The 94902-nt window shown below is 66.8% G+C and carries 84 protein-coding genes and 1 pseudogene; 36 read left to right on the top strand and 49 right to left on the bottom strand.

Going from position 1 to position 94902, the window contains the following annotated elements:
* Positions 1-120: 120 nt before the first annotated feature.
* The 7 genes from OEJ37_RS30520 to phnS are packed head-to-tail and all read right to left on the bottom strand — an operon-like array spanning position 121 to position 7409.
* Complete coding sequence (locus OEJ37_RS30520) at positions 121-672, bottom strand: phosphonate degradation HD-domain oxygenase (RefSeq protein ID WP_263348445.1); 552 nt, start codon at positions 670-672, stop codon at positions 121-123.
* Between the two features lie 4 nt (positions 673-676).
* Positions 677-2131 carry a phosphonoacetaldehyde dehydrogenase gene (gene phnY / locus OEJ37_RS30515; RefSeq protein ID WP_263348444.1) on the bottom strand — a complete coding sequence of 485 codons (1455 nt, stop codon included), beginning with the start codon at positions 2129-2131 and terminating at the stop codon, positions 677-679.
* Entirely contained in the window at positions 2128-3435 is a 1308-nt protein-coding gene (phnA, locus tag OEJ37_RS30510) for a phosphonoacetate hydrolase (RefSeq protein ID WP_263348441.1), read from the bottom strand. Before phnA ends, phnY begins: the two co-directional genes overlap by 4 nt.
* The gene (phnV, locus tag OEJ37_RS30505; RefSeq protein ID WP_263348440.1) at positions 3432-4292 is read right to left on the bottom strand and encodes a 2-aminoethylphosphonate ABC transport system, membrane component PhnV; all 861 of its coding nucleotides are present in this window, start codon (positions 4290-4292) and stop codon (positions 3432-3434) included. The genes phnA and phnV overlap by 4 nt, the downstream gene beginning before the upstream one ends.
* Positions 4282-5202: a 2-aminoethylphosphonate ABC transporter permease subunit gene (gene phnU, locus OEJ37_RS30500; RefSeq protein WP_175917047.1), complete on the bottom strand. Its 921-nt coding sequence runs from the start codon at positions 5200-5202 to the stop codon at positions 4282-4284. Before phnU ends, phnV begins: the two co-directional genes overlap by 11 nt.
* On the bottom strand, positions 5180-6283 hold the full coding sequence (gene phnT, locus OEJ37_RS30495) for a 2-aminoethylphosphonate ABC transport system ATP-binding subunit PhnT (RefSeq protein WP_263348438.1): 1104 nt from the start codon (positions 6281-6283) through the stop codon (positions 5180-5182). The genes phnU and phnT overlap by 23 nt, the downstream gene beginning before the upstream one ends.
* Positions 6284-6317: 34 nt before the next feature.
* Entirely contained in the window at positions 6318-7409 is a 1092-nt protein-coding gene (gene phnS / locus OEJ37_RS30490) for a 2-aminoethylphosphonate ABC transporter substrate-binding protein (protein ID WP_034181787.1), read from the bottom strand.
* Between the two features lie 402 nt (positions 7410-7811).
* On the opposite strand from phnS, the gene OEJ37_RS30485 reads away from it, so the two are divergent.
* The gene (locus tag OEJ37_RS30485) at positions 7812-8921 is read left to right on the top strand and encodes a 2-aminoethylphosphonate--pyruvate transaminase (protein WP_263348437.1); all 1110 of its coding nucleotides are present in this window, start codon (positions 7812-7814) and stop codon (positions 8919-8921) included.
* Positions 8922-9033: 112 nt separating this feature from the next.
* Here OEJ37_RS30485 and OEJ37_RS30480 read toward each other — a convergent pair whose 3' ends face one another.
* From OEJ37_RS30480 to aroQ, 3 genes are read right to left on the bottom strand one after another with little or no spacing between them, the layout of a single operon-like run.
* Positions 9034-10377 carry an MFS transporter gene (locus tag OEJ37_RS30480; protein WP_174421621.1) on the bottom strand — a complete coding sequence of 448 codons (1344 nt, stop codon included), beginning with the start codon at positions 10375-10377 and terminating at the stop codon, positions 9034-9036.
* A 33-nt stretch (positions 10378-10410) separates the two neighbouring features.
* On the bottom strand, positions 10411-11280 hold the full coding sequence (locus OEJ37_RS30475; RefSeq protein ID WP_175947960.1) for a shikimate dehydrogenase: 870 nt from the start codon (positions 11278-11280) through the stop codon (positions 10411-10413).
* On the bottom strand, positions 11277-11732 hold the full coding sequence (aroQ, locus tag OEJ37_RS30470) for a type II 3-dehydroquinate dehydratase (protein WP_034181783.1): 456 nt from the start codon (positions 11730-11732) through the stop codon (positions 11277-11279). The genes OEJ37_RS30475 and aroQ overlap by 4 nt, the downstream gene beginning before the upstream one ends.
* Positions 11733-11989: 257 nt before the next feature.
* On the opposite strand from aroQ, the gene OEJ37_RS30465 reads away from it, so the two are divergent.
* On the top strand, positions 11990-13882 hold the full coding sequence (locus tag OEJ37_RS30465; RefSeq protein ID WP_175917050.1) for a bifunctional sugar phosphate isomerase/epimerase/4-hydroxyphenylpyruvate dioxygenase family protein: 1893 nt from the start codon (positions 11990-11992) through the stop codon (positions 13880-13882).
* Between the two features lie 286 nt (positions 13883-14168).
* Positions 14169-14432 carry a hypothetical protein gene (locus tag OEJ37_RS30460; protein WP_174933418.1) on the top strand — a complete coding sequence of 88 codons (264 nt, stop codon included), beginning with the start codon at positions 14169-14171 and terminating at the stop codon, positions 14430-14432.
* A 70-nt stretch (positions 14433-14502) separates the two neighbouring features.
* On the opposite strand, the gene OEJ37_RS30455 is transcribed toward OEJ37_RS30460, so the two are convergent.
* Entirely contained in the window at positions 14503-15297 is a 795-nt protein-coding gene (locus OEJ37_RS30455; protein WP_034181780.1) for an AraC family transcriptional regulator, read from the bottom strand.
* 648 nt (positions 15298-15945) lie between these two features.
* Between OEJ37_RS30455 and OEJ37_RS30450 the strand changes: the two genes are divergently transcribed.
* A complete protein-coding gene (locus OEJ37_RS30450; protein WP_174421617.1) occupies positions 15946-17082 on the top strand; it encodes a branched-chain amino acid ABC transporter substrate-binding protein in 1137 nt (378 codons plus the stop codon).
* Between the two features lie 317 nt (positions 17083-17399).
* Complete coding sequence (locus OEJ37_RS30445) at positions 17400-18710, top strand: MFS transporter (RefSeq protein WP_111018963.1); 1311 nt, start codon at positions 17400-17402, stop codon at positions 18708-18710.
* Between the two features lie 99 nt (positions 18711-18809).
* On the opposite strand, the gene OEJ37_RS30440 is transcribed toward OEJ37_RS30445, so the two are convergent.
* The 4 genes from OEJ37_RS30440 to garD all read right to left on the bottom strand — a co-directional run bounded on the left by OEJ37_RS30440 (position 18810) and on the right by garD (position 22145).
* Positions 18810-19247, bottom strand: coding sequence for a DoxX family protein (locus tag OEJ37_RS30440; protein WP_174421616.1), 438 nt, complete (start codon positions 19245-19247; stop codon positions 18810-18812).
* A gap of 194 nt (positions 19248-19441) precedes the next feature.
* Complete coding sequence (locus tag OEJ37_RS30435; RefSeq protein ID WP_174421615.1) at positions 19442-19897, bottom strand: RbsD/FucU family protein; 456 nt, start codon at positions 19895-19897, stop codon at positions 19442-19444.
* Between the two features lie 78 nt (positions 19898-19975).
* Positions 19976-20368 (bottom strand): nuclear transport factor 2 family protein, encoded by a 393-nt coding sequence (locus OEJ37_RS30430; protein ID WP_263348423.1) that lies wholly within the window; start codon positions 20366-20368, stop codon positions 19976-19978.
* Positions 20369-20591: 223 nt separating this feature from the next.
* On the bottom strand, positions 20592-22145 hold the full coding sequence (gene garD / locus OEJ37_RS30425; RefSeq protein WP_263348421.1) for a galactarate dehydratase: 1554 nt from the start codon (positions 22143-22145) through the stop codon (positions 20592-20594).
* Between the two features lie 231 nt (positions 22146-22376).
* Here garD and kdgD point away from each other — a divergent pair, with 231 nt between their 5' ends.
* Complete coding sequence (gene kdgD / locus OEJ37_RS30420) at positions 22377-23291, top strand: 5-dehydro-4-deoxyglucarate dehydratase (RefSeq protein ID WP_174421613.1); 915 nt, start codon at positions 22377-22379, stop codon at positions 23289-23291.
* Positions 23292-23490: 199 nt separating this feature from the next.
* Here the strand turns inward: kdgD and OEJ37_RS30415 are convergent, their stop codons facing one another.
* Positions 23491-24042 (bottom strand): hypothetical protein, encoded by a 552-nt coding sequence (locus OEJ37_RS30415; RefSeq protein ID WP_263348417.1) that lies wholly within the window; start codon positions 24040-24042, stop codon positions 23491-23493.
* Between the two features lie 267 nt (positions 24043-24309).
* Between OEJ37_RS30415 and OEJ37_RS30410 the strand changes: the two genes are divergently transcribed.
* The gene (locus OEJ37_RS30410; protein WP_072444647.1) at positions 24310-24507 is read left to right on the top strand and encodes a type II toxin-antitoxin system VapB family antitoxin; all 198 of its coding nucleotides are present in this window, start codon (positions 24310-24312) and stop codon (positions 24505-24507) included.
* Entirely contained in the window at positions 24504-24875 is a 372-nt protein-coding gene (locus OEJ37_RS30405; protein ID WP_263348413.1) for a type II toxin-antitoxin system VapC family toxin, read from the top strand. Before OEJ37_RS30410 ends, OEJ37_RS30405 begins: the two co-directional genes overlap by 4 nt.
* A 132-nt stretch (positions 24876-25007) precedes the next feature.
* Here OEJ37_RS30405 and OEJ37_RS30400 read toward each other — a convergent pair whose 3' ends face one another.
* Positions 25008-26585 (bottom strand): aldehyde dehydrogenase (NADP(+)), encoded by a 1578-nt coding sequence (locus tag OEJ37_RS30400; RefSeq protein ID WP_263348410.1) that lies wholly within the window; start codon positions 26583-26585, stop codon positions 25008-25010.
* A gap of 249 nt (positions 26586-26834) precedes the next feature.
* Between OEJ37_RS30400 and OEJ37_RS30395 the strand changes: the two genes are divergently transcribed.
* Positions 26835-28211, top strand: coding sequence for an MFS transporter (locus tag OEJ37_RS30395; RefSeq protein ID WP_317891542.1), 1377 nt, complete (start codon positions 26835-26837; stop codon positions 28209-28211).
* Positions 28212-28272: 61 nt separating this feature from the next.
* Here OEJ37_RS30395 and OEJ37_RS30390 read toward each other — a convergent pair whose 3' ends face one another.
* Both OEJ37_RS30390 and OEJ37_RS30385 read right to left on the bottom strand, forming a co-directional pair.
* A complete protein-coding gene (locus OEJ37_RS30390) occupies positions 28273-28998 on the bottom strand; it encodes a site-2 protease family protein (protein WP_263348409.1) in 726 nt (241 codons plus the stop codon).
* A complete protein-coding gene (locus tag OEJ37_RS30385) occupies positions 28995-29948 on the bottom strand; it encodes a DUF2167 domain-containing protein (protein ID WP_263348453.1) in 954 nt (317 codons plus the stop codon). Before OEJ37_RS30385 ends, OEJ37_RS30390 begins: the two co-directional genes overlap by 4 nt.
* Positions 29949-30148: 200 nt before the next feature.
* On the opposite strand from OEJ37_RS30385, the gene OEJ37_RS30380 reads away from it, so the two are divergent.
* Together OEJ37_RS30380 and OEJ37_RS30375 are read left to right on the top strand one after the other, a co-directional pair.
* Complete coding sequence (locus tag OEJ37_RS30380; protein ID WP_263348407.1) at positions 30149-30994, top strand: helix-turn-helix domain-containing protein; 846 nt, start codon at positions 30149-30151, stop codon at positions 30992-30994.
* Positions 30995-31413: 419 nt separating this feature from the next.
* Positions 31414-33141 carry a YadA family autotransporter adhesin gene (locus OEJ37_RS30375; protein ID WP_263348451.1) on the top strand — a complete coding sequence of 576 codons (1728 nt, stop codon included), beginning with the start codon at positions 31414-31416 and terminating at the stop codon, positions 33139-33141.
* A gap of 358 nt (positions 33142-33499) precedes the next feature.
* Here the strand turns inward: OEJ37_RS30375 and OEJ37_RS30370 are convergent, their stop codons facing one another.
* The 6 genes from OEJ37_RS30370 to OEJ37_RS30345 are packed head-to-tail and all read right to left on the bottom strand — an operon-like array spanning position 33500 to position 39741.
* A complete protein-coding gene (locus OEJ37_RS30370; protein ID WP_263348405.1) occupies positions 33500-34714 on the bottom strand; it encodes an acyl-CoA dehydrogenase family protein in 1215 nt (404 codons plus the stop codon).
* Positions 34711-35568 carry a hypothetical protein gene (locus OEJ37_RS30365; protein ID WP_263348402.1) on the bottom strand — a complete coding sequence of 286 codons (858 nt, stop codon included), beginning with the start codon at positions 35566-35568 and terminating at the stop codon, positions 34711-34713. The genes OEJ37_RS30370 and OEJ37_RS30365 overlap by 4 nt, the downstream gene beginning before the upstream one ends.
* A gap of 54 nt (positions 35569-35622) precedes the next feature.
* The gene (locus tag OEJ37_RS30360; protein ID WP_027781522.1) at positions 35623-36279 is read right to left on the bottom strand and encodes a methionine ABC transporter permease; all 657 of its coding nucleotides are present in this window, start codon (positions 36277-36279) and stop codon (positions 35623-35625) included.
* Positions 36272-37450, bottom strand: a complete 1179-nt coding sequence (locus tag OEJ37_RS30355; RefSeq protein ID WP_263348381.1) for a methionine ABC transporter ATP-binding protein — start codon at positions 37448-37450, stop codon at positions 36272-36274. Before OEJ37_RS30355 ends, OEJ37_RS30360 begins: the two co-directional genes overlap by 8 nt.
* Positions 37451-37468: 18 nt before the next feature.
* A complete protein-coding gene (locus OEJ37_RS30350) occupies positions 37469-38878 on the bottom strand; it encodes an LLM class flavin-dependent oxidoreductase (RefSeq protein WP_263348378.1) in 1410 nt (469 codons plus the stop codon).
* Positions 38879-38889: 11 nt separating this feature from the next.
* On the bottom strand, positions 38890-39741 hold the full coding sequence (locus tag OEJ37_RS30345; RefSeq protein WP_263348375.1) for a MetQ/NlpA family ABC transporter substrate-binding protein: 852 nt from the start codon (positions 39739-39741) through the stop codon (positions 38890-38892).
* A gap of 421 nt (positions 39742-40162) precedes the next feature.
* Here OEJ37_RS30345 and OEJ37_RS30340 point away from each other — a divergent pair, with 421 nt between their 5' ends.
* The 4 genes from OEJ37_RS30340 to OEJ37_RS30325 all read left to right on the top strand — a co-directional run bounded on the left by OEJ37_RS30340 (position 40163) and on the right by OEJ37_RS30325 (position 45246).
* On the top strand, positions 40163-41527 hold the full coding sequence (locus tag OEJ37_RS30340; protein WP_174421599.1) for a 2-hydroxycarboxylate transporter family protein: 1365 nt from the start codon (positions 40163-40165) through the stop codon (positions 41525-41527).
* A gap of 117 nt (positions 41528-41644) precedes the next feature.
* On the top strand, positions 41645-43528 hold the full coding sequence (locus tag OEJ37_RS30335; RefSeq protein ID WP_175917063.1) for an ATP-binding protein: 1884 nt from the start codon (positions 41645-41647) through the stop codon (positions 43526-43528).
* Positions 43518-44879 carry a sigma-54-dependent transcriptional regulator gene (locus OEJ37_RS30330; RefSeq protein ID WP_263348370.1) on the top strand — a complete coding sequence of 454 codons (1362 nt, stop codon included), beginning with the start codon at positions 43518-43520 and terminating at the stop codon, positions 44877-44879. The genes OEJ37_RS30335 and OEJ37_RS30330 overlap by 11 nt, the downstream gene beginning before the upstream one ends.
* 25 nt (positions 44880-44904) lie before the next feature.
* Positions 44905-45246, top strand: a complete 342-nt coding sequence (locus OEJ37_RS30325) for a DUF3579 domain-containing protein (protein WP_175917065.1) — start codon at positions 44905-44907, stop codon at positions 45244-45246.
* A gap of 23 nt (positions 45247-45269) precedes the next feature.
* Here OEJ37_RS30325 and OEJ37_RS30320 read toward each other — a convergent pair whose 3' ends face one another.
* Together OEJ37_RS30320 and OEJ37_RS30315 are read right to left on the bottom strand one after the other, a co-directional pair.
* Complete coding sequence (locus OEJ37_RS30320) at positions 45270-46115, bottom strand: nucleotidyltransferase domain-containing protein (protein ID WP_263348366.1); 846 nt, start codon at positions 46113-46115, stop codon at positions 45270-45272.
* The gene (locus OEJ37_RS30315; RefSeq protein ID WP_263348364.1) at positions 46112-47248 is read right to left on the bottom strand and encodes a MarR family transcriptional regulator; all 1137 of its coding nucleotides are present in this window, start codon (positions 47246-47248) and stop codon (positions 46112-46114) included. The genes OEJ37_RS30320 and OEJ37_RS30315 overlap by 4 nt, the downstream gene beginning before the upstream one ends.
* A 344-nt stretch (positions 47249-47592) precedes the next feature.
* Here OEJ37_RS30315 and OEJ37_RS30310 point away from each other — a divergent pair, with 344 nt between their 5' ends.
* Positions 47593-48444, top strand: coding sequence for an alpha/beta fold hydrolase (locus tag OEJ37_RS30310; protein ID WP_174421747.1), 852 nt, complete (start codon positions 47593-47595; stop codon positions 48442-48444).
* A 94-nt stretch (positions 48445-48538) separates the two neighbouring features.
* Here the strand turns inward: OEJ37_RS30310 and OEJ37_RS30305 are convergent, their stop codons facing one another.
* A complete protein-coding gene (locus OEJ37_RS30305) occupies positions 48539-48979 on the bottom strand; it encodes a PACE efflux transporter (protein WP_174421748.1) in 441 nt (146 codons plus the stop codon).
* A 98-nt stretch (positions 48980-49077) separates the two neighbouring features.
* Between OEJ37_RS30305 and OEJ37_RS30300 the strand changes: the two genes are divergently transcribed.
* On the top strand, positions 49078-49968 hold the full coding sequence (locus OEJ37_RS30300) for a LysR family transcriptional regulator (protein ID WP_263348360.1): 891 nt from the start codon (positions 49078-49080) through the stop codon (positions 49966-49968).
* Positions 49969-49987: 19 nt separating this feature from the next.
* Here OEJ37_RS30300 and OEJ37_RS30295 read toward each other — a convergent pair whose 3' ends face one another.
* Complete coding sequence (locus OEJ37_RS30295; protein WP_263348448.1) at positions 49988-50956, bottom strand: LysR family transcriptional regulator; 969 nt, start codon at positions 50954-50956, stop codon at positions 49988-49990.
* Positions 50957-51096: 140 nt separating this feature from the next.
* Between OEJ37_RS30295 and OEJ37_RS30290 the strand changes: the two genes are divergently transcribed.
* Entirely contained in the window at positions 51097-52401 is a 1305-nt protein-coding gene (locus tag OEJ37_RS30290; protein WP_263348357.1) for an MFS transporter, read from the top strand.
* Between the two features lie 88 nt (positions 52402-52489).
* On the top strand, positions 52490-53983 hold the full coding sequence (locus OEJ37_RS30285) for a M81 family metallopeptidase (RefSeq protein WP_263348354.1): 1494 nt from the start codon (positions 52490-52492) through the stop codon (positions 53981-53983).
* 157 nt (positions 53984-54140) lie between these two features.
* Here the strand turns inward: OEJ37_RS30285 and OEJ37_RS30280 are convergent, their stop codons facing one another.
* Complete coding sequence (locus OEJ37_RS30280) at positions 54141-54572, bottom strand: Tautomerase enzyme (RefSeq protein ID WP_174421753.1); 432 nt, start codon at positions 54570-54572, stop codon at positions 54141-54143.
* 125 nt (positions 54573-54697) lie between these two features.
* Between OEJ37_RS30280 and OEJ37_RS30275 the strand changes: the two genes are divergently transcribed.
* The gene (locus OEJ37_RS30275; protein WP_174421754.1) at positions 54698-55294 is read left to right on the top strand and encodes a TetR/AcrR family transcriptional regulator; all 597 of its coding nucleotides are present in this window, start codon (positions 54698-54700) and stop codon (positions 55292-55294) included.
* A 93-nt stretch (positions 55295-55387) separates the two neighbouring features.
* On the opposite strand, the gene opcM is transcribed toward OEJ37_RS30275, so the two are convergent.
* From opcM to OEJ37_RS30255, 4 genes are read right to left on the bottom strand one after another with little or no spacing between them, the layout of a single operon-like run.
* Positions 55388-56923 carry a multidrug efflux transporter outer membrane subunit OpcM gene (opcM, locus tag OEJ37_RS30270; protein ID WP_263348349.1) on the bottom strand — a complete coding sequence of 512 codons (1536 nt, stop codon included), beginning with the start codon at positions 56921-56923 and terminating at the stop codon, positions 55388-55390.
* A gap of 10 nt (positions 56924-56933) precedes the next feature.
* Entirely contained in the window at positions 56934-60134 is a 3201-nt protein-coding gene (ceoB, locus tag OEJ37_RS30265; RefSeq protein WP_263348347.1) for a multidrug efflux RND transporter permease subunit CeoB, read from the bottom strand.
* A gap of 46 nt (positions 60135-60180) precedes the next feature.
* The gene (gene ceoA / locus OEJ37_RS30260) at positions 60181-61398 is read right to left on the bottom strand and encodes a multidrug efflux RND transporter periplasmic adaptor subunit CeoA (RefSeq protein ID WP_174421757.1); all 1218 of its coding nucleotides are present in this window, start codon (positions 61396-61398) and stop codon (positions 60181-60183) included.
* A gap of 32 nt (positions 61399-61430) precedes the next feature.
* Positions 61431-62291, bottom strand: coding sequence for an alpha/beta hydrolase (locus tag OEJ37_RS30255; RefSeq protein ID WP_047902337.1), 861 nt, complete (start codon positions 62289-62291; stop codon positions 61431-61433).
* A gap of 174 nt (positions 62292-62465) precedes the next feature.
* Here OEJ37_RS30255 and ceoR point away from each other — a divergent pair, with 174 nt between their 5' ends.
* Complete coding sequence (ceoR, locus tag OEJ37_RS30250) at positions 62466-63470, top strand: putative multidrug efflux transcriptional regulator CeoR (protein ID WP_174421758.1); 1005 nt, start codon at positions 62466-62468, stop codon at positions 63468-63470.
* Between the two features lie 24 nt (positions 63471-63494).
* Here ceoR and OEJ37_RS30245 read toward each other — a convergent pair whose 3' ends face one another.
* Together OEJ37_RS30245 and OEJ37_RS30240 are read right to left on the bottom strand one after the other, a co-directional pair.
* Positions 63495-64166, bottom strand: a complete 672-nt coding sequence (locus OEJ37_RS30245; RefSeq protein ID WP_263348341.1) for a hypothetical protein — start codon at positions 64164-64166, stop codon at positions 63495-63497.
* Positions 64167-64443: 277 nt separating this feature from the next.
* A complete protein-coding gene (locus OEJ37_RS30240; protein ID WP_174421760.1) occupies positions 64444-64752 on the bottom strand; it encodes an H-NS family nucleoid-associated regulatory protein in 309 nt (102 codons plus the stop codon).
* Positions 64753-64861: 109 nt separating this feature from the next.
* On the opposite strand from OEJ37_RS30240, the gene OEJ37_RS30235 reads away from it, so the two are divergent.
* On the top strand, positions 64862-65764 hold the full coding sequence (locus OEJ37_RS30235) for a response regulator transcription factor (protein ID WP_263348339.1): 903 nt from the start codon (positions 64862-64864) through the stop codon (positions 65762-65764).
* Positions 65765-66179: 415 nt separating this feature from the next.
* Positions 66180-66473: a DUF4148 domain-containing protein gene (locus OEJ37_RS30230; protein WP_152859588.1), complete on the top strand. Its 294-nt coding sequence runs from the start codon at positions 66180-66182 to the stop codon at positions 66471-66473.
* 218 nt (positions 66474-66691) lie between these two features.
* Here the strand turns inward: OEJ37_RS30230 and OEJ37_RS30225 are convergent, their stop codons facing one another.
* The 3 genes from OEJ37_RS30225 to selD form a co-directional block, all read right to left on the bottom strand.
* Entirely contained in the window at positions 66692-67771 is a 1080-nt protein-coding gene (locus tag OEJ37_RS30225; RefSeq protein WP_174421762.1) for a purine-nucleoside phosphorylase, read from the bottom strand.
* Between the two features lie 197 nt (positions 67772-67968).
* Positions 67969-68103 carry a hypothetical protein gene (locus OEJ37_RS30220; RefSeq protein WP_263348334.1) on the bottom strand — a complete coding sequence of 45 codons (135 nt, stop codon included), beginning with the start codon at positions 68101-68103 and terminating at the stop codon, positions 67969-67971.
* 72 nt (positions 68104-68175) lie between these two features.
* Positions 68176-69240, bottom strand: coding sequence for a selenide, water dikinase SelD (selD, locus tag OEJ37_RS30215; RefSeq protein WP_175917076.1), 1065 nt, complete (start codon positions 69238-69240; stop codon positions 68176-68178).
* Between the two features lie 105 nt (positions 69241-69345).
* On the opposite strand from selD, the gene OEJ37_RS30210 reads away from it, so the two are divergent.
* Positions 69346-70182, top strand: coding sequence for a DMT family transporter (locus OEJ37_RS30210; protein WP_263348332.1), 837 nt, complete (start codon positions 69346-69348; stop codon positions 70180-70182).
* 32 nt (positions 70183-70214) lie between these two features.
* Here OEJ37_RS30210 and OEJ37_RS30205 read toward each other — a convergent pair whose 3' ends face one another.
* The gene (locus tag OEJ37_RS30205; protein WP_263348331.1) at positions 70215-71318 is read right to left on the bottom strand and encodes a porin; all 1104 of its coding nucleotides are present in this window, start codon (positions 71316-71318) and stop codon (positions 70215-70217) included.
* Between the two features lie 349 nt (positions 71319-71667).
* Here OEJ37_RS30205 and OEJ37_RS30200 point away from each other — a divergent pair, with 349 nt between their 5' ends.
* The 3 genes from OEJ37_RS30200 to OEJ37_RS30190 are packed head-to-tail and all read left to right on the top strand — an operon-like array spanning position 71668 to position 74881.
* Positions 71668-72567 (top strand): N-formylglutamate amidohydrolase, encoded by a 900-nt coding sequence (locus tag OEJ37_RS30200; protein ID WP_263348329.1) that lies wholly within the window; start codon positions 71668-71670, stop codon positions 72565-72567.
* Positions 72564-73337 (top strand): IclR family transcriptional regulator, encoded by a 774-nt coding sequence (locus OEJ37_RS30195; RefSeq protein ID WP_263348327.1) that lies wholly within the window; start codon positions 72564-72566, stop codon positions 73335-73337. Before OEJ37_RS30200 ends, OEJ37_RS30195 begins: the two co-directional genes overlap by 4 nt.
* 38 nt (positions 73338-73375) lie before the next feature.
* Positions 73376-74881, top strand: coding sequence for a YfcC family protein (locus OEJ37_RS30190; protein WP_263348325.1), 1506 nt, complete (start codon positions 73376-73378; stop codon positions 74879-74881).
* A gap of 109 nt (positions 74882-74990) precedes the next feature.
* Here the strand turns inward: OEJ37_RS30190 and OEJ37_RS30185 are convergent, their stop codons facing one another.
* Positions 74991-76499 carry a PLP-dependent aminotransferase family protein gene (locus OEJ37_RS30185; protein ID WP_263348323.1) on the bottom strand — a complete coding sequence of 503 codons (1509 nt, stop codon included), beginning with the start codon at positions 76497-76499 and terminating at the stop codon, positions 74991-74993.
* A gap of 126 nt (positions 76500-76625) precedes the next feature.
* Here OEJ37_RS30185 and OEJ37_RS30180 point away from each other — a divergent pair, with 126 nt between their 5' ends.
* Both OEJ37_RS30180 and gabD read left to right on the top strand, forming a co-directional pair.
* Positions 76626-77909: a 4-aminobutyrate--2-oxoglutarate transaminase gene (locus tag OEJ37_RS30180; RefSeq protein ID WP_105391109.1), complete on the top strand. Its 1284-nt coding sequence runs from the start codon at positions 76626-76628 to the stop codon at positions 77907-77909.
* 82 nt (positions 77910-77991) lie between these two features.
* Positions 77992-79461, top strand: a complete 1470-nt coding sequence (gene gabD, locus OEJ37_RS30175) for an NADP-dependent succinate-semialdehyde dehydrogenase (protein WP_263348310.1) — start codon at positions 77992-77994, stop codon at positions 79459-79461.
* 115 nt (positions 79462-79576) lie between these two features.
* Here the strand turns inward: gabD and OEJ37_RS30170 are convergent, their stop codons facing one another.
* Together OEJ37_RS30170 and OEJ37_RS30165 are read right to left on the bottom strand one after the other, a co-directional pair.
* The gene (locus tag OEJ37_RS30170; RefSeq protein ID WP_263348307.1) at positions 79577-81121 is read right to left on the bottom strand and encodes a PAS domain-containing methyl-accepting chemotaxis protein; all 1545 of its coding nucleotides are present in this window, start codon (positions 81119-81121) and stop codon (positions 79577-79579) included.
* Positions 81122-81532: 411 nt separating this feature from the next.
* A complete protein-coding gene (locus OEJ37_RS30165) occupies positions 81533-83077 on the bottom strand; it encodes a PAS domain-containing methyl-accepting chemotaxis protein (protein WP_263348304.1) in 1545 nt (514 codons plus the stop codon).
* Between the two features lie 307 nt (positions 83078-83384).
* Here OEJ37_RS30165 and OEJ37_RS30160 point away from each other — a divergent pair.
* Together OEJ37_RS30160 and OEJ37_RS30155 are read left to right on the top strand one after the other, a co-directional pair.
* A pseudogene (locus OEJ37_RS30160) lies at positions 83385-83663 on the top strand (SAM-dependent methyltransferase); the annotation flags it as partial.
* Positions 83664-83779: 116 nt separating this feature from the next.
* The gene (locus OEJ37_RS30155; RefSeq protein ID WP_263348302.1) at positions 83780-84307 is read left to right on the top strand and encodes a DUF523 domain-containing protein; all 528 of its coding nucleotides are present in this window, start codon (positions 83780-83782) and stop codon (positions 84305-84307) included.
* Positions 84308-84399: 92 nt separating this feature from the next.
* Here OEJ37_RS30155 and pcaF read toward each other — a convergent pair whose 3' ends face one another.
* The gene (pcaF, locus tag OEJ37_RS30150) at positions 84400-85602 is read right to left on the bottom strand and encodes a 3-oxoadipyl-CoA thiolase (protein ID WP_175917083.1); all 1203 of its coding nucleotides are present in this window, start codon (positions 85600-85602) and stop codon (positions 84400-84402) included.
* Between the two features lie 498 nt (positions 85603-86100).
* Between pcaF and OEJ37_RS30145 the strand changes: the two genes are divergently transcribed.
* Positions 86101-86928, top strand: a complete 828-nt coding sequence (locus tag OEJ37_RS30145) for an IclR family transcriptional regulator (RefSeq protein ID WP_411859297.1) — start codon at positions 86101-86103, stop codon at positions 86926-86928.
* Positions 86929-87165: 237 nt separating this feature from the next.
* Here OEJ37_RS30145 and OEJ37_RS30140 read toward each other — a convergent pair whose 3' ends face one another.
* From OEJ37_RS30140 to OEJ37_RS30120, 5 genes are all read right to left on the bottom strand, one after another.
* Positions 87166-88488, bottom strand: coding sequence for an MFS transporter (locus OEJ37_RS30140; RefSeq protein ID WP_174419216.1), 1323 nt, complete (start codon positions 88486-88488; stop codon positions 87166-87168).
* Positions 88489-88542: 54 nt separating this feature from the next.
* Positions 88543-89733, bottom strand: coding sequence for a M20 aminoacylase family protein (locus OEJ37_RS30135; RefSeq protein ID WP_174419130.1), 1191 nt, complete (start codon positions 89731-89733; stop codon positions 88543-88545).
* Positions 89734-90045: 312 nt separating this feature from the next.
* The gene (locus OEJ37_RS30130) at positions 90046-90735 is read right to left on the bottom strand and encodes an RNA polymerase sigma factor (protein ID WP_263348295.1); all 690 of its coding nucleotides are present in this window, start codon (positions 90733-90735) and stop codon (positions 90046-90048) included.
* Entirely contained in the window at positions 90732-91055 is a 324-nt protein-coding gene (locus OEJ37_RS30125) for a cupredoxin family copper-binding protein (RefSeq protein ID WP_411859300.1), read from the bottom strand. Before OEJ37_RS30125 ends, OEJ37_RS30130 begins: the two co-directional genes overlap by 4 nt.
* Before the next feature lie 16 nt (positions 91056-91071).
* Positions 91072-91620, bottom strand: a complete 549-nt coding sequence (locus OEJ37_RS30120; RefSeq protein ID WP_263348293.1) for a DUF4142 domain-containing protein — start codon at positions 91618-91620, stop codon at positions 91072-91074.
* 189 nt (positions 91621-91809) lie between these two features.
* On the opposite strand from OEJ37_RS30120, the gene OEJ37_RS30115 reads away from it, so the two are divergent.
* The 4 genes from OEJ37_RS30115 to OEJ37_RS30100 all read left to right on the top strand — a co-directional run.
* Complete coding sequence (locus OEJ37_RS30115; protein WP_263348289.1) at positions 91810-92883, top strand: TIGR03118 family protein; 1074 nt, start codon at positions 91810-91812, stop codon at positions 92881-92883.
* A gap of 76 nt (positions 92884-92959) precedes the next feature.
* Complete coding sequence (locus OEJ37_RS30110) at positions 92960-93376, top strand: plastocyanin/azurin family copper-binding protein (protein ID WP_263348287.1); 417 nt, start codon at positions 92960-92962, stop codon at positions 93374-93376.
* Between the two features lie 398 nt (positions 93377-93774).
* Positions 93775-94752 carry a chromate resistance protein gene (locus OEJ37_RS30105; RefSeq protein WP_263348285.1) on the top strand — a complete coding sequence of 326 codons (978 nt, stop codon included), beginning with the start codon at positions 93775-93777 and terminating at the stop codon, positions 94750-94752.
* Positions 94749-94902: chromate transporter (locus OEJ37_RS30100; protein ID WP_411859299.1), on the top strand; the 154-nt coding region annotated here is incomplete at its 3' end. The genes OEJ37_RS30105 and OEJ37_RS30100, both read left to right, overlap by 4 nt.

Here is a 94902-nt window from a genome sequence, read left to right as displayed (position 1 = left end):
GTTAGCGCGAAAGAGGCGTGATTCTATGCACCCCGCGTCGATCGCGCAAGGGGTTTCGCAAAAAATATAAGGCCCCGCACGCTGCCGCGTGCGGGGCCTTATATAGAAGCAACCGAACCATCAGGCCTCGCGCACCTGGCGCGCGACGATCTCCATATAGTGATCGAGATCCGGCGTCATCTTTCCTGCTTCCTTCGCCGTATCGTCCCAGCGGCGCAAACGCAGCGCGTCCTCCGCAAACGGGCGCTGCAGGAACGCCGCCGTCTCCACTTCGCTGAAGATGCCGCCCTGCAGCGCGAGGCTGCGCACCGAGTCCGGCGACAGGCTCTCGAAGTAGCCGGCGTCCGTGCGGCACAGGCAGCGCTTCGCATCGACGTGCAGCCGGATCGGTTCCAGCACCGCGTCGGAAAACAGCGCCCGCAGGAACGGCAGCACGTAATACTGATGCAGATCGTCGATCCCCCGCGCGCTCGGCGTCTCGCCCTGGCGATTCAGCAGATGCCCGAGGTCGTGCAGGAACGCCGCCGCAACCAGCGCTTCGCCAGCCCCAGCCTCTTCCGCCAGCAATCCGCTCTGCAATGCATGCTCGAGCTGCGTGACGGGCTCCCCGCTATAGGCCACATGGCCGTGCTCGCGATACAGCCCGTGGATCTCTTCCACCGTCAATGCCATTCGCTCACTCCCAAGGCAGCGAAAACGTCTTCAGGTTCGTGAAGCTCTTCATCGCCTCCTGAACGCCTTCCTTGTAACCGAGCCCCGAATCCTTGATCCCGCCGAACGGCGACAGCTCGATCCGGTATCCGGGCACCTCCCATACATTCACGGTGCCGACGTTCAGCTCGTTCACGAACCGCACGACGGCCGCCGTGCTGTCCGTACAGACACCCGACGACAACCCGAACGCGGTTCCGTTGCTGATCCGGATCGCGTCGTCGATCGTGTCGAACGTGATGACGGGTGATACGGGACCGAAGGTCTCCTCGCGCACGATCGTCATCGACGGATCGACGTTGTCGAGCACGGTCGGCGCATACAGCGCGCCGCGCCGCACGTTGCCGATCAGCAGGCGCGCGCCCCGCGCGACCGCCTCCTCGACCCGCGCCTCGAACAGCCGCGCCGCCGCCTCGTCGATCACCGTGCCCATTTCGTTCGCGGGATCGAACGGATCGCCGTACTTCCACGCGCGCGTCTTCTCGACGAGCAGCTCGGTGAATGCGGGCGCGATCGAGCGCTGCACCAGCATCCGCTTGACGGCCGTGCAACGCTGGCCCGAATTCCGGTACGAGCCGAGTACCGCCAGCGATGCCGCGCGTTCGAGATCGGCGTCTTCGAGAACGATCAGCGGGTCGTTGCCGCCCAGCTCCAGCACGATGCGCCGGTAGCCGGCCCGCGCGACAATCGCCTTGCCGATCGCAACGCCGCCGGTAAACGTGATCAGCGATGCATGCGGATGCGTAACGAGTTCGTCCGCGATCTCGCGCGGATCGCCGGTCAGCACCTGCAACATGGGCTCCGGCAGTCCGGCCTCATACAGCAGATCGGCCAGATAGAACGCCGACAGCGGTACCTTCTCCGACGGCTTCACGATCACGCGGTTGTTGGTCGCGATCGCCGGCGCGATCTTGTGCGCAACCTGGTTCATCGGATGATTGAACGGCGTGATCGCAACGATCACGCCGTCGAGCGGCTGCCGCTGCGAGAACACGCGCCGTGCCTTGCCGTGGGGCGTCAGGTCGCACGAGAAACTTTGCGCGTCGTCGCGTAGCGCCTCGAGTGCCGCGAACTTCAGCACGTCGGCAACGCGGCCGATCTCGTAGCGGGAATCCTGTTTCGACAGCCCCGATTCGAGCGTGATCAGGTCGGACGCTTCCTCGGTGCGCTCGCGCAGCAGCGCGGCCGCGCGCTCGAGGATCTGCGAACGCTCGTAGCGCGTGAGCGTCGGCCGGTACGCCATCGCGTAATCGAACGCTGCGCGCACGTCGTCGACGCTTGCGAGCGGCACGGTACCGACCCGCGCGCCCGTATAAGGATCGTCGATATCGAAGGTGCGCTCGCGCGTCGCGCGCGTGCCGCACCAGCGCAGCGCCTCGGCGCGAAACTCGGGGTGGTCTCGCCGGGGGTGAACCATCATGTCGCGATCCGGTTCAGCACGAAATCGAACACGTCGAAGTTGCGCGGGCGACGCGCGGGATCGTCCCGCTCGATACGGCGATTGAACAGCAGCGGCACTTCCTGCTCCGACACGCCGCCATGCGAACGCAGCGGCACCGTGAGGCCCGACAGGTCGTGGTCGCGCTCGCGCGTGCCGAGCGTCATGTCGCGGCGGCCGATCACGACTAGATCGCCGATCCGGTCGGCCGGCAGCTCGAAACGTGCGGCGGCTTCCGCGTTGTCGAGCACGAGCTCGACACCGTCGAGGCCGCCGACGCGCCACATCGCCTCGGCCCGGTCGACGCCTGGCGCCAGGTAGATGGTTGCAAACGAACCCAGCGCGCCGTGGTGCACGACGTACGGATCCGTGATCGGCAGGATCACGCGCGCGGCCTGAGCGCCATACCAGCCGTCGAACGCATCCTGCAGGTAAATCACGTTCGGGCGGCCGGTCGTGGGATCGTGCTTCGCGTTCATCCCGTGGTCGGCCGTGAGCCCGATCGCCCAGCCGAGCGCGTCGAGATGCGCGAGGTAACGGTCCATCATCGCGTAGAACGCGTTCGCGCCGGCGCTGCCCGGCTCGCACTTGTGCTGCACGTAGTCGGTGGTCGACAGGTACATCAGATCAATTTGCCGCGTCTGCGCGAGCCGCACGCCGGCCGCGAATACGAATTCGGACAACGCCGCGCTGTAGACATCAGGCGACGGCAGGCCGACCCAGTCGAGCACGTCGGCGATGCCGTTTTCCGCGAGATTCGCCTGCGCGGCCTTCTCGGCGGAAAAGCAGATGCCGTTCAGCTGCCAGCCAAGCAGCCGGCGCAGCTTGTCCTTCGCCGTCACGACGGCCACCCGCGCACCGGCGTCGGACGCCGCCGCGAGCAGCGTGCCGGCCCGCAGATAGGCCGGGTCGTTCATCATCACTTCGGCGCCGCGCCCGCCGTCGGCGGTCGCGTCCCAGAAATAGTTGCCGCAGATCCCGTGGACCGACGGCGGCACGCCGCAGACAATCGACAGGTTGTTCGGGTTGGTGAAGGTCGGCACGACGCAATCGGCGCGCCACGCCGTGCCTTCCGCGATCATCCGGTCGATGAACGGCGCGACGCCCGCTTCCACCGCACGTTCGAGATAGTCGTACTCGCAGCCGTCGACGCAGACGACGACGGTCGGCTCGACCGGCAGCCGGTAGCGCCGGCCGTTGACGTCGACCGAGCGTCCCGCGAGATCCGGCGATGCGCCGGTCGCCGACGCTTCATCGGGACGGCGCAATGCGAATGCGGCGTTCACGATGCAGCCCGCGTGCCGCGCGGCACGCGCGCGGCGATCAGCAGCAGCGCCGCGAGCGACGCGCCGAGCATCAGAAGCGACAGCGCCGATGCCGGAAGGTAATAACCACGCTCCACCTGGCCGATCACGACGATCGGCACGGTCGCGAAGCCGGGCGGATAAACCGTCAGCGTGGCGCCGAGTTCGCCGAGCGACAGCGCGAAGCCGAGCGCGAGGCTCGCGCGCAGCGCCGGCACGAGCTGCGGCAGCAGCACGCGGCGCAGCACCATCGCGGGTGGCGCACCGAGGCTCGCCGCGGCTTCGCGCAGCACGGTCAGCTCCGGGCGTAGCGCGGCGGCCGCGCAGCGATAGCAGAACGGCAGAATCAGCGCGAGCTGCACGAGCACGACGATCGCCGCCGAGCTCGACAGGTCGACCGGCTTCTGGTGATACGCGATCAGCACCGCGAGCCCGAGCACAACGCTCGGCACGCCGTTCGGCACCATCACGAGCGCGTCGACGACCGCGCCGAGGCCGCGCCGGTCGCGCCCTTCGAGCGCAAGCGCGAGCCACAGCCCGAGGATCGTGCCGATCGCCGACACGCCGAAGCCGATTTCGAGGCTTGTCAGCAGCGCGTCGTATTCCGGCGAGCCGAGCCGCTCGAACCAGCGCAGGCTGTAGCCGGCCGGCAACATCGTGCCCGACCATTGCGTCGATACGCTCGACAGCGCGACGACGATGACGGGCAGCACGAACAGCCAGAAGCATGCGAACGCGGCCAGCGCGAGCGCGACGCGCGACGCATGCTTGAGCAACGCGTCGCTCCAGCCGATCCGGTGGCGCGGCACGGCCTGCCCGATACGGAATTCAGCGGACATCGTTCCCTCCCGTCGCACGCCGGTTCACCCGGCGATAAACCGTATACAGCGCCAGCGACAGCGCGAGCATCACGACCGCGCCGGCCGACGCGGTCGGCAGGTCGAGATCGACGGTCGCGCTGCTGTAGATCGCGACCGGCAGCGTCACGAGCCGCGCGCTGCCGAGCACGAGCAGAATCCCGAATTCGTTCAGCGTCAGCAGGAAACACAGCACGGTGCCGGCGGCGATGCCCGGCCACGCGATCGGCACCACGACGCGGCGCGCGAGCATCCAGCCGGGCGCGCCGAGGCTGCGCGCGGCTTCGATCAGCCGCAGGTCGAGCGTCGCAAACGACGCGAGCGTCGGCCGCACGACAAACGGCGTATAGAACACGGTCTGCGCGAGAATCACGCCGCCGATGCCGAACAGGAAATCGAGCGGCGGATTCTCGAGATGGAACAGGTGCTGCAGCGCGATGCTGATCGACCCTTGCGAGCCGTACAGGAAGATCAGCGTGAACGCGACGAGGAACGACGGAAACGCGACGTACAGTTCCAGGAAGCGCGTAACGAGCGATGCGCCCGGAAACGGCTTGAAGAACAGCAGCGCGGCCAGCAGCACGCCGAGCACCGATGCGGTGCCGGCGCTCGCGAACAGCACGCCGAGCGTCGTCAGCAGCACGGTGCGCGTGTCGGGGTTGCCGAAGAAGGTCCGGTATGCGGCAAAGCTCAGCCCGTGATCGCCCGATACGCTCAGCAGCACGAGCCGCACCAGCGGATAGACGACGAGCGGGCCCAGCACGACGACCGCGAGCGCGGCCAGGTGCAGGTCGCCCATGCGCTTGCGGCGCCGCGCGACGGCGGCGTGCGCGGTGGCGGACGCGAGCACGTGCGGCGGCAGGCCGGCTTCAGGGCTCGATAAGGATGACATCGTCTGCCTCGCAATGCAGGGAAACGCGTGCACCGCGCTCGGGGGCCGCGCCACGGCCGCGTTGCATCGTGACGCGCACGGGTTCGTCGGGCGCCGCGTCGATCACGACCGCGATCGACAGGTCCGCACCCTGCCATTCGACGGACGCCACCGTGCCGTGCAGGCCGCCCGCCGCGAGCGGCATCACGGTCAGGCGCTCGGGGCGCACGCACGCGACCTTGTCGCGCACTTCGTGGCGCGGATCGCCGAGCGGGAAAATCACGCGCGGCGGCAGCAGGTTCGCCGGGCCGAGATAGCGCGCGACGTAGCCGTCCCGCGGCACGTCGTACAGCTGCTGCGGCGTGCCGAGCTGCGCGATGCAGCCGTCGCGCAGCAGCAGCGCGCGGTCGGACAGCACGAGCGCGTCGTCGCGGTCGTGCGTCACGCAGACGACGGTCAGGTTCGGCAGGCGCTCGTGCAGCGCCTTCAGTTCGCTGCGCACCGACGCGCGCAAGTTGGCGTCGAGCGCCGACAGCGGCTCGTCGAGCAGCAGCACGTCCGGCTCGATCACGAGCGCGCGGGCCAGCGCGACGCGCTGCTGCATTCCGCCCGACAACTGCGCGGGCAGGTGGTGGCCCGCATCGCCGAGCTGTACGAGCTTCAGCGCGTCGGCGACGCGTCGCGTCACTTCCGACGACGCCATCCCGCGCGCGCGCAGCCCGAATGCAACGTTCTCGAACACCGACAGGTGCGGGAACAGCGCGTAATTCTGGAACAGCAGACCGAGATTGCGCTTGTGCGGCGGCGCATTGGTCAGGTCGCGTCCGGCAACGGTCAGCGTGCCGGTCAGGCCGTCGGCCTTCACGAACCCGGCGATGAAGCGCAGCAGCGTGGTCTTGCCGCAGCCGCTCTTGCCGAGCACGGTCAGAAATTCGCCGGCGCCGATCGACAGCGACAGATCTTCCAGCACCGTGCGTGCGCCGTAGCGCACGTTCAGGTGCTCGATCTGCACGCCGCCCGGCGTGCCGGACCGCAGCGTCGCGTGCGGTTCGGCGGCGCCGAATGCGCCGGGATGGATCAAGGTGGTTTCCACCGGGTTCATCCTCTTGCTTGTTGATGCAGGCGGCGTGCGCCGATCACTTCGGCTTGACGACGTCGAGCTGCTTGCCCGAGCTGCCGATCACGTCCTTCTTCCAGCGCTCGATCCACACCGGCTTCTTCGCCATCACCTGGGCCCAGTCGACCGGGATCAGCTTCACGCCCGCGATCGCCTTCTTGACCGCTTCGCCGTTCTTGCCGGCCAGCGGCACGTCCGTGCGACCCGGGATGCCATACATGTCCGGCACCTTCGACTGCACCTCCGTCGACATCAGGTAGTCGATCAGCTTCTTGCCGGCGTCCTGGTTCGGGCCGCTCTTGATCAGGCCGATGCCGTACGGGAGCTGGAACGTGGTCGGCTGGTCGCCGTCCTTCGCTGCCAGGAAGATCGGCTTGACGGACAGCGCGCCGTGTTCGGCATCGTCGAGATCCATCTGCAGATCGCCGTTCGCGACGCTGATCTCGTTACGCGACAGCAGCACGTTCAGGTAGCCCGTGCCCTTCGTGTGGAACTTCACGCTCTGCGACAGCTTCGCGAGGTAGTCGAACGCCTTGTCCTCGCCCATCAGCGAGGTCGTCAGGATCAGCACGGCCATCCCGTCGCCGGCGGTCGCCGGGTTCGAGTACGCGACCTTGCCGGCATAGCTCGGCGACAGCAGGTCGGCGAACGTCTTCGGCTGGTTCTTCACGACGTCGGGGTTGATCGCGAACGAGAAGTAGTTGTTCACGAACGTCGCCCACGTGCCGTCCTCGGCCTTCGCGATCGCCGGCACGTTCTTGTAGTTCACGCTCTGGTACGCCTGCAGCAGGCCCATCTGGCCGGCCTGCTGAATGAACGGCGGCAGCGTGACGATCACGTCGGCCTTCGGGGAATTCTTCTCGATGTTCGCGCGGTTGACGACCTCGCCGCTGCCCGCCGTCACGATGTTGACCTTGACGCCTTCCTTCTTCTCGAAGGCCGGCAGCACATCGCGATAGAGGTTCTCGAGACCGTCCGCCGTGTACAGCACGACCGCGTTTGCCGCGTGGGCCGGCAGCGCGGCACCTTGCAGCAGACCGGCGGCGCAGGCGGCCAGCGCGAGCTTGCGGAACGCGCCGGCAGCGGCGCGCGAGGAATTCTGCAGTGTCATCTCACTTCTCCGTAGGCGGAACACCAAACGGCCGGGGCATGTCCGGCGCTGTCGGCCAGAGTTGGCGCTTCAGCGCTTACTCTGGCCCCATGCAAAGCTGTCGGCCAGAGTTGGCGCTTCAGCGCTTACTTTGGCCGCATGCTTCGCGGTCGGCCGGCGTTGGCGCTTTCGCGCTTCGTCCGGCCCCATGCAAGGCCTGTTATCTCCGGGCAGGCCGCTAAGCGGCCCGCCTCGCCGCCGCGCTGCGGTTGGTTTCGCGCGGCAACCGAAGGATCACAGCGTTCAATGACAAACCCGTGACGAGCGCCACAATTTCCAACAAATGACACATTTTGCCAATATCATGCAAGTCATTCAGAAATGCCGCCCGGCGTTTCGCTCGACCTTTTCCAGAGAAAAACCATGCCCGTCCCGATCCTGCTTACGCCCGGCCCGCTCACCACGTCCGCCACAACCCGCCACGCAATGCAACATGACTGGGGGTCGTGGGACGCCGCTTTCAACCAACTGACTGCCAGCGTCTGCGCGGACCTGGTCGCGATCGCACGCGGCGGTGACGACTACGTGTGCGTGCCGATGCAGGGCAGCGGCACGTTCTCGGTCGAGGCTGCGCTCGGCACGCTGGTGCCGCGCGACGGCGTCGTGCTCGTGCCCGACAACGGCGCGTATTGCGCGCGCATCCTGAAGATCCTCGGCAGGCTCGGCGTCGACGCGATCGCGTTGCCGTTCGGCGAGGACGCGGCCGTCGACGCAGCCGCGGTCGAGGCCGCGTTCGCACGCGAGCCGCGCATCACGCACGTCGCGCTCGTGCACCTGGAAACGAGCGCCGGCATCCTGAATCCGCTGGACGCGATCACGGCCGCGTGCCGGCGCCACGGCAAGCGGCTGATCGTCGACGCGATGAGTTCGTTCGGCGCGCTGCCGATCGAGCTGGCGGGCAGCGGCATCGATGCGCTGATCTCGGCGAGCGGCAAATGCCTCGAAGGCGTGCCGGGGATGGGATTCGCGATCGTGCAGCGCGACGCGCTCGACGCGAGCGAAGGCAACTCGCGGTCGCTCGCGCTCGATCTCCACGATCAATACGCGTACCTGCGCAAGACCGGCCAGTGGCGCTTCACGCCGCCGACACACGTGATCGCCGCGCTGCGCGCCGCGCTCGACCAGTACCTCGCCGAAGGCGGCCAGCCCGCGCGCGGCGCGCGCTATGCGGAGAACTGCCGGACGCTGGTCGAATCGATGCGCGCGCTCGGCTTCGTGCCGTTCCTCGACGCGAGCGTGCAGGCACCCGTGATCGTCACGTTCCACGCGCCCGACCATCCGGCCTACGATTTCCGCCGCTTCTACGACGCGGTGCGCGACGCGGGTTTCATCCTGTATCCGGGCAAGCTCACGCAGCTCGAGACGTTCCGCGTCGGCTGCATCGGCGCGATCGATGCCGACGACATCCGGCGCGCGGTCGCGGCGATCGCGCAGGCGGTCGAATCGCTCGGGATCGCCGTGCGGTGCGCGTAACTCGGCACGCGCGCCGGGACACCAGCTGGCACATCAGTCGGCGCACCAACAAAAAAGCCCGGCGGCCAACCGGCCGCCGGGCGAACGCACGAGATATGCGTGGAGTTGGTGCTTACAGCTCGATCCGCTTGATGTCGCCGACGACGAAGATGTACGACAGCGCACCAACCAGCGCGATCACGCCGATGAACACGAGCGCGCCGACGAACGAGCCGGTCGACGCGACGATGAAGCCGACGACCAGCGGCGTGACGATCCCCGCGAGGTTCGCCGCGAAGTTGAAGATGCCGCCCGTGACGCCGAGCAGGCCGTCCGGCGCGATGTCCGACACGAGCGTCCAGCCGAGCGCGGCCATCCCCTGCGCAAAGAATGCGACCGACATGATCGCGATCACGGCCTCGTTGCTCTGCACGTAGTTCGCGAGAATGATCGTCGATGCGAGCAGCAGGCCCGCGATGATCGGCAGCTTGCGTGCGAGGTTCGCGGATTTGCCGCGGCGCAGCAGCCAGTCGGAGAAGATCCCGCCGAACATCACGCCGACCGACGCGGCGATGAACGGCATCACCGCGAAGAAGCCGATCTTCAGCCAGCCCATGTGGCGCTCGGTCGCGAGATAGGTCGGGAACCAGGTCAGGAAGAACACGAGCGTCGAGTTGCCGGCGAACTGGCCGAGGCAGATGCCCGCGAGCTGGCGCTTCTTCAGCAGCTGGCCGGCCATCGCCCAGCTGAACTTCTTCTGCTCGCCCTTGCCGCCGTTGTTGCCGTCCTTGCGTGCACCGTGCACGAGACCGCCGCCCGCCTCGATATACGCAAGTTCCTCCGGGTTCGCGCCCGGATGATCACGCGGCTCGTGATAGAACTTCCACCAGACCAGGCCGAACGCGATGCCGATCGCGCCGACGACCCAGAACAGCGAGCGCCAGCCGAACGCCCCCATCAGCGCGAACAGCACGGGGCTGAAGAACGCGAGGCCGATGTACTCGCCGACGGTGTAGGTGCCGGTCGCCATCGCGCGCTCGTTCTGCGGGAACCACGTCGCGACGACGCGACTGTTGGTCGGGAAGCACGGCGCCTCCGTCACGCCGAGGCCGAGCCGGCATGCGAGCAGCGTCGCGATGCCCGGCACGAAGCCCTGCAGGAACGTGCACAGCGACCACAGCGTCATCGACCAGTAATAGGTGATCTTGCTGCCGAAGCGGTCGAGGAACAGGCCGCCGGGCACCTGCATCGCGACGTACGTCCACGAGAACGCGGAGAACATGATGCCCATCACGGCCGCGTTGATGCCGAGCTCCTTGGTGAGCTGCGGCGCAGCCACCCCCAGCACGGTGCGGTCGAGATAGTTGATCATCGTGCCGATCGCGAGCAGCGCGAGAATCTTGTAGCGCGCCGAGGTGCGCCGGACCGTGCCGGCCGCCTGCGCCGGCGCGGCACTCGTGTGGGTGGTGTGCTGCATGGTCGTCTCCTGGTCTCTCTTTCTGTAAGGGGGTCAGCGCGCGACGAGCGACTGAAAGTGATCGAACATCCGCTCGGGGTCGGGCGTGCGTCCGGTGAAGATCTCGAACGCATCGACGGCCTGGTAGACGGCCATCCCGCCACCTGGCAGCGTGGCGCAGCCGGCCGCGCGCGCGGCGCGGATCAGTTCGGTTTCGAGCGGGAAATACACGATGTCGGCCACCCACATGCCCGCGTGGAGCATTTCGGCCGGCAGCGGCAGACCCGGGTGCTTGGTCATGCCGGTCGGCGTCGCGTGAATCAGGCCCGTCGCGGCGCGCATCGCGGCCGCGAGATCGTCGCCGGACGGAGCGCCGCCCGGCACAACCCGCGCGGCCGGAAAGCGCTGCTGCAGCTCGCCCGCGAGCGTGGCGGCGCGCGTGCCGTCGACATCGAAAATCGTCAGTTCGGCCGCGCCCATCTGCAGCGCAGCATGGGCCACGGCCGCGCCCGCGCCGCCCGCGCCGAGCTGGACGACGCGTTCGAGCGACGCGCCGGGCAACCCGCGGCGGAACGATTTCGCGAAGCCCGACCAGTCGGTGTTGTGGCCGATCCGCTTGCCGTCCTTGAACAGCACGGTGTTCACCGCGCCGAGCGCGCGGGCGTCGTCCGACAGCTCATCGAGGTGTTCGATCACGCGCTGCTTGCACGGGTGCGTGATGTTGAGCCCGTTGTAGCCCATCCGCTGCGCGGCATCGAGCAGTTGCGGCAGCGCGTCGACGGTGACGCCGAGCACGTCGAGATCGATGCGCCGGTAGACGTAGCCGAAGCCCTGCTGGAATCCTTCTTCCTCGTGCATCGCGGGCGACAACGAACCGCCGATGCCTTGGCCGATCAGGCCGATCAGAAACGACGGGCGGCTCATCGCGCGGCTCCCTGCGCAAACAGCGTCGACAGACGCTGCAGCGCGAACACGTAGCCTTCGGTGCCGCAGCCGCAGATCACTGCTTCGGCGACCGCCGACACATAAGAATGGTGGCGGAACGCCTCGCGGCGATGCACGTTCGAGATATGCACTTCGATCACCGGCTTCGCGATCGCGGAAAGCGCATCGGCCAGCGCCACCGACGTATGCGTATAGGCGGCCGGGTTGATCACGATGCCGTGCGTGTCGTGACGCGCGGCATGCAGCCAGTCGATCAGCTGGTGCTCGGCGTTCGACTGGCGGAAGTCGATCTCCAGCCCGAGCCCGTCGGCCGCCGCGCGGCAGCGCTGCTCGACGTCGGCGAGCGTTTCCGCGCCGTAAATGTGGGGCTCGCGTGTCCCCAGCAGATTCAGGTTCGGGCCGTTCAGCACCAGCACCTTGTGCTTGCTCATGGTGATTCTGCTCCTAAAACGGGGGCGAATCGCTAACCGACTTCGCCCCCTGACGTCAAGATTTGGCGCTAGTGTGCGCTTGCGCAAGCGCAATGTCTTTTCGGGTTTTCGCTAATTTGTACCACCTAGTTAGTTTGTATAATCCATGTCACTTACCCAGTAAATTCGGGATATGGCGTGCGCCCGGAACTCAACGACTGGTTCATTCAGGGCCGGTTCGACCCACGCCATGCCCCGCTCACCCGCAGGATTCGCCCATGCAGCGCTCGATCGCCACCGTGTCACTGTCCGGCACGCTCGCCGAGAAGCTCGCCGCCATCCAGGCCGCAGGCTTCGACGGTGTCGAAATCTTCGAAAACGACCTCGTCTACTTCGACGGATCGCCGGCCGACGTCCGGCGCATGGCCGCCGATCTCGGCCTCGACATCGTGCTGTTCCAGCCGTTTCGCGACTTCGAGGGTGTGAGCGCGGCACAGCTCGCACGCAACCTCGATCGCATCAAGCGCAAGTTCGACGTGATGCACGCGCTCGGCACGGACCGCATCCTCGTCTGCAGCAACGTGTCGGCCGACACGATCGCGGACGACGGGCTGCTCGTCGACCAGCTCGGCGCGCTCGCCGAAGCCGCGCGGCAGGCCGGCGTGGTCGCCGCGTACGAAGCGCTTGCGTGGGGCCGCGTCGTGAACCGGTACGGCCATGCGTGGAAACTCGTGAATGCGGTGAACAGCCCGCATCTCGGCCTCGCGCTCGACAGCTTCCACACGCTGTCACTCGACGATTCGCCGGATGCGATCGCCGCGATTCCCGGCGACCGGATCGCGTTCGTGCAGATCGCCGATGCGCCGAAACTCGCGATGGACGTGCTCGAATGGAGCCGCCACTACCGCTCGTTCCCGGGCCAGGGCGACTTCGACCTCGCGCGCTTCACCGCGCGCGTGATCGAGTCGGGCTACACGGGGCCGCTGTCGCTCGAAATCTTCAACGACGGCTTCCGCGCGGCGCCGACCGCGATCACGGCCGCCGACGGCCATCGCTCGCTGCTCTATCTGGAAGAACTGACACGCGCGCGGCTTGCACAGGACGGCCGTGCGCCGGCCGCCAGCCAGCCGCTCTTCGCGCCGCCGGCGCCGCCCGCGCACGTCGGGTTCCAGTTCATCGAATTCGCGGTCGACGCGCAGGCAGCGGCGACCGTCGGCGAATGGCTCGGCAGGATGCGCTTCCGGCTCGCCGGCCGGCATCGCTCGAAGGACGTGACGCTGTTCCAGCACGGCGCCGCGTCGATCGTGCTGAACGCGGAGCGCGACTCGTTCGCCGATGTGTTCTTCCAGCAGCACGGGCTGTCGCTGTGCGCGTCGGCGTTCCGCGTCGACGACGCGAAAGTGGCGTTCGAACGCGCGGCCGGCTTCGGCTACGTGCCGTTCTCCGGCCGCGTCGGGCCGAACGAGCGCGTGCTGCCGAGCGTGCAGGCGCCGGACGGCAGCCTCGAGTACTTCGTCGACGAAGCGCCGAACGCACCGACGCTGTATGAATCGGACTTCGTGCTGACCGACATCGACGGCCCGAGCGAAGTCGGCCCGCTGACCGGCATCGACCATGTGTGCCTCGCGCTGCCGGCCGATGCGCTCGACACGTGGATCCTGTTCTTCAAGACGGCGTTCGGCTTCGAGGCCGAGCGCAGCTGGCTCGTGCCCGATCCGTACGGGCTGATGCGCAGCCGTGCGGTGCGCAGCGCCGACGGCTCGGTGCGGATCGCGCTGAACGCGTCGGTCGACCGTCATACGGCCGTCGCCGAATCGCTCGATCGTTACCACGGCACGGGGCTGAACCACGTCGCGTTCCGCACCGACGACATCGTGAAGACGATCGCCGCGTTCGCGGCCGACGGCGTACCGTTCCTGCGCATTCCGCCGAACTACTACGACGATCTCGCCGCGCGCTACGCGCTGTCGGACGAACTGATCGACACGCTGAGCGCGCACCACCTGCTGTACGACCGCGACGAGCACGGCGGCGAATTCCTGCACGCGTATACGGAACTGGTCGACAACCGCTTCTCGCTCGAGATCGTCGAGCGGCGCGGTGGATACGACGGCTACGGCGCGACGAACGCGGCCGTGCGGCTCGCCGCGCAGGCACAGCGCAGGAAATAAGGAAGGGCGCGAATCGGGAGTCTGGGGCCGGATCACTTCGCGGCCCGCGCCCGATTCAAAGGGTCGCATCGCGCGCGCACCATCGCGGCGAATCGAGCGGCCGCGCACCAGCCCGCGCGGCTAACCGCGACAGGGCCAGGAGCCGCGCTCCGTATGACGTTACATACGGTAACCCGTACCGCAGCGCAGCATCCCGTCGCCCGCCACGGTTTTAAGAATCGCTTAAGTCTTCGACGGCACCATCCGCAACCAGTACCCGATGGTTATCTCGAAAAGGAGGAAAGCGATGAGCGCCGTAGAAGCACCCGCGGGCCGCCAGGCCGCGCCCCCTGCAAAGAAGACGATGCTGCGCCGCCTGCTCAGTCATCACGAAATCGCAACGCTGCTCGTGCTGCTGCATGCACCGATCGGCGCGAACGCCAAACCCGAATTGCCCGCGCTGCAGGAAGCCGGCCTCGTCGAGATGGTCAAGCTCGACGCCGATACGGCCCCGAGCTTCCGCCTGACCGAAGACGGCACGGCCGTCCTGAAAGGGCTCGGCTACCGCTGAGCCGCCGTTTTCCCCGCTTCCCCGTATTGCCGCGATCCCTGCGGCGCGCCGGCACTTCCGGCGTATCGCGTCACCCCGCCCGCTCCTGCAGCATCAACCGGTATTCCGTCGGCGTCACGCCGACTGTCGCCTTGAACTGGCGCGTGAACGCGCTGTGATCCGTATAGCCGCATAGCGCCGCGACGTCGGTCACCTTGTCGTGCGTGACGAGCAGCGCGGTGGCCGCATCGAGCCGCGTCTTCAGCAGCACCTGGCGCGGCGTCAGGTGAAACACCTTGTGGAAATAGCGTTCGAGCTGCGCGACCGACATCCCGGCCATCTGCGCGAGATGCTTCAGGTTCAGCGGCTGCACGTAGTGATCCTGGATGTGCTGGACCACGTCGGCGAGCTTGCTGTAGGCCGGATGCGACCCCTCGTGCGCCTTCAGGTCGCGCGAGATGCCCGCGAGGCCGACCACCTTGCCCGCGGCGTCGCGCAGCGGCTCCTTGCAGGTCAGGCACCAGCCCGGCTGGCGGCCCGGATACAGGTGCAGCTCGAGCTGGTCCATCAGTTGCTGGCCGGCATTGATCGTCGCCATGTCCTGCTCGAAATAGCTGCGGCCGAAGCGGCGCGGAAATACTTCGTCGGTCGTCTTGCCGAGCAGGTCGCGCTTGTCCTTGTAGCCGCAGCGCATCGCCAGCGTGCGGTTCACGAGCGCGTAGCGGCCGCTCGCATCCTTCACGAAGAACGCGACGTCCGGCAGCGCATCGAACACCGGTTCGAGCAGGCGGAAGTGCGCGAGCATCGCGCCGAAATCGGCGTTGTCGGGCTGGTAGCGCAACGTGTCGGACAGGCTCATGGGCGGTACGGCAAGCAAGGTCGTCATCCCGGCATCCGCGAAGCGAGTGGCAGATGGCGTCGATTATAGGAGCGCCCCTTCAATCGCGTCGCGCCGATCGCGGGGGCGGGCAAGTTGGCAGCAGCCGTCGCATCGCGACGCCGATCGGCCGGCATCGGCAAGCGACAGACGTTGCACGCGCAACCACCGCGCTGCACGTACGGCGGCCGGCCGCGAATCCGCTTGCGCCGCCGCATGCAGTCACGCATGTGCCGACGCCGACCTGCCGCGTTGGCGCCCCGGCAACGCGCGCCCGGATCCACCATCCTAGAAATGCGGACGTACCGCGTCTTGGCGCGTTTGCGCACTCGGCATGACGATTTCGGCATATATCAGGGTTATCGACGATATGCCGATATCGTCGCCGGCCGCGCACCGAACGCGCAAGACGCGCGCATTTTCGCTATCTAGACTTCGCTTCACGGTTACGAGACGCCATCCCGCCGCTGCGGCAATCGGCGCGCACGGCCCGCCGCATCGCCAGCCGCGCACGCCGATTCCGGCACAGCCCGGGGCTGCACGCGGCGAGCACGCACGGCCTTCGCATCGGCCTGCCGATCGATACGTCTCGCCCGGTTTACCGCACCGGCCCGCTAGCCGGCGGCGGCCCAACCACGCCATCAAGGGGAAGTGAAAGTGAAGCTGAAGGTATCGCACGTCGCGCTGGCTGCCGCCTGCGCACTGTCGGGCACGCACGCCATCGCCGCCGACGTCGTCAAGATCGGTTTCGCCGCACCGCTGACCGGCCCGCAGTCGAACTACGGCACGGACATGCAGAAGGGTGTGCAGCTCGCGATCGCCGACTTCAACGCGACGCGTCCGACGATCGGCGGCAAGCCGGTCACGTTCCAGCTCGATTCGCAGGACGACCAGGCCGACCCGCGCACGGGCACGACCGTCGCGCAGCGGCTGATCGACGACAACGTCCGCGGGATCATCGGCCACTTCAACTCGGGCACCAGCATTCCGGCGTCAGACCTGTACGATCGCGCCGGACTGCCGCAGATCTCGATGGCGACGTCGCCGCAATACACGGCGCGCGGCTACAAGACGACCTACCGGCTGCTGACGAGCGACGCGCAGGCGGGCCGCATCGTCGGCACGTACGCGGTGAAGACGCTGCACTTCAAGCGCATCGCGATCATCGACGACCGCACGGCCTACGGCCAGGGTATCGCCGACGAATTCGCGAAGGCCGTTGAGGCGGCCGGCGGCACGATCGTCAAGCGCGACTTCACGAACGACAAGGCGCTCGATTTCTCGGCGATCCTGACCAACCTGAAGGGCGTCAATCCGGACGCGGTCTTCTACGGCGGCGGCGACGCGCAATCGTCGCCGATGATCCGCAAGATGCGCCAGCTCGGGATGAAATCGGCGTTCGTGACGGGCGAGATGTCGCGCTCGCCGACGTTCCTGAAGGTCGGCGGCGAAGCGGCCGAAGGCGCGATCGTCTACATGGGCGGGCTGCCGAAGGAAAAGATGCCGGGCTTCGCCGGCTACGCGGCACGCTACAAGGCGCGCTTCAACGAAGACGTGATCACGTACTCGCCGTACTCGTATGACGGCACGATCGCGCTGCTTACCGCGATGAAGGACGCGAACTCGACCGACCCGAAGGTGTACACGCCGTATCTCGGCAAGGTGTCGATCAAGGGCGTGTCGGCCCCCGGCATCGCGTACGACACGAAGGGTGACCTGAAGGATGCACCGGTCACGATCTACAAGGTCGAGCACGGCGCGTTCAAGCCGGTCGATACGATCGCCGGCAACTGATACGCGAGACCCTGCCCCGTGCGGCGCGGGAAGCGGCTCACCGGCCGCCCGCGCCGCGCGCGCTTCGGCTTCATGGTCCGAAGCCCTCCTCGGCGCGCGCCCGCGCTCGCGTATTTCGCGCTCCTGTAGAATCCCCCCACCCGCTTTGACGCTTCGTCTGCGCCGCGCCCCATCCCGGTGCGGCGATGCGTGTTTCGTGCCCTATCCGGCACCCGGCACGCTTCGACGACGCAAGCCGCGCCTTGTCAGTCCATGCCGATAGCGGGCCCTGGAGACGCAGCACCGACAACTACATTCGAAAACCGATCGTCCTGACCATGCAAGCTTCCGAATTGAGCGGCGTGCCTCGCGCCGCCGAACGCGCGCTCACGCGCAGCGACTACAAGACCCTTGGCCTTGCCGCACTTGGCGGCGCCCTCGAGTTCTACGACTTCATCATCTTCGTGTTCTTCGCACCTGCGATAGGGCAGCTGTTCTTCCCGCACGACATTCCCGACTGGCTGCGCCAGTTGCAGACGTTCGGCATCTTCGCGGCCGGCTATCTCGCGCGCCCGCTCGGCGGCGTGATCATGGCGCACTTCGGCGACCTGTTCGGCCGCAAGCGGATGTTCACGCTGAGCGTGCTGATGATGTCCGTGCCGACGCTGCTGATGGGCCTGCTGCCGACCTACGACTCGATCGGCATCCTCGCGCCGGTGTTGCTGCTGCTGTTCCGCGTGCTGCAGGGTGCGGCGGTCGGCGGCGAAGTGCCGGGCGCGTGGGTGTTCGTGTCCGAGCATGTGCCGTCGCGTCATATCGGCTATGCGTGCGGCACGCTGACCGCGGGCCTCACGGCCGGCATCCTGCTCGGCTCGCTGGTCGCCGCCGGCATCAACAGCCGTTACTCGAGCGCCGAAGTCGGTGCGTTCGCATGGCGCATCCCGTTCCTGCTCGGCGGCGTGTTCGGGCTGTTCTCCGTGTACCTGCGCCGCTGGCTGCATGAAACGCCGGTGTTCGCCGAAATGAAGGCGAAGAAGGCACTCGCGGCCGAGATTCCGCTGAAAGCCGTGCTGCGCGACCATGGCCGCGCGGTGATCGTGTCGATGCTGCTCACGTGGATGCTGTCGGCCGCGATCGTCGTCGTGATCCTGATGACGCCCGCGCTGCTGCAGAAGCAGTTCCACCTGACGCCCGCGACGACGCTGTTCGCGAACAGCGTCGCGACGCTGTGCCTGACGGCCGGCTGCATCACCGCAGGTTCGCTCGCGGGCTGGATCGGCGCGAAGCGCGTGCTCGGCATCGGCGGCCTCGGGCTGGCCGCGTGCTACTACCTGCTGTTCGTGCAGGTCGCGGCCGACGCGTCGACGCTGCCGCTCTATTACGGGATCGCGGGCTTCATGGTCGGCACGATCGGCGCGGTGCCGTTCGTGATGGTCAAGAGCTTCCCGGCCGTCGTGCGCTTCTCGGGCATCTCGTTCTCGTACAACGTCGCGTATGCAATCTTCGGCGGCCTCACGCCGGTGATCGTGTCGCTGATGATGAAGTCGAATCCGCTCGCACCGGTCGTGTACGTCGCGGCGATCTGCGTGCTCGGCGCGATCGCCGTGCAGTTCTCGAAGGATGCGAAGGACGTGAAGGACGCGCACTGAACGCGACGCACGCGCCCGTTCCATGAACAAAGGGCCGAATCCCGCGGCGTGCGGGATTCGGCCCTTTCGTTTTGTTTCAGCGCAACGGCGCGCATGCGATCAGCGCAGGCCGCCGTACGACGAACTCGGCCGGCGCAGGCCGTCGATGCTCGCGCCGCCGGCGCCGGTGACGAACAGCAGCAGGAAACCGCCGGCGATCGAAATGTTCTTCCAGAAGTGGATCACCATCTCGTGCTGGACCGCGGCGTCCGTCGCGTCCCAGAAGTTGTGCCCGACCATCGCGGTCGCGACCGTATAGAACGCCATCAGCAGCGCGAGCGGCTTCACCTTGTAGCCAACGATCAGCAGCAGGCCACCGAGCCCTTCGATCGCGACGACGATCGGCGCGACGACCTGCGGATACGGCATGTTCAGCCCATGCAGGTAACCAACGAAATCGCCGTAGCCGAGCAGCTTCATCACGCCGCCCCACAGGAACAACGCCGCCAGCGCCAGGCGTGCGAAAAAAATGACGCCGGAATCGACGGAACGCGTCATGCCTCTCTCCTCGTATGCAATTCGGCCGGCCGCACGGGGCGCGCCCGTGAAGCTCGAGGGCCGCGCGGCCCTGCTGGGCCTGCGGCAAATGGGCCAGCATAGAGGGTCTTTCGGCCGTGTCCAAGAAAAAGGTTGTAGCAAATCTTTACACGGCGCCGGCCGCGTGGCCGGCGGAAGCGGCACGAAAAAAGCGTTTAGCCCGCGTCGCTCAACAGCACGCCTTTCTTGAAGATGAAGCAGCCGTAGCCGCGCAACTCGCCGGTGACGATCACCGCGTACGCCTGCTGCGCGCGCTCGTAGAACGCGAAACGCTCGATGCCCGTGAGCGGCACCGCACGCCCTTCCGCGCGGTCGATCTCGGCCTGCACCTCGCGCTGCACGGGCGGCACTGCTGCCGCGTCGCCGACGACTTCCATCCGCCATGCGGGCGTGTCGACGAACGTATCGAGCGGCAGCACGGACAGCACCGCACGCGCGACGCGCGCCGAATCGGCGCCGTCGATCCGCAGTGCGCGGCCGACCACCGTGTGCTCCGCGACGGATTCCGCCGGAAAATTCGCGTCGCAGATCGCGACTTCGTCACCGTGGCCCATCGCGCGCAACGTGTGCAGGATATCGGCGTGCAGCAGCGGGTCGAGATTCTTCAGCATGTCGGCTTGTCTCCGGGATCAGGAACGAATGCGTAACGTTACCCGATCCCGGCCGTCATTGCGCATGCGCCGCTCGCTTCACGACGCCGCGGACGGCATTTCGTCGATGAAACCGGTGACCGACTTCAGGCGGCCCGACGCATCGACGGTGCCGAAGTCCGAGCCCTTCACGATCGCCGCGCCGTCCGGCGACACTAGCGCCCACGAGAACCGCAGGTGCTGGCCGAATGCGTCGACGTCGGTCGTGCGGCGGAAGCGGTATGCGGGGAAGCGCTCCTGCAAGGCCGCGATCATCGTGTCGATGCCCGCGTGGCCGTCGCCGGCCATCAGCGGATCGCGATAGGTCGCATCGCTCGCGTAGGTCGCATCGATCAGCGCGCGGCGGCGCGCGACGTCGGGTTCGTTCCATGCGTCGAAGTAGCGGTCGATCAGGTCGGCGTGAGCGGACTGTGCGGATTGGGCGGTGTTCATGGCGAGGCTCCGTGTGTCGATGAAGGGACGATGTCGCGAACGTTTCGGGTCCGCGTGCAGCTATCGTCGCCGGCCTCGCGCGGGCGGTCGATTACGTGCGAGGTAAGGAATTCGTGCCGGCCGCGTATGACACGCATGCACCGAATCGCGAACCCGCCGCCGCAATGAAAAGAAAACGGGCGCCCGAAGGCGCCCGCATCGTCTGCCGTCACCACCGCGCGCGTCAGGTCACCGGCGCCGGATTGAACAGCGTCAGCGCATTCGCGAGCTTCCATTGCTCGGCCCACGTGCGGCGCTTGCCGCTCGCGACGTCGAGCATCAGGCGGAACAGTTCCCAGCCCACGTCCTCGATCGTGGCCGCGCCGGTCGCGATCTGCCCGGCGTCGAGATCCATCAGGTCGTGCCAGCGACGCGCGAGATCGCTGCGCGTCGCGACCTTGATCACCGGCACCTGCGCGAGGCCGTACGGCGTGCCGCGGCCGGTCGTGAACACGTGCAGGTTCATCCCAGCCGCGAGCTGCAGCGTGCCGCAGATGAAGTCGCTCGCGGGCGTCGCCGCGTACAGCAGCCCCTTCTGCCGCGCGCGATCGCCGGGGCGCACGACGCCGGCGATCGGTGCGCTGCCCGATTTCACGATCGAACCCATCGCCTTCTCGACGATGTTCGACAGGCCGCCCTTCTTGTTGCCGGGCGTCGTGTTCGCGCTGCGGTCGACGCGGCCGCGCTGCAGGTAGCGGTCGTACCAGTCCATTTCGCGGATGATCTCGCGTGCAATATCCTCGTTCGCCGCGCGCGACGTGAGTTGCGCGACGCCGTCGCGCACTTCCGTCACCTCGGAGAACATGATCGTCGCGCCCGCGCGCACGAGCAGGTCGGCCGCGAAGCCGACGGCCGGGTTCGCGGTGAGCCCCGAGAACGCGTCGCTGCCGCCGCACTGCACGCCGACGACGAGATCCGACGCGGGGCACGTCTCACGGCGGCGGCGGTTCAGCCGCTCGAGATGCGATTCGGCCATCTTCATGATCGAGTCGATCATCGAGTTGAAGCCGACGTGCGCGGCGTCCTGCAGGCACACGACGCCGCCGTTGTCGGTCGCACCGTCGGCGGCCACCGGAATCGTGCCGGGCGGCAGCAGGCGCTCGGGCTGCAGCTTCTCGCAGCCGAGGCTCACGGTCATCACCTCGCCGCCGAAATTCGGGTTCAGGCTGATGTTGCGCAGCGTGCGAATCGGGATGTCGGCGTCGGGCGCATCGATCGCGACGCCGCAACCGTACGTGTGCTCGAGCCCGACCACGTCGTCGACGTTCGGATAGCGCGGCAGCAGCTCGGCCTTGATCCGCTTCACCGCATGCTCGACGACACCCGACACGCACTGCACGGTCGTCGTGATCGCGAGGATGTTGCGCGTGCCGACCGAGCCGTCGGCATTGCGGAAGCCCTCGAACGTATAGCCTTCGAGCGGCGCCAGCGGCGGCGCGGAACGCGTCGCGAGCGGCAGGTCGTCGAGCCCCGGCGGCTCGGGCATGCGCATCGTGCGCTCGTTGACCCAGCTGCCGCGCCGCAGGTCGGTCAGCGCGTAGCCGATCACCACGTTGTAGCGGACGATCGGGTCGCCGGCCGCGAGGTCGGCCAACGCGACCTTGTGCCCCTGCGGCACGCCTTCGCGCAGCGTCAACCCGTCGGCGAACGTCGCGCCTTCGCGCAGGCCGCCGTCGTTGACGACGATCGCGACGTTGTCGTCCGGATGCACGCGGATGTAGAGAGGGGAAGCAGTCATCGGAATTTCCTGGAAGCGACCGGTCATATCGTTAGTCATCATACGACATTGAAGATCAACCGACGATGCTGCGTAAACCCTTATCCGGAAAGACCCTACTATCGAGCAGCCAGCAAACCGCTTGCGCCACCCTTTCCCTCGTTGTACGATGACATACAACGACATCGCCAATGTGGCCCGTATGCCGTTCCCGACGAACCCAGCACTCGCGCTAGACGGACGACCCCAACCATGACTTCACCGCAAGAACTCAAACAAATCATTTCCCACGGCCTGCTGTCGTTTCCGCTGACCGACTTCGACGCCGACGGCAACTTCCGCCCGACTACCTATGCCGAGCGCCTCGAATGGCTGGCGCCGTATGGCGCGAGCGCGCTGTTCGCGGCCGGCGGCACCGGTGAATTCTTCTCGCTCACGCAGCGCGAGTATTCGGACGTGATCCGCGTCGCGACGGAAACCTGCAAGGGCAAGGTGCCGATCCTCGCCGGCGCGGGCGGCGCGACGCGCGTCGCGATCGAATATGCGCAGGAAGCCGAACGCCTCGGCGCGAGCGGCGTGCTGCTGATGCCGCACTACCTGACCGAAGCGAGCCAGGAAGGGATCGCCGACCACGTCGAGCAGGTGTGCCGCGCGCTGAAGATCGGCGTCGTGGTGTACAACCGCGCGAATTCGAAGCTGAACGCCGACATGCTCGAGCGCCTCGCCGACCGTTGCCCGAACCTGATCGGCTTCAAGGACGGCGTCGGCGAAATCGAAAGCATGGTCACGATCCGCCGCCGCCTCGGCGACCGGTTCGCATACCTCGGCGGCCTGCCGACGGCCGAAGTCTATGCGGCCGCGTACAAGGCGCTCGGCGTGCCGGTGTACTCGTCGGCCGTGTTCAACTTCATCCCGAAGACGGCGATGGAATTCTACGAAGCGATCGCGAAGGACGACCATGCGACGGTCGGCCGCCTGATCGACGATTTCTTCCTGCCGTACCTGAAGATCCGCAATCGCCGCGCGGGCTATGCGGTCAGCATCGTGAAGGCGGGCGCGAAGCTCGTCGGCCACGACGCGGGCCCCGTGCGTGCGCCGCTCGTCGACCTCACCGACGAAGAAGCGGCGGAGCTCGACGTGCTGATCAAGAAGATGGGCCCGCAGTAAGCGCGGGTGGCCGGCGCGGCGCCTTTGTCGGCGCCTCGGCCGGCTCGCCGTTACGCAGTGCGCAACGGTTTTGTGTCACGGCCGGTTTGACCCTGTTGCGACCGTTTGTATCGATAAGCCGCGCGCGCATCCACCACGATGCGTGCCGCACCCCGTCGCTCCGCCTGACGCCCCCCGCTTCGCGGGCCGGCCGCCTCCGTCACATCTGCGCGATGATCCCGACGATCCGGTGGCGCACGTTCCCCAGCTTGACCCGCGTCGCCTCGATCTGCCCCTGCGCACCCGAACGTGCGCGCGCATTCGATTCGCCGTCGAGGATCTGCCCGAGCACGTCGCGATCGACGACCGCGTCGAAGAACCGGCCGACCGTGATCGTCGCCGACTGCTTCGCGGTCGCGAGCTGGCTGTTGGCCTGCGTCAACGCTTCGGCGCGCAGGCCCTGGTCGCGTTCGTCGATGCTGCGCCGGTATTGGAGCGCGAACACCAGCGCTTCCATGTCCTGCCGGAAACGTCGGACGGCGTGCCCGAACATGAGCGAATGCGCGTCGGCGCCGGTGACGAGCCGCCCCTGGTTGATCGTCAGGTCGAATTCGCTGCCGCCCAGGTCGCGCTGGAATTCCAGCAGCGCATTCGCGAGCACGCGCCCTTCGCTGTACTGGCCGACCTGGGTGCGCACGGATTTCGCGACGTCGCCGATCGCTTTCCACAATCCGGCCGCGAACAGGTGATCGCCACGCTTGTTGATGTTCATCGGAGGGTTCCCTCGTTGTCTTTTGTCGGTCTCTCAGGCTCACCCGCGGACCGTGCGGCCCGGGGCTTCGCTACTGTAGGAGAAATTCGTGGGACGCGGAAGACGGCAAGATCGACGGCAGTCTGGCCCCCGGGTGCCGCCGCCCCGCCCGCCTGACCGCCGTGCTGCACCGACACGCCGCCCGGTCATCGCCCCGTCAGCGCGAGGCATCACAATCGACATCAATCGGTGACATAATTGATGCACCTATCGTTTCGGAAGCCGATCATGCGCACCACCTTATCCCTGGACGACGCCCTGCTCGCCAAAGCGCAGCAGTTGACTGGCGTCACCGAAAAGTCGGCGCTGGTAAGAGAAGCCCTGCGCGCGCTGATTGCCCGCGAAAGCGCACGACGGCTGGCTCGTCTCGGCGGCACCGAACCCGATCTCGAACCCGTGCCGCGCCGCCCGTCGGAGCCAGCATGATTCTTGTCGACACGTCCGTCTGGATCGATCACCTGCGAGCCGGTGATGCAGCGCTCACTACGCTGCTCGGAGCCGAGCGGGTATTGATCCATCCGTTCGTCGTCGGCGAGCTTTCGCTCGGCAGCCTGCGCGATCGCCAGACCGTGCTGGACGCGCTGCGCGACCTCCCCGCTGCCACCTCGGCAACCGACGACGAAGTTCAACGCATGATCGATGTCGTGCCGCTTCACGGACTCGGCATCGGTTACGTCGACGCGCACCTGCTCGCTTCAGTCAGACTGACCAGCGGCAGCAAGCTGTGGACACGCGACCGGCGCCTGCTGGCCGCAGCCGACCGCCTGCAGCTCGCCGCTCACCCCGCCCACTGACCGACGAGATCGGCGGCACGAACGCCCGCCTTGCAAAAAGGCGGAAGCGGCCCACCGGCCACTTCCGCCTTTCTGTTTCTCTGCCCCGGCGCACCGGCCGCCGGGAACCGCGCCCTCAGTCGATCAGGCCCGTCACTCCGCCTTCCCGTCCCGCAGACGCGGAATCGCAAGCGGATTGCTTTCCTGCAGCCCTTCGGGCAGCAGGTCGTCCGGGAAATCCTGGTAGCACACGGGCCGCAGGAAGCGCTCGATCGCCGTCGCGCCGACCGACGTGACGGCCGGGTTCGACGTCGCGGGGAACGGCCCGCCGTGCACCATCGCATCGCACACCTCGACGCCGGTCGGATAACCGTTGACGAGCAGGCGCCCGGCCTTGCGTTCGAGGATCGGCAGCAGCCGGCGCGCGAGCGGCTTGTCGTCGGCGTCCATCTGCAGCGTGGCCGTGAGTTGGCCTTCGAGCGCGTCGAGCACGCGCGCGACTTCGTCGAGATCGCGGCAGCGCACGATCAGCGACGCCGGCCCGAACACCTCGTGGCTGAACGCCGGCTCGGCCAGGAACGCCTGCGCGCCGACTTCGTACAGCGCGCCGCCCGCCTGGCATTCGGTCTGCGCGGCCTCGCCCGCGCCGATTTCGCGCACACCCGGCAGCTCGGCCAGCTTGCCGCGGCCGCTGCGATACGCATCGGCGATGCCGCGCGTGAGCATCACGCCGGCCGGCTTCTTCGCGAGCGCCTGCGCGGCGACGGCTTCGAAGCGGTCGAGATCGGGGCCATCGATCGCGAGCACGAGGCCGGGGTTCGTACAGAACTGGCCGACGCCGAGCGTCAGCGAATCGACGAAGCCCGTCGCGATCGCGTCGCCGCGCGCGGCGAGCGCGGCCGGGAACAGCACGACGGGGTTGATGCTGCTCATTTCCGCGTAGACGGGAATCGGCTGCGGGCGCGCGTTCGCGAGCTGCACGAGCGCCATGCCGCCCTGCCGCGAACCGGTGAAGCCGACGGCCTGGATCACCGGATGGCTGACCAGCGCCGCGCCGGTCACGCGGCCGGGGCCGATCAGCAGCGAGAACACGCCGGCCGGCATCCCGCATTTCGCAATCGCGGCGCGGATCGCGCGGCCGACCAGCTCGGACGTGCCGAGGTGCGCTTCGTGCGCCTTCACGATCACCGGGCAGCCGGCCGCGAGCGCCGACGCCGTATCGCCGCCGGCCACCGAGAACGCGAGCGGGAAGTTGCTCGCGCCGAACACGGCGACGGGCCCGAGCCCGACCTTCTGCAGCCGCAGGTCCGCGCGCGGCAGCGGCGTGCGCGCGGGCTGCGCGGGATCGATCGACGCGGCGAGGAAGCGCCCGTCGCGCACGACGCGCGCGAACAGCCGGAGCTGGCCGACGGTGCGGCCGCGCTCGCCCTGCAGCCGCGCGACGGGCAGGCCCGTTTCGGCGTGCGCGCGCTCGATCAGCGCGTCGCCGAGCGCGACGATTTCATCCGCGATCGCGTCGAGAAACGCCGCGCGGGCCGCGAGCGGCTGCGCGCGGTACGCATCGAACGCGTCGCGCGCGAGTTCGCACGCGCGGTCGACGTCGGCCTGCGTCGCGACACCGAACGCCGGCGCATCGATCGGTGCGCCCTTCGTCGGGTCGAACGCGTGCAAGGGTCCGGCCGAGCCGGCCACCGCTTCGGCGCCGATCAGCATCTCTCCTGTCAGTTGCATGGGGTGTGCTCCGTGGTTCGGGAATAGATCGTCCATTGTAGCTCAACAGATACGATGTCTGCCGACAGCATGGCAGCATTCTCACCGCCTGCGGTGGCGTCGACGATACACCGGAAAGCCTTGCGCAGTCAGCATAAGCGCGTCATTCCCACATTGTGATGACGATCTGCAAAGGGAAAACCCGAAGTTTCTGAATTCGGGCTTTCTCAATAAACTTTCAGCCATGTCATACGACGACGTACATTTAAAGTGAACGACCACACCTCTCCCCGCGATCTTCCGATCGACCTCGCGCGCAGCGCGCGCCGGACCGCCGTGCGCTACTGGATCCTGGCGATGCTGTTCGTCGTCACGACGCTCAACTACGCGGACCGCGCGACGCTGTCGATCACCGGTACGCCGATCCGCAAGGCGTTCGGCATCGACCCGGTGACGATGGGCTACATCTTCTCGGCGTTCAGCTGGGCATACGTGCTCGCGCAACTGCCGAGCGGCTGGCTGCTCGACCGCTTCGGCGCGCGGCGCGTGTACGCGGCGAGCATCTTCCTGTGGTCGGCGTTCACGCTGCTGCAGAGCACGATCGGCCTCGGCGGCAGCGCCGCGTTCGCGGTCGCCGCGCTGTTCGCGATGCGCTTCGCGGTCGGCATCGCCGAGGCACCCGCGTTCCCGGCCAACGCGAAGGTCGTCGCGAGCTGGTTCCCGACCGCCGAGCGCGGCACGGCGTCGGCGATCTTCAACGCCGCGCAGTATTTCGCGGCCGTGGTGTTCTCGCCGCTGATGGCATGGCTCACGCATGCATACGGCTGGCATCACGTGTACCTGTGGCTCGGCCTCGCGGGCATCGCGCTCGCATTCCTGTGGCTGCGCGTGATGAAGGATCCGGCCGACCATCCGGCCGTGAACCGCGCGGAGCTCGACCATATCGAGCACGGTGGCGGCCTCGTGCGGTCGAAGTCGCGCGGCACCGGTGCGGCGTCCGAAGGCAGTCGCGTCGCCGGCTGGTACTACGTGCGCCAGCTTCTGTCGAACCGGATGCTGATCGGCGTGTACCTCGGCCAGTACTGCGTGAACGTGCTCACATACTTCTTCCTCACGTGGTTCCCGATCTACCTCGTGCAGGCGCGCGGGATGTCGCTGCTGAAGGCCGGTTTCATGACGTCGCTGCCCGCGATCTGCGGGTTTCTCGGCGGCGTGCTCGGCGGGATGCTGTCGGACGCGCTGATCCGCCGCGGCGTGTCGCTGACGCTCGCGCGCAAGATCCCGATCGTCGGCGGGATGCTGCTGTCGATGGTCATCATCGGCTGCAATTACGTCGACAGCGAAGCGCTCGTGATCGTGCTGATGGCCGTGTCGTTCTTCGGCAAGGGGATCGGCTCGCTCGGCTGGGCCGTCGTCGCGGATACCGCGCCGAAGGAAGCGATCGGCCTGTCGGGCAGCCTGTTCAACATGTTCGGCAACACGGCCGGCATCGTCGCGCCGATCGCGATCGGCTATCTCGTCGGCGCGAGCGGCTCGTTCAACGGCGCGCTCGTGTTCGTCGGGCTGAATGCGCTCGTCACCGTGTTCAGCTATCTCGTGATCGTGAAGGACATCAAGCGGGTCGAGCTGCGTCATCGCGACGCTTGAGCTGCGGCGGAAAAGGAAAGAAGACGACGGCGGCCGCGTAAAAGCGGCCGCCGTTCTTGCGTCAGGTCGCGGAATGCACGACGCGCAGCATGTCGTGCACGCCGGACGTCATCAGCGCGAGGAACGCGAGCAGGCCGACGTAGCAGAGCGCGTACGTCGTCTTCGTCTCGATCGACGTCGCGTAGTACACGCGGTTCTCCGGCGCGTCGGGATCGTAGCGCCACGCGCGCTTCAGCTGCGGCAGCGCGAGGATCGCCATCACGATCAGCAGCGGGCTCGGGCGATACACGAACAGCGCGATCAGCACCGGTACGCCCGCGAACCAGATGCGCGGCGACAGCACCGCGGTGATCCGCCCGCCGTCGAACGGCGACAGCGGAATCATGTTGAACAGGTTCAGGAAGAAGCCCGTGTACGACAGCGCGAGCAGCAGGTTGCTGTCGTAGTGCCTCGCGGTCGCGTAGCAGGCCAGCGCACCGAGCGTACCGACGAACGGCCCGGCGAGCCCGACATACGCTTCGGTTTCCGCGTCGTGCTGCATCTCCTTCAGCTGGATCCATGCGCCGACGAACGGGATGAACGTCGGCAGCCCGACGTCGAGCCCGCGCCGCTGCGCGGCCAGGTAGTGGCCGGCCTCGTGCACCAGCAGCAGCGCGACGAAACCGGCCGCGAACCGCCAGCCGTAGAACAGCGCGTAGACCGCGATCGACGCCAGCATGGTGCCCGCCGAAACGAGCACCTTGCCGAGCTTGAGGCCGCCGAAGATCAGCAGCAACAGCTTCGTCATTCCTTGCGCTCCGTGCCGGACAAGTCGGACGCATCGGCGACGGCCGGCACCGCGGCCGCCTTCGGCTTGCGCCCGAAGAAGCGCTTCAGCGCCGCGCCGCCGGCCAGCAGCGCGACCGCGCCGATCTTGAAGAATTTCACCGCGAACGCGCCGATCAGCGCGAGCAGGCCGAGCTTCTTCGCGCCGACGCCGACGATCAGCGCCGCGAGGCCGTACTCGGCGACATGGTCGGTCGACTTGTTGAAATCGGCATAGCGCTTGCCGTCGTTGAAGCTGATGTTCGACAGCAAGTCGTCGGCCGATGCCTTGTACTTCGGCAAATCGGCCAGCGTCGACGCCATCGTCAGCGACAGGTAGCCGTCGCGGCCGAGCACGAGCGTCCGGTAGTTCACGCCGTCGTTCCCGGCGTTCGGCGCCGCCCCCTTGTCGCGGATGATCGCGGACCACACGAGCCGGTGCGTGGCCGCGTCGTACGCGGGCGCTTTTGCCCAGCCGACCACCTCGGTTTCGGGCAGGCCGCGCTCCTTGCGCGCCGGGTTGTTTTCCTCGGTGCCGGCCTGCAGGCTCTTCAGCAGGTCGTCGGGCTTCCAGTCCTTCGCGTCGTCGTCGCGGATGTAGCCGCTCGGCTCGAACGACACGACCGAGATCCAGTCGGCGTCGGGATCGTCGGGCAGCACGAGGCCGACCAGCTTCGATTCGTCGATCGAGTTGCCCATCGAGCGCAGGTAGCGGCCGGCTTCGGCAGCCGGCACAAACGACTCGCCGGCCTTCAGCTTCAGCACGGCTTCATGCTTCACGTCGATGTCGGCCGGCCCTTTGACGACGGCCTCGTTGGCGGCAGCGGCGGCGGCCCTCATTTCCACCTGCGCAGCTTCGGTCTGCGCATGGCCGCTGGCCGCGGCAAGTGCGAGCGTCGCCACGCAGGCGAGCCGGACGGCAAGCTTTTTCATTTTCATTGTTGGATTCCCCTGGAATGCCTTGTTGTAAACGTGCGCGGAACCGGCCCATGCGTTGTCGTCGCGGGTCCGGAATCGCCTCTCAGGTGGCACGGAGGCTATGGTAACGCAGCGCCGGGGGCGCCCGGGGAACGGCGCGATGCTTACGTCGCAGGTAATGCCCAACGCGCGCAGGATTGCCTATCATCTGCTGCATGACCCCGACCGCCGCCCTCCATTCGCCCTCCCCGTCCGCCGGCCGCGCGTCCGGCATCGGCCCGCTGCTGCGCACGTGGCGCCAACGCCGGCGCTTGAGCCAGATGGCGCTCGCGCTCGACGCGGAAGTCTCCGCGCGCCACCTGAGCTTCGTCGAATCGGGCCGCGCGCAGCCGAGCCGCGAGATGGTGCTGCATCTCGCGGAGCGGCTCGACGTACCGCTGCGCGAACGCAATGCGCTGCTGGTTGCGGCCGGCTTTGCACCGCTCTTTCGCGAGCGGCCGTTCTCGGATCCGCAACTGGATGCCGCACGCCATGCGGTCGAAGCCGTGCTGCGCGGCCATGAGCCGTACCCGGCGCTCGCGGTCGACCGCCACTGGACGCTGCTCGCCGCGAACCGGATGCTCGGCGCGCTGGTCGCGCAGGCCGATCCGTCGCTGCTGCAGCCGCCCGTCAACGTGCTGCGGCTGAGCCTGCATCCGGACGGCCTTGCGTCGCAGATCGTCAACTGGCATGAATGGCGCGCGCACATCCTGCATCGGCTGCAGCGGCAGATCGATGCGAGCGGCGACCGCACGCTGCATGCGCTGCGCGACGAGCTCGCCGCGTATCCGGCGCCGGCCGGCCAGCGCGACGACACGCACGCGCGCGCCGACTTCGCGGATATCGCCGTGCCGCTGCGGCTGCGCGCGGCGGGCGGCGAGCTGACGTTCTTCAGTACGACGACGGTGTTCGGCACGCCGGTCGACGTGACGCTGTCGGAACTCGCGATCGAGGCGTTTTTCCCGGCGAATCCGGAGACGGTGGACGCGATGCGGAAGCTGGCGGACGCGTTGGCGGTGTAGTAGCAAGCGGGCAGAGGAGATTGACGGAAGCCGCCGCCCGAACGCCGGCTTCCGCACCCAGGACCGGTATGCCGGCGGTCAGCGCAACCATCAAGACGACGAATGTTCCCCAAAGCATAGAGATCGGGCGCCAGGGCAAACCTGGGCGCTGGCGAGTCCGATCAAAATGCGTCGTCGCATCTCAATGCTGCAGATCCGAGACACGTCCGCGTTCCGGAAAACGTCAAATGTAGCGGCACCTGTGCCATTTCCCCCTGGACTCACTCCACCGAATGTCAAATTTGTTTAGTACATCTTTTCAATTTGACTGTACTCGAACAAGGGTTTCGGTAAAAAAATCGCGAATGCACTGCGATCGGGAAATCGTGAGAACGACAAGCAAGCCACAACACAATTTTTATATCGAGCCTAGGAAAAACATGAGCAAGATGCATCGAGGGTTGGGGAATCCGGCACTGCGCGCGCCGGCGAAGTCGAAAGCAGCGCTGGCCATCGCCGTGAGCGCAGCGGTTGTCGCATTCGCGGCTTCCGCACCCGCGCGCGCCGATTATGTGCAGAACGGGACGTCGACCGAAACGTCAGCCGGCTGTGTCGGCAACATCGCCATCTCGGGAAGCGGCACGTATCCGGCCGCTGCAACGGGCTGCGACAACGTGGCGATCGGCACTGCGGCAGTCGCGAATTCGGGCTCGTCGACCGGAGCCTATAGCGAAACCGTCGCGATCGGCCGCATGGCGGCCGCGACCGGTACGTTTGCGACGGCCGTCGGCGGAAATGCCGTGGCAACCGGCGACCAGGCGACGGCGATGGGCGCGGCCTCGAGCGCGGTCGGAACCCAGGCGACGGCAGTCGGCAACGGAGCCATCGCGAACGGCGCGACGGCATCCGCCTTCGGCCAGGGCGCGTTCGCCGTCGACCAGTCGACGGCGGTCGGGCAAAGCGCCAGCGCCACCACGACATTTTCCACGGCCGTGGGCAAGGGCAGCATTGCGGCCGGCGGTACGTCACTCGGCTTTCAGGCAAACGCCGGCGCGAACGATGCGGTAGCGCTCGGCGTCGACAGTTCGGCCTCCGCTGTCGGGAGCATCGCCATTGCGCGTGCGACGGCATCCGCAGTGAATGCGGTCGCGATCGGCGAAGGCGCGAACGCCGCCGATGCGAATTCCGTCGCACTGGGCTCGAACGCGTCTACGCGCGCTTTCACCACCGTCAACAGCGTGACGCTCAACGGCGTCAGCTACGGCGGCTTCGCGGGCACGCCGGTAGGTGTGGTCAGCGTCGGCAGCGCGGGCGCCGAGCGTCAGATCGTGAACGTCGCGGCCGGCGCGATCAGCGCGACCAGCACGGATGCAGTCAACGGCTCGCAGCTCTTCTCGATCGCAAACCAGGTTTCCACGTTGACGGCGGATCTGGCAACGCTCACGACGACCGTCGGCAAAATTACGTCGAGCGTCCCGAGCGGCACGGTGACGGACGATACAGACACCGCAATCGGCAAAAATACGCGGGTCAGCGTGCCGAACGGGACCGCGATCGGCGACGGCTCCAATGTCTCGGGCGATAACGGTACAGGCATCGGCGTCAATTCCACCGTCACGGCGACGAACGGAACCGCCGTCGGCACGAATTCGAAAGTCACCGCGCCGAACGGAACGGCGATTGGTGCAGGGTCGAATGTCTCCGGCAAGGACTCTACCGCGATCGGCACGAACAGCCGCGCGACCGCCAGCAATTCGGTTGCGTTGGGAGCGAATTCGGTCGCCGACCGGGACAACACGGTATCGATCGGCGCGCCGGGCGCCGAGCGTCAGCTCACCAACATGGCCGACGGCACGGCGCCGACGGACGGCGTCAACGTGCGTCAGTTGAACGGCGCAATCAATTCGGTTCGCGAAGAAATGTCGAAGTATCGCAAAGACGCGAACGCGGGCACGGCAAGCGCGATCGCGATGGCGAACATGCCGCAAGCCGTGCTGCCAGGCGAAAAGGTGGTCGCGCTCGGCGGCGGCACGTATGGCGGTCAAAGCGCGATGGCGATCGGTCTTTCCGTCGCGACGGCGAAATGGCTGGTCAAGGGTTCGGTGACGACGGCGGTTTCCGGCCACGGCTCGTTCGGTGCGGGTGCGGGCGTCGGCTACCGCTGGTAAGCATGCTCGGCCCGTGAAGCGTCAAGAGACGGTTGCTTGACGCTGCAAGGCAAACCATCGGCGCAACCGCGCCGATGGCGCCACGGTCTCACACGGCACGCCGGTTTCCCGGTCGCCGCAGCAGGCTGCGCCGCCGTATCCGGAAACGGCGCGATCTGCCCTGCCGGCTGCCCGCTCAGCACGCCGTCGCGCACGGCTATCTGCCCGCGCACAACCATGCACGGGTCAGCTCGTAACTGCGCATCCGTCGTAAGGCGTCCAGCACGTGGAACGAACGATATGTCGGCATGAGCGGCAGGCACCGGCGCTTGCGGTCGGCGTGAAGCCGCCGCGAAGCGCCGACGCCGCGGCCCCGTCGTCACGTATACAGCGACGCCGGCGGCAATTCTCCCGTCAGCGCGAACCGGCCCACGTCACGCAGCCGGTAGTCGAGCGGATCGTGCAGCGTATGCGTGCGCGCGTTCCGCCAGAAGCGGTCGAGGCCGAGCGACGCGACCGTCGCGCGCGCGCCGCATGCGTCGAACAGCGCCTCGCCGTTGTCGAGCGCCGCGCGCTGCGCGACGATCTTCGCGTCCGATACCGCGAGCGCCACTTCGGCACGCTCGTCTGCCGTCAGCGCATCGTGCCGCGCCCACGCGTGCTGCAACGCGCCGGCCGCGCGATCGGCCAGCGCCGCCGCGGCAACGGCCCTCACGCGCATGTCGCCGAAGCGCTGCAGCGTGTACGGATCGTCGCTCGCTTGCGCGGCGTCCGAGTGAATCCACGGCCGGCCATGCTTCAGCACATAATCGCGTGCCTCAGCCAGCGCGCCTTCCGCGAGCCCGACGAACAGGTTCGTCAGCACGAGCTGCGACACGAGCGTGCGCAGCGTCGCGCGCGGCGTCGGCGGCGTCTCGGAACGGTGCAGCACCTCGTCCGGCGCGAGCGTCACGTCGTCGAAACGCACGCTGCCGCTGTCGGTCTGGCGCTGGCCGATCGGGTCCCAGTCGTCTTTGACCGTGATCCCCGGACGATCGGTCGGCACCACGCCGAACACGGTGCGGCCGGTTTCCAGATCGTGCGCGGACACCGTCATCCGCTGCGACCCGCGCGTGCCTGAACAGAAGCCCTTCACGCCGTCGAGCCGATAGCCGCCGTCCGGCGTCGCGGTCGCAACGAGGCGCGTGTCGAGCGGATTGACCGCATTGCCCCACCACCAGCGCTGCTCGACCGTGCCGCGCAGATAGCGTTCGCGCTGCGCGGCACTGCCCCACACGTCGACGCTCACCACCTGCAGGCATTGAAAACCGACGAGATGCGCGAGCGCGCCGTCGACGCGCGCGATCTGCCGGATCGCGTCGTAGATCGCGGGCCACGCGGCTTCCTGCCCGCCGAACGCGCGCGGCACCGCGAGCGTCAGCAGGCCGGCATCGGCGAGCCACTGCTTCTCCTGCGCCGCGTGACCACCCGCACGGTCGCGTGCGGCGGCGGTTGCGCGCAGCGCGTCGATAACGCGCGTCAATGCGCTCCGGTCGAACGCCGGCGCATCGCCGGAATGCGGCGCAAGCGTCGCCGGGCCGCGTGGATCGTTCATGCGACGGCTTCCTGTCGAGCGGCTTCCTGCGCAATCGCTTCGCCCGACAGCGGTACGAGCGCGCCAAGCTGGCGGCCGGTCAACCGCGACAGGATCTCGCGCCGCCAGTCGTCGTAGATCGCGCGGTATTCGGCGATATCCGCGCCGAACACATGCGCGGTATGCGCGTACTCGTCGTGCAGATAACCGTCGAGCCGCGCCTGCGTTTCCTCGTCGGCCGCGATCATGCGATCGATCAGCGCTTCGCGCTCGGCGGCCGGCAGCGCCTTCAACGTGTCGAACCACCACTGGACGATCTGCACGCGATGCCATTCCTCGTCCGGCCGGATCCGGTTCTCGCCATGCTCACGCATCGCGCCGTCGCCGATCCGGCCGGTCTTGCGCTGGATCCACAGCTTCGCGAGGATGTGCAGCTCGTAATGCCATTCGAACGCGAGAAAACCCGCGACATCGCGCACCGCGATATCGCCGATGCGCGCCCAGTGCGCGGCGACGAGCCGGTCGACTTCCGGAAGCGGATCGCGCCCCGTCAGTTCGGTCACGCGCTCGCGGCCGATCACCGCATGCGCGCCGTCGTCGCCGAGCTGGCGCGACAGGATCAGCTGGAAATGCGGATCGTCGCGGAACAGCGTGTCGATCGCCTTCGCGACGACCTGCACGATGAACAGGTCGTGCGACGCCATCTTCGTGTAGTAGTCGGCCACGGCGGCCAGCTCGTCCGCGTTGCGCGGCTCGCGCGGAGGCGTGGCGAGTTTGTCGGGGAAGCCGGGACGATGGCGTCGCGCCACGTCGAGGAACAGCGCTTCCTCGAATTGTCCGTTCCATTCGCGCGGCGCGCCGATGGGCAAGGTCATAGATATCGTTCTCTCAGGGTCATGAATGAAACGAGCGGGTGCTTGTGGCACGGCTCAGGTACGCCGGGTCACGCGTCGGACCAGGCGGTCGCCCGTGATTTGCACGGCCGAAACGAGTGCGATCAGGATCACGATCACGGTCGCCATGACAGTGGTGTCGAAGCGCTGATAGCCGTAGCGGATCGCGAGATCGCCGAGCCCGCCCGCGCCGACGGCGCCCGCCATCGCGGTCGAGCCGATCAGCGCGACGACGGTGATCGTGAAGCCGCCGAGCATGCCGGGCAGCGCCTCGGGCAGCAGCACGTGCCACACGATGTGGCGGCGCTTCGCGCCCATCGCGAGCGCGGCCTCGATCAGCCCGCGATCGACTTCGCGCAGGCTCACCTCGGCGATCCGCGCGAAGAACGGGATCGCGGCGATCGACAGCGGCACGACGGCCGCCCATACGCCGATCGTCGTGCCGATCAGCACGCGCGTGAACGGCAGCAGCGCGACGAGCAGGATGATGAACGGCGTCGAACGGAACACGTTGACGAGCGCGCCGAGCACCGCGTTCACGCCGCGTCGCGCGTAGATGCCGCCGGGCGCGGTCGTCACGAGGATCACCGCGAGCGGGATGCCGATCAGCGCCGCGATCGCGGCCGATGCGGCGACCATCGACAGCGTGTCGCGGATCGCGTCGAGCAGTTCGGGCCACCAGAGCTCAAACATAGCCGAGCACCTCCGCGCGATTCGCGTGGCGGCGCGCGCGTTCGAGCAGCGCGGCAACCGCGCCGCCGCGTGCCGACGACTGGCCGGCTTCATCCGCGCGCGGCGCGGCCGCGATCACGAGCCGCCCCTGCGCATGCCCCTGGATGCGCTCGATCCCGCCGTGCAGGAAACGCACGGAGCCGCCGAGCGCCGCCGCGAGCGCGCCGACGTCCGGCTCGCCGCCGCTCTCGCCCGTATAACGAACGTCGAGCACGACCTGCGCACCGTCCGGCAATGCGGCCTGCTCGGGCAGCGGCCGCACGCGCGCGGCCAGCTCGGCCGGCAGGTCGTGCACCAGCGTGCTGAGCAGCGCGCGCGTCGCGCCGTGGCGCGGATCGCCGAACACGCGCCACACCGGGCCCGTTTCGACGACTTCGCCCTGTTCGATCACCGCGACCGTGTCGCACACCGCGCGGATCACTTCCATCTCGTGCGTGATCAGCACGATCGTCAGCCCGAGGCGGCGGTTGATGTCGGCGAGCAGCGCGAGGATCGACTGGGTCGTCTCGGGATCGAGCGCCGACGTCGCCTCGTCGCACAGCAGCACTTCGGGATCGTGCACGAGCGCGCGGGCAATGCCGACGCGCTGCTTCTGCCCGCCCGACAGGCTCGCCGGATACGCGTCGCGCTTCGCGGTCAGCCCGACGAGTTCGAGCAGCGCGTCGGCCTTGCGCACGCGCTCGGCCTTCGGCACGCCGGCGATCTTCAGCGGCAGCACGACGTTCTCGAATACCGTCTTCGCGGACAGCAGGTTGAAATGCTGGAACACCATGCCGGTGCGGCGGCGCAATGCGACGAGGCCGTCCTCGTCGAGCGCGCCGACGTCGACGCCCTGCACGCGCACGCGGCCCGCGCTCGGCCGTTCGAGGCCGTTCACGAGGCGCAACAGCGTCGACTTCCCGGCGCCGCTGCGGCCGATGATCCCGAACACCTCGCCGCGCCGCACGTCGAGCGTCACGTCGCGCAGCGCGGCGGCCTGGCCGCGCGACGTCGCGAACACCTTGCCGACCTGCTCCAGCGACACGGCCACGCCATCGGCCGGCGCAGCCGTTGCCTCATGCACCGTCGCAGCGGCGCCGGCGCGCGCGGCCGATGCGTCGACGAAACCCAGCGCATCGAACAATTGCGTCATCGCTTCACTCCGTCACGTTCAGGCGTGCGCGGGATGCGCGGGTTCGGGCACGGCGGCCGGCCGATGCTGCGCGCCGGTGTGCCACGCAGGCAGGCGCGCGCCCGCGCCGAACAGTTTCTCGCGCAGCGTCGGAGCGGGATCGTAGTCTTCCTTGTAAACGCCGCGGTTCTGCAGCTCGGGCACGACCCAGTCGACGAAATCCTCGAACGACTCGGGCATCACGGTGCGCGTCAGGTTGAAGCCGTCGATGCCGGTCTCGTCGATCCACGACTGCAGCTCGTCCGCAACCTGCGACGGCGAACCGACGATCGGCGCGTAGCGACCGCCGAGCGACATCTGTTCGAGCATCCTGCGCACGGTCCACGTGCCGGTCGTGCTCTTGCGCGAGATCGCGTCGACGGCCGACTGGATCGAATCGGTCTTCACGTACGAGATCGGTTCGTCGAGGCCGTACTTCGCGAAGTCGATGCCGGTCGAACTCGCGAAATGCGCGAGACCGGCTTCGGGGCTCGCGTAGCGCCGGTATTCGTCGAATTTCTCGCGCGCGAGCCGCTCGGTCTCGGCCGTCACGACGCTCACGCCCGCGAAGATCCGGATCGACGCCGGGTCGCGCCCCTGCCGCGCGGCGGCCGCGCGGATGTCGAGCGCCGCCGCGCGCGCGGCGGCCTTGCTCTGCCCGTTCACGAACACGCATTCCGCATGCCGGCCCGCGAACTCGACGCCGCGCGCGGACGACCCGGCCTGGTACAGCACCGGCGTGCGCTGCAGCGACGGCTCGCTCAGGTGGATCGCGTCGACCGAATAGAACGGCCCGTCGTGCTTCACGCGCCGCACCTTGCCCGGCTGCGCGAACACGCGTGCCTGTGCATCGCGGATCACCGCGTCGTCGTCCCAGCTCTGTTCCCACAGCTTGTAGACGACGTCCATGTAGTCGTCCGCGCGCTCGTAGCGGTCGTCGTGGCCGATCTGCTGCGCGAGGCCCATCCCGCGCGCGGCGCTGTCGAGATAGCCGGTGACGATGTTCCAGCCCACCCGCCCCTTCGTCAGGTGGTCGAGCGTCGACATGCGGCGCGCGAACAGGTAAGGCGGCTCGTAGGTCAGGTTCGCGGTCACGCCGAAGCCGAGATGCCGCGTGACCTGCGCCATCGCGGGCACGAGCAGCAGCGGATCGTTGACGGGCACCTGCACCGATTCGCGCAGCGCGGCGTCGGGGCCGCCGCCGAACACGTCGTACACGCCGACGATGTCCGCGAGAAAGATCCCGTCGAACTTGCCGCGTTCGAGCGTCTTCGCGAGATCGGCCCAGTAGTCGAGATCGGTGTAGTGCGCGGAGCGGTCGCGCGGATGCGTCCACAACCCGTGATTGATGTGCCCGACGCAGTTCATGTTGAACGCGTTGAGCAGGATCTTCTTGTTGCCGTTCGCCATGTTCGCCTCCGTCACCACGCGATCGCGTACAGCGAGCCGAATGCGTTGTCGAGCGCCTTGCGCACGGCCGGCGAGTGCTGGTAGATCGCGATGAACTTGCGGATGCGCGGGTCGTTCACGCTGTCGGGCCGCACGACCCACTGGATCGCGAAGCTCTTGTTCTCGGTGCCGTCGAACAGCAGCGCGCTGTTCGGGTCGGTCGTGCCGGCGAGCTTGATGAAGCTCGGGTAGCCCTGCGCGAGATCGACGTCGTCGAGCGAACGCGCGAGCTGCGACGCTTCGAGCGGAATGATCTTCAGGTGCTTCGGGTTGGACACGATGTCGTGCGTCGTCGCGCGATAGTCGGCGCCCGGCTTCAGCGCGATCAGGCCCGCGCGCTGCAACAGCAACAGCCCGCGCCCGCCGTTCACCGGATCGTTCGCGATCGCGACGCGCGCGCCGTCCTTCAGCTCGGCAAAGCTTCTCACCTTCTTCGAATAGAGGCCGATCTTCATGATCGTGCCGGGTGCGATCGACACGAAGTTGTAGCCGCCCTGCTTGTTCGCGTTCTCGAGAAACGGGATGTGCTGGAAGTAGTTGACGTCGATGTCCTTGTTCGCGAGCGCCGCGTTCGGCGTATTCCAGTCGGTGAACTCGACGATCCTCACGTCGAGCCCCTGCGCCTTCGCCTCCTTCGCGGCGATCTTCAGTGCTTCGATCTGCGGGCTGGTCGAGATGCCGACCTTCAGCTGCGCCGTATCGGCGCGCGCGCCGTTCAGCAACCCGACGCCGAACAACCCGGCGAGCAGCGCGGCCGCCAGCAGGCGGGCCGGCCGCGCGAAGCGGCCGGAGGGAAAGCGGGCGGAAAAAACGGCATGCAGCATGGAAACCACTCTCCTGTCCAAAGACGGTATCGACGGATGAGCGACGCCGCGGCGAACGCGCGGGCGTTCTCCGGACAGTCGTCGTCGCATCGGAAAAGGATCAGCCGATGATAGAGAGCGGCGAGGGGGCGGTCTACGAAGCGATTGTGCGAAGAAAATCTCGCGCGGCGATATGGCGCGAGATCGGGCGCGGCCGGGCGCCTGGCCGGCCATCCGGCCGAAATCTCGGCCTGCCCGCCGCGCGAATTCCGAAATCTCGGAACGGCCTTCGCGCCATCCTTTCCGCAGACGATACAAATCCCTTATGAATCAAAGATCTGCAAACAATCCGACAGGCCGGCGCCTTGGCACGGAGGTTGCGTAATAGTCGGCACACGATGCCGCGAAGCAAAGCAGGCATTCCAACATCAGGAGACACGTCTTGCAGACCTCTATCCATACCCCGTCCCATCCCGAGCCGATTGCCGAAGCCGGCCCCGCCACGCGCGCACGCTTCTGGCCGGAAGGCTGGTGGAAGCTGATGGAAATCCGCATCGGCATCATCCCGCTGCCGGTCTACGTGATCCTGCTCGGGCTGATCGTCGGCTTCGCGGTGACGGGCAAGGTGCCCGGCGAGATCTCGATGGCGATCGCCGTGCTCGCGTTCTTCGGCTTCACGTGCGCCGAACTCGGCAAGCGCCTGCCGCTGCTGCGCAACATCGGCGCGGCCGCGATCTTCGCGACCTTCGTGCCGTCGGCGCTCACGTACTACCACCTGCTGCCGAAGCCGGTGCTGAACCTGACGGTCGAATTCACGAAATCGACCAACTTCCTGTACCTGTTCATCGCGTCGATCATCGTCGGCAGCATCCTGAGCATGGATCGCCGCGTGCTGATCCAGGGCTTCGTGAAGATCTTCATCCCGCTCGCGGCCGGCTCGGTCGCCGCGGCGATCGTCGGCACGGCGGTGGGCACCGCGCTCGGCCTCGGCGCGCGCCACACGCTGCTGTACATCGTCGTGCCGATCATGGCGGGCGGCGTCGGCGAAGGCGCGATTCCGCTGTCGATCGGCTATTCGGAACTGATGCACCTGCCGCAAGGCGAGATGTTCGCGATGGTGCTGCCGCCGGTGATGCTCGGCAGCCTGACCGCGATCATCCTGTCGGGCGCGCTCGACATGCTCGGCAAGCGCCTGCCGCACCTGACCGGCAACGGCCGCCTGCAGGTCGGCGAAACCGGCGACATGACGCCGGAAAGCGAAGAGATCCGCGGCCACGTCGACGTCACGCACATCGCGGGCGCCGGCATCACGGCGATCACGCTGTACCTCGTCGGCCTGATGGCGTTCAAGCTGTTCGGCCTGCCCGCGCCGGTCGCGATGCTGTTCCTCGCGGTGCTCGTGAAGCTCGCGCGCGCGGTGTCGCCGCCGCTGCAGGAAGGCGCGTTCGTCGTCTACAAGTTCTTCTCGACCGCCGTCACGTATCCGCTGCTGTTCGCGATCGGCGTCGCGATGACGCCGTGGGACAAGCTGACCGCCGCGTTCACGATCGTCAACGTCGTGACCATCGTGTCGACCGTCGCGACGCTGATGGGCACCGGTTTCGTGGTCGGCCGCCTGATGAAGATGTACCCTATCGACACCGCAATCGTGAACGCCTGCCATAGCGGGCAAGGCGGCACCGGCGACGTCGCGATCCTGACCGCCGCGAACCGGATGCAGCTGATGCCGTTCGCGCAGATCGCGACGCGGATCGGCGGCGCGATCGTCGTCACGGTCACGCTGATCCTGGTCGCGCACTTCGGGTGACGCACCGACGCGCGCACCGTCGCGCAGGCCGCTTCGCACGCGCCGCCGCCGGCCTTGCCGGCGCGCGGCGCGCGTCGTCAAGGCCGGCCGATTGCGGACGACCGGTTGCGGGTTTCGATGAGGGCGAACGTGCAGAAGAGCTTCAAGGGAATCCCGTGGTGGGGCTGGGCGTCGGCGGCCGTGCTGTATGTCGGCGTGGCCGGTGCGGCCGTCGATTTCGCGTGGGAACGCGCGATCGACGCGCTCGAGGAAACCGGCGCGCACCGGCTCGACCTGTATGCGTCGAGCCTGAAGAGCGAGCTCGGCCGCTTCGAGATCCTGCCCGGCCTGGTCGCGCGGCAGGACGGCGTGCGCGCGATGCTGAAGGCCGCGCCGCACGACGCGCCCGAGCTCGTGCACACGGTGAACACATACCTCGAAGCCGTGAACCGCGACGCGGGCAGCGGCGCGGTCGACGTGATCGACCTGAAAGGTGAAGTGATCGCCGCCAGCAACTGGAACGAGACGATCAGCTTCGTCGGCACCAACGTGTCGTACCGGCCGTACTTCAAGGACGCGCTCGCGCGCGGCAGCGGCCGCTTCTTCGGCATCGGCACCAACACGGGCGTGCCGGGCGTCTACTTCGCCAGCGCGGTGCGCGACGACGGCGTGCCGATCGGCGTGGCCGCCGTGAAGATCAGCGTCGATTCGCTCGAATCGGCCTGGCGCGCGCCGGGCGTCGCCGCGATGGTCGTCGATAGCAACGGCGTGGTCGTGATCTCGACCGAACCCGAATGGAAATTCACCGCGCTGCGCCCGATCACCGTGCAGCAGCAGCGCGACATCCAGGCGTCGCGGCAATACGCGGGCCGCACCGTCGACGCGCTGCCGTACCGCCGCATCGGCGACCGCAGCGCGGCCGCGTGGCTCGGCACGTTCCCCGATCCGCGCCGCGCCGGCCGCAGCACACGCTATCTGGTGATGTCGCGGCCCGCGCCGCAGGCCGGCGATTCGCTGATGGTGCTGCTCGACATCGCGGGCGCGCGACGCCAGCAGCAGACGGCGTTCGTGTTCGTCACTGGCGCGTTCCTGATCGCCGCGCTGCTGGCCGGCTACGCGATCCAGCGCCGCCGCGCGATCGTCGCAAGGCTGAATGCGCAGGACGCGCTGCGCCGCGTGAACGACCGGCTCGAGCTGACCGTCGCACAGCGCACGGCCGCGCTGACGGCCGCGAACGAGCAGATGCAGCGCGAGATCGTCGAGCGCGAGCGCACCGAGCAGCGGCTGCGCGATTCGCAGCAGGAAGTCGTGCACGCGGGCAAGCTCGCGGTGCTCGGGCAGATGGCCGCCGGCCTCACGCACGAGCTGAACCAACCGCTCGTCGCGATCCGCACGCTGTGCGACAACGCGCGCACGTTCTTCGCGCGCGGCCAGCCGGCGCAGGCGGATGCCAATCTCGAACGGATCGGCAAGCTCGTCGACAGCATGGCGGTGCTCACCGGCGAGCTGAAAACCTTCGCGCGCAAGCCCGACGTCGAGCGCGTCGCAGTGTCGCTGAACGAGGCCGTCGCGCATGCGCGGCTCATCTACGACGCGCGGATCCGCGACGAAGGCGTGCGGCTCGACGTGCACATCGCGCCCGGCACGGCGGTGTCGGCCGAATCGAGCCAGTTGCAGCAGGTGATCGTGAACCTGCTCGGCAACGCGCTCGACGCGGTGCACGACGCGCCCGTGCGTCGCATCGTCATCGAGGCGGCCGAACCGGACGACGCCGGCCGCGTGCGCTTCACGATCGCCGACAGCGGCGCAGGCATCGCGCCCGACGTGCTGCCGCACCTGTTCGAGCCGTTCGTCACGACCAAGCCGCGCGGCCAGGGCCTCGGGCTCGGCCTCGCGATCACGTCGCGCATCGTCGAGGCGTTCGGCGCGAAGATCGCCGCGACGAACCGCGACGAAGGCGGCGCGCAGTTCAGTATCGAATTCGCGGCGGCGACGCTGCAAAGGACAGAGCATGGAAGATGAGATTCGGGTGCTGGTCGTCGAGGACGATGAAAACGTCCGGATCGGCGTCGAGCAGGCTGTCGCGCTCGCCGGATTCCCGGTCGACGCGTTCGCGTCGGCCGCCGACGCGCTCGCGCACGTCGCGCCCGGCGCGCCGGTGGTGATCGTGTCGGACGTGCGGATGCCGGGCATCGACGGGCTGCAGCTGCTCGACCGCGTGATGGCCGTCGATGCGCAGATCCCGGTCGTGCTGATCAGCGGCCACGCGGATATCTCGACGGCCGTCGGCGCGATGCAGGTCGGTGCGTACGACTTCATCGAGAAGCCGTTCTCGTCGGACGTGATCGCCGGCCGCGTCGCGCGCGCGGTCGAGAAGCGCCGCCTGACGCTCGAGGTGCAGGGGCTGCGCGCGGCGCTCGACAACTGGCAGGGCATCGAGGCGTACGTGCTCGGCAAGTCGCCCGCGATGGCCGACGTGCGCAAGAAGATCCTGCGCCTCGCCGATACGTCGGTGTCGGTGCTGATCACCGGCGAAACCGGCACCGGCAAGGAACTGATCGCGCGCAGCCTGCACGACTTCGGCGGCCGGCGCGACGCGCATTTCGTCGCGCTGAACTGCGGCGGACTGCCCGAGCAGATCTTCGAGAGCGAACTGTTCGGCCACGAGGCCGGCGCGTTCACCGGCGCGATCAAGAAGCGCATCGGCAAGATCGAATGGGCGCATGGCGGCACGTTGTTCCTCGACGAGATCGAGACGATGCCGATTTCGCTGCAGATCAAGATGCTGCGCGTGCTGCAGGAGCGCGTGGTCGAGCGGCTCGGCGCGAACGAACTGATTCCGGTCGACTGCCGCGTGGTTGCCGCATCGAAGGCCGACCTCGCCGAACTCGCGGCCGACGGGCGCTTTCGCGCGGATCTGCTGTATCGCCTCAACGTCGCGCAGATCGAGCTGCCGCCGCTGCGCGAGCGGCGCGAGGACGTGCCGCTGCTGTTCGAGCATTTCGTGCTCGCGGCCGCGCGGCGCTTCGGGCAGCCGGCGCCGGTCGTCACGGCGGCACAGGTGTCCGAACTGATGACGCACGCGTGGCCCGGCAACGTGCGCGAGCTGCAGAACGTGGCCGATCGCTTCGTGCTCGGGCTGACCGGCGACAGCCTGCTGTCGTCGGGCGACGCGCCAGCCGTGGGCGGCACGCTTGCGGAACAGCTTGCGTATTTCGAGCGGATGCTGATCGAGGACATGCTGCAGCGTCACCACGGCAACGTTGCGGACGCAAGCGTCGCGCTCGGCATGCCGAAGAAGACGCTCTATCACAAGCTGCGCAACCTGCGGATTCCCGCGCGCGGCGACACGGCGGCCGACGGCGGCGAATGACGCGGACAAGGACACGCACCACAGCATGGATCGCATCGAAGTCACCGAACACGGCCGCCTCATTGGCCAAACCCGCGGCCACCTGATCCGCGGCGTCACACGCGCGCAGAAGACCTTCCGCCCCAGCGACTGGCCCGAACGCCTCGCGGGCGTCATCACGCTGTTCGTCGGCGAACGGCGGCCCGGCTATCCGTGCGCGCTGTCGCGGCTTGCGATGCCGGTCGTCGACGGCGGCGTCAAATGCCTGATCGTGTCGGACGAATTGCGCGACGTCTGCGCGGACGCGTTCGACTTCGCGATGCAGTTCGCGGCCGACAACGACCTTCCCGTCGAGCTTCAGACTGCGCCTGCGTTGGCGGTGCGCTGACGCGCAGGTAGCGCTCGGTGCGCTTAGCCTGCTTTGCCGAAAAGCGCCTCGAATCCGTTCCGACACAACCGGAGCATATCGTCGGGTTCCATCTGTCGGTCGGGCCTTGGGATATCCGCCGCTGCACGGATGGTGTCGTTCACTTCGGTGAAGAACGCCTCGACGCCCGCGTCGACTGACTTGCGCTGCGCGTCCGACAACGCGCGTTCGAGGCGCATCCAGACCGGTGCAAGTTCCTCTTCGATCGCGCCGCCAAAGAGCAGCATCGCATCGTGGATGTAGAGCACGTCCTGTGCTCGCTTTTCCGGAATCCTGTCGTCACGAATCAACAGTTTCTGGACCATGAAGCTCACCGGATTGGGGATGCGCAGGTCGGCCAGTGCCTCGCCGAGGCCCGACTCCTCGACGGGGATCGTCACGATCCAGGGCTCGTTCAGCAGTACTTCGAGATGGCGCAGCTTCTGTGCCACAACGCCAGCATTCGCCTCGGTTGCATTCTGTTCCATCTGCCTGGTCGCTTTGTTGCGCTTCATCGGGCTGCCGGTCAGCGGCGTGAGAAATTCCGCGTAAAACCCGTTGGCCGTCTCGCCCAGGGCGTAGCGCATCGCAGGCGGCTTGAACCCGCCCGCGAGATTCGGCTCCTCCTTGAAGCCCGCGCCCTCGAGCGCCTTCTTGATATCGCCTTCGAGCCTCTCGCGTTCTGCATACGCGACGTCGGCATCCTGCGTGAAGATCGGCTTGTGGTCGGATTTCCACGCACGCGGCTCATACGAATAGAGCCGAAAAGCCCAGCCCCCGATGAAAACGATTTTGGCGCGCCACGGCGCCAAAGCCCTCGCGAGATTGCTGAATTCGGCGAGTTCGCTCAACCGCCTTCTCCGGTCACGTTCGCGAGAATGCCATGCTCCAGCTCGGCAGCCTGTTCTGCGCCTCGCGCCGGATGAGCCGAAACGTCAAGCCAGATCTGAATGACGTCCGTGACTGGCAAGCCATCCCGGTAGACGACGCCACGCCCGAGCGACTGGGGAAAGCCGGACTGCTGCAGGACAAGATCAGGGCGTTCGCCCTCTTTGGCTCGGCGCAGCTGTCGCCAGTTTGCGGCCTCTGTCACGCTATGGACCCAGACCGTTGGCGGTACACCTTTGACATGACCGAAGCCGAGCGCATCGGCCGCAGCGAAAAGACCCAAAATAGCGCCTTCGTTTTTGAGCATCTTGCGCAACTGAGCGTCGGGCGCGGCCGGCGAAAGGAACTTCATGGGCAGCGCCGGTGCCGGCCTCTGATATTCAGCCTTCCAGCGTTTCGCGAGTTTGCGCCGTTGCACGACTTTCAGGAATGGCTTCGTCTCGATGAAACCCTCCTGCTTCAGCGCATGGATCAGCCGCGTAGCCGTCATGACCGAGACGCCGGCGGCACGCGCAAGCTCGGTCGCCGTGGTGTAATGCCTGCCCTCCGCGCCGATGAGGTCCTCGCGCTTGATATCGATCGCCAGCAGAAGTTTGAGCATCCACTGGTTGAGATCCGAGAATGCCAGTCCCGGCTGGACATCGTGACTGCGGCTGTAGGAACGAGTCGGTTGGTCCGGGCGCTCGGAAATGTCCAAACCCGGGAACCGCACATATCGGGTTCCGTCCATCGAGAGGATCGCGAAGGATTCTCGGTCGGCGAACGCCGCGTGGAAATCGACCAGTCGGTTGATAAGCGACGGCGAAGCGCGACTGACCCAAACCAGGATGGCGGGCCGCATTTTCTGCTGCTTCGCATAGGCGCGTGCCTCGAGGAGCGCTTGGGCAAAGAACGCCGTGACGCGATCGGCGCGCCCCTCGTTGAACGTCTTGAGGACCGCGAGGTACGTTTGGCCTCTGCCATTGCTCAGGATGAGGTCCCCGCCACGATCCGACCCCGTCATGTCCGTCACGCGCCATCCATCGGCTTTCTCGAACAGCGTCCGGAAAGCATCCAGCGCCGGACGCTCCGGCAATTGGTTTGACAGCGGTCCCATATCGCACTCACTTGGCCACGTGAAATCACTTGGACATGTTAAATAACACGGCCATGTTATGACTATCCCGAGCGTGCTGCAAGTGGCGCTCAGCGCCACTTTCGCGCCGTCACTGTCGCCGCCCTACGCTTTGCCGACTGGCGTCATGCCGAAACCATCACTGGTAGGAATGGAATGCCGGCGCACCAAGACCGTACGGGGGCCACCAACCCTCTCGCTCCGACAAGGGCTTTCAGCCGAGCCATCAATAAAATTGATCGCCACGATGAAAATTATGCGTTTTCCTTGCAGGTCGCCGTGATGCATAGTTGCGTCGTGTTGACGCACCTTTGAGTCTTTCAGTCATGAACATGCGAATCGAGCCGTCCGTGCTCGCGAACCCCGACCTGCAATTTGCGACGCTTTCGTCAGGCATCAGCCTGCCGTATGTCGAGCGGGGCAGCGGCGCGCCGATGGTGTTCGTGCACGGCTCGCTGTGCGACTACCGCTACTGGGATCCGCAGCTCGCATCGCTGTCGGCCCACTACCGCTGCATCGCGCCGAGCCTCAGCCATTACTGGCCGGCCGTCGAAGCGGGCATCCAGGACGAGTTCAGCTGGCAGAACCACGTCGACGAGCTCGCCGAATTCATCGACGCGCTCGATCTCGGCCCCGTGCACCTGGTCGGTCATTCGCGTGGCGGCAGCGTCGCGTTCAACGTCGCGCGCCAGCATCCGCATCTCGTCGACACGCTGACGCTCGCCGATCCGGGCGGCCCGCTGCAGCAGCAGGGCGTGCGCGAAGCCGCGCTGCCGGCCGCCGCGATCGCGCTGCGCACGAAGGCCGTGAACCTGATCGGGCAAGGCGACGTCGAGTCCGGCCTCGAGATGTTCGTCGATTCCGTGAGCCTGCCGGGCGCATGGAAAAAGAGCACGTCGCGCTTCCGCACGATGGCGATCGACAACGCGAGCACGCTGCCGAAGCAGTTGCGCGATCCGCTGCCCGCGTATTCGCAGCACACGGCCGGCGATATCGCATGCCGCACGCTGCTGATCGACGGCCAGCGCAGCCCGAAGATGTTCCGCAACAACGTCGACACGCTGTCGCAGTGGATCGGCGATGCGCAACGGCAGACCGTCGCCGGCGCGTCGCACGGGATGAACGCGGCCAGCCCCGCGGTGTTCAACCGTTTCGTGCACGAGTTCGTCGCCGCGTAACGCGCTCGGGCGGCATTCGTTCCACCCGCTACTCCCCTTCTCTTTCGACGCGAAACGATGCGGGCTGCCCCGCATCGCTTCGCGCTCCCATGCGTTACGCGACCGGCTCGGCCTTGCGCGTCACCGCATCCGGCAGCCCGAACACGCTGTCGAACAACCAGTTGTACGCGAACGTGAAGATCGGGAAGAACACGATCAACACCGCGTCGAACAGGAACGCCTGCACCAGCGACACGTCGAGCCACCACGCGATCAGCGGGATCAGGAACGTCACGAGCGCGACCTGGAAACCGACCGCGTGCAGCACGCGCCGCCCGACGGTGCGCGTCGTCGCCGCGCGCCGCCGTTCCCACGCCTCGAACGCGAGGTTGTACAGGAAATTGACGGTGACGCCCGTCGTCGAGATCATCACGCCCAGCAGGCCGCTCGTTTCGGCGCTCGCGCCGCTCAGCACGCCGAGCACCGTCGACGCGATCAGGATGCCGAGCACCTCGAACATCACGACGTAGACTATGCGTCGCTTCCAGCCTTGCATGAACATCCCCTTCGAATCGAACAAGGTGGCGAGACTAGCAGCGGGTACCCTGTCCGCCAAAGTCAGGTCCTTTCAATTTTTCTGACAGGAGGCCGCGCATGCTGACCAGCGACCACATCGACATGCTGCTGACCGTCATCGACAAAGGCTCGTTCTCGGCGGCCGCTCGCGCGCTCGGCCGCACGCCGTCGGCGGTCAGCATGGCGATCGCGAACCTCGAGGCCGAACTCGACCTCGTGCTGTTCGACCGCGGCACGCGCGAACCGACGCCGACCGCTGCAATGGCCGCGCTGTTGCCCGATGCACGCTCGATCGCCGAACGGCTGCACGCGTTGCGCGCACATGCGCAGCACCTGTCGGAAGGCGTCGAGGACACGCTGCGGCTCGGGCTCGCGGCGGAACTCGACGGCGCGCCCGTCGCCCGCGCGCTGACGGCAGTCGCCGCGAAGTATCCGGCGCTCGCGATCAGCATCGTCACGGCGCCGCAGGACGCGATCGTCGACGCGCTGCATCGTGGCGCCGTCGACCTGTGCGTCGCGTACGGCGGGCTCGACCTGCATCCGCAGGAACAGATCCACGCGCTGTGGACCGAAACGCTCATTGCAGTCGCCGCGCCGAGCCATCCGCTGATCGCCGAAACCGCGCATCCTGAAGCGATCGAGCGGCTGTCGGGCTTCCGGCAGATCGTGATCGCCGATCCGGAGCGACCGTTGACCGACGTGCGGCCCGTGATCGGCAACCGCACGTGGAAGGTGACCGACATGGCCACGGCGCTCGCGCTCGCGACAGCCGGTCATGGGTGGGCGAACCTGCCCGCATCCGTGATCGGCCGATACGTTGTCGACGGCGCACTCGCGCCGCTCGCGTTCACGAACATCCGCAACGGGCTGCCGCTGCCCGTATACCTGCGGCGGCCGAAGCATACGGGGCTCGGCAAGGCGGCCAGCGAACTGGTTCGCGCGCTGCGCGCCGCCGGCGACGCTGCCTGAGCAGCGGCGGCGGCGCACGCTAATGCGCGCGTCTGGCCGCCCGCGGCCGCTTGGTGGCCTTGTCCCGGCCCACGCCGTGCGCCGCGAACATCTTCATGTCGTGCAGCAGGCAGTTCAGCAACGTGTCGGCCGCGACGCCGAGGGGCCGCCCCACCTTCACCAGCAGTCGCGCCTTGGCGGAATCGAATAACGGATGCGCGATCGGCAGCGCGACGAGTTCACCGCTCTCCAGTTCGCGGTACGCCGCGAACGCGCCGATCAGCGTGATCCCGTCATGGCGCTTCACGAAGTGGCGCAGCACGGCGAGGGAATTGGTCGTCAGCGTCGGGCGGATCGACAGGTTCTCCGTATAGGCGAGCATTTGCGCAACCTGGCCGAGGCCGAATGCCGGTGGCATCAGCGCAAGCGGATACTCGCAGAGTTCGTGCGCGCGGACCGCACCGCCGCGCACCGCGAGCGGATGGCCGGCGTGAACGAGCGCCACCACCGGCTGCGACGAGGTGGCGAGATACTCGATCTCCGGATGGGCCGGGGGGTTATACGCAAGCCCGACATGCGCGCGGCTCTCGGCCACCTCCTGCAGCACGCTGTTGACGGGCAACACGTCGACGATCACGTCGAGCTTCGGATAGCGCATGCAGAAATCGGTCAGCACCTCGTCCATCAGCACGTCGACATAGCCTTCGCTGGTCACGATGCGCACCTGGCCGGATTGCAGCCGCCGCAACGCCTGCAGGCGCTCCTCGAACAATTCCTGCTGCGAGCGGCAGCCGCGCCAGTATTCGAGCAGATGCGCGGCGGCCTCGGTCGGGCGCACGCCGCGCGCCTGACGCTCGAACAGCACGACGCCGATTTCTTCCTCGAGCAGGCGAATCTGCCGCGTGATCACGGACGGCGCGGTATTGATGCTGTCGGCCGCGCCGCGGATCGAGCCGTGGGTCAGGACTTCATGAAAGTAGCGCAAGCGGCGCTGGTTCAGTTCGCGCATGGAGATTCCGGTTTGCCGTATGTGTTGCCCGTCGAGCAACATTAGCTCACTTAAGTTGCTCTTGCTCTGCTTTTTCGTCTCTCCGACGATGCGGCAATCGAGATCGATGCCGCAAGACGCCCACGCCACAGGAGACCGACATGTCCGCCGTCCCATCCTCCCGCCATCCGGCCGCGCACGACAGCGCGTCCGTACAGGCGCTGTATCGCAAGCTGAACTGGCGCCTGCTGCCGCTCCTGTTGCTGTGCTACACGTTCGCGTATCTGGATCGCGTGAACATCGGCTTCGCGAAGCTCCATATGCAAAACGCGCTCGGCTTCTCCGACGCGGCCTACGGCCTCGGCGCGGGCATCTTCTTCCTCGGCTACGTGCTGTTCGAGATTCCGAGCAACCTGATGCTGCCGAGGATCGGCGCGCGCAAGACCATCAGCCGGATCATGGTGCTGTGGGGCCTGACGTCAGCCGCCATGATGTTCGTGCACGACGTGACGTCGTTCTACGTGCTGCGCTTCCTGCTCGGCGTGTTCGAAGCCGGCTTCGCACCGGGCATGATCTTCTACCTGACCTACTGGTACGGCCCGCGGCGAATGGCCGGCGTGATGGCCGTCGTGATGCTCGCCGGCCCCATCGGCGGCATCGTCGGCTCGCCGCTGTCGACCTGGCTGATGACCGCCCTCGACGGCGCGCACGGGCTGGCCGGCTGGCAATGGATGTTCGTCGCCGAGGGCCTGCCGTGCGCCGTGCTCGGCGTGCTCGTGTTCAAGGTGCTGGCCGACCGGCCGGCCGACGCGGCCTGGCTGACCGACCGCGAGAAAAGCCTGCTCGCGGCCGAACTGCACGCGCCCGCTGCCGGTCACCACGCGTTCGGACAGGCGGCGCGCGACCCGCGCGTCTACCTGCTGGCCTTCGCGTACTTCACGATGATCTGCGGAATCTACGCGGTCAGCTTCTGGCTGCCGTCGATCCTCAAGGCGAACGGCGTGACCGACACGATGCAGATCGGCTTCTATTCGATGATTCCGTACATCGGCGCCGCATGCGCGATGCTCGTGATCGGCCGGCGCTCGGACCGCCGCGGCGAACGTCGGCTGCACAGCGCGGTGTCGGCGCTGGCAGGCGCCGCCGCATTGGCCGCCGCGACCTGCGCCGACGGCAATCTTGCGGTATCGCTCGTCTGCATGACGATCGCCACGGCGTTGTTGTGGGCAGCCTACACGGTGTTCTGGGCGATCCCGTCGCAATACCTGACGGGCAACGCGGCCGCGGGGGGCATCGCGCTCATCAACACGATCGGCCTGTTCGGCGGCTTCCTCAGCCCGACCGTCATCGGCGAGATCCGCACCGCGACCGGCAGCATGCAGGCGGGGCTGCTGGTCATCGTTGCGTTGATGGTCGCAGGCGCCGTGGCGCTGATCATGAACCGCCTGCCCGCCGCGGCGCGATGACATGACGCGCCGCCGCGCGGCGCGGCACCGCCGGCCGTGCCGGCGCACGCGTGCCGCCTGCACCCATCGTTTTCCTGGAATCAGTCTCATGACCACACGCATCCTGATTGCCGGTTTCCAACACGAAACCAACACTTTCGCGCCCACCAAGGCCGCCTATGCAAACTTCGAACGCGGCGAGGGGTTTCCGGCCCTGGTGCGCGGCGCGGACGTGCTCGCGCTGCGCGACGTCAACATTCCGGCGGGCGGCTTCATCCACGCTGCCGAGCGGCGCGGCTGGACCTTGCTGCCGGTGATCTGGGCGGGCGCGAGCCCGTCGGCGCATGTCACCGAGGATGCGTTCGAGCGCATTGCCGCCGAGATCGTCGATGCAGCGCGGCGCGGCGGCTGCGACGCGGTGTATCTCGATCTGCACGGCGCGATGGTCGCCGAGCATACGGACGACGGCGAAGGAACCTTGCTCGACCGCGTCCGCAACGCGGTCGGCCCGGCCGTGCCGGTGGTCGCCTCGCTCGACCTGCACGCGAACGTGACCAACCTGATGCTGAGCCGTGCCGACGCGCTGGTGGCCTTTCGCACCTATCCGCACGTGGATATGGCAGAGACCGGCGAACGCGCGGCCGTGCTGCTCGAACGCCTGCTCGCGGGCGGCGGCCCGCTGCGTCGCGCGGCGCGGCGGCTGCCGTTCCTGATTCCGATCAACGGGATGTGCACGCTGCTCGATCCCGCGCACGACATGTACGCGCGCCTGACGGCGCTGGAGACGGGCGGCGTGGTCTCGCTGTCGTTCGCGCCCGGCTTTCCGGCAGCGGATTTCCCCGAATGCGGGCCGGTTATCTGGGGCTACGGCGACGCCGACGCGATCGACACGGCCGTGCAGGCGCTGTACGACAAGATGCTGGCCGACGAGGCGAAGTGGCAGGTGCCGTTCCTGTCGCCCGACGACGCCGTGCGCGAGGCCATGCGGCTCGCGGAGGGCGCGAGCAAGCCCGTCGTGATCGCCGACACGCAGGACAACCCCGGCGCGGGCGGCGATTCCAATACGACGGGCCTGCTTCGCGCGTTGCTGCGCAACGGCGCGCGAGACGCGGCGCTGGGCTTGCTGTGGGATCCGGCTGCCGCTGCGGCAGCCTGGCGAGCCGGTGTCGGCGCCAGCCTCGAATTGTCGCTCGGCGGCTCGGGCGTGCCCGGCGACGAACCGTTTCACGGGTGCTTCGAGGTCGTCGCGCTGTCCGACGGCGTGTGCCGCTACGACGGCCCGATGATGAACGGCATGCAGGCCGACGTCGGGCCGGTGGCCTGTCTGCGGATCGACGGCGTGCGAATCGTCGTGAGCGGCGGCAAGGCGCAGATGCTCGATCGCAATCTGTATCGCGTGGGCGGCGTCGAGCCGGAAGCGATGAAGATCCTGGTCAACAAGAGCTCGGTGCATTTCCGCGCCGACTTCCAGGACATCGCGCATGCGGTGCTGGTCGCCAAGGCGCCGGGACCGATGCAGGCCGACCCCGCGGACCTGCCGTGGACCCGCCTCGCGCGGGGGATGCGGACGAAGCCGATGGGAGATGCGTTCGCGGGAACGTGACGCGCTCGAACGCTGCCGGTTCGTCGAAGCAGTTCCGGTTCGCGGGATGGTGTATTGCCGCCCTGCGCGTTGCAGGCGGCAAAGCCCGAGCGGTGCGGGCGGCGATCGCCGCCCCGCACCGTCGGTCAACGCCTGACGGCTCGACCGTTAGTTGCAGTTACTGCGCAGCCGCCGCCGCACTCTGGATCGAATCGACGAGCGACGCGTTGTCGTAGCGTCGTCCGGCAATCCCCCATCCGCCGTCGACGGCATGAACGACATTCACCCACACTTGCGCCGGCGTCAGCCGCCCGCCTGCGCGGCGCAGCACGATCGCGGTCGCCCGTTCGACGAATTGCCGCTGCGTGTCGGGCGCCGCGAGCGCCACGGCGGGAAGCTTCAGTTCGACGAACGCCGCCGGCTCCGCCCGCCCGTGCACGAAAGTCCGGTTCCGTGGCAGTACATTGAGCGTGCCCACCACGTTCGGCGCCAGGAACGCATTCCCGGTCAACCCTTCGACATCCAGCAGCGCATCGGTCAGCTCGGCAAACACCGGCCCTTCGTCGTCCGGCGTGAAAACCCCTTCGGATACTGTCAGCGTGATCGGCATCGCACTTCCTCCTGGTCAGGTCATCGGAATCGTGACGTGATATAAATATCAGTCACTCTCTATACATTAGACACTGATTGCTCTCTATGCAAGATAAAGAGCGATCGCTCTGAAGCGAGCCAGTCATGCGTTATTCCGTCGAGCACAAGCACGAAACCCGCGCGCGCATCCTCGATGCCGCGAGCCGCCTGTTCCGTCAGGAGGGATATGGCGGTTCGGGCATCGGTCCGTTGACGAAGGCGGCGGGCGTCACGAACGGCGCGTTCTACGGACATTTCAAATCGAAAGGCGAAGCGTTCCGCAGCGTCGTCCTTGCCGGCCTCGACCAGCTCCGGCAAGGTGTCGCAATATTCAAGGCCGAGCATGGCGCGCGCTGGCGGCGCCCGTTCGTGTCGTTCTACCTCGGGCCGCGGCGCACCTGCGAACTCGGCGAAAGCTGTGCGCTGCCGAGCCTGTCCCCCGAAGTGATGCGCGCCGACGACGAGACGCGCGACGCATATGAACAGGCATTGCGGCAGATCGTCGACGAAGTGTCGTCCGGGCTCGACAACCCACCCGACGACGACCGCGCGATCGCGTTCCTCGCGCTGCTGTCGGGTGGCGTCACGCTCGCCCGCGCGGTGCGCGACCCCGTGCTGGCGGAGCGCATCGCCGATGCGGTCGGCCGGTACGCGGTGGTGATCGCGGAACGCACGGATGTGAAACCGGAGCAGCAGGCATAGCGGACGGCCAATAAAAAACCCCGATCCGCGTCATCACGGATCGGGGTTCTTCGATCATCCACCTGCTACGGCGGCCCGTCGCGGGCCGGCATCTCAACGCACGGCGACTTCCTGCTTGCCCGTCGCCGCATCGCCGACCGCCGTCGGCGCATTACCCCACCCGCCGCCCAACGCACGAATCAGGTTCACGGTCGACACGGCCTGCGCACCGGTCAACTGGTTCGACTGCAACTGCGACTGCAGCACCGACCGCTCGCTGTCGATCACGTCGAGATATGCAACCTGACCCTCCTGATACTGCGTGCGCGACAGCGTCGCCGCGCGGCGCGACGCATTGACGGCCGCATCCTGCGCGCGGATCTGGTCGTCGAGCAGGCGCAGATCGGCGAGATTGTCCTCGACCTCGCGGAACGCGACGAGCACCTGCTGCCGGTAGTTCGCGACCTGCTCGTCGTACTGCGCACGCGCCTGCTGCACGCCGGCCGCACGGCGCCCGCCGTCGAACAGCGGCAGCGTCAGCGCGGTGCCGGCGAACGGCCCGAGCAGGAACGTGCGGCTCGACCACATGAACAGGCTGCCGAGCGTCGACGCCTCATAACCAAACGCCCCCGTGATGTCGAGCTTCGGGAAATACGCCGACTTCGCGAGGCCGATCCGCGCGTTCGCGGCCGCCATCGCGCGCTCGGCCGCCGATACGTCCGGACGGCGTTCGAGCAGCGCGGACGGCAGGCCCGCCGGAACCTTCACGCCGACCGGCACGATCGGCGTTTCCTTGAACGCGAAATCCGCGGGCGCCTTGCCGAGCAGGATCGCGAGCGCATGCTCGGAAGCCGCGCGCCGGCGCGCGACGCCGACCGCATCGGCCTGCGCGCTGGCCAGCTCGTTCTTCGCGCGCGACACGTCGAGCTCGCTGATGTCGCCTTCGTTGAAGCGGCGCTGCACGAGCTTCAACGCCTGATCGCGCAATTCCACCGTGCGGCGGTACAGGTCCTGGTCAGAGTCGAGCTGGCGCAGTTCGAAGTAATTCTGCGCGACGTCCGCCTGCAGCGCGAGCTGCACCGAACGGAACAGCGCTTCGCTCTGCGCCTGGTCGGCGCGCGACGCCTCGACGTTGCGGCCGACGCGGCCGAACAGGTCGGCCTCGTAGGACACCGTGCCCTGCGCGCGCCACAGCGTCGCGGTGGTCGGGCCCGTGCCTTGCGGCTGGAACTGCGACGCCGACGACAGCCCTTCGCGCGTCGGCCCGAAACCGGCGCCGATCTGCGGGAACCATTGCGAGCGCGCCGAACGCGTCGCCGCGCGCGCTTCCTCGACACGCGCGGCCGCGGCCTTCAGGTTCTGGTTCGCGGCGAGCGCCTGCGTCTCGAGCGAATCGAGCACCGGGTCGCCGAACACCGTCCACCATTCGCCGCGATGCGCACCGTCCGACGGCTCGGCCGTCTTCCACGTGCCAGCCTGTTCGCCCGCGGCGAGCGTCGGCGCTTCCTTGAACGCGGCGGGCGTCGACACATCCGGGCGCTTGTAGTCGGGGCCCACCGCGCACGCGGCGAGCAGCGTCGCGAGCAGGGTGCTCGCGGCCGCCACCTTCGCGAAGCGCATCAGGCCATTCGTGTTGTGCATGTTGTCCATCTTCTTATCCTCAAGCATCCGAAGCCGGTACGCCCGGGGTCGGCACGCCATAACCGGCCGAGTCCTTGCCCGCGACGTGGATCTTGCCGCCCGCGAGCGTACGCAGCACGACATAGAACACCGGCGTCAGCATCAGCCCGAACAGCGTCACGCCAAGCATCCCGAAGAACACCGCGATACCCATCGCGTGACGCATTTCCGAACCCGCACCCGTCGACATGACGAGCGGCACGACGCCCATGATGAACGCGATCGACGTCATCAGGATCGGGCGCAGCCGCAGCCGGCTCGCCTCGATCGCGGCCTCGAGCGGCGTCCTGCCGTCGTGTTCGAGTTCGCGCGCGAATTCGACGATCAGAATCGCGTTCTTCGCCGACAGCCCCACCAGCACCATCAAGCCGATCTGCGTGAAGATGTTGTTGTCGCCCTGCGTGAGCCACACGCCCGTCAGCGCCGACAGAATGCTCATCGGCACGATCAGGATCACCGCGAGCGGCAGCGTCAGGCTTTCATACAACGCGGCGAGCACCAGGAACACGAGCAGCACGCTGATCGGGAACACATACATCGCCGAATCGCCCGCGAGGATCTGCTGGTACGTGAGGTCGGTCCACTCGAACCGCACGCCGCGCGGCAGCGTCTCGTGCGCGATCCGCTCGACCGCGGCCTGCGCCTGACCCGACGAGAAGCCCGGTGCCGGGCCGCCGTTGATGTCGGCCGCGGTGTAACCGTTGTAGCGCACCACCATTTCAGGGCCGAACGTCGGCGTCACCGTGACGAGCGACGACAGCGGCACCATCTCGCCCTTGTCGTTGCGCGTCTTCAACTGCAGGATGTCGTCCGCGCGCTGGCGGAACGGCGCATCGGCCTGCACGCGCACCTGGTACACGCGCCCGAAGCGGTTGAAGTCGTTCACGTACAGCGAGCCGAGATACACCTGCATCGTGTTGAACACGTCGGTGACCGGCACGCCGAGCTGCTTCGCCTTCACGCGGTCGAGATCGACGTTGAGCTGCGGCACGTTGATCTGGTAGCTCGTGAACAGCGGGCCAAGCTCCGGCGCCTGCTGCGCGCGCTTGATGAAGTCGTTGGTCGCGTCCGCGAGCCGCGCATAACCGACCGCGCCGCGATCCTCGATCTGCATCTTGAAACCGCCGAGCGTGCCGAGGCCGAGCACCGGCGGCGGCGGGAACACCGCGACGAACGAGTCCTTGATCGCACCGTACTGCTGGTTCAGCGCGCCGGCGATCGCGCCGGCCGACAGCGCCTTGCCGTGCCGTTCGGAGAACGGCTTCAGCGTGACGAACACGATGCCCGCGCTCGAGCTGTTCGTGAAGCCGTTCACCGACAGCCCCGGGAACGCCACCGCGCTCTCGACGCCCGGCTGCTTCAGCGCGATCGAGCCCATGTCGCGAATCACCTTCTCGGTACGGTCGAGCGACGCACCGTTCGGCAACTGCGCGAACGCGATCAGGTATTCCTTGTCCTGCGCGGGCACGAAACCGCCCGGCACGACCTTCGACACCAGCACGGTCGCGCCCACCAGCACGAGATACACGCCCAGCATCAGCGTCTTGCGCGACAGCACGCCACGCACGCCGCGGCCGTAGTTCTCCGCGCCGCGATGGAACACCTTGTTGAAGCCGCGGAAGAAGCCGCCGAGCACGCGGTTCATCACGCGCGTGAGCCAGTCTTCCTTTTCACCATGGCCCTTCAGCAGGATCGCGGACAGCGCCGGCGACAGCGTCAGCGAGTTGAACGCCGAGATCACCGTCGAGATCGCGATCGTCATCGCGAACTGCTTGTAGAACTGGCCGGTCAGGCCCGACATGAATGCGAGCGGCACGAACACGGCGACGAGCGTCAGCGCGATCGCGATGATCGGCCCGCTCACTTCCTGCATCGCCTTGTAGGTCGCCTGCCGCGCGTTCATCCCGCTTTCGATGTTGCGCTCGACGTTCTCGACGACGACGATCGCATCGTCGACCACGATACCGATCGCGAGCACCATCCCGAACAATGACAACGCGTTGATCGAATACCCGAACGCGAGCAGCAGCGAGAACGTGCCGATGATCGACACCGGCACCGCGATCAGCGGAATCAGCGACGCGCGCCAGGTCTGCAGGAACACGATCACGACGATCACGACCAGCGCGATCGCTTCGAGCAGCGTGTGCACGACGGCCTTGATCGACGAACGCACGAACTGCGTCGGGTCATAGACGATCTTGTAGTCGACGCCCGCCGGCATGTCCTGCTTCAGCTCGGCCATCGTCTTGCGCACTTCGTCCGAGATCTGCAGCGAGTTCGCGCCCGGCGACTGGTTGATCGCCATCGCGACGGCCGGCTTGTTGTCGAGCAGCGAGCGCAGCCCGTATTCGGACGCGTCGAGCTCGATCCGCGCGATGTCGCGCAGGCGCGTGACGCCGCCGTCCGGCGTCGTCTTCACGACGATGTCGCCGAACTCGTCTTCCGTCTGCAGACGGCCGCGCGCGTTCACCGACAGCTGCAGCGGCGTGCCGGGCAGCGACGGCGACGCGCCGATCACGCCGGCCGCGACCTGCACGTTCTGCTCGCGGATCGCCTGCACGACGTCCTCGGCGGACAACCCGCGCTGCGCGACCTTCTGCGGATCGAGCCACACGCGCATCGCGTAGTCGCCCGAACCCCACAGCTGCACCTGGCCGACGCCCTGGATCCGCGACAAGCGATCCTTCACGTTGATCAGCGCGTAGTTGCGCAGGTAGGTCATGTCGTAGCGGTTGTCCGGCGAGATCAGGTGCACGACCATCGTCAGCGTCGGCGAGCTCTTCACCGTGGTGATGCCGAGCCGCTGCACGTCTTCCGGCAAACGCGGCAGCGCCTGGTTCACGCGGTTCTGCACGAGCTGCGTGGCCTTGTCCGGATCGGTGCCGAGCTTGAACGTGACGGTGATCGTCATGTTGCCGTCGCTGTTCGCCTGCGACTGCATGTAGAGCATGTCCTCGACGCCGTTGATCTGCTCCTCAAGCGGCGACGCGACCGTCTCGGCGATCACTTTCGGGTTCGCGCCCGGGTACTGCGCCTTCACGATCACGGAAGGCGGCACGACTTCCGGATATTCCGAAATCGGCAGCAGGAACATCGCGATCACCCCGCCGAGCAGGATGATCACCGATAGGACTCCTGCAAAGATCGGTCGGTCGATAAAGAATTTGGAAATGTTCATGTGTGGCTCTGTCTGGTTGAACGCGGAAAACGTAGCGGCGTACCGCTTACGAATCCGCCTTCGCCGGTGCGGCCGGCTTCGCGGTGCTCGCGAGCGGCGCGGACGGCGCATCGCCGCCCGTCATCGGGACCATGTGCGGCTTCACCTGCTCGCCGGGCCGTACGCGCTGCGTGCCGTTCACGATCACGCGGTCGCCCGCGGAAATCCCGCTCACGATCACGCGCCGGTTGCCGTGCTGCATCCCCTGCTGCACTTCGCGGTACGACACGCGGCCCTGCTGGTCGACGACGAACACGAACTTCTTGTCCTGGTCGGTGTTGATCGCCGCGTCGTCGACGAGCAGCGCCTGGTGCGGTGCGCTGCCGCCCACCTTCACACGCGCGTAGAGGCCCGGGACGAGCGCGCCGTCCGCGTTGTCGAAGCGCGCGCGCACGCGGATCGTGCCGGACGACGTGTCGAGCCGGTTGTCGACCGAGTCGATCTCGCCGCTGCGCGAGTAGCCGGTTTCGTTCGCGAGGCCGAGCTCGACCGGCACCTTGCGGCCGTCGCGCGCGCCATTGATGTATTGCAGGTAGGTCTGCTCGTCCGCATCGAACGACGCATAGATCGGCGACACCGACACGAGCGTCGTCAGCGGCGCGGCCGATGCACCGGCCGACACGACGTTGCCGACCGTGATCTCCGCGCGCGACACGCGGCCCGACACCGGTGCGGTGATCCGCGTATAGCCGAGGTTGATGCGCGCCGTTTCCAGCGCGGCATCGCCCGCCTTCACGTTCGCCGCCGCCTCGCGGGCTGCGTTCTGCTTCTCGTCGTAATCGCGCTTCGCGATCGCGTTGTCGCCGATCAGCCGCTGCGCGCGCTGCCAGTCGGTCTGCGCATAGCCGTTGCGCGCCTGGGCAGCCGCGAGCTGCGCGGCCGCGCGGTCGACTTCGGCCTGGTACGGGCGCGGGTCGATCACGAACAGCACGTCGCCCTTCTTCACGAGCGCGCCGTCCTTGAAATTCACCGCGACGATCGTGCCCGACACCTGCGGGCGTACGTCGACCTTCTCGATCGCTTCGAGGCGGCCCGAATAACTTTGCCAGTCGGTCACGGTCTGCGGCACGACGGTCGCAACGTCGACTTCGGGCAGCGGCGCGGCCGCTTTTTCGGGCGCGTTCGCGTTCACGCGCATTGCGCCGAACGTTCCGAGGCCGACGACGGCGAGCGTCACGATCGCCGCTGTCGCGATTCGGGAACGGGAGGTGCGTAGGATGGCCATGTGGATCTCCAATAAACGTGGATTGGTTCTGGTTATTCGGAACGGTTCGGCTGGCGCGCCTGGAAGCGGCACTGGAAGAAGCGCACGGCTTCCTCGAATGCGGCTTCGTGCGTCGCGAGCGCGGCATGCGTGATATCCGGATAGCGGATCACCTGCGTGAGCACGCCCGATGAAATCAGGCAGCCCGCATATTTCTCCGCTTCGACGTGCAGCACGTCGTTCTGCGCTGTGACGACGAGCGTCGGCGGCAGCCCCGCGAGGCGCACCGATTCGAGCGGCGCCGCGTACGGGTGCATGCGCTGCGCCGCCTGCGGCAGATACGCGCGATAACAGGCCGCGCATTCGCGCGCGGTGATGTCGGACGCGAGGCGCTCGGCGTCGCCGATGCGCGTCATGCTCGGGTCGAGCATCGGCCCGAACAGCGCCTGCGCGGCGATCGACACTTCGCCGCGGTCGCGCGCGATGAACGCGAGGCAGTTCGCAAGCTGGCCGCCCGCGTCGTGGCCCGCGACACCGATCTTCTTCGGATTGCCGCCGAACGCGCGGGCACGTGTCGCGGCCCACACGGCCGCGCGATACGCATCCTCCGGCGCGGCCGGAAAAGGAAAGGCCGGCGCGAGCGAATAATCGACCGACACTACGAGAGCTGGTAAGCGTTCTGCTAAAAAACGCGCGGCGAAATCGGCGTCTTCGAGCGAACCGCGGACGAAACCGCCGCCGTGGAAATAAAGCACTACTGGCAACCCGGTCTTGTCCGGGCGGCGGTAGAGGCGCAGCACGATGTCCTGCGCGTAGCCGGGAATTTCCACTTCGGCGACCGTCAGCGCCGCGCCCGCCAAGGCTTGCGCGGGCAGCGCGGCTTTCAGGAATTTGCTGAATTCAGAAGCGTCCATGACGATGCAGCATCCATTTCGAGATGGAACGAATTCTGGGTCCGGCAGACATTGGGATAAATGCCTATAATCCGGCAACACAATTCAACGACCCCGAACAATCCGAGGCTGCGTTCACCCACGAGGTAGCGCAGCCTTCTTGTTCCGGCGGCAAATTAGATTGCGGAGGTTGTGATGGACCGGCTTCAGGCCATGCAGGTGTTTACTCGCGTCGTCGATACAAGCAGCTTCACCAAGGCAGCAGAAACGCTCAGCTTGCCGCGGGCGTCCGTCACGACGATCATCCAGAATCTCGAAGCATTCCTCGGCGTGCGGCTGATGCACCGGACCACGCGCCGGCTGTCGCTGACGCCGGACGGCGCCGCGTACTACGAAAGATGCGTGCGGATCCTCGCGGACGTCGAGGAAACCGAAGCGAGCTTCCAGGCCAACAATCGGAAGCCGCACGGAAAGTTGCGTATCGACATGCCGGGTTCGATCGGGCGGCTGCTCGTGATTCCGTCGCTGTGCGAATTTCACACGCGCTATCCGGACATCGACCTGCAGCTCGGCTTGTCCGACCGCCCGGTCGACCTGCTGCAGGAAGGCGTCGACTGCGTGATCCGCGTCGGCGCGCTGCAGGATTCGTCGCTCGTCGCGCGCCGGGTCGGCCTGTTCGAAGGCGTGACGGTCGCCGCGCCCGCCTATCTCGAGCACTTCGGCGAGCCGAAGACGATCGAGGACCTGAGCCAGCACAAGGCCGTCAACTATTTCTCGAGCCGCACCGGCCGCACGATCGACTGGTCGTTCCTGATCGACGGCAAGGAAACCGAGATCAAGATGGAAAGCATCGTGTCGGTGAACGACGCGGATGCATACGTGACCTGCGGGATCGAAGGCTTCGGGCTGATCCAGCCGCCGCTCTTCATGGTGCTGCCGCACCTGCGCGACGGCCGGCTCAAGGAAGTGCTGCCCGGCATCAAGCCGCTGCCGATGCCGATCTCGGTCGTGTATCCGCACAGCCGCCATCTGTCGCCGAAAGTGCGCGTGTTCGTCGACTGGATCGCCGAAGTGTTCGACCGCTGCCCGCTGCTGAGCGGCAAGGGCAGCCTCGACGCGACGTGCAGCAAGCGCACGTTCGAGGAAGCCGAGCGCGCGCCGGCGCTCGACACGCCGGTCATCAACGAGTGGGTCGCGTAGGTCCGGCGCACCCGGGCGCCTCGTTCACTTCGCTCTCCACGCCCGTATGAATTCCGCGGCCGCCATGCCGGGTGCGCCGCGGCCGGGCCGCTTCGCGCGCGCCATCGCCCGCGCCAGTTTCACGCGCTGCGCGCTCACGTGCCGCGCGCAAAAGCGGTCAATCACGCCGATCTGGTGTTCCATAAACGCGATCGTCTGCTCGATGTTGCCGCGCACGTTCGCCTGACAGCAGGCGAGCAGTTGATATTCCGCGATCACCGTGCGCGCGAGTTGGCGGCGGCGCTGCACCAGTGCCTGCACGTACAGTAGTTCCGGATCGGACAACGGCTCGACGAGTTGGGCGCACGACGGATGCTGATCGAACTTGCCGGCCAGTTCCGTCAGAAAACGGGCACGCGCCCCTTTTCGTTCGAGCGGAATCTCGACCGCGCCCATGAGGAAATCGCGGGCCCGATGCGGATAGACAACGGCCACCGCCAGTCGCGCGGCCTGCAGCGCGCAAGCCGCCTCGGCTTCCGCGCCGCCGGACGCCTCCAGCACGACGCGCGCAGGAGCCAATCCGGCAATTGCATCGGTCATCGACTCGATGCCGAACGTCTCGTTCCGGTAACCGCAGATCACCGCCAGCGACGAGATGCCGACCTCAACCGTCTCTTGCGTCACGCTGATGCCGACAAACACGCGCTCGGGCGCCAACGCCTCGCCGTGCTGTTGCGCTGCTCGATCGCTCATACGCATTCGCTCCTGATCTCGCCCTTCGGTCCGGCCGGGAAAAAATGGGGACGCCGGTGTTCGTCACTGGAACTGTCACAATCGAAATGTAATATTTCAACTGGAACTGGTTCCATCCGCTTCGCTCCGTCATCCGGCGTGAGTGCGTGATCGATCTTCCGAACGCGCGGCAACGCCGATGACAGGCTGCCGCGTCGAAGCGCATCAAGACCGACATGACGAATCTTCAAAAATCCATTGATCAGGAATCCTCTGATTCACCAGGCGACATCGCATCGATCAGGAACCGGTTGCGATCCTGACCACGCAACCATGCCGGCTCCCGGCCCACGCCGGACCACGTACGTCCGGTCCGTGGGTCGAAATACTTTGCCCGGCGCGTCCTGCGGCCGATCGCACCAGCCGGAAACACCTCCTTGTGGGTGAATCCGAATTCCTCGATACAGCGCCGGACTTCGAGCAGCACGGCCTCGGATATGGCGAGACGCTCGCGTTCCAGTTGCGCTTCGAGCAACGCCTTCTTTTCCATGAACGACTTGTATATCAGCATGCGATGTTCCCCGAAACCCGCTCTTCGCCGGGACTCCACCGACGCGGTGCCGGTACATCGAAGCGTAATCGCGCTGCCGTTTCGCATTGACAACCTTTGTCAACAATAATTGTTCGATATTGATTTCAGATTCGCAAATAAAAGCGATATTGACGCTATAACAGCGCGTTTTATGCGTTCAAAATTGTTGACAATTACGGAGCGGAACGATGCGAACATGCGCGGAAATTCGCCTGTCGCCGCTCGACCTCACACGGGTCACGAGAATTCCTCCATCCATGCTCGACGCAGCATGATCGACCTGCTCGCTTACAAAGGAGTACCAAGCATGAATTTTCTATATCTCGAGGACGACAGCGCATACGTCGAAATGATCACCGCAATACTGGAGAAATCGGGACACCGCGTGCATGCGGTCGGCAACGGCTTCCAGGCAATCCGCCATCTGGAGAACGCGGTGGTCGACCTGATGATTCTCGACTGGCTAGTGCCGGGCCTGTCGGGGTTCGAGGTGCTGAAATGGACGCGGGAACGCATCGGTGGGCGCTTGCCGATCCTGTTTCTGACGAATCGCGCGCGCGAGGACGAGATCCTCTCCGCGATCAACGCCGGCGCCGACGATTACATGGTCAAGCCGATCAGCCATTTCGAACTGCTGGCGCGCACCAACGCACTGCTGCGCCGCGCGTATCCCGCGTGCGTCCAGCAGGAGGCACTCGACATCGGCGGCTATCGGTTCGATATGAAGGCGCGAACGGTGCGGTTGCATGATGCGCCGATCAGGCTGACCCCGCGCGAATTCGAGCTCGCCGTGCTGCTGTTCCGCAATCTCGGACGGATCATGCCGCGCGAAGCGTTGATACGCTCGCTCTGGGGCAGGGACATGGTCGGTGTGTCGCGCAGCCTCGACACGCACATCTATCGGCTGCGGATGAAGCTCGCACTCCAGCCGTCGAACGGCGTGCGACTCAGCGCGGTCTACACGCTCGGCTATCGTCTCGAAGCGATCTGACTGCCGCACGTGCGCTCCGATGCGTTGGGCCGGCCCGACAACCGGTTCCCGCCGCGCATCGCATGCTCCGCGCCGCCATTGTTCCGCCATACGCAAAGGATCAGTGCGCGGCGCGGAAGACCGCGCCGCGCACAGGGCGCGCCGCCCGCATGGCCACCGGCCCGCAGCCCCATGCACAAGGCTCGCGACCATATCCTCACCGGCCGTGCGGGTAACGATTGTTCCAGCCTGACGACAATTCAATTCGCAGCAGCGCCATTTATCGCGTTGCTGCCGGCCCCTAGAGTAAACCCTGTCGCGCACACCGTTGCGCATCGAACCGATCCCTGGAGCAGGCGCCGACTCCGACGCAATGCAAGCACGGGATCCGAGTCGGCGCTGAAGCGCCGTCCCATCTCGATACAGGAGTTACGTCATGAACCGCCGCACCCTTCTCTCCGCCGTTGCCCTCGCACTCGCCGTGTCCGCACCGGCCTTCGCCGATTCGGGCACGCCGCACGCCGGCGACTACGGCAACACGTCGTGGTACTCGCAGCACAACGGCCCGCGCACACGCGCCGAAGTGAGCGCGGAAGTCGAACAGGCTCGCCGCGACGGCACGCTCGCGTACCTGCGCAAGGCGACTTCGTATCCGCAAGGGCTCGAACTCGCGCAAGGCCCGTATCGCTCGATGCCGGAAAGCAACCAGCTCGCCGGCGGAGGCCGGTAAACGCGCAACGCCGCGCAGCGGGTGGCCCCGTGCGCGGCGTCGCGAAACACCCATCGACGACTCGCTGAGTCAGTTAGTTGCAGGAGCACATGATGAACGACCAACTTCCTTCGCCGCTCGATCACTGGGACGACACCACGCCGGTCTGGACGCCGTTCCGTTCGGTTCCGCACTCGCATTGACCGCCGGTTGAGTCATCGTCAGGCCATGTCCGGACATTATCGGCGCGGCACGCCGTCGCGCCATTCGCCCCAGTGCGTCACGATGTCCTGCACGAGCGGATTGCCCGCGCGGTACAGGTTTTCGGTCGCCGGGGCGAAACCGCCTTGGTCCGCGTAGTTCAGCAGGTTGTCGGCGCTCGTCTGCCCCGCATACGGCCGATCGAAATCGGAGCCCGTGCGCAGCACCGCGACGCGCGACAGGTCGACCCGCTTCACGCTCGCCGCGCGCTTGAGCGCTTCGTATGTCGCGTTGTCTTCCTGCGCGGTCATGCAGTAGGTGCCCTTGCCGTCGGTCAGGATCTTTGTCCACTGGCGCGCGCGCTCGCCGATCAGCGTGCCCGAGAACCACGTGTTGCCCGATGACGTGTCGCACTGGATCACCGTCGGCGGCCGGTTCGCCGGCGCATACGTGAACTTCGCGCGCGCGGCCTGCGCCTGCGCGCTGTCGGCGAGCACGACGTTGCGCGACAGCGCGTACGCGGCGTCGGTCAGTTGCGGGTTGAGCTGGAACACTTCGGTGCGGTAGTCGAGCGGCGGCTTGTCGTTCGGGCTCTTCGTGTTGATACCGAGAAAGCCCGTGTTCCAGCCGGACGGAATCTCGCGCGCATCGAGTTCCCATTGCAGGCTGAAATCGACGAGATATTTCGACCACGCGGCAGACCCGACCGTGCCTTGCGCGGGGTCGACGCCCGCGATGCCGGAGATCAGGAAATACGTGCGGCGCAGATCGAAGCGCTGCGAGAACGTGAGCGCCATGATCGTCGCCGACGCGTTCGCATAGCCCATGCCGGTCGTCACCACGCATACATCCTGCTTGTTGCAGTGGACCGCCGGATAGTCGGGCGACAGGCCCGGCACGGCGATGTCGCGCCACGGGCCGATCCGGTCGAGCCAGGCCTGGCCCTCCGGGCCGAACATCGTGATGATCATGACCTTGACCGGGCGGCCCTGTGCACCGGTCTCGGAAAATGCAGTGTTGCCCGCGTTGTTGCCCTGGTTGTCCTGCGCGATCGACGGCGCGGTCGCACAGGCCGCGAGCGAGAATGCGGCGGCGGAAAGAATGGAGCGAGTCAGCATCGGCGTTCCTTGTTTCGGTGATGTTGGGTGAGAACGGCTCTCGGAGACTGCGCGAGGGAGTATAGAACGGGCCTGCGCAATGCGGAACCCGGCTACGAAACGGCTAGCCGTGTTTCGTGAGACGGTGCGCGTGTTGCGCAACGCGATGTGCGTCGTTGGTTTCGCACCGTCACCGTGCACGACGACCGTCAGGAATGCTATCTGGTTGGCAGGAACGAATGCCCGGCCACATACCTCCTCGCATCGCCCCCGTCGAAGTCGACTTCTACTTCGGCCAGCGCAACGGGCCCGACCGACAGCGCGATCATCAGCCCGAACAGGAAGTCGTTCATCGGTCGTCGATGCGTTCGATGGAAGACATCGATTCTAGCGACCGCACCACGATCCGGCGTGGAAAATCCGCGTCAGGCGACGTCGACGCGCGCCGGCCCGTCCACCATCTCGCCGATCACGGCCGCGCGGTCGAAGCCGTCGGCACGGAAGCACGCGAGGACTTCGTCGACGGCCTCGGGCGCGCATGCGACGAGCAGGCCGCCCGACGTCTGTGGATCGGTCAGCAGTGCCTGTGCGACGGGCGGCAGCCCGTCGGCCAGGCGCACATCCGTGCCGTACGCGGCCCAGTTGCGGCCCGACGCGCCCGTGAACACGCCGTCTGCGACGAACGCCTCGACGCCCGCGAGCCACGGCAGCGACGCATAGTGCACGCGCGCGGTGAGATGCGCGCCGCGCGCCAGTTCGAGCGTATGGCCGAGCAGCCCGAAGCCCGTGACGTCGGTCAGCGCATGCACGCCCGGCAACGCAGCGAGCTCTGTGCCCGGCCGGTTCAGTTTGGTGGTCGTCGCGACCATCTGCGCATAACCCGCGGCGTCGAGCTGGTTCTTCTTCAGCGCGGCCGACAGCACGCCGACGCCAAGCGGCTTGCCGAGCACGAGCACGTCGCCCGCGCGCGCGGCCGCGTTGCGCTTCACGCGCGACGGATGCACGACGCCGATCGCCGCGAGCCCGTAGATCGGCTCGACCGAATCGATCGAATGGCCGCCCGCGACCGGAATGCCGGCGTCCGCGCACACCGATTCGCCGCCGCGCAGCACGGCCGCGATCGTCTCGTGCGGCAACACGTTGATCGGCATCCCGACCAGCGCGAGCGCGAGGATCGGCTTGCCGCCCATCGCGTAGACATCGGACAGCGCGTTGGTCGCCGCGATGCGGCCGAAGTCGAACGGATCGTCGACGATCGGCATGAAGAAGTCGGTGGTCGCGACGATCGCCTGCTCGTCGTTGAGACGGTAGACGGCCGCATCGTCGGACGTCTCGGTACCGACCAGCAGGTCCGGGAACAGCGCGGGCGGCGTCGCGCGCTTCAGCAGCTCGGACAGCACGCCCGGCGCGATCTTGCAGCCGCAGCCGCCCCCGTGCGACAGGCTCGTGAGGCGCGGAACGGCAGGCTGGGCTTGGGTGGCTTCGGTCATCGTCGGCATCCGGTGAATAACAACGCTCCATTATCGACAATTCCGCGCGAGCGCGCCCGATACCCACATAATTGTCGGCGCCTGCCTTCGTCCGCCCCTTCATTCATGGATCACCTGTTCATCGGCCTCGTGCTGTGCTCCGCGCTGCTGCACGCCATCTGGAACGCGTTTCTGCACGTCAGCGAAGACCGGCTCGTGCAGCTCGGCACGATGTCGCTGCCGTATCTCGCGTTCGGCATCGCCGGCGCCGCGCTGCTGCCCGCGCCGGTGCCCGCCGCCTGGCCGTATGTCGTCGCATCGGCCGCGCTCGAGGTCGCGTACTGCTTCACGCTCGCGCGCGCATACCGCAGCGGCGAGTTCGGGCAGATCTATCCGATCGCGCGCGGGATGTCGCCGCTGCTCGTGTCGGTGCTCGCGTTCGTGGTGCTGCACGAGCGGCCGACGCCGTTCGGCTTCGCCGGCATCGCGCTCGTGTCGTTCGGCATCATGTCGCTCGCGCTGCGCCGCGGCTTCAGGTTCTCCGGGGAAGGCGTGCCGTATGCGCTGCTCACGGGCGTGTTCATCGCCGCGTATTCGATCTGCGACGGGATCGGCTCGCGCGTGTCCGGCAGCGCGCTCGGCTACATCGCGTGGGTGTACCTGCTGTGGAGCGTGCCGCAGCTCGTGCTCGTCTGCGCAGTGCGCGGCGGCCCGCGCGCGGTGCTCGGCTCGCGCACCGCGCTCAAGCAGGGTGCGATCGCCGGCACGATCTCGCTCGCCGCGTATGCGATCGTGATCCTCGCGTACCGGCACCTGCCGGTCGCGACCGTGTCGGCACTGCGCGAAACGAGTTCGATCTTCGCGGTCGCGATCGGCTGGTTCGTGATGCGCGAGCGGCCCGGCGCGCAGCGGCTCGCCGCGTGCGCGCTGGTGGTTGCGGGCGCGGCGCTGATCCGGCTTTAAGCAGAAGCAACGCGCGCCCGCGGCATGCCAAGTCAGAACTTGTGACGGATGCCCGTCACCGCGACGATCTGCGTACGCGTGCTCGACGGATTCGAGATCCCCTCGATCGCGGCCACCGTGTTCGACGACGCGCGCTGGTAGAACGCATTCACGTAGATATCGGTGCGCTTCGACAGGAAATACTGCGCGCCGACGCTCGTCTGCAGGTAGTGCGAACTCGGCTTCGGCCCCTGCGACGCGAGCACCTGCGTGTAGGTTTCGCCGAGCGCGAACTGCAGCGCGGGCGTCATCAGGTAGCGCACGCTGCCCTCGTAGTTGATGAAGCGCATCGCGCCGCCCGTCTGCAGGTTGAAAAGCGAGCTCGTGTACAGCAGCCCGAACGTCGCGGCACCCCATGCATACGCGCCGCCCGCACCCCAGATCTGCTGGCGCGTCACGCCCTTGATGAACGTGTAGTAGTTGTCGGACGCCGCCGCGCCGGTCGTGTCGAGTGCCGGATGGTCGACGCGCACATACGCCGCGCCGAGTCGCAACGGCCCGTTCTCGTAGCTCGCGCCAAGGCTCCACACGCGGTTCTCGGCGAACGACGTCGAATTCGAGAAGCCGTACAGGCCGACCGCGCGCAGCCCATACCACATGGGCGTCTGGTACTGCACCGAGTTGTTGGTGCGGAACGTGTTGTTCAGGTCGTCGGTGTCGAACGGATGCAGCGCGTACTGCGTGAGCGCGGTGGTCGCGCCGATCTGCAGCGGCTCCAGCACTTCCTGCGCCGCGTTGTACTGGCGGCCCATCGTCAGCGTGCCCCAGCGGTCGTTTTCCAGCCCGACGTACGCGCGGCGCCCGAACAGCCGCCCGCCCTGGCTCGCGGCGCCGGTCTCGATGTTGAAGCCGTTCTCGAGCCGGAACACCGCGCGCGTGCCGCCACCGAGTTCTTCCTTGCCGAGCAGCCCCCAGCGCGTGCCCTGTTCGTTGCCGCCGGTCGCCTGCCACGCGGCATGCCCGTTCTGGTTGTTCGTGTACGTGATCCCCGAATCGACGACGCCATACAGCGTCACGCTCGACTGCGCATGTGCGTGCGTCGCACCCGCCGCGATTGCGATGCCTGCCAGCGCGATCGCCATCTCTTTCCGTTTCATCTCCGACCCCTTTTGTCGATTGAATATGGGGAGCGATTTATTTCGCCCGCGACGTGTTTTATTGACTAAAACATCGTCTTATTAATTGTCGATTTCGGCGATTTGAAGCGTCAAGCCATGCCAAAAATCACTCACGGGAGTCAAAACGGCCTGACTTGCAACGCGTTTCGAAGAATGAAACAAATTCAATATCTACGGGCATTACAAGCCGATCACAGCGCGCAATCCCGGCATCAAAAAAAGCCCTTGACCGCGATTTTCTGCCGTTGTGAAATATTGATACGCTGTTTTAATCATTAAAACAAACAGACGAGACGCTTCAAGAAACTAGGTAAAGAACCTGATCCCCATGCTGACGTTTAATTGCAACAACGCGACCGCCGGCGAATCGCCCGCGTATTTCGTCGCGCAGCCGACGGTGCCCGCGCTGCCGATCGTCGTCGATTCGCCGCACAGCGGCATCGCCTATCCGCCCGACTTTTCCCCCGTCGCGCCGCACGACGCGATCCGCACGACGTGGGACGCTTACATCGACGAACTGTGGGCCGGCGCCGCCGCGTACGGCGGCACGCTGCTCGGTGCGACGTTCCCCCGCGCCTACATCGATCCGAACCGCGCGGCAACCGACATCGACGCGACGCTGCTCGCCGAGCCGTGGCCCGAGCCGCTTTCGCCGCAGCCGTACACGCAGCGCGGGATGGGGCTGATCCGGCGCGACGCGCTGCCCGGCGTGCCGCTGTACGACCGCAAGCTAACGCTCGCCGAAGTGCGCCACCGGATCGACGCGTACTACCTGCCGTACCGCCGCGCGCTCGCCGGCATCGCCGAGCCGCTGCATGCCGCGCACGGCGCGCTGTGGCATATCGACTGCCATTCGATGAAGTCGCGCGGCAACGCGATGAACATCGACGCGGGCGCGTTGCGGCCCGACGTCATCGTCAGCGACCGGCGCGGCACGACCGCCGACCCGGCCTTCACCGCATGGACTGCGCAGTGGTTCGCCGACGCCGGCTATCGCGTGCAGATCAACGACCCGTACCAGGGCGGCGATCTGCTGACCGCACTCGCCGACCCCGCACGGCAGCGCCACAGCATCCAGATCGAATTCAACCGCACGCTCTACATGGACGAAGCCGCGTTCGCGAAACACGCGGGCTTCGCCCCGCTGAAGCGCTCGGTCGACGCGTATCTCGACGCGCTCGCCGATTACGTCCGCGCGCGCGTCGCGGCGCCGGGAGATACCGCATGACGACCTACATCGTCGACGCCGTCGACAGCGCGCTGAAGCTGCTGACCTACGTGGCCGAGCATCCGAACCTCGGCGTGACCGAACTGGCGTCGCAACTCGGCATCAACAAGTCGCGCACGTACCGGATGCTGTGCACGCTCGAACTGCACCGGTTCGTCGTGCAGGACCCACGCACGTCCACCTATGCGCTCGGCCCGCAGGCGTTCGTGATCGGCGTGGCCGCATCGCAGCAGAACGCGCTGGTGCGCGCCGCGCACCGGCACATGCTCGCGCTCAACCAGGCGATCAACGAAACCATCGTGCTGCGCGTGCGCGAAGGGCTCGAATCGGTGTGCGTCGCGCGTTGCGAAACGACGCATGCGGTGCGCACCGTCGGCTCGGTCGGCAACCGCCGGCCAATCAATTTCGGCGCATCGGGCAAGGTGCTGCTCGCGTTCGCGCCCGATGCGGTGCGCGACGAGTATTTCGTGCAACTGCGCAGGACCGGGCAGGCCGACGATCAGCCGAAACTCGCCGGCGAACTCGACGCGGTCGCACGCAAGGGCTATGCGGTCAGCAGCGGCGAAGTGACGCCCGGCGCGGTGGGGATCGCGGTGCCGGTGCGCGACCTGACGGGTGCGACGGTCGCGTCGGTCAGCGTGACGGGGCCCGAGGTGCGCGTGAGCCACGCCGACATTCCCGACTATCTCGAACGCCTGCAGGCGTGCAGCCACGCCATTTCCGCCGAACTCGGCTACGTCCCGGCGCGCGCCGCGCTGCAACCGGCCTGACGGCCCGCCCCCTTCACCGACGAACCGACGAGGATCCAATGTCCGCCTCTTCCCCGAACCCGGCCGGCGCGCACGGCGCCGACACCCCCGCGCTCGCGGCCGACGATCCGGCGGCCGGCGATCCGGCGGCGAACGCCGGCCACGCGCTGCATCCGCACGGCAAGATGCTGCACCCGGTCGTGATGATGCTGTGGGTGCTGTCCGCCGCGATCGCACTCACGTGGATCGTCGACTCCGGCCACTTCGAGCGCAACGGCCGGCTCGTCGTGCCGGGCACCTACCAGGTGGTGCCGAAGACGACCGCGCTCGCGACGCTCGTCGCACCGGCCGTCAGCCACAGCACGTCCGCGCATGCGTTGCCGGCGAGCCTCGTATCCGCATTCGTCGCGGTACCGGAAGGCCTGCTGAAGAACGCGCCGCTGATCGTGATGGTGATGTTCGTCGGCGGGATGTTCGGCGTGATGCGCCGCACCGGCGTCGTCGATGCCGGCATCGACCGGCTGCTGCAGCTCACCGGCAACAACGCGTACCTGCTGACGCCGATGCTGATGATCCTGATCGGGCTCGGCAGCACGCTGCTCGGCTTCATCTCCGAATACCTCGTGATCATTCCGATGGTCGTCGTGATCGCGCGGCGCCTCGGGCTGTCCGACCTGTTCGCGGTCGCGCTCGTCGCGATCGCCGCGAAGATCGGCTATATCGCGTCGGTCACGAACCCGCTCGCGCTCGCCGTCGCGCAGCCGCTCGTCGGCGTGCCGCTGTTCAGCGGCGTCGCGCTGCGCGCGGCCGTATTCGTCGTATTCCTGACGATCGGCATCCTGTACCTGTTGCGCCACGTGCGCAACACCGGCTACCGAGCGGGGCAAACCGCGGCGGGTAACGCCGCGCATGAAACCGCGAAGCTGTCGCTGCGCCACAAGGCAACGCTGGTCGTATTTGCGGCGGCCGTCGCGATGCTGATCTACGGCACGCGCGAACTGAAATGGGGCAATGTCGAACTCGCGGCGTTCTACGCGGCCGTGAGCATCGCGACGGCCGTGATCGGCCGGCTCGATTCGCGCAGCGCGGCCGATGCGTTCGTCGACGGGATGAAGAACATGATGCTCGCCGCGCTGCTGATGGGGCTCGCCGCGTCGGTCGAACTGCTGCTGCAGAACAGCCTCGTACTCGACACGCTGATCCATTTCTTCACGCGACTCGCGGACGGGCAATCGCCGGTATGGGTCGCGAACGGGCTGATGGGCGTGCAGATGGTGCTCGACGTGTTCATCCCGTCCGTGTCGGGCAAGGCCGCGGTCAGCATGCCGATCATCGGGCCGATCGCGCAGCTCTCGGGCGTGAGCGGCCAGACGTCGGTGCTCGCGTTCGTGCTCGGCGGCGGACTGACGAACCTCGTCACACCGACGTCCGGGATGCTGCTCGCGTATCTCGCGACCGCGCGCGTCGACTTCGGCGCGTGGATCCGCTTCGTGCTGCCGCTGTTCCTGACGCTGCTCGCGCTGTCGTGCGTCGTGCTGACGTTCGCGGTGTGGATCGGGTATTGAGATTCAGCGGCACGGCAAAACGCGAATGCTCTCCGCGCTGCGGAGAGCATCGCTCCGTCGCCCGTCGACGACAGGCATCGCATCGCGATGCTGTCGTTGGATACGCCGCTTACGCTGCCACCGCCACCCCGCCGAACGCCCGCTCGTCGATCGCCTCCGCGAGCGTCGCGAATGCCGGCGCGATCTCGTCCTCCGGCACGCATGCATAACCGAGCAGCAGCCCCGACGCCGCGCGCCCGCGATCCGCGTAATAGCCGGACAGCGGCCGCACGACGATATTGCGCTCGAGCGCGGCCTGCGCGACCGCGCGATCGTCGACGCCTTCCGGCAATTGCGTGACGAGATGCAGCCCCGCGTCGCTGCCGAGCGCCTGCAGCGTGTCGCCGTAGCGGCGCGCGACCGCATCCAGCAGCACCTCGCGGCGTTGCCCGTACAGCGTGCGCATCTTGCGGATATGCGACACGAAATGCCCTTCCGCGATGAATTCGGCGAGCACGGCCTGCTGCAGCAACTGCCCTTCGCGATACAGCTCGGCGCTCGCGGTCGCGAAGCTTTCCGCGAGCGGTTCCGGCGCGACCAGGTAGCCGACCCGCAGCCCGGGGAACAGCGTCTTGCCGAAACTGCCGACGTAGATCACCTGCCCGGCCGTATCGAGACCCTGCAGCGACGCGAGCGGCCGGCTGCCGTAGCGGAATTCGCTGTCGTAGTCGTCCTCGATGATCCAGCAGCCGTGCTGGCGCGCGTATTCGAGCAGCATGCGCCGCCGCGCGAGGCTCATCACCATCCCGAGCGGATACTGGTGCGACGGCGTGACGAGCATCAGCTTCGGCGGTTCCGCGAGATCGGCGGCCGACGGCGCGATGCCTTCGTCGTCGACCGGGATCGGCCGAGTGGTCAGCCCCGACACGTTCAGCACGCTGCGCACGCCCCAGTAGCACGGATCCTCGGTCCAGATCGCGTCGCCCGGGTCGGTCAGGAGCCGCACCGCGAGGTCGATCGACTGGTGGATGCCGGTCGTGATCACGATCTGCTCGGGCGTGCAGCGCACCGAGCGCGACGTGCGCAGGTAGTCGGCCAGCGCCTCGCGCAGCAGCGCGAGCCCGCCGCCCGGCGCATAGGTCAGCAGGTCGGGGCGCAGGCGCCGCCAGTATTTGTTGTGCAGTCGCGTCCACACGCGCGCCGGAAATCGCGACACATCGGGCACGCCCGGCATGAACGCGCCGCCCTGGCGCTTCGACACGCCGGCTCCGTCGACGAGCCGCGTGCCGCGCGCGGACAGCCGCCGCGCGGACGGCACCACGACGGCCGGCCCGGCCGCTGCGTCGGGCGGCGCCCCGACGATCTCGTCCGGCGCGCTGTCGGCGACGAACGTGCCGCGGCCCGTCGCCGAGTTCACATAGCCTTCGAGCGCAAGCTGTTCGTAAACCTGCGTGACCGTGTTGCGCGCGATCCCGAGCTCGGCGGCCAGCAGCCGCGACGACGGCACGCGCGTGCCGGCCGGCAGTTCGCGCGACAGGATCGCCTGTTGCAGCAGCCGGTGAAGCTGCCGGTAGATCGGCTGTTCGCCGCCGCGCAGGAGGCGCTGCGCCAGCCAGTCCGACAACACGCTCGCACGCATGATTGGCTCCTGAATATTTATTGAAATGGCTCTGATTGCCAGAGCCAAATGTGATTATAGTCGCCTCCATGGGCTGCCAACGCGCCCGATTTTCTACTCACCGGAAAGAACATCAAGGAGATGACCGTGAAGAATGCCGACCTGCAGGCCCGCAAGAACGCCGCTACCCCGCGCGGCGTCGGCGTGATGTGCGATTTCTACGCAGCCCGCGCCGAGAACGCGGAACTGTGGGATGTCGAAGGCCGCCGCTTCATCGATTTCGCCGCCGGCATCGCGGTGCTGAACACGGGCCACCGCCACCCGAAGATCGTCAAGGCGATCTCGGATCAGCTGAACAGCTTCACGCACACCGCCTACCAGATCGTCCCGTACGCGTCGTACGTCGAGCTGGCCGAGAAGATCAACGCACGCGCGCCGGGCGACTTCCCGAAGAAGACCGCGTTCTTCACGACCGGCGCCGAAGCCGTCGAGAACGCGATCAAGATCGCGCGCGCCGCGACCGGCCGTCCGGGCGTCATCGCGTTCTCGGGCGGCTTCCACGGCCGCACGATGATGGGCATGGCGCTGACCGGCAAGGTCGCCCCGTACAAGCTGAACTTCGGCCCGTTCCCGGGCGACGTGTTCCACGCACCGTACCCGACCGCGCTGCACGGCGTGACGACGGCCGACTCGATCAAGGCGATCGAGATGCTGTTCAAGGCCGACATCGATCCGAAGCGCGTCGCCGCGATCATCTTCGAACCGGTCCAGGGCGAAGGCGGCTTCAACCCGGCGCCGGCCGAGTTCGTGCGCGCGCTGCGCAAGATCTGCAACGAACACGGCATCCTGCTGATCGCCGACGAAGTCCAGACCGGCTTCGCGCGTACCGGCAAGCTGTTCGCGATGCAGCACTACGACGTGCTGGCCGACCTGATCACGATGGCGAAGAGCCTCGCGGGCGGCATGCCGCTGTCGGGCGTCGTCGGCCGTGCGGACGTGATGGACGCGGCAGCGCCCGGCGGCCTCGGCGGCACGTACGCGGGCAACCCGCTGGCAGTCGCATCGGCGCACGCGGTGCTCGAGATCATCGACGAAGAGAAGCTGTGCGAGCGCGCCACGCAACTCGGCGACGTGCTGAAGGCAAAGCTGAACGCGCTGCAGGCCGACGTGCCGCAGATCGCCGACGTGCGCGGCCCGGGCGCGATGGTCGCGGTCGAGTTCCTGAAGCCGGGCTCGGGCGAGCCGGATGCGGAATTCACGAAGCGCGTGCAGGCGCGTGCGCTTGAGCGCGGCCTGCTGCTGCTCGTGTGCGGCGTGTACTCGAACGTCGTGCGCTTCCTGTTCCCGCTGACGATCCCGCAAGCCGTGTTCGACGAAGCGCTCGTGATCCTTGAGGAAGTGCTGAAGGAAACGGTCGGCGTGCCGGCCTGAGTTCCCGTCAACTGAATGCGCCGCCGCCGTCGTCACGACGGCGGCGGCCTTTTCATCCGTCATCTTCAAAGCAGACACCGGCATGAGCACTGTTCAAGAAACCCTGGCACTGAAGGACCCGTCGCTGTTCCGCCAGCAGGCGTACGTCAACGGCGAATGGCAAGGCGCAACGAACGGCGAGGCGTTCGAAGTCCGCAACCCGGCGACGGGCGGCCTGCTCGGCACCGTGCCGGCGATGGGCACGGCCGAGACGCGTCACGCGATCGACGCCGCGAACGCCGCATGGCCGGCGTGGCGCAAGAAGACCGCGAAGGAACGCGCGGTCATCCTGCGCAAGTGGCACGACCTGATGATGGAAAACGCCGACGATCTTGCGCTGATCCTGACGTCCGAGCAGGGCAAGTCGCTGGCCGAGGCGAAGGGCGAGATCGGCTACGCGGCGTCGTTCCTCGAATGGTTCGCGGAAGAAGGCAAGCGCGTGTACGGCGACACGATCCCGACGCCGGCGAGCGACAAGCGCATCGTCGTGACGAAGGAAGCGATCGGCGTGTGCGCGGCGATCACGCCGTGGAACTTCCCGGCGGCGATGATCACGCGCAAGGTCGGCCCGGCGCTCGCCGCAGGCTGCCCGATCGTCGTGAAGCCGGCCGAGGCAACGCCGTTCTCCGCGCTCGCGATGGCCGTGCTGGCCGAGCGCGCGGGTGTGCCGGCCGGCGTGTTCAGCGTCGTCACGGGCGACCCGAAGGCGATCGGCGGCGAACTGACGTCGAACCCGATCGTGCGCAAGCTGTCGTTCACCGGCTCGACGCCGGTCGGCCGCCTGCTGATGGCGCAATGCGCGGCGACGGTCAAGAAGGTATCGCTGGAACTCGGCGGCAACGCGCCGTTCATCGTGTTCGACGACGCCGATCTCGATGCGGCCGTGCAGGGCGCGATCGCGTCGAAATACCGCAACAGCGGCCAGACCTGCGTGTGCACGAACCGCTTCTACGTGCATGAAGCCGTGTACGACCAGTTCGCGCAGAAGCTCGCGGCGGCGGTCGGCCAGCTGAAGGTCGGTCGCGGCACCGAGCCGGGCGTCACGCAAGGCCCGCTGATCAACGAAGCGGCCGTGCTGAAGGTCGAGGCACACATCGAGGACGCGCTCGCGAAGGGCGCGACTGTCGTGACGGGCGGCAAGCGCCACGCGCTCGGCCACGGCTTCTTCGAGCCGACCGTGCTGACGGGTGTCACGCCCGCGATGAAGGTCGCGAAGGAAGAGACGTTCGGGCCGCTCGCGCCGCTGTTCAAGTTCAGCAGCGACGACGAGGTGATCCGCCTCGCGAACGACACCGAGTTCGGTCTGGCCGCGTATTTCTTCAGCCGCGACATCGGCCGCGTGTGGAAGGTCGCCGAAGCGCTGGAATACGGGATGGTCGGCGTGAACACGGGCCTGATCTCGAACGAAGTCGCGCCGTTCGGCGGCGTCAAGCAGTCGGGCCTCGGCCGCGAAGGCTCGCACTACGGCATCGACGACTACGTCGTGATCAAGTACCTCTGCCTCGCCGTGTGACGGTTCAGGGCCTGTCGCTTCGGTGACAGGCCCTGACCGCCCGGCCGGAACCGGGCGGTCCGACGCGGGCCGGTGCCCCTCTCCGCCGCGCCCGCGTCGCCTCTCCTCCCCGCAATCAGCGGAACACGTTCACCGCATCGACCAGCCGCGTCGCCTGCTGTTTCAGGCTCTCCGACGCCGCCGTGCTCTGCTCGACGAGCGCCGCGTTCTGCTGCGTGATGTTGTCCAGGTGCACGACCGCCTGATCGACCTGCGCGACGCCCGTGCTTTGCTCGGCCGTCGACGAACTGATCTCCGCGATCAGGTCCGACACGCGCTTCACCTGCGTGACGATGTCCTCCATCGTCTTGCCCGCGCCGTCGACGATCCGCGCGCCCGACTCGACCCGCTCGACGCTCGCGCCGATCAGCGTCTTGATCTCCTTCGCCGCGTTCGCGCTACGCTGCGCGAGCGCCCGCACTTCGCCCGCGACCACCGCGAAGCCGCGCCCCTGCTCGCCCGCACGCGCGGCCTCGACCGCCGCATTCAGCGCAAGGATGTTGGTCTGGAACGCGATGCCGTCGATCACGCCGATGATGTCGGCGATCTTGCGCGAGCTGTCGGTGATGTCGTTCATCGTCGTGACGACCTCGCTCACCGCCTTTCCGCCGCGCTCGGCAGCATCGCTCGCCGACACCGAGAGCCGGTTGGCCTGCAGCGCGGTTTCCGCGTTGCTGTCGACCGTCGCCGTCATCTCGGCCATCGACGCAGCGGTCTGCTGCACGCTCGACGCCGCCTGCTCGGTGCGCGCGCTCAGGTCGTTGTTGCCCTGCGCGATCTCGTTGCTCGCGCGCTGCACGTTGTGCACCTGCTCGCTGACGTCGTCGACGAGCCAGCGGAACATCAGCCCGAGCTGGTTGATCGTGCGCAGCGTCATCCCGATCTCGTCGACGCGGTTCATCCGCACGCCGCTGCGGCTCTCGCCGGTCGCGACGCGCAACGCCTCGTCGCGCAACTGCATGAGCGGGCGCGCGATCTGCGCATCGAGCCACAGGCCCGCGGCAGCGGCGGCGCCTGCCGTCACCGCCGCGAACGCCGCGAGCGGGCCGCCGGCCAGCCCGCATGCCCAGCCGCCGGCCACCACCACCGGTGCGAGCACGCACAGCGACGCATGAAGCCGCGCGCGCACCGACATCGTCTGGAACAGCGACGTGAAGCCCGCAATGCCCTTGCGGACGATCAGCCCCTTGTGAAAATGCCGATTGCCCGCGCGCCCTTCGCGGAATTCCTTGTACAGCGCCTCGGCAGCGGCAATCTCGTCGCGCGACGCTTTCGTGCGCACCGACATGTAGCCCTTCGGCTGCCCGTTGCGCATCACCGGCACCGCGTTCGCGCGCACCCAGTAATGATCGCCGTTCTTGCGGCGGTTCTTGACGAGCGCGGTCCACGGCTCGCCGCCCTTGAGCGTCGCCCACATGTCGGCGAATGCCTCCTTCGGCATGTCCGGATGGCGCACGATGTTGTGCGGCTGACCTTCGATCTCTTCGGGAGAAAATCCGCTGACCTGGATGAATGCCGCGTTCGCGTACGTGACATGGCTGTCGGCATCGGTCGTCGACATCAGCGTCGCGTCGTCGGGGAAATCGAATTCGCGTTGCGTGACGGGCTGGTTATTGCGCATGGTGTGGGAGCTCCGGGTAGCGGATCTTGCGTCCGCTTGTCGATTGATTCGAGACCCCGCGCATTGCGGTCTATCCGCATGCGCGCGGGCCAGGCTCCTGCGCTTTCGGCAAATTCGGCGAAAACATTATGCTGTATACGGGAAAATATTCATTAAATATGCATCATCTTGTTTTCACCAAATAATTTGTTTATGGATGAATTAAAAATCCAGGCCGCACAACGGTCTGACGGTCATTCGGCCGATTGTCGCGCGCGATCCGTTCAGATCGGTTCAATGCATAAACGCAATATCTTGAATACGAATGTTTCTCGCTTGATGCATTTCGATTGAATCGAAGCCTGAACGTACATTGCGCGCGACAACCGCAATGCACTGTTCGGGCCTGCACATCGCGCGCGTGCCCGACGATCACCTGAACACGTTCACCGCATCGACCAGCCGCGTCGCCTGCTGCTTCAGGCTCTCCGACGCCGCCGTGCTCTGCTCGACGAGCGCCGCGTTCTGCTGCGTGATGTTGTCCAGGTGCACGACCGCCTGATCGACCTGCGCGACGCCCGTGCTTTGCTCGGCCGTCGACGAACTGATCTCCGCGATCAGGTCCGACACGCGCTTCACCTGCGTGACGATGTCCTCCATCGTCTTGCCCGCGCCGTCGACGATCCGCGCGCCCGACTCGACCCGCTCGACGCTCGCGCCGATCAGCGTCTTGATCTCCTTCGCCGCGTTCGCGCTACGCTGCGCGAGCGCCCGCACTTCGCCCGCGACCACCGCGAAGCCGCGCCCCTGCTCGCCCGCACGCGCGGCCTCGACCGCCGCATTCAGCGCAAGGATGTTGGTCTGGAACGCGATGCCGTCGATCACGCCGATGATGTCGGCGATCTTGCGCGAGCTGTCGGTGATGTCGTTCATCGTCGTGACGACCTCGCTCACCGCCTTTCCGCCGCGCTCGGCAGCATCGCTCGCCGACACCGAGAGCCGGTTGGCCTGCAGCGCGGTTTCCGCGTTGCTGTCGACCGTCGCCGTCATCTCGGCCATCGACGCAGCGGTCTGCTGCACGCTCGACGCCGCCTGCTCGGTGCGCGCGCTCAGGTCGTTGTTGCCCTGCGCGATCTCGTTGCTCGCGCGCTGCACGTTGTGCACCTGCTCGCTGACGTCGTCGACGAGCCAGCGGAACATCAGCCCGAGCTGGTTGATCGTGCGCAGCGTCATCCCGATCTCGTCGACGCGGTTCATCCGCGCGCCGCGCCGGCTTTCGCCGGTCGCGACGTTCAGCGCCTGATCGTGCAGCCGCTTCAGCGGACGCACGATCTGCGCGTCGAGCCACAGCCCGGCCGCCGCCGCCACGGCGACCGTCACGCCGGCAAACGCCGCGAGCCCGCCGCCGGCCAGCCCGCATGCCCAGCCCGCGCCGATGACAGCCGGCGCCAGCACGCACGGCGCCGCATGAACGCGCGCACGCACCGACATCGTCTGCGACAGCGACGCGATGCGCAGCAGCCCGGTGCGAATGACCAGCCCCTTGTGGAACCGGCGCTGGCCGGCCTTGCCTTCGCGAAACGCGCGATACAGCGCGTCGGCCGCGGCGGTCTCGTCGCGCGGCGCCCTCGTGCGCACCGACATGTAGCCCTGCGGCTCGCCGTCGCGCATCACCGGGATCGCGTTCGCGCGCACCCAGTAATGATCGCCGTTCCTGCGGCGGTTCTTCACGAGCGCGGTCCACGGCTCGCCGCGCCGGAGCGTCGCCCACATGTCGGCGAACGCCTCCTTCGGCATGTCCGGGTGGCGCACCACGTTGTGCGGCTGGCCGACGAGCTCCTCGTTCGAGAAGCCGCTCACCTGCGCGAACGTCGTGTTCGCATACGTGATGGTGCCGTCGGCATCGGTCGTCGACATCAGCGTGACGTCGTCGGGAAAATCGAATTCTTGTTGGGTAACGGGCTGGTTGTTGCGCATGCAAGGCTCCGAAAGGCGGATCTGTCGTCCGCGTCGCGCTGAAATCACGCTCAGTAGCCGAAAAACGGTTTATCGCTTTACGACGGTCTTCTTTTTTACTGTCGGCAATCCATCGGAAAACCTTACCCTTTGCGCTCATGAAATATGCAATTCAGCCGGCACAATGATTTCGATCAAATAATCCGGCGATAATCGCCGCGCGCGCTGATACGCATGTCACAACGCGGAGCGTGTCAATACCGGCATTCGTCGCGCGCGGCGAAACAATTCGGCCTGACCTGCCTCATTCAACCGGCATTTGAATTCGATGAAAACGGCTTTGCATGAACTGAATCGGCGGTCCTGGAATACGGCGACAGTCGCGCATAACAGTCATAAAGGTGATCAGGCCGCCTTTTTCCGCCATGGTGGCTCGACGGAACGCAAGCTGCTCGGCGACGTCACGGGACTGCGGCTCCTGCAGTGCAAAGCGGGGCAGGGCACGCCGAGCCTCGCGCGCGACGGCGCGGATGCGACGAGCGTCGACATCGCCGACGGAGCGATCGGCTTCACGGTCAGCGCGTCGCCCGACCCGGCGCTTTACGCGCTCGAGCCGGAAGACATTCATCTGGAAGGGCCGGCGGCCTGACGCACCGGCATGCGGGTGACGCGTAGAATTTCCCGCTTTGCCGCGGCTACCATCAGCCGACACGGAGAGCGAAATTGCAGAACGAACCGCAGCCGCAAGCCACGCCGAAGATCCTCGTCAGCATGTGCGTGGTCGGTCATCCGGTGCGTTACAACGGCTCGGCCAAGACCGCCGCGCACGAGGCGCTCGAACGGTGGCGGCGCGAAGGGCGTCTCGTGCCCGTCTGCCCCGAACTGGCAGGCGGCTTCAGCGTGCCGCGCCCGCCCGCCGAAATCGCGGATGGTGAATCGGGGCAGCGGGTTCTGTCGGGCGCCGCACGCATCGTCGACGTGAACGGAACCGACGTGACGGCGCCGTTCGTCTCCGGCGCGCAAGCCGCGCTGGCGCTCGCGCGCGCGCACGATTGCCGCTTCGCGATCCTGGCCGACGGCAGTCCGTCGTGCGGCAGCACCTTCATTTATGACGGGAGTTTCGCGAACCGGCGGCACGCGGGCGACGGTGTCACGGCGGCATTGCTGCGCGAGCACGGCATCGAGGTGTTCGCGGACACCGAGATCGACGCGCTCGACGCGCGCCTCAGGCAGATATCGCAGGCCGGTTAACGACGATGCGCGGCACGACGAATGTCGTGCCGCGCATCGTTCGGGGAACGGGGAAGCGACGCTTGTTCGGTCGCTTCGCCGCGTAACGCGGGTCAGACGCGTTCGATCGCGATCGCGATGCCCTGGCCAACGCCGATGCACATCGTGCACAGCGCAAAGCGGCCGTTCGTGCGATGCAGCTGGTACATCGCGGTCGTCACGAGACGCGCGCCCGATGCGCCGAGCGGATGGCCCAGCGCGATCGCGCCGCCGTTCGGGTTCACGCGCGGATCGTCGTCGGCGACGCCAAGCATGCGCAGCACCGCGAGGCCCTGAGACGCAAACGCCTCGTTCAGCTCGATCACGTCGAACTGGTCGATCGTCATGCCGAGTCGCGCAAGCAGCTTCTGCGTGGCCGGCGCGGGGCCGATGCCCATCACGCGCGGCGCGACGCCGGCCGTCGCAATGCCCAGCACGCGTGCGCGCGGCGTCAGGCCGAAGCGCTTCGCAGTTTCTTCGTTTGCCAGCAGCAGCGCGGCGGCGCCGTCGTTGACGCCCGATGCGTTGCCGGCCGTCACCGAGCCGTCCGGGCGCACGACACCCTTCAGCTTCGCGAGGGTTTCGAGCGACGTCTCGCGCGGATGCTCGTCGCGCGACACCACGACCGGATCACCCTTCTTCTGCGGAATCGTGACTGCAACGATTTCCTCGGCGAGCGTGCCGTCCTGCTGCGCACGTGCGGCCTTCTGCTGACTGCGCAGCGCGAACAGGTCCTGGTCGGCGCGGCTGATGTTGTAGTCGACCGCGACGTTCTCGGCCGTCTCCGGCATCGAATCGACGCCGTGAAGCTGTTTCATCAGCGGATTGACGAAGCGCCAGCCGATCGTCGTATCGTAGATGTCGGCCTGGCGTGCGAACGCGCTCGCGGCCTTGCCCATCACGAACGGTGCGCGCGTCATGCTCTCGACGCCGCCCGCGACCATCAGCGCGGCCTCGCCCGACTTGATCGCGCGCGCGGCCACGCCGACCGCATCCATCCCGGAACCGCACAGCCGGTTGATCGTCGAACCCGGCACGCCCTGCGGCAGGCCCGCGAGCAGCAGCGACATGCGCGCGACGTTGCGGTTGTCCTCGCCGGCCTGGTTCGCGCAGCCGTAGATCACGTCGTCGATCGCCGTCCAGTCGACGTTGCGGTTGCGCTCGACGAGCGCCTTGAGCGGCACCGCGCCCAGGTCGTCGGCGCGCACGCCGGACAGCGCACCGCCGTAACGCCCGATCGGCGTACGGATTGCATCACACAGAAAAGCTTCGGTCATCAGTGTCTCCTGTCGATCGAACTTGGCGCTTTAGCGCTTAGTCCGATCTCATGGCGTGGTTGACTGGAGTTAGCGCTTTAGCGCTTACTCCAGCCCCACGGCGGTCGATCGGACTTGGCGCTTTAGCGCTTAGTCCGATCCCATGGCGTGGTTGGCTGGAGTTAGCGCTTCAGCGCTTGCTCCAGCCCCACGGCGGTCGATCAGAGCTGGCGCTTTAGCGCTTGGTCCGATCCCATGGCGTGGTTGGCTGGAGTTAGCGCTTTAGCGCTTGCTCCAGCCCCACGGCGGTCGATCAGAGTTGGCGCGCTAGCGCTTGCTCCGGCCACATACAAGGCTGGGAAATGAACGGGGCGCGCCCCTTGCATAACCCGCCGGGATGCGCTCAAATGTTCTATATACGAACATAAGATCGTGTATCGAACGTTCACCGCATCATAGGGAGTGCGGGGACGACCTGTCAAGCGTCCGGTCCGCCGTGCGGTTGGCGTGTCAGGCCCCATGCGCTATCTTTTCGGCTGCACGATATTCCAACCGCTCATGACAACCGAAGACACTCAGACGAAACCCGGCGACTCCTATGTGCAGTCGTTCGCGCGCGGCCTCGCGGTGATCCGCGCCTTCGACGCGGCGCGCCCGGAGCAGACGCTTACCGAGGTCGCGTCGGCTACCGGCCTGACGCGCGCGGGCGCGCGCCGGATCCTGCTCACGCTGCAGACGCTCGGCTACGTCGAGGCCGACGGCCGGCTGTTCCGGCTCACGCCGAAGATCCTCGAACTCGGCTTCGCGTACCTGACGTCGATGCCGTTCTGGAATCTCGCCGATCCCGTGATGGAGCAGTTGTCCGCGCAGATCCACGAAAGCTGCTCGGCCGCCGTGCTCGACCGCACCGAGATCGTCTACGTGCTGCGCGTGCCGACGCACAAGATCATGACGATCAACCTGTCGATCGGCAGCCGGCTGCCCGCGTACTGCACGTCGATGGGCCGCGTGCTGCTGTCCGCACTCGACGACGCGGCGCTCGACGAAACGCTCGCGCAGAGCAACATCCGCGCGCACACGCCGCGCACGATCACGGACCTCGGCGAACTGAAGGCGACGATCGCACAGGTGCGCCAGCAAGGCTGGGCCGTGGTCGACCAGGAACTCGAAGTGGGCCTGATGTCGATCTCCGCGCCGATCCGCAACCGGCGCGGGCAGATCATCGCGGCGATGAACATCAGCGGCAATGCGCAGCGGCATACCGCGAAGCAGATGGTGAAGGAGTTTCTCGGGCCGCTGCAGCAGGCCTCGCAGACGGTGTCGGAGCTGGTGGCGCGGCGGGGGTGAGCGTCCAGCTCGATTGTCGTATCAGTGAAACGACAATCCGCTCAAAAAAAAGCGGGCAGCACAAGCTGCCCGCTCAATACTCTGACCCTCTTGCAACGTTCTTCTCACGGAACACGGAGCGAACCCCGCGCTGCACAATTTAGTGACGCGCGGAAGCCCGGTCAATTTGACGAGAACGAAATTGCACGGAGCCTATCGGACAGCGTGCCCGCCACCAGTTGCCCGTCGCGCCGCGCGTCAGTCCATCGACTCCCGAGCCGTCTCGCGCAGCATCGCGACCGCGATCAGCGACAGCACCACGCACGCGGCCACGTAGCCGGCCGGCGCGAGCTTGCTGCCGGTCGTCTTCACGAGCCAGGTCGCGATGAGCTGCGCGGTGCCGCCGAAGATCGTCACCGCGAGCGCATACGCGATCGAGATGCCCGTCGCGCGCACATGGCGCGGCAGCGACTCGCACATCAGCGCCATCTCCGACGCCGAGCCGAGCGAATAGAACAGCAGCATCAGCGCGGTCAGCGGCAGGATCACCGACAGCGTCGGATGATGATTCATCAGCCAGAACGCCGGGAACAGCAGTACGACCAGCACGCCGCGCCCGACGAAGATCGGCACGCGCCGGCTGCCGATCCGGTCCGACAGCCAGCCGAACAGCGGGCACGTGACCAGCATCACGCAGCCCGATGCGACGCCGACGAACATCGACAGCTTCATCGGCAGGCCGAGCGTATGGATCGCGTAAGTCGGCATGTAGAAGGTCAGGATGTAGGTCGACACCGTGCCGCCCATCACCGTGAGCATCAGCAACAGCACCGTGCGCGTGTGCTTCGAGAACAGCTCGTGCAGCACGCCGCGCTCGATCGCGTGATGGCTGTCGCCGGGCGCGTCGTCCGCGAGCCGGCGGCGCAGATACATGCCGACCGGCGCGATCAGCACGCCGACGAGGAACGGCAGCCGCCAGCCCCAGCTTTCGAGCGCGTCCTTAGTCATCGTGTTCGACAGCAGCGCCGCGAAGCCCGAGCCCATCAGCGCGGCACCGCCCTGCGTCGCGAGCTGCCAGCTTGCGCGGAACGCGCGGCGCGACGTGCCGCCCTGTTCGAGCAGCGTCGTGGTCGCCGCGCCGAATTCGCCGCCCTGCGAGAAGCCCTGCATCAGCCGCGCGAACACGACGAGCAGCGGCGCGGCCATGCCGGCCTGCGCATACGTCGGCGCGATCGCGATCAGGCCCGTGCCGAGCGCCATCAGCATGATCGTCAGGTTCAGCGCGGCCTTGCGCCCCTTGCGGTCCGCGTAGACGCCGAGCACGACGCTGCCGAGCGGCCGCGTGAAGAAGCCGGCGGCAAACGTCGCGACCGACAGCAGCAGCGACGTGGTCGGATCGCTCGACGGGAAGAACAGCTTGCCGATCAGCACCGCGAAAAAGCCGTACACGGTGAAATCGAAGAATTCCAGCCAGTTGCCGATCACGGCCGCCGCGATCGCGCCGCGCCGTGTAACCGCGGGCCCGCCTGCTTCGGCGGCTACCGTCGGTGCAGGGTGCAGTACGAGATGGTCTTTCTGCATCATTCCGGTCTCCTTCTCAATACGGCCGGAAGCGCCGGCCGCGCGCCACCGCGATCACCGCCCCAGGTAACGCTCCACGAGACGCGTCCAGAACGCCGCGCCGATCGGCAGGTTGCGGTCGTTGAAGTCGTATTTCGGGTTGTGCACCATGCAGCCGTCCTCCCCTTCGCCGTTGCCGAGCCGCACGAACGAGCCCGGCCGCTGCTGCAGCATGAACGCGAAATCCTCGCTGCCCATCAGCAGGTCGGTCTGCTCGACCACGTGCGCGTCGCCGACGAGCTCGCGCGCGACCTGCGCGGCGAAATCCGTTTCGGCATCCGTATTGACGACGACCGGGTAGCCTTCGATGTACTCGACGTTCGCGCTCGCGCCGTAGCTCGCGGCCTGCGTTTCGGCCAGCTCGACGATGCGGCGCTTGAGCAGCGCGCGCACGTCGGGGCTGAACGAGCGCACGCTGAGTTCGAGGCGCGCGCCGTTCGGAATCACGTTGTTCGCGGTGCCCGCGTGCATTGAGCCGACCGTGACGACCGCCGGCTGCGCGGGGTCGACGTTGCGCGCGACGATCGTCTGCAACGCCATCACGATGCTCGCCGCGACGACGACCGGATCGACCGTCAGGTGCGGCCGCGCCGCGTGGCCGCCGACGCCTTCGATCGTGACGATCGCCTTGTCGCCGGCCGACATGAACGGGCCGCGCCGCGTGAGGAAGACGCCGGGCGCCGCGCCCGGATGGTTGTGCATGCCGAACACGGCGTCGCACGGGAAGCGCTCGAACAGGCCGTCGTCGATCATCTTCTTCGCGCCGCTGTCGACGCCGTGTTCTTCCGCCGGCTGGAAATACAGGTGCACGGTGCCGGAGAAATTGCGCGTCTTCGCGAGATGCTGCGCGGCGCCGAGCAGCATCGTCGTATGGCCGTCGTGGCCGCACGCGTGCATCTTGCCGTGCGTGCCGCTCGCATACGGCAGGCCCGTCGCCTCGACGATCGGCAGCGCATCCATGTCGGCGCGAATGCCGATGCTGCGCGCGCCGTCGCCCACGCGCAGCGTGCCGACGACGCCCGTCTTGCCGACCCCGCGCGTCACCTGCCAGCCCCATTGCCCGAGCTTGTCCGCGACGAGCGCGGCCGTGTCGTGCTCCTCGTACGCGAGTTCGGGATGGTGATGGATGTGGTGACGAATCTCGCGCAGCCCGCCGGCGGCGGGCATCAGATCCTCGATTTCGGTGAATCGGACGTCGGTGGTCATCAAGCGGCTCCTGCTGATTGTCAGCGTGTCAGTCGCACGCGGACGGTGCGTGCGGGAAAGCGAGCCACTATATCGAGCCGATATCGGTTCAATAAGATACGGAATTTTTCACCGCGATAAGATTTATTAATCAGGGTTAGTACGGGGGTGCGATCGTGTATGTCAGTTTCGATTAGATGCGGAGAGGGGCGCTCGGCGCATAGCCGGCACGCCGCGCCGCCGCCGCACGGCTTGCAGCAGATGCTGCGGTGACAGTCGAGACGGCTCGCCGTCGCCCCGTTTCCTCGAGCACACGGCGCGTGCCGTGCGAGCCTATCGGCGCGAATCGAGCCTCGCCAGCACGCTGGCCACGATCCGATCGCAACGTGCGCCGCCGAACGAGAACACGTCACGCTCGGCCAGATCGACTTCCTGAGCAAGGGATTCGCGCAACATGCTCCTTGCCCGGAAATGACGCGAACGCACGGTCGCTTCCGGTATACCGAGACACTGTGCCGTTTCCTCGACGCTCAACTCCTCGACGCAACGCAGGACGAAGACGACCCGAAACGCCTCGGGTAACGCATCAAGCTTGCGCTCGAGCAACGCGCGCAACTCTGCCCGCATGAGCGCGCGATCGGGCGATGAGATTGGGTCTTCGACCATGACGTTCCGCTCGAAATCGCCGATGGTCGACGTGCTGACCATCGGCGCGATGTTATCGCGCCGGGCGCTCCGACGCTGACGCGTAAAACATGCATTGAGCACGAGACGTGAAAGCCAGGTCGACAGCGATGCGTCGCCCCGAAAGGACGCAATCGCGCGAAACGCCGCGAGATAGGCATCCTGAAGCGCATCCTCGGCATCCGCGTCATTGTGCAACGTGGCCCGCGCGAGCCGGTAGAGACGCCGGTTATAGCGACGCATCAGTTGCTCGAACGCCGCGCGACTCCCTGCCGCGACGAGCCTGGCGAGCTCGCCATCGTCTGCTTGCGACAACTGAATGTCGGGCATCTCGTTCATCGCTTACCCTTGACTGTCAATGTCGCTTTCATGGCTGGATGAAGCGTGCAGACGTACGCGTAGCGCCCGGGCTCGCGTGCGACGTACGTCCACGACGCATCCGGCTTGATCTCGTGCGAATCGAACGCGTGCGCCGCCGTCGCCGTGTGAGCGACGAGGTCCTTGTTCACCCAGACGATCTTATCCCCATGCTCGACCGTCAGACTATCGGGGTTGAAGCGCATCCCCTCGATGGTGACCGTGTGTGTCGCGGCGACGGCGGAGTATGCGCCCGCCGTCGCCGCGACGATGACGAAGCGACACGCCGAGCGCCACAGCATGGGCGGTTGAATGGGGTCAGTAAGCTTTCTTGCCACGATCGCCACCGAGTGCCGACTGCAGTTCGCGAGCATGTTCGAGGTGCGCAACGAAGGCCGGACGCACTTTGACGAGCAGCCCCTTCAGTTCCTCGTTCCTTGCAGACGGGATCAGTGCCTTGTCCATCGCGCCGAGCACCTGCTCGTGATAGGCGACCTCATGATCGACATAGGCCTTGTCGAATTCATGGCCATTGAGCCTCTTGAGCGCGGCAGCGTTGTCGTCTCCGCCCTTCTTCAACGCGTTGCTCGTCGCGTTCTCTTCAGGTTTCAGGTTCAGCTTGGTCGCGAGCGCGACTGCCGATTGGTTCACGCTGGTGTGGTCCGTGACCATCAATTTTGCAAAGTCCCTGACCTGCTTCGTGTGAGTCTTGCCTATCGCAAGCTTCCCCGCATCGATGTCGACCTGGTTCGCCGTCACCACGATCGCGGCGATCTGGGGATCGGTTAACTGCGCATCCTGCGCGTAAGCCGCGAGCGGCAACGTCGAAAGCAGTGCCATCAGGCTCAGTTTGTGCATGAGCGCCATTTGTTTTCTCCTGTCCAGTTTGAACGGCCGTCCTCGCAAGGATCGACGATGGACGGTTCTGTGGCGATAGACGTCACGACTGATCGTCGCGTTCCGCGCCCGACACCGTAGCCGCGCAAACGAAACGAGCGGAATAAACGCACCGACCTGTCCGTTTACTAGCGTCCCATTCGTGTTCGGAGCCAAGTCATGAAACAGGTCCATACAACGCTCGGCGCTGCGATGATGGCATTCGTTCTGACCAGCGTCGTAGCATGCGGCAGTTCATCCCACGTCAGTCAGTACAAGGTCGGCGTACTGGTTTCCGACGGTGCGCTTCCCGCGGCTCACGTGGATACAAACCTGAAGAATCCGTGGGGCATTGCATTCAATCCCAAGGGCTTTGTCTGGGTCGCGGATAACGGGACGCAGCACGCAACGCTCTATGACGGCAATGGCGTGCCGCAATCGCTCGTCGTGACAATCCCCGCCGGCTCGCACGGTGACGCCAATCCCACGGGCATCGTATTCAATGGCACGTCGGACTTCGTGGTGACCCAGGGCGCAAATTCGGGGCCGGCGCCCTTCATTTTCGCCGGAGAGGGTGGAACGATCACGGCGTGGTCGCCGGCCGTCAATCCGACATCGGCCGTCACTATGTTCGACAGCGACGGCAGCGCCGTCTACAAAGGGCTCGCCATGGCCAGCAACAACGGCGCGAATTTCCTGTACGCAACGGACTTCCACAACAACAGGATCGATGTTTTCGACAGGACCTTCACAAAGGTTACGACGACCGGTGCATTTCAAGATCCCGCTTTGCCGGCAGGGTTTGCGCCGTTTGGAATTCAGGCCATCGGCTCGAAACTTTACGTCGCTTATGCGAAGCAGGACGCGGCAGCACACGACGACGTCGCTGGTGCAGGGTTGGGTTTGATCGACGTGTTCAGCCCATCGGGACAATTCATTCAACGCTTCGCCTCAGGCGAACCGTTGAACGCGCCGTGGGGCATGGCGCTTGCGCCCGCGGATTTTGGCCCCTTCAGCAACACCATTCTGATCGGCAACTTCGGTGACGGCATGATCCACGCGTTCGATGCGACGTCAGGCATGCTGCGCGGGACCCTGCAGCAACTCGATGGCAAGGCGATCGTCGAGCCGGGGCTGTGGGGTATCTCATTCGGCAACGGCCTCAACAATCAACCCGCCAATACGCTGTTCTTTGCTGCCGGACCCAACGACGAAGCCGACGGTGTCTATGGCCGCATCGACGTCGGCCCGTGAACGTTCTTGCCGGGATCGCTTACGACAATCGCTCGACGCTTGATAGGCGCGTTGTTTCGATGCAAAGGAGGCCGCCATGGACGCCACTTACAGAATCGCCATCCTCGCCAGTGTGACTGCCCTCGGCATGACATCGCATGCAGGCTGGGCAGAGCAAACCGTCAACGCGACGTTGCGTTCGAACTCGATCCAGCTCGAGACACACAACGTGAAAGCGGGTCGCGTCACGTTCGATGTCAAGAATGCCGTGGACAACAACATGGAGCACGAACTTGTCTTGCTCAAGACCGATCTCTCGGATGATGCACTTCCTGTCCGCAAACGGCAGGTGCTGGAGCACCGGTTGAGAAAGATAGGCGAAGTCGAAGACATCGCGCCGGGCACGAGCAAGCGCGCGTCATTCAAGCTCACGCCCGGCCACTACGTGCTGATCTGCAACAAGCCGGGACATTATGTTGCGGGCATGCATACGGCGCTTGTCGTGACGCCGTAAGTCACTTCGCCGGCCCGAAAGACAGCCTGGAAGCGCCGGGTACCGATGCCGTGCGCATCGGAACGGAAGACTTCGCCACGCGGCGCGGCGTGTGCGTCGTCGACCTCGGCTCCTCTTCAGTTCGTCCGTCGCGCGGCGCCACCTCGGCGTCACGCGGACGGATGCCCTTGTGCTGCTGCCCCCCGCCCCTTTTCAACGTGTCGTTTGAGCTACCGATCTTGCCGGAACGACGACCCATTGCATTCTGACTCGCTGCGGCGTGCGGAGCGACTCGTCAACCAATCGAATAACCCCCGACGACTCCTGACCATCGCCTGCTGACGATTAGCGCAATACCGCGGCACACGTCGTCAAAAGTTAACTTGTAGATGTCGTAACGCATATGTAGCATTCGCTATATGAATACTATCTCAACCTGGTCATTCCTCGTTCTGACCCTGCCGACGGAGAACGCGACGGCTCGCATGCGGTTCTGGCGCGCGCTCAAGGCGAAAGGCTGCGCAGTGTTGCGTGACGGCGTTTACGTGCTGCCGTACACGGGGGAGCACGAAAGCATGCTGCGCGAACTCGCGGGCGCGATCGTCGATAGCGGCGGCGCCGCACACCTGCTACGTGCGCCAAGCCTCGACGCCTCGCAGGAGCTGGAATTTCGCGCACTGTTCGATCGCGACGAGGATTACGCCGCCTTCACCCGGGCGCTCGCGGACACCCGCAAGACGCTTGCTGGCCAGTCCGCCACGGAACTTACGCGTCTGCTGCGCCGCCTGCGCAAAGACTTCGACACCATTCGGGCGACCGATTACTTCCCGGGCGACTCGGCAACTCGCGCCGAAGTCGCATTGCAGGACTTCATCGCACTCGTCGACACCGTCCTGTCGCCGGGCGAGCCGCACGCCGCGGAGCGCGCGATCCGCCTGCTTGCGATCGACGAATATCAAGGCCGCACCTGGGCGACGCGTCAGCGCATGTGGGTCGATCGCGTTGCCAGCGCATGGCTGATTCGCCGTTTCATCGACGCGCGCGCCCGCTTCATCTGGCTCGAGTCGCCGGCGGACTGCCCGCCCGACGGGCTCGGTTTCGATTTCGACGGCGCCGCGTTCACCCATGTCGGCGAGCGCGTGACGTTCGAGGTGCTGCTCGCGAGTTTCGGGCTCGACAAAGACCCGGCGCTGATGCGGCTCGGCGAGATCGTGCACGCGCTCGACGTGGGTGGCACCGCCGCACCCGAGGCGGTCGGCTTCGAGGCCGTGATGGCCGGCACACGTCAACGCACGGAAAACGACGATCAGTTGCTGGAACAGATGAGCGCGGTGCTTGATTCGCTGTATGCGCACTTCGCGTCGAACGGAAAGAGCGATACCGGGGGGCGTTCATGACCACGACGATCGCCACGAACACGCCGACCTACTCGCTGGGCCAGTTGGTCGGCTACATGCTGGGTCTCGGCACCTTCGGCTTTGGCGGCCCGGTCGCGCTCGCCGGCTATATGCGTCGCGATCTCGTCGAGAAGCGCGGCTGGATCACGG

It is taken from the genome of Burkholderia sp. BKH01 (genome assembly GCF_025685725.1).
Taxonomy (GTDB): Bacteria; Pseudomonadota; Gammaproteobacteria; order Burkholderiales; family Burkholderiaceae; genus Burkholderia; species Burkholderia pyrrocinia_C.
This window is presented reverse-complemented; position numbering and strand designations above follow the sequence as displayed.

Coding starts and splice junctions, on each gene's coding strand:
- OEJ37_RS30520 (WP_263348445.1), bottom strand. CDS start 672: ATGGCATTGACGGTGGAAGAGATCCACGGGCTGTATCGCGAGCACGGC.
- phnY (WP_263348444.1), bottom strand. CDS start 2,131: ATGATGGTTCACCCCCGGCGAGACCACCCCGAGTTTCGCGCCGAGGCG.
- phnV (WP_263348440.1), bottom strand. CDS start 4,292: ATGTCCGCTGAATTCCGTATCGGGCAGGCCGTGCCGCGCCACCGGATC.
- phnU (WP_175917047.1), bottom strand. CDS start 5,202: ATGTCATCCTTATCGAGCCCTGAAGCCGGCCTGCCGCCGCACGTGCTC.
- phnT (WP_263348438.1), bottom strand. CDS start 6,283: ATGAACCCGGTGGAAACCACCTTGATCCATCCCGGCGCATTCGGCGCC.
- phnS (WP_034181787.1), bottom strand. CDS start 7,409: ATGACACTGCAGAATTCCTCGCGCGCCGCTGCCGGCGCGTTCCGCAAG.
- OEJ37_RS30485 (WP_263348437.1), top strand. CDS start 7,812: ATGCCCGTCCCGATCCTGCTTACGCCCGGCCCGCTCACCACGTCCGCC.
- OEJ37_RS30480 (WP_174421621.1), bottom strand. CDS start 10,377: ATGCAGCACACCACCCACACGAGTGCCGCGCCGGCGCAGGCGGCCGGC.
- OEJ37_RS30475 (WP_175947960.1), bottom strand. CDS start 11,280: ATGAGCCGCCCGTCGTTTCTGATCGGCCTGATCGGCCAAGGCATCGGC.
- aroQ (WP_034181783.1), bottom strand. CDS start 11,732: ATGAGCAAGCACAAGGTGCTGGTGCTGAACGGCCCGAACCTGAATCTG.
- OEJ37_RS30465 (WP_175917050.1), top strand. CDS start 11,990: ATGCAGCGCTCGATCGCCACCGTGTCACTGTCCGGCACGCTCGCCGAG.
- OEJ37_RS30460 (WP_174933418.1), top strand. CDS start 14,169: ATGAGCGCCGTAGAAGCACCCGCGGGCCGCCAGGCCGCGCCCCCTGCA.
- OEJ37_RS30455 (WP_034181780.1), bottom strand. CDS start 15,297: ATGACGACCTTGCTTGCCGTACCGCCCATGAGCCTGTCCGACACGTTG.
- OEJ37_RS30445 (WP_111018963.1), top strand. CDS start 17,400: ATGCAAGCTTCCGAATTGAGCGGCGTGCCTCGCGCCGCCGAACGCGCG.
- OEJ37_RS30440 (WP_174421616.1), bottom strand. CDS start 19,247: ATGACGCGTTCCGTCGATTCCGGCGTCATTTTTTTCGCACGCCTGGCG.
- OEJ37_RS30435 (WP_174421615.1), bottom strand. CDS start 19,897: ATGCTGAAGAATCTCGACCCGCTGCTGCACGCCGATATCCTGCACACG.
- OEJ37_RS30430 (WP_263348423.1), bottom strand. CDS start 20,368: ATGAACACCGCCCAATCCGCACAGTCCGCTCACGCCGACCTGATCGAC.
- garD (WP_263348421.1), bottom strand. CDS start 22,145: ATGACTGCTTCCCCTCTCTACATCCGCGTGCATCCGGACGACAACGTC.
- kdgD (WP_174421613.1), top strand. CDS start 22,377: ATGACTTCACCGCAAGAACTCAAACAAATCATTTCCCACGGCCTGCTG.
- OEJ37_RS30415 (WP_263348417.1), bottom strand. CDS start 24,042: ATGAACATCAACAAGCGTGGCGATCACCTGTTCGCGGCCGGATTGTGG.
- OEJ37_RS30410 (WP_072444647.1), top strand. CDS start 24,310: ATGCGCACCACCTTATCCCTGGACGACGCCCTGCTCGCCAAAGCGCAG.
- OEJ37_RS30405 (WP_263348413.1), top strand. CDS start 24,504: ATGATTCTTGTCGACACGTCCGTCTGGATCGATCACCTGCGAGCCGGT.
- OEJ37_RS30400 (WP_263348410.1), bottom strand. CDS start 26,585: ATGCAACTGACAGGAGAGATGCTGATCGGCGCCGAAGCGGTGGCCGGC.
- OEJ37_RS30390 (WP_263348409.1), bottom strand. CDS start 28,998: ATGACGAAGCTGTTGCTGCTGATCTTCGGCGGCCTCAAGCTCGGCAAG.
- OEJ37_RS30385 (WP_263348453.1), bottom strand. CDS start 29,948: ATGAAAAAGCTTGCCGTCCGGCTCGCCTGCGTGGCGACGCTCGCACTT.
- OEJ37_RS30380 (WP_263348407.1), top strand. CDS start 30,149: ATGACCCCGACCGCCGCCCTCCATTCGCCCTCCCCGTCCGCCGGCCGC.
- OEJ37_RS30375 (WP_263348451.1), top strand. CDS start 31,414: ATGAGCAAGATGCATCGAGGGTTGGGGAATCCGGCACTGCGCGCGCCG.
- OEJ37_RS30370 (WP_263348405.1), bottom strand. CDS start 34,714: ATGAACGATCCACGCGGCCCGGCGACGCTTGCGCCGCATTCCGGCGAT.
- OEJ37_RS30365 (WP_263348402.1), bottom strand. CDS start 35,568: ATGACCTTGCCCATCGGCGCGCCGCGCGAATGGAACGGACAATTCGAG.
- OEJ37_RS30360 (WP_027781522.1), bottom strand. CDS start 36,279: ATGTTTGAGCTCTGGTGGCCCGAACTGCTCGACGCGATCCGCGACACG.
- OEJ37_RS30355 (WP_263348381.1), bottom strand. CDS start 37,450: ATGACGCAATTGTTCGATGCGCTGGGTTTCGTCGACGCATCGGCCGCG.
- OEJ37_RS30350 (WP_263348378.1), bottom strand. CDS start 38,878: ATGGCGAACGGCAACAAGAAGATCCTGCTCAACGCGTTCAACATGAAC.
- OEJ37_RS30345 (WP_263348375.1), bottom strand. CDS start 39,741: ATGCTGCATGCCGTTTTTTCCGCCCGCTTTCCCTCCGGCCGCTTCGCG.
- OEJ37_RS30335 (WP_175917063.1), top strand. CDS start 41,645: ATGAGGGCGAACGTGCAGAAGAGCTTCAAGGGAATCCCGTGGTGGGGC.
- OEJ37_RS30330 (WP_263348370.1), top strand. CDS start 43,518: ATGGAAGATGAGATTCGGGTGCTGGTCGTCGAGGACGATGAAAACGTC.
- OEJ37_RS30325 (WP_175917065.1), top strand. CDS start 44,905: ATGGATCGCATCGAAGTCACCGAACACGGCCGCCTCATTGGCCAAACC.
- OEJ37_RS30315 (WP_263348364.1), bottom strand. CDS start 47,248: ATGGGACCGCTGTCAAACCAATTGCCGGAGCGTCCGGCGCTGGATGCT.
- OEJ37_RS30310 (WP_174421747.1), top strand. CDS start 47,593: ATGAACATGCGAATCGAGCCGTCCGTGCTCGCGAACCCCGACCTGCAA.
- OEJ37_RS30305 (WP_174421748.1), bottom strand. CDS start 48,979: ATGCAAGGCTGGAAGCGACGCATAGTCTACGTCGTGATGTTCGAGGTG.
- OEJ37_RS30300 (WP_263348360.1), top strand. CDS start 49,078: ATGCTGACCAGCGACCACATCGACATGCTGCTGACCGTCATCGACAAA.
- OEJ37_RS30295 (WP_263348448.1), bottom strand. CDS start 50,956: ATGCGCGAACTGAACCAGCGCCGCTTGCGCTACTTTCATGAAGTCCTG.
- OEJ37_RS30290 (WP_263348357.1), top strand. CDS start 51,097: ATGTCCGCCGTCCCATCCTCCCGCCATCCGGCCGCGCACGACAGCGCG.
- OEJ37_RS30285 (WP_263348354.1), top strand. CDS start 52,490: ATGACCACACGCATCCTGATTGCCGGTTTCCAACACGAAACCAACACT.
- OEJ37_RS30280 (WP_174421753.1), bottom strand. CDS start 54,572: ATGCCGATCACGCTGACAGTATCCGAAGGGGTTTTCACGCCGGACGAC.
- OEJ37_RS30275 (WP_174421754.1), top strand. CDS start 54,698: ATGCGTTATTCCGTCGAGCACAAGCACGAAACCCGCGCGCGCATCCTC.
- opcM (WP_263348349.1), bottom strand. CDS start 56,923: ATGGACAACATGCACAACACGAATGGCCTGATGCGCTTCGCGAAGGTG.
- ceoB (WP_263348347.1), bottom strand. CDS start 60,134: ATGAACATTTCCAAATTCTTTATCGACCGACCGATCTTTGCAGGAGTC.
- ceoA (WP_174421757.1), bottom strand. CDS start 61,398: ATGGCCATCCTACGCACCTCCCGTTCCCGAATCGCGACAGCGGCGATC.
- OEJ37_RS30255 (WP_047902337.1), bottom strand. CDS start 62,291: ATGGACGCTTCTGAATTCAGCAAATTCCTGAAAGCCGCGCTGCCCGCG.
- ceoR (WP_174421758.1), top strand. CDS start 62,466: ATGGACCGGCTTCAGGCCATGCAGGTGTTTACTCGCGTCGTCGATACA.
- OEJ37_RS30240 (WP_174421760.1), bottom strand. CDS start 64,752: ATGCTGATATACAAGTCGTTCATGGAAAAGAAGGCGTTGCTCGAAGCG.
- OEJ37_RS30230 (WP_152859588.1), top strand. CDS start 66,180: ATGAACCGCCGCACCCTTCTCTCCGCCGTTGCCCTCGCACTCGCCGTG.
- OEJ37_RS30225 (WP_174421762.1), bottom strand. CDS start 67,771: ATGCTGACTCGCTCCATTCTTTCCGCCGCCGCATTCTCGCTCGCGGCC.
- OEJ37_RS30220 (WP_263348334.1), bottom strand. CDS start 68,103: ATGAACGACTTCCTGTTCGGGCTGATGATCGCGCTGTCGGTCGGGCCC.
- selD (WP_175917076.1), bottom strand. CDS start 69,240: ATGACCGAAGCCACCCAAGCCCAGCCTGCCGTTCCGCGCCTCACGAGC.
- OEJ37_RS30210 (WP_263348332.1), top strand. CDS start 69,346: ATGGATCACCTGTTCATCGGCCTCGTGCTGTGCTCCGCGCTGCTGCAC.
- OEJ37_RS30205 (WP_263348331.1), bottom strand. CDS start 71,318: ATGAAACGGAAAGAGATGGCGATCGCGCTGGCAGGCATCGCAATCGCG.
- OEJ37_RS30200 (WP_263348329.1), top strand. CDS start 71,668: ATGCTGACGTTTAATTGCAACAACGCGACCGCCGGCGAATCGCCCGCG.
- OEJ37_RS30195 (WP_263348327.1), top strand. CDS start 72,564: ATGACGACCTACATCGTCGACGCCGTCGACAGCGCGCTGAAGCTGCTG.
- OEJ37_RS30190 (WP_263348325.1), top strand. CDS start 73,376: ATGTCCGCCTCTTCCCCGAACCCGGCCGGCGCGCACGGCGCCGACACC.
- OEJ37_RS30185 (WP_263348323.1), bottom strand. CDS start 76,499: ATGCGTGCGAGCGTGTTGTCGGACTGGCTGGCGCAGCGCCTCCTGCGC.
- gabD (WP_263348310.1), top strand. CDS start 77,992: ATGAGCACTGTTCAAGAAACCCTGGCACTGAAGGACCCGTCGCTGTTC.
- OEJ37_RS30170 (WP_263348307.1), bottom strand. CDS start 81,121: ATGCGCAATAACCAGCCCGTCACGCAACGCGAATTCGATTTCCCCGAC.
- OEJ37_RS30165 (WP_263348304.1), bottom strand. CDS start 83,077: ATGCGCAACAACCAGCCCGTTACCCAACAAGAATTCGATTTTCCCGAC.
- pcaF (WP_175917083.1), bottom strand. CDS start 85,602: ATGACCGAAGCTTTTCTGTGTGATGCAATCCGTACGCCGATCGGGCGT.
- OEJ37_RS30145 (WP_411859297.1), top strand. CDS start 86,101: ATGCGCTATCTTTTCGGCTGCACGATATTCCAACCGCTCATGACAACC.
- OEJ37_RS30140 (WP_174419216.1), bottom strand. CDS start 88,488: ATGCAGAAAGACCATCTCGTACTGCACCCTGCACCGACGGTAGCCGCC.
- OEJ37_RS30135 (WP_174419130.1), bottom strand. CDS start 89,733: ATGACCACCGACGTCCGATTCACCGAAATCGAGGATCTGATGCCCGCC.
- OEJ37_RS30130 (WP_263348295.1), bottom strand. CDS start 90,735: ATGAACGAGATGCCCGACATTCAGTTGTCGCAAGCAGACGATGGCGAG.
- OEJ37_RS30125 (WP_411859300.1), bottom strand. CDS start 91,055: ATGCTGTGGCGCTCGGCGTGTCGCTTCGTCATCGTCGCGGCGACGGCG.
- OEJ37_RS30120 (WP_263348293.1), bottom strand. CDS start 91,620: ATGGCGCTCATGCACAAACTGAGCCTGATGGCACTGCTTTCGACGTTG.
- OEJ37_RS30115 (WP_263348289.1), top strand. CDS start 91,810: ATGAAACAGGTCCATACAACGCTCGGCGCTGCGATGATGGCATTCGTT.
- OEJ37_RS30110 (WP_263348287.1), top strand. CDS start 92,960: ATGGACGCCACTTACAGAATCGCCATCCTCGCCAGTGTGACTGCCCTC.
- OEJ37_RS30105 (WP_263348285.1), top strand. CDS start 93,775: ATGAATACTATCTCAACCTGGTCATTCCTCGTTCTGACCCTGCCGACG.